Origin of the sequence: Borborobacter xinjiangensis, from assembly GCF_047739745.1 — a bacterium.
Taxonomy (GTDB): Bacteria; Pseudomonadota; Alphaproteobacteria; order Rhizobiales; family Rhizobiaceae; genus Pseudaminobacter.
The window spans coordinates 1-97284 of sequence record NZ_JBLLVA010000020.1 but is presented as its reverse complement, the minus strand read 5'-3'; the positions used below and the strand labels follow the sequence as shown (position 1 = coordinate 97284).

Below are 97284 nucleotides of genomic sequence, written 5' to 3'. Positions count from 1 at the left end.
AGCACTACATTGATACCGCATATCACCAAACGCGGACGCGGCGCCGCCATGGAAAAAGTACTAAAGGGCTAAGCAATTTGCGGGGTGTAGGGCGGTATACGCCACCATCGGTAGTTGCAGGCCGGGGGCCATTTCTTGAGATGCTCATCGGGAGCCGTCCGTAGGCTGGTATCGGACAGCGTTCGAGCGACTTCAATCTCCTCCCGTCTTCCAGGCAGACGATATAGTCGTCATTGACTGGGCTGTTTAATGGAAATGACGGGCGTCAGCGGTTCCTCTTCTTCCGCACTGCTGTAAGCAATGCTTGTAAGCTCCAAATGTAAACTTGGGGACCTGACCGTTGTTCATGGCCCAGCGCGTTCGGCACAACCCTGGCGGGCGCACGCCATCGAGCCATCTATCCGATAACGGCTTTGCCTACACGCTGAGGGAAACCCGGCTATTTGCTCCGACAAAGAAGTCTGACGCCATGCTTCACGCCTCCCGCCGAAACAGCGGGCTTTCAACCGAAGTGCAATGTTTTGAAGTAGTCACTCCTACTCCCATCGGGTGATTGAAGTGTTGCCTCGGCGCCGTCAAATACAATGACACATGAACAAGGAGCAATGCGATGCCAAACATGAAGCTATTGCTTTGCGCCAGCGCCGTCTGTTTATTCTCGCTGTCTTCGATCAGTGCGGCGAAGCCGCCGGATCGGGGGAACACACCGGGGCTTGGCTGGGGTAAGGGTGGTTCGATATCATTGTCGGTCAATGCCGGGGGAGTAGGGGCATCTACCTCCATCGGCCGCAGCAATGGCGGGTCTAAAAATCTGGCAGTGCCTGGCCCCGTCGTCGGGGCAGGGCTGCCGATCCTGGTTGTTGCAGGTGGTTATGTTTGGCTGCGCCGCAGGATACGACGCCGCAAAGAGCAGAACGGCGCCGTCTGAGATTTTTGGAGAATAGCGCGTAGTCCCTCAAGAGGCGCGGGCCTTTATGAGTAAGGCAACGAAGCTGGGAGCGTTGACGGATGGATGTCAAGGGTACGCAGCTAGCGTGCGTGCGGCAGCGCTAGGCCGGGAAGTCGAAGCTGTTGATTTTACTGGTCGGAGTGGCAGGATTTGAACCTGCGACCCCGTCGTCCCGAACGACGTGCGCTACCAGACTGCGCTACACTCCGTGACCAGACGCGCGGCTTATAGCTGCCGTAAAAAATTCCCGCAAGCACCCAATGAAAAGAGTTTGGCGGCAAATGTCGTATTTCGGTGAAGTTATGACCGAGCTCCGGTGTTTCGCAATCTGAAGAATGTCTGTAAGGCTTGGTTCGGTGGCAATCCGTTGCTGCCGCGATGGAATTTGCTAAGCATCGGTCCGAAAAGCAGGGGCGGTTTTTCGGCTCGACGATGGCATATGACAGGATCGGTTGCCGGGCGCGCGGTTTCGCGAACCGTTGGCTGTTCCAAATTGATCAGGCATCGGCCAGGACTGGCCACATAGACTGGAATGCGCGGGGGCGAGGCGGAGATGACGGACCGGATAATCAGTTTCGTGATGAGCGGCGGCGTGGGATCACGCCTTTGGCCTCTGTCGCGCGAGGATAATCCCAAGCAGTTCCATGATCTCTCCGGGGACGGGTCCATGCTGGTGAAGACCCTGCGGCGGCTGCGGGCGCGCCCAAATGGCGAAACGCCAGTATTCGTGATCGCCTCGGAGCGGCATGCCGCACGTGTCAACGCCGACATCGGTGCAATCGACCTTGCCGGTGGCGGGGCAATCTTCGAACCTACGGGGCGAAACACCGCGGCGGCCGTTGCGACCGCCACGCTGCAGACACTGGCAACCTATGGAGACGGCATCGTGCTGGTCGTGCCGTCCGACCACGAAATCTCCACCGATCTGCAATTCTGGGAAACGATCGAAAAGGGTGTTCCTGCCGCGGGCGACGGGCGACTTGTCGTCTTTGGCATCAAGCCGACCCAGCCGGAGACCGGTTACGGCTATATCGAGGTCTCAACCGAGCCGGCGTCCGTTCTGGATGTGGTGCGATTCGTGGAAAAGCCGGATCTCGAAACGGCCAAGGCCTATCTTGAGGCGGGGAATTTCTTTTGGAACTGCGGCATTTTCCTGTTCCGCGCCAGCACCATGCGCGAAGCGTTCAAGCAGTTCCAGCCGCAGATATGGGAGGCGGCGGAGCGCGCGTTCAAGGCGGCGACGAGCGACCTGTCGGGTCTCTACATGCCGTTCGAACTTTACGAGACGATTCCCTCCATTTCGATCGACTACGCAATTGCCGAGCGAATCGAAAATATCGCCATGGTCCCGGCGACTTTCCGCTGGAACGATCTGGGATCATGGCAGTCGCTGCTCGACGTCAGCCCATCCGACGGTCATGGAAATGTCGTCATCGGCGATGTCGTCGCGATCGATTGCGAGAACTCTTATATCCGCAGCGAAGGGCGCCTGCTCTCGGCGATCGGTCTGAAGGATGTGGCGATCGTCGCCACGCCCGATGCCACTTTTGTCGCTCCAGTCAGCCACAGCCAGAACGTCAAGAAAATCGTCGAGCAGCTTGAAAAGAGCGGGCGATTGGAAACGAAGTTCACGCCCTCGCATGACAAGGTGCTGGTCAGCGGCGCCTGGCGGCAGCGCGTTCACCACTGGCTTTTCGAGGAAACCCTGCCGCTTTGGTCGACGGCGGGCGTGGACCAGCGCTATGGCGGCTTTTTCGAAGCGCTGGGCTTCGACGGGGCAGCGCGCATGAAGCCGAAGCGCATGCGCACCATGGCAAGGCAAGTCTATGCCTTTGCGGTTGCCAAGCAACGCGGTTGGGATGGTCCGGCCGACGCACTGATCGCCCACGGCCTCGCCTTCATGGATGGCAAGGGCCGAACCGACCGCGGCGGTTGGGTGCGCACGCTGAACGTCGACGGCAGCGTCGCCGATCCGATCGAGGACGCGTACGACCATTCCTGCGTGCTGCTGGCCTTGGCCAATGCGCATATGTGCGGCAACGCCGATGCCCTGCGTCTTGGTGCGGAAACCTTCGCCTTTCTCGACGCGCATCTCGAAGACACTCGTTTGACTGGATTTTTGGAGACGCCGGCAGGCGAGGGCACGCGCCATTCCAATCCGCATATGCATCTGCTGGAAGCGTTTCTCGCCTGGCACAAGGCAACTGGCGACCGCAGCCATCTGAAGCGCGCGGCCCGCATCATCGATCTGTTCCGCAGCCATTTCTTCGATGCCGAAAGCTGGACGATCGGCGAACATTTCGATGACGACTGGCGGCCGGCCGAGGGCCAGAAAGGCGACTGGAGCGAACCCGGCCACCACTTCGAATGGGCCTCGCTGCTCGTCGATTTCGCTGCCCGGAGCGGGCAGAAGGACCTGACGGCTTACGCAAGGAAACTCTATGCCTCGGCCATCGCCAACGGGCTCAACCGGGCGACGGGCCTTGCCTATGGCGCGGTGTCGCGGCAGGGACTGCCGCTCGATCGCGTGTCGCGTAGCTGGCCGCAGACCGAAGCGATCAAGGCGGCGATCGGGCTCGACGGCTGCGCAGGCCCGGACCTCAAGCCGGAGATCGAGGCGCGCGTGGGCCGGCTTTTCCGCTGGCATATCGACCCCGCGCCGCTTGGCTTGTGGATCGACCAGATTGACGAGCGGGGCCGCTCGGTTGCAAGCGAGGTGCCGGCCAGCATCTTCTATCATCTGGTCAGCGCGTTGACGCAGTATCTGGACAGCACCGCCAGTCCCGAACCGGTTTCCGCAAAATAGCAGCGGGATCAGCGCATTACGGCTCGCGGCTGATTCAAGCTGCGAGCCCTGTCAATACGGACTGTCGACGTCGCCGGTCTCGACATAGACGGATTTGATCTGGGAATAGTGGTCGAGTGCCACCAACGCGTTCTCCCGCCCGATGCCGGACTGCTTGAACCCGCCGAACGGGATCTCCACCGGCGCCAGATTGTAGTTGTTGATCCAGCAGCTACCGGCCTGGAGCTCGGCAATGACGCGATGCGCACGCGGCAGGTCGCGTGTGAAAACGCCGGCCGAGAGGCCGAATTCGGTGGCGTTGGCGCGCTCGACCACCTCGTCCTCCTCGGCGAAGGAAAGCACGCTCATCACCGGCCCGAATATCTCCTCGCGGGCGATGCGCATTTCATCCTTCACGCCGGTGAAGATTGTCGGCTCGACGAAGAAACCGCCTTCGAAGCCCTGCAGCGCCGGAATGCCACCGCCATAGTGAAGCGTTGCGCCTTCCTCCCTGCCGATGCCGACATAGGATATGACCTTGTCTTGTTGGGCCTTGTTGACGAGCGGTCCCATCTGCGTTTCGGGATCGAGCGGATCGCCGATGCGGATCGCCTTGGTACGCGCCGTAAGCCTGTCGAGGAAACGGTCCTGAATGCCTTTTTGAACGAAAACGCGCGTGCCGTTGGAGCAAACCTGGCCGGTCGAATAGAAATTGGCCAGGAGTGCGCCGCCCACGGCGTTCTCGATATCGGCATCGTCGAAAATGATGAGAGGCGACTTGCCGCCAAGCTCCATCGTCGCATGTTTCATCAGCGAGCCGGCGAGCGCCATGACTTTCTTGCCGGTCGGCACCGAGCCGGTAACGGATACTTTCGCCACCACCTCATGCGAGGTGAGTGCGGCGCCGACATCGCCATAGCCCTGGACGACGTTGAAAAGCCCGTCGGGAAGCCCGGCCTCGGTGTAGATTTCCGCGAGCGCCAGTGCCGACAAGGGCGTATTTTCTGAGGGCTTGAACACCATGGCATTGCCCATCGCCAGCGCCGGCGCCGATTTCCAGGCAGCCCCCTGGATCGGATAGTTCCAGGCGCCGATACCGACGCAAACGCCAAGCGGCTCGCGCCGCGTATAGGCGAAGGAGCCACCGAAATCGACATAGTCGCCATTGTAGCTTGCGACCGCGCCGCCGAAATATTCCAGCGCATCGGCAGCCGAGGCCGGATCTGCGACCAGCGTTTCCTGGATTGCCTTGCCGGTGTCCAGCGTCTCCAGCCGCGCGAGTTCCTCGTTACGGGCGCGCAGGATGTCGGCGGCGCGCCGCAGGATACGGCCGCGCTCCACCGGCTTCAATCGCGCCCATGCGCCTTGGGCCGCACGCGCCGCCTCGATGGCGAGTTCCACGATATTGGGTGTCGCCGAATGCAGCGTCGCGATGGTTTCGCCGGTCGCCGGATAAATGACGGGCAGCGCCGCGCCGCGCTCGTCGTCGACAAAGCGGCCATTGATGTAGTGCGAGGCTTTCGGCTGTGCGCGCATGGTCGTCTCCAATGTTTGCTTCAGCATGGCGGTTGGGTTTCGGCCGCGCAATGGCTGCTAAGGTGATTCCTGGAAAAGCGGGAGCCGATTTCCATTAGGACCCGCGTAAAAACAACGAATTGGAGCCGTTCTCCGGCTCATTGTCGAAGCCGCTTTAACGATCCGAAACTTGCCAGCGTGGATTGATCCACGGCTCCTGATTGGAGGGCGCCAGCGGCGTACGGCCAAGAATATGGTCCGATGCCTTCTCCCCGGTCATGATGGAAGGACCGTTGAGATTGCCGTTGGTGATGCGCGGGAAGATCGATGAGTCCGCGACGCGCAAGCCTTCGACGCCAATGACGCGGCATTGCGGATCGACGACGCTTCGCGGATCGTCGGCGCGACCCATCCGGCAGGTGCCGCAGGGATGATAGGCGCTCTCGGCATGCTCTCGGATGAAATCGTCAAGCTCGTGGTCTGTCTGGAGGTGGCTGCCCGGTGAGAGCTCCTTGCCGCGATAGGGATCGAAAGCGGCCTGGCCGAAGATTTCGCGGGTGAGACGAATGCAGTGGCGGAAATCGGCCCAGTCGTCCGGGTGCGACATATAGTTGAAACGGATTTCGGGCTTCGCCCAGGGGTCGCCCGAGCGCAGCGTGACCGCGCCGCGCGACTTGGAGCGCATCGGCCCGACATGCGCCTGAAAACCGTGCGATTTGGCCGCCGACTTGCCGTCATAGCGGATTGCGGCCGGCAGGAAATGATATTGGATATCGGGATAATCCACGCCGGGTTTCGAACGCACGAAAGCGGCGGCCTCGAAATGATTGGTGGCGCCGAGACCGGATTTCAACAGCAGCCAGCGCGCGCCGATGAGCGCCTTGGAGAAGGGATTGAGCACCGAGTAGAGCGTGATCGGCTGCGTCGCCTCCTGCTGGATATAGAGCTCCATGTGGTCTTGCAGATTTTGTCCGACGCCGGGCCGGTCGGCTACTACTTCGATGCCATGCTGCTTCAAATGCGCGGCCGGTCCGATGCCCGAGAGCATCAGAAGCTTCGGCGAGTTGATGGAGGAGGCGGCGACGATCACTTCGCGGCGCGCCTTGACCACCTGGATCTGTTTGCGGGTTTCGATCTCCACGCCGATGGCGCGTTGATTCTCGATGACGATACGCCGCGCCAAGCCATTGACGAGACGAACATTCTTCCGTTTCAGGGCAGGACGCAGATAGGCGTTGGCCGCCGACCACCGGCGCCCCAGATGGATCGTCTGCTCCATCGGGCCGAAACCTTCCTGCTTCGAGCCGTTATAGTCGTCTGTCAGCTCAAAGCCGGCCTGACTTCCCGCATCGGCGAAAGCCGCATAGAGCGGATTGAGACCGGCGCCGCGCTGAATGTGCAGCGGCCCGCTGGTGCCGCGCCAGCCTTCCTCGCCGCCATGGGAGTGCTCCATCCGCTTGAAGTAAGGCAGCACGTCGGCATAGCTCCAGCCGCTGGCGCCTTCCTCGGCCCAGTGGTCGAAATCGCGGGCGTGGCCGCGAACATAGACCATGCCGTTGATGGAGGATGAGCCTCCCAGCACCTTGCCGCGCGGGGTGGCGAGCACCCGTCCGCCGAGGTGAGATTCCGGCTCGCTGGAAAAGCCCCAGTCGTAGCGGCTCATATTCATCGGGATCGACAGCGCCGACGGCATCTGGATCAGAGGGCCGAAGTCGCTGCCGCCATACTCGATGACGATGACCGAGTGCTTGCCGTCTTCCGAAAGACGGTAGGCCATGGCCGAACCGGCGGAGCCGGAGCCGACAATGACGAAATCTGCTTCGAGGCTCGCCGTCATTTCGCTCTCAGGCCATCGTAGGAGATCATGACATGCTGGGCGTAAGCCGGTCGTTGCGTCAGCCGCTGGTAGTAGGCGGCAAGGTGTGGCGTCTCGGCCCGTTCGATCTCAAGCGTGAAGTAGCGGTAGAGCAATGTACCGACGATGACGTCGGCGAAGGTGAGTTCCGCACCGCCGAGATAGTCGCCCTGCGCCATGCGCGCATCGAGAATGAGCGCAAGCCGCTTCAGCGCCTCGGCGCCGCGGTCTATGGCGGCCTGGTCCCGCTCTTCGGGCCGCTTGCCGATGATCGGCCAGAAAACGCCGCCTATGAGAGCGGGCACGAAGGTGGTCTTGGTCCAGTCGCCCCATTTGTCGAGCGTGGCGCGGCGAAGCGGATCGCCCGGCCAGAAGGCGGGCGTGCCGTAGCGCGCACCGAGATAGCGCACGATCGAGGCGCTCTCCCAAAGGTATTCGCCGTCGTCGCGCAACACCGGCACCAGCCTGTTGGGGTTCATCGCGCCGAATTCGGGCGTATCGAGCCCGCCGAAGGCGCCGCCGGCGTCGATGCGCTCATGCTCGAGCCCGAGCTCTTCTATGGCCCACATGACGGTCTGCACGTTGGACGACGTTGTCCTGCCCCATACTGTGATCATCTTATTCTCCTCTCGGAAAGCGCTTCTGTTCCTCAAGCACGTTCAGATCCATGTGGTTGCGCATGTAGCGCTCGGACGCTTTTTGCAGTGGCTGGAACTCCCATGGGTAATAGGAGCCGTTCCTGAGCGCCGGATAGATCACCCAGCGTCGCGCCTGGCTCTGGCGCACGGCGGCGTCGAACGTTTCCATGTCCCAATGTGCCCGGACCTTGGCCATGAAATCACTGACCAGATCGGCGTTTGCCGGATCGGCGGCCAGGTTGGTCAGTTCTCTCGGATCCGATTCAAGATCAAAGAGTTGCGGCGGGTCGATCTCGCAATGAACGAATTTGTACCGACCCTCGCGGATGCCGACGAGCGGGGCATAGGAGCCCTCGGCGGCATATTCCATGAACACCGGCGCGGTGCGCGGCTTGCCCGCCATGAGCGGCAGCAGCGATTGGCCATCGGTCCATGGCAGGATCGCGCCGATGTCGATGCCGGCGAGATCGCAGAGCGTCGGGCAGACATCGAGATTGGAGACCGGCGCGTCGATGCGGCGGGGTGTGAAACCTTTGCCGGCGATCATCAGCGGCACGCGCGCCGAGCCCTCGAAGAAGCTCATTTTGAACCACAGGCCGCGCTCACCCAGCATGTCGCCATGGTCGGAGCAGAACAGGATGATCGTGTCGTCGAGCATGCGCGTGCGCTCGAGCACCGAGACCAGCTCGCCGACATGATCGTCGAGATATGAAATATTGGCGAAATACGCCCGACGGGACCGCCGCACCTGCTCGGGCGTGATCTCGAAGTTGTCATAGTCGCTGGCGAGATAGAGCCGCTGCGAATGGGGGTCCTGGCTGTCTTGCGCAATGAAGCCGGTTTCCGGCTCCAGGGCAGGGCAGTTCTCGTAGAGGTCCCAATATTTGCGGCGCGCGACATAGGGATCGTGTGGATGCGTGAAGGAAACGGTCAGGCACCATGGGCGGCGGGACGGATCGTCCGAGCTGCGGGCATATTCGTAGAGTTTCTGCGTGGCATGGAAGGCGACCTCGTCGTCATATTCCATCTGATTGGTGATCTCGGCCACCCCGGCGCCCGTGACCGAACCAAGGTTGTGATACCACCAGTCGATGCGCTCGCCGGGTTTGCGATAGTCTGGCGTCCAGCCGAAATCGGCCGGATAGATGTCGGTCGTCAGCCGCTCCTCGAAGCCGTGCAACTGGTCGGGTCCGACGAAGTGCATCTTGCCGGAAAGGCAGGTCTGGTAGCCCGCGGCGCGCAGATGATGCGCATAGGTCGGGATCGACGAGGCGAACTCGGCGGCATTGTCGTAGACTGCTGTGCGCGACGGAAGCTGGCCGCTCATGAAAGAGGCGCGCCCCGGCGCGCAAAGCGGCGAGGCGGTGTAATTGTTTCTGAACCGGGCGGAGCGCGCGGCCAATGCCTTCAAGTGCGGTGCGTGCAGGAAATCAGCCGGCCCGTCCGGAAACAGGGTTCCGTTCAACTGGTCGACCATGATGATCAATATGTTCGGTTGGCCGCTCATGATTGTCACTTGTTCTGGAGGAGCTTGGCGTTGAGATAATCCTCGGCGAGCGATATGGCGCTTGCCGCATTCGGTGTGCCGTCGCGAAGCGCGCGGCGGATGTAAAGGCCGTCGATAAGCGCGGCGATCGCCTCGGCCGCACGTTCCGCCTCGTCGCGGGACATCAGGCCGGCCAGCCCGCTCATCAGGTTCGAGTGGAGCCGGCGCGCATAGATGCGCAGCAGCCGCCGCAATGACGGTGAATTCTGGGCGGCAACATAAAAGGTAAGCCAGGCTGCAATCGTTTCGGGCCGGAACTGCTTGTCGGAAAAGTTCACCGCAATGACAGCAAGAACACGCTCACGCGGACTCCGTGCCGCCCGAAGTTCTGCCCGCGCATCAGCGTCGAGTTCGGTGAGCAGATGCCGCATCGTCGCCTGCAGCAACTCCTCCTTGGCGCCGAAATAATGATGCGCAAGTGCAGACGAAACGCCGGCGCGACCGGCGATTTCCGACATGGTGACGTCGAGCGAACCACGTTCGCCGATTGCCGAGATCGCAGCATCGATGAGCGCCTTGCGACGTATGGGCTCCATTCCAACTTTAGGCAACGGCACTTCTCCTTCGCGGCGAGCTTATTTTTTATTGACGGATCAATCAATAAAAATCGTCCTTGTCGCACCAGCCTTTACCCGGCCGCACAAAAAGTTCATCATTGAACGAAATTGGCGAATTGGATTCATGCCGCAAATGGCGCACGATGCGGCTCCTGATCGCGTAAGTTCAACAATGCGCCGCGCCGTAAGGAGGCTTCCATGACTGCATGTATCGTCGGATGGGCGCATTCACGCTTCGGCAAGCTTGAAGGTGAGACGCTCGAAGGCCTGATCACCAAGGTGGCCGCCGAGGCGCTCGACCATGCCGGCATTGGGCCCGAGGATGTCGATGAAATCGTGCTCGGGCATTTCAATGCGGGATTTTCGCCGCAGGATTTTACCGCGAGCCTCGTGCTGCAGGCAGACGACCGCCTGCGCTTCAAACCCTCGACGCGCGTTGAAAACGCTTGCGCGACCGGATCGGCAGCGGTGCGCCAGGGCATTCGCGCGATCGACGCCAAAGCCGCGCGTACGGTGCTGGTGGTCGGAGCCGAGCAGATGACGACGACGCCCGCGCCGGAAATCGGTAAAAACCTGCTCAAGGCGTCGTATCTGCCCGAAGATGGAGAAACGCCGGCGGGGTTTGCAGGCGTGTTCGGCAAGATCGCCCAAGCCTATTTCCAGCGTTATGGCGACCAGTCGGATGCGTTGGCGATGATCGCGGCAAAGAACCACAAGAACGGCGTTGATAACCCGTATGCGCAGATCCGAAAGGATTTGGGCTACGAGTTTTGCCGGCACGAAAGCGAGAAGAATCCGTTCGTTGCAGGCCCGCTGAAACGCACCGATTGCTCGCTGGTTTCAGATGGCGCGGCGGCGCTGGTGCTGACCGACAGTTCCAACGCCTTGGCGATGCGTCGAGCCGTTGCGTTCCGGGCGAACGAGCATATGCAGGATTTCCTGCCGATGTCGAAGCGCGACATTCTGCTGTTCGAAGGCTGCGAGGAGGCCTGGGCACGTGCGCTGAAGGCGGCGGGCGTTACGCTTGACGATCTTTCCTTCGTCGAGACGCATGACTGCTTCACCATCGCGGAACTGATCGAATATGAAGCAATGGGATTGGCCAAGCGCGGTGAGGGCGCGAAGCTCGCGCTGAGCGGCGAGACGGCAAGGGATGGGCGCCTTCCCGTCAATCCCTCCGGCGGGTTGAAGGCCAAGGGGCATCCGATCGGCGCGACCGGCGTTTCAATGCATGTGCTGACCTCCATGCAACTGACCGGCGAGGCAGGCGGCATTCAGGTGCCCGGCGCAAAGCTCGGCGGCATCTTCAACATGGGGGGAGCCGCCGTGGCGAACTATGTCTCGATCCTCGACCGGATCAGGTGAGGGATGACCGATCCGGTTCTCGTTGAGGTCCTGCGTGGTGAACTTGTGGAGAGCGTACATCGCGGCTGCGTGGCTGTAGTGGACGCCGATGACAAGGTGCTGCTTCAGATCGGCGACATAGACCGCCCGGTGTTTCCACGCTCTGCCGTGAAGGCGATCCAGGCATTGCCGCTGGTGGAAACCGGTGCGGCCGATGCTTATGATTTTGGCGACAAGGAACTGGCATTGGCCTGCGCTTCGCACAATGGCGAGCCGGCGCATGCCGAACTTGCGAGCGCCATGCTGGCGAAGTCCGGGTTGGACGAGGCCGCGCTTGAATGTGGGGCGCACTGGCCCTCCTATCAGAAGGCGACGGTGGCGTTGGCGCGCACCGGCGGATCGCCCAGTGCACTCCACAACAACTGTTCGGGAAAGCACGCCGGTTTCCTGTGTGCCTGCTGCCATTCAGGCATCGACCGGCATGGCTATGTGAAAGCCGATCATGCCTTTCAGAAAATGGTTTGCGAGGCGCTGGAGGGTGTGACCGGCGCCCGTCACGATGCCGGCAACCGCGGCACCGACGGATGCTCTATCCCCACCTATGCCGTTCCGCTGAAAAATGTCGCGCATGGTTTTGCTCGTATGGCGACCGGAATCGGGCTGGAGCCGGTACGCGCGGCGGCGGCAAAGCGGCTGATGGACGCTTGCATGGCCGAGCCGTTCTATGTGGCGGGAACCAGTAGGGCCGATACGCGGCTGATGGGAAGTGCGCCGGGACGGATTTTCGTAAAGGTTGGCGCGGAAGGTGTCTTCTGCGGGGCCTTGCCCGAACTTGGTGTTGGCATCGCCTTGAAATGCGACGATGGGACGGCGCGGGCCGCCGAAGTGATGGTGGCTGCCGTCTTGGCGAAGTTGCTGGCCGAAGATGAGACGCTCGCCGATACGCTGCGTCAAATGGCAAATCCGGTTCTTTCCAACTGGAACGGCATCAAGGTGGGTAGCCTGCGCCCCGCAGAGGCGCTGGCCTGAGCCGCTGCGGAGCTCACGATCGAGAATTTGGTGCGAGCTCGTCATTTCGGATGCCTTGCCGGTGGTTGAGCCAGCACCTAAGTTGACCTGATGAGCAGGGCATTCACACGCGAAGACGACAACGACAACGCACTCGCCGACATTGGCGAGCGGCCGGTCAGCCAGCATCGCAATCTCGTGACGCCGGAAGGCTTCGCGACGATCGAGGCGGAACTGGCCAGCCTGCGCGAAGAACTGGCGGCAACCGAACGGGAGGGGAACCGCGAACGCATCGCGCTGCTTTCACGCGACCTGCGCTATTGGACGTCGCGCCGCGAAACAGCGGAGGTGTCCGTTCCCGAACCGGGAAGCACCGTCGTTCGTTTTGGCATGACGGTGACCATCGAAGACGAAGACGGTCAACAAAAGAGCTGGAAGATCGTCGGGGAAGACGAGGCCGATGCATCCAAAGGCATGATTTCTCATGTTTCGCCGATGGCCGTTGCGCTGTTCGGCAAATCGGTCGGCGACATCGCGGTCGTGAACGGCCGCGAATGGGAAATCATCGCGATGGATGCCGGCGGCTGATAATCGCTCAATTCTGGACCGGTTCGGTATGATCACGAAAGAAGGCTGTCGCACCCGCTTCATCGATCTCGCCGGCTGCGACCATGGTCAGGAACTGGATAAGATCCTCCTGTTCTGCTTCCAAACTTAGGCCGTTGAAATAAAGAAACAGGTCCGTTGCGGCCAATCCGGTCCGTTTGTTGCCGTCCACAAACGGACGATTCTTCACTATGCCAAACAGATAGGCGGCGGCGAGGTCGTGGAGATCGGGCTCACCATAGGCCTCTTTTTGCAAAGGCCGGGCAAGCGCCGATTCCAACAGACCTTCGTCACGAATGCCTGGCGCCCCACCGTGAAGCCGTAATTGTTCTGCGTGAAGCGCTTCAATGAAGCCCCGCGAATGAAAATCGGTCATTTCGCCAGCGCGCGATAAGCTACCTCATATTTTTTCATCCGCTCGCGCGCAATTTTCATCTTGCGCTCGAACTCTTCCGGATCATCCTCGGAGCGCCGCAGACGCAATTCCTCGCCGTCTTCAATGAGCGCCAGCGTGTCACCTGCACGGAGATTATGCCGGTGAAGCACTTCCTTCGGCAGGATCACGCCTTCCGAATTTCCGATCTTGCGAACAGTGACGTTCATGGCTTTGCTCCATCGAGTTATAACAATGGATATAACATCGATTGGGTAGATCCACAAGGCCGACTATTTCGCCAGCAGTGCGTCCATGAGCTTCTCCGCGGCCTCCGGAATAACGGTACCCGGCGGGAAGATTTCCGAGGCCCCCGCCTTGCGCACCGCTTCATAGTCCTGCGGAGGAATGACGCCGCCGGCCACGATCATCGTGTCCTGGCGCCCGAACTTGTTCAACGCGTCACGCAACTCCGGAATGAGCGTCAGGTGGCCGGCAGTCAGTGAGGATGCGCCGATGATATGAACGTCATGTTCCGCAGCGACCTTTGCGATTTCTTCCGGCGTCTGGAACATGGCGCCGACAGTCACGTCAAAGCCGAGATCGGCGAAGGCGGAGGCGATCACCTTCTGGCCGCGGTCGTGGCCGTCCTGTCCCATTTTGGCGACAAGGATGCGCGGTTTGGAGCCGGATTTCTTTTCGAAGGCTTCGATCTTTGCCTGAACGCGGTCGGCAACCGCGTTTTCGCCGATTTCGCTGCGGTAGACGCCGGAGAGCGTCTGCACCGTCGCTACATGGCGGCCGAAGGCATTTTCGAGCGCCAGTGAAATTTCGCCCACAGTTGCATTCGCGCGCGCCGCACGAATGGCGAATTCCAGCAGATTGTCGCCTGAATGGGCAGCTTGCGTCAGCGCGGCGAGTGCGCTTTCTGCGGCGGCAACGTCGCGCGTGCCCTTCAGCTGCTGCAGTTTGGCGAGCTGGCGGGCGCGTACCTCGGCATTGTCGATCTTCAGAACATCGACTTCGACATGTTCCTTTGGCTGAAAGGCGTTGACCCCGATGAGCGTCTGCTGGCCGGAATCGATACGCGCCTGCGTGCGTGCGGCCGCTTCCTCGATCCGCAGCTTGGGAATGCCCTTTTCCGTCGCGGCTGCCATGCCGCCGAGGCGCTCCACCTCTTCTATGTGCTTCAGCGCGCGGCCTGCCAGATCATGCGTCAGGCGCTCGACATAGGCCGACCCGCCCCACGGATCGATTATGCGCGTCGTGCCGGATTCCATCTGGAGAATGAGTTGCGTATTGCGGGCGATCCGCGCCGAATGATCGGTCGGCAGCGCCAGCGCCTCGTCGAAGGAATTGGTGTGCAGAGATTGGGTGTGGCCTTGCGTGGCGGCCATAGCCTCGATCATCGTGCGCATGATGTTGTTATAGGGATCCTGCGCCGTCAGCGACCAGCCGGAGGTCTGGCTGTGGGTGCGAAGCGACAGGGAACGCGGGTTCTTCGGCGCGAAATTCTTCTGCATCAGCCCTGCCCAGAGCAGGCGAGCCGCCCGCATTTTGGCGACTTCCATGAAGAAATTCATGCCGATCGCCCAGAAAAATGACAGGCGGGGAGCGAACTTGTCGATATCGAGCCCGGCAGCGACACCGGCACGGGCATATTCGATGCCATCGGCGATGGTGTAGGCCAGTTCCAGATCGGCGGTCGCCCCGGCCTCCTGCATGTGGTAGCCGGAGATGGAGATCGAATTGAACTTCGGCATATGGCGCGAAGTGTAGGTAAAAATGTCCGAAATGATCCGCATTGAGGGTTTCGGCGGATAGATATAGGTATTGCGGACCATGAACTCCTTCAGAATGTCGTTCTGAATGGTTCCGGCCAGATCCTTTAGCGCGACGCCTTGCTCCTCGGCCGCGACTATATAGAGAGCCATGATCGGCAGGACTGCGCCGTTCATGGTCATGGAAACGGTCATCTGGTCGAGGGGGATGCCGTCGAAAAGCTGGCGCATGTCGAGGATCGAATCGATCGCCACGCCGGCCATGCCGACATCTCCGGCAACGCGCGGATGGTCGCTGTCATAGCCGCGGTGGGTGGCGAGGTCGAAGGCGACCGACAGGCCCTTCTGCCCGGCGGCGAGGTTGCGCCGGTAGAAGGCGTTGGATTCCTCGGCGGTGGAAAAGCCGGCATATTGGCGGATGGTCCAGGGCTGCTGGACATACATGGTCGGATAGGGACCACGGATGAAGGGCGCGATACCGGGATAGGTGTCGAGATAGGGTAGATCGGCAAGGTCATGCTGACCGTAACGCCGTTTTACGGGAATGCCTTCCGGCGTCTGCCAGATTTCCGCACTTTCGCGTTCGCATTCGGAGAGCGGCTCGCTCCAGCCGATCTTTGAAAAATCAGGAATCATTCAGCGGCTCCGATCAGCTCGTCGATCCGCGTCGCCGGCAAAGGTTCGCAGAAAACCACACCATCGCTGGGCACCGGCCGGCGCTCAGCTTCCAGCACCTTTACCGGACGCTCCGACTTCACCGGATAGACCGTGGTACCGACCAAAGACCGCTTGCCATCGCGATATTCCGCGACGCGGGCGTTGCGGGCCTCGGCCACGCGCCGCTGGATATGGCCCTGGCTCAGGCTGCGCAATATGCCGCCTTCGGCTTCGATCGCCTGGAACTCCTTCCATGCCGCATCGCAGAGCGCCGCCGTGAGTGCCTCGACCCCGCCTGAGCCGGAAGCTGGATCGCTGACGAAATCGAGGTGGCTTTCGTCGGACATGATCAATTGCGTGTTGCGGGCGATGCGGCGAGCGAAGGCATCCGGCAATCCATGGGCGATGGTGTGCGGCAGGATTGATAAGGAGTCGGCGCCGCCCGCGACGGCGGCGAAGCCGGCGAGCGTGGAGCGCAGAATATTCGTCTCCGGGTCGCGGACCGTCATCATCCGGTACGAGGTTTCCGCGTGAATGGTGGCGCTCGAAGGTGAAACCGAGCAGGCCTGCTGGACGCGCGCCCAAAGTTTGCGCAGCGCCCTGATCTTGGCCATCGAAAGGAACTGGTCCTGATCGACGCTGAGGCAGAAGCCGATATGTGGCGCGGCATAGACCAGCGCCTGTCTTGCCTCCTCGAACAGGCGCAAATGCGCGACCGCCGAAGCCAGCATCACGCCAAGTTCCTGCGCCTCCGTCGCTCCTGCGTTGTGCAGCACGCGACCGTCGGCCTCCAGCAGCACGCCCGGAACGCCGAGCGCGAAGAAATGAGCGAGCGACTGCGGCATGGATGCCTGCAGGGCTTCGATCGACATGCGCAAGCGGCCGGTGCCGGCGAAAGTTGCGGCGGGATCGATGCCGAAGGAAAGATGGAGCTTGGACGGATCGGCGCGGCGTCTGGTGAGGATATTCACCAGCCAGTCGGCCATGGCGCGGCTGGCCGGATGCACGTCGATGCGAACATAGGTGCGACTGAGGAGGATGTCGTCCAGCACCGTTTCGAGCGCTTCAGCCGTGCCCGGCAGGCCGTAGCCGAATGCGTTAGGCGCGCCTTCAAACACGAGCGCTATGCCTGTGGCGCCTTGTTCTATGTCCACGAGCGCCTGCGTGTTGGCCCTCTTGGGATTGGGGTCGTCTATGCGTTGGACGATGGTCCAAGGCGCGCGCGGATTGCGGCGAGGCAGGAATTCATCCGTGGCGACGCGCTCGTAAAGCGGTTCGATGCGGATGCCGTCGTCGGTGCGTGATACCAGCGCTTCGTCGAAAGAGACTCCGGCAAGGGCCTTTTCAGCCAAAGCCAGCCAGCGCTTCCGATCGCCGGGCGGAAATTCCACATCACCGAACATGGCTCGAGCGTCCATAGCTTCCCCTCGTTCGCCAGGCATAGGCGTGGCGTCGAACTTAAAGGCACCGGTATCGTATCGCAATGCAACAATGGTAAGGCAGACGACAATAAGGCCGGGCTGAGGCTCCGACTTTTCGCCGATTGCCATTGTGGCGCGGTAACCTCGTCTCTATACCTTGAACACCTTGGTCAGCGCGGCGACGCGTGGCGTTCAATTTTGATCCTAGTCGGAGATCGGAACCTATGGCGCAGGAAGACTCTATTTTCATCGGAGCCAGCCGAAAGCCCGATGACAGCTATCAGAAGCCCGAGGAACTTCTCCTGAAATACGGCAATCGGCACGGGCTGGTTACGGGAGCGACAGGGACGGGCAAGACGGTGACCCTCCAGATCCTTGCGGAAGGCTTTTCGAATGCCGGCGTGCCCGTGTTCTGCGCCGACATCAAAGGCGATCTCTCCGGCATCGCGATGATGGGCGAGGCGAAGGATTTCCTGACGGCGCGCGCCGAGACGATCAAGCTCGAGCCGTACGAGTTCCAAGAATTTCCGGTGATCTTCTGGGATCTGTTCGGCGAACAGGGGCATCCGATCAGGGCGACGATCTCGGAAATGGGACCGCTGCTGCTTTCGCGGCTGATGAATCTGACGGAGGCGCAGGAGGGTGTGATGAACATCGCCTTCCGCATTGCCGACGAGGAGGGCCTGCTGCTTCTGGACATGAAGGATTTGCAGGCGCTTCTCGCCAATATCGCCAGCCGAGCCGATGAGATCGGCGCCCGCTACGGCAATGTGACCAAGCCTTCGGTGGGCGCGATCCAGCGCTCGCTGCTGGTGCTCGAGCAGCAGGGCGGCAACAATTTCTTCGGCGAGCCGGCCTTGAAGATCCCCGACATCATGCGCACGACACGCGACGGGCGCGGGGCGATCAACGTGCTTGCCGCCGACAAGCTGATGATGAACCCTCGGCTCTACGCCACCTTCCTTTTATGGCTGATGTCGGAACTTTTCGAAGTGCTGCCGGAAGTCGGGGATCCGGACCGGCCGAGACTGGTGTTCTTCTTCGACGAGGCGCATCTGCTTTTCGACGATGCGCCGAAGGCCCTGGTGGACCGCGTCGAGCAGGTGGTGCGGCTGATCCGCTCGAAGGGCGTCGGCGTCTATTTCGTGACGCAGAATCCGCTCGATGTGCCGGAAACGGTGCTTGCCCAGCTTGGCAATCGCGTCCAGCACGCGTTGCGCGCCTACACGCCGCGCGAGCAGAAGGCGGTGAAGACGGCGGCCGATACATTCCGGCCCAATCCGGATTTCAACTGCGCCGAGACAATCACGCAGCTTGGCACCGGCGAGGCGCTGGTCTCCACTCTGGAGGCCAAGGGAGTGCCCTCCATGGTGCAACGCACTCTGATTCGCCCGCCCGCATCGCGGCTCGGTCCGATCACCCCGCAGGAACGCCAGAAACTGATCGCCGAAAGCCCGGTTGCCGGTCAGTACGACGAAACGGTCGATCGCGAATCGGCGTTCGAAATGTTGCAGAAGAAGGCGTTGGAGGCGCAGCAAGCCGAAGAGCAGGCGCAGCAGCAGGATGACAGCCGCGAAACAGGCCGGTCGCGCTGGACCCTTCCTGATTTTGGCGACGACTATTCGCAGGGCTCGTCGGGGCGCGGATCGACGCGGTCGCGGCCGGCACCTCGCCCGCGCGCGTCCAACCGCCAGACGGTCGCGGAAGCGGCCATCAAGTCGGTGGTGAGATCGGTTGGATCGCAGGTCGGCCGTGCGCTGGTGCGCGGTATCTTGGGAAGCCTCAAGAAAGGCTTCTGATTCTCAATCCCCTTGTGCGCCGAAACAGGGCGCACAAGGCCCAGTTCACAGATGCGCTCCATGCTGGGCGCGTCCGTTTCAATAAAATGGAAGGGCGTCAGGCGACGCCGAGGCCGCCGGTAACGAGAATCGGCGTCTTGTTGGGCACGCGATCGTAGAGATCTATGATGTCCTGGTTCATCAGGCGCACGCACCCCGATGAAACCGACTTGCCGATCGAGAACCACTCCGGCGAGCCATGCACCCGGTAGAGCGTGTCTTCGCCGCCCTGAAAGATGTAGAGGGCACGCGCGCCGAGCGGATTGAGCAGGCCTGGCTCCATGCCGCCATTGGCAGCGCTGTATTTTTCCAGCTTCGGGTCGCGTTTGATCATCTCGGCAGGCGGCGTCCACTTCGGCCATTTGCGCTTCCACTGGATCACCGCACGGCCGGACCACTCGAAGCCGGCGCGGCCGAGACCAACGCCATAGCGGATTGCCTGACCGTTTTCCCTTACCAGATAAAGGAAGTGATTCGACGTATCGACCACAACCGTTCCGGGCCGTTCTCCCGTCGGGTCCTGCACGATCTGCCGATAGAACCGTTTGTCGACCTTCTGGAACGGCACGCCGGGGATTTCATAGCCCTCATCGAACATCGGGCCATACATCATGGCATAGCTGCCGAAGGCCGGATCGACGTCGACCACCGGCTGCGGCGCCGTTCCGATATAGTTGCCACGCGAAACCGTGCTGCACGCCGATACAGCAATCGATGCGGCGCCCACGGCTGCGGTTCCGAGGAAGCGGCGACGGGTGAGGAGGGGAGAAGAGGTGGTAGTCATGTTGCCCTTTTAGTTTCCGATGCCGAAAAGGATAGTTAACGGCATCGCAAAATTTCGTGAACGGTCGCTCACAACCCCGCAAAATCGCAAACAATTTGAGAGGGGATCATTAGCGGATTCCGTGTGCTCCAGCCGTGCTTGCGCATCCCAATTGGAAGCGCGGCCGCAGCATGGTTTCCCTCCCGGTAGTGCGGGCCGATAGGCGACTGCGAATCGGGCTTCAGGGTGAAGAAAAAATGGCAGCCCTGTGACAAGGCGCCGGCTGTGATATTTCGGCAACGCCGAAATCGATCAGAAAGCGGTGGGAAGACCCTCCAGTGACGGCAGAATCAAATCTGGTGGATGGTCGCCATATTCGTCCGGCTGGTTTCCGCGATTGATCCAGACCGTGTGGAAGCCGAATCGGGCCGCGCCGGCGACATCCCAGCGATTCGACGATTGAAACGATACCGCTTCAGGGTAGAGCCGCCAGGCGGTCGTTACCATTTCGTAGACCGACGGATGCGATTTGAAACGGCCGACCGCGTCCACGGAGAAGACTTCGTCGAGGACCTGATCGAGGGCGGCCGACTTGACGGCGGCTTCCAGCATGGCGGTCGATCCGTTGGACAGGATCGCCAATCGGGCGCCATCGGCCTTCAGTGTCTTCAACACGGTCGGCACTTCCGGATAGCAGTCGAGCTGCCAATAGGCATCGAGCAGCGCCTGCCTTAGCCTCGGGTCGGCGGACGGCACCTTGCGGAAGGCGAAATCCAGCGCCTGCTCGGTCAACTGCCAGAAATCGGCGAAAGAGCCCATGAGCGTGCGCACCCATGAATATTCAAGCTGTTTGGCCCGCCAGATCTCAGAAAGCAGCTGCCCGTCCGGGCCGATCTCGCCGGCATGGCGCCGAACGGCGGCATGCACGTCGAAGAGCGTGCCGTAAGCGTCGAATACGTAGGCTGAGTGGCGCATCATTCCCCTCTTCCACAGTGACGCATCACCTTATTGCGCGCGGGGGCTGGCATCAACGATTCGCCGACCGGAATGGTTGACGAGCGCAGGCAAAGCGTCTTCGATGGCATGTCTCATTCAATCCGGATCACCACCCATGTCACTTTCAACGGCAGCTCAGAGCAAAACCTGGACCTATGTCGAAGGTGACTGGTACGAAGGCAATGTCGCAGTGATCGGCCCGCGCAGCCACGCCATGTGGCTCGGCACCAGCGTATTCGACGGCGCGCGCTGGTTCGAAGGTGTCGCACCCGATCTCGATTTGCACTCGCAGCGCGTCAACGCGTCGGCGATTTCGCTCGGCCTGAAGCCGACCATGGCGCCGGAGGAAATCGTCGGCCTGACCTGGGAGGGGCTGAAGAAATTCGACGGCAACACCGCAGTATATATCCGGCCGATGTATTGGGCCGAGCATGGCGGCTACATGGGCGTGCCAGCCGATCCCTCATCGACACGCTTCTGTCTCTGCCTCTATGAGGCTCCGATGATCGCGCCGAGCGGCTTTTCGGTCGCGGTTTCGCCGTTTCGTCGTCCGACCATCGAGACGATGCCGACCAACGCCAAGGCGGGATGCCTTTATCCAAACAATGGCCGAGCGATACTGGAGGCCAAGATGCGGGGTTTCGATAACGCGCTGGTCCTGGACATGCTGGGCAATGTCGCCGAGACCGCTTCGTCGAACGTTTTCCTGGTCAAGGACGGCCAGGTCATGACGCCGACCGCAAACGGAACCTTTCTTGCCGGGATCACGCGCTCGCGCGTGATCTCGCTGCTGGCCGATTACGGCTTCCGCACAGTTGAAAGGACGCTCACGGTGCGCGATTTCCGGGAGGCAGATGAAATCTTCTCCACCGGCAACCACTCCAAGGTGGTGCCGGTGATCAAGATGGAAGATCGCGACATCCAGCCCGGTCCGATTGCCCGGAAAGCGCGTGAGCTCTATTGGGAGTGGGCGCATTCGACGCCAAAGGATTGAAAATTTATTTCCCTGAACGTCGGACTTTGGTGGCAAACCGGCTGACCAGTCCTATCATGTTGATTTAGAAGGAACAGAATAACGATTCCGGGGGTTGTTCGTGAACAATTCCTTCATATGTCAGTCCGGTATGAATGTGCCGGATTTTTCCCAAGCCCAAGGAGTATGACCATGGCCTTTGAACTGCCTTCTTTGCCCTACGATTACGAGGCGTTGCAGCCTTATATGTCCAAGGAGACGCTGGAATATCACCACGACAAGCATCACAAGGCCTATGTCGACAACGGCAACAAGCTCGCCGCCGAAGCCGGTATGGACAAGCTGTCGCTCGAGGAAGTGGTGAAGCAGTCCTTCGGCAAGAACGCCGGTCTCTTCAACAACGCGGCCCAGCACTACAATCACGTCCATTTCTGGAAGTGGATGAAGAAGGGCGGCGGCGGCAACAAGCTGCCCGGCGCGCTTCAAAAGGCGGTCGACAGCGATCTTGGCGGCTATGACAAGTTCAAAGCCGATTTCATTGCCGCCGGTACGACGCAGTTCGGCTCGGGCTGGGCCTGGCTTTCGGTGAAGGACGGCAAGCTGGCAATCTCGAAGACGCCGAACGGTGAAAACCCGCTCGTGCATGGCGCCGCGCCGATTTTGGGCGTCGATGTGTGGGAACATTCGTACTACATCGACTACCGCAACGCTCGCCCGAAATATCTCGAGGCGTTCGTCGACAATCTCATCAACTGGGACTACGTGCTCGAACTCTACGAGAAGGCGAAAGCCTGACACACGGCGAGCCCAGCTCGATCAACGAAACCCCGGCTTGTCCGGGGTTTTTTGCATGTTATTACAAGGCTGGAATCACGACTTCCTCACGCAATGGTGAGGAGAACATGAACGGTTTTTCGGCCATCTTCCGTTCGCTTGCCTGGTTCGCCATGCGTTATGAGATCGGAGGTTCGGGGCCCCTTGTCCAACGCGAAATGCGCCAGGCAAAATCATTGCAATCCGGAGGTCATTTCATGAAAAAACTCATACTAGCTGTCTCCGCCCTGGCGTTAGCAGGCTCTGCCGCATTTGCCGACCCGATTGCCGACCGCAAGGCGATCATGAAGGCAAACGGCAAGGCCGTCGGCGTGATCGCGCCCATGGTCAAGGGCGAAAAGCCTTTTGACGCCGCAGCCGCGCTTGATGCGCTGGAGACGCTGAGCGAAGATGCGCAGAAGATCGATGTCGCGGCATTGTTCCCGAAGGGAAGCGAGACCGGCGGCAAGACGGAAGCTTCGCCGAAGATCTGGGAAGACATGGCCGGCTTCCAGGCAAAGGTCGACAAGTTCAGAGCCGACGCCGCTGCGGCGGTCGTGGCAGCGCCCGCTGACCTTGAGGCGCTCAAGGTTGAATTCGGCAAGGTTGCGGCCAATTGCGGCGGCTGCCACGAGACCTTCCGCATCAAGAAGAGCTAAATTCTCGACCCCAGCCAATGAGCATGTTCCGGAAACTCAGCCTCGCAGCCATTGCGCTGTGCGGCGTAAGCGCAGCCGCCCTGTGGGGGCTGACCTCGCCGACATGGCTCGACGGCGAGGCGGTGGCAGCGCTTGGCCCCGGCGATCCGGTCAAGGGCGAGCGAATGTTCTGGGCTGGCGGCTGCGCATCCTGTCACGCGCGGCCGAAATCGCAAGGTGCTGCGCAACTCGAACTCGTCGGCGGCGTCGAATTGAAGACGTCGTTCGGCGTCTTCGTTGCGCCTAACATCTCGCAGGACGTTGAGGACGGCATTGGCGGCTGGTCCGAGGCGGATTTCGCCAATGCGGTGCTAAAGGGGGTTTCTCCTGCAGGGAGGCACTATTATCCGGCGTTTCCTTACCCCTCCTATGCGCGGATGCAGCCTGCCGATGTTGCCGATCTCTTCGCTTTCATGAAGACGCTGCCGGCGGTGTCCGGGAAGGCGCCCGATCACGAGCTGTCCTTTCCGTTCAATATTCGTCGCGGCATCGGGCTGTGGAAGTTGCTCTATGTCGACAGCGCGCCTGTGATCGCGCTCGGTGAGGCGGCATCCGAGCCCGAGCGCCTCGGCCGGTATCTGGTCGAGGGGCCGGGCCATTGCGGCGAATGCCACAGTCCGCGCGGATTTATCGGCGGAACCGACGAAAGCCGGTGGCTGGCGGGAGCGGTCGCTGCCGAAGGGGAGGGCGTCGTCCCCAACATTACCTCGGGCGAGGGTGGCATCGGCTCATGGTCAGAGGCCGACATCGCCGGCTATCTCGAAACCGGTTTCACGCCGGACTTCGATTCGGTCGGAGGCTCGATGGTCGAGGTGCAAAAGAACATGGCGAAGCTTAGCGCCGAAGACCGCCAGGCAATCGCCGCTTACCTGAAGGCAGTTCCCCCGCATCCGAACGGATATCCGCCGCGCAATCAGCCGGAAAGCTGATCGCACAGGGATGCGATGGTCAAGCCGGATCGGCCGATGCCTTGCCGGTGACTTTCAGCGCGAAAGCATAAGTGAAGGCGATCTCCTCAAGCCGGGAAAATCGGCCTGATGCACCGGCATGGCCGGCATCCATGTTGATTTTGAACAGGACCGGATGGTTGTCCAGCTTGAGCTTGCGCAGCCGCGCCACCCATTTCGCCGGCTCCCAATAAGTGACGCGCGGGTCGGTGAGGCCGGCAACCGCAAGGATAGGCGGATAGGAGCGTGGCGCCACATTGTCATAGGGCGAATAGGCGGCAATGGTCTTGTAGTCCGCTTCGGAGGTGATCGGGTTGCCCCATTCGGGCCATTCCGGCGGCGTCAGTGGCAGTGTGTCGTCGAGCATCGTCGTCAGTACGTCGACGAAAGGAACTTCCGCCACGATCCCCCCGAATGCTTCCGGCGCCATATTGGCGACCGCCCCCATGAGCATGCCGCCGGCCGAGCCTCCCTGGGCGACGATACGATCGTGAGCGGTGTAATGCTCGCCGGCGAGGTGGCGCGCCGCGGCGATGAAATCTAGGAATGTGTTGGTCTTCTTTTCCCGCTTGCCGTCCTCATACCAAGCATAGCCCTTGTCCTTGCCGCCACGGATGTGGGCAATTGCATAGACGAAACCGCGATCGACCAGGGACAGGCAATTGGTGTTGAAGCCCGCCGGGATGGTGATTCCGTAAGAACCGTAGCCGTAAAGCAGGCAAGGCGCCGAACCATCGAGCGGGGTGTCGCGGTGATGGATGAGCGAAATCGGCACCAGTTCGCCATCATGCGACGGAGCCATCAGACGACGCGTCACATAGCGGGCGGGATCGTGGCCGGAAGGCACTTCCTGAGTCTTGAGCAGCACACGCTCGCGCGTGCGCATATTGTAGTCGAAAAGCTGGCTCGGCGTCGTCATCGACGAATATGAGAAGCGAATCGTATCGGTGTCATATTCGTAGGAGCCGGCAAGGCCGAGCGAAAACGCCTCCTCCTCGAACGAGATCAGGTGTTCTTCAGCCGTGGCGCGGTCGTGGATGACGATGCGCGGCAGGCCGTCCTTGCGTTCGAGGCGCACCATGAAGTCCTGAAAACCCATGACGGAAAGGATGAGGCGGCCGGGTTCATGGGCGACCAGCTCTTTCCAATTGGCCCGGCCGGGTGCGCCGACCGGCGCGGTCATGATCTTGAAATCCTTGGCGCCATCGGCATTGGTCAGGATGAAGAAGATGTCGCCGCCTTCCTCGAGATCATATTGCAGCCCGGTTTCACGAGCGGCGACCAGATGCGGCTCGGCCAAGGGGTCAGCAGTGCGCAGCAGCCGGTATTCGGAGGTCTCGTGATCATTGATACCGATGAAAATCCAGTCGTTGCGCCGCGAGCCGCTGACATTCATGAAGAAACCGGGATCGGTTTCTTCATAGACCAGTCGGTCATTGGCGTGATCGGCGCCGAGCTTGTGGAACAGGATCTTCGACGGCCGGTGGTTCTGGTCGAGCCTTGTGTAGAGAAAGCCATCATTGGCGGCATTCCAGACGCCGGAACCTCCGGTATCGGGCACCACGTCGGCCAAGTCCTTGCCATCCGCGAGGTCGCGAACGTGCAGCGTGTAGAATTCCGAACCCTTGTCGTCGAAGGCCCAGACCAGGCGCTTGTGATCGGATGAATGATCGACGCCGCCGATGCGAAAATACGCTTTGCCTTCGGCTTCGGCATCGCCGTCGAGTATGATTTGCTGCGTGCCGCCGTCGCGTGGAGTGCGGAAAAAGCGAGGCTGCTCGCCACCCTTCTTGAAGGAGGAGCCATATGCGAATGGGCCATCCTTCATCGGCACCGAAGAGTCATCCTCCTTGATTCGGCCTTTCATTTCCTGGAACAGCCGTTTCTGAAGGTCGACGGTGTCGGCCATGAGGGCCGTCTGGTAGGCATTTTCAGCTTCGAGGTGGCTGCGGATGGCGGCATCCAGAAGCGAGGGATCGCGGAATACGTCCTGCCAGTTTTCAGCCCGCAACCAGGAGAACTCGTCCGTTCGAGTGACGCCGTGACGCGTGTCGGTTGTCGGGCGCTCCTCGCTCCTGGGGCTCTCGATATCAGGAAATGTTCCGGCTCGGGTCATCGTCGCCTCGCTTGAATAGGGTTGTCGAGTGCCGAATGAACACGAGCATCTTTCGGGTTCAAGAGGTTTTGGCACCGTTCCGGCTCGATCGTGCGTGCCTCGGCATCGACGGCAGCCATGGGGCTTGATAAAGCGTGTACTGATGCGATACAGCCCTGCGCTTTAAAAGGACTACTCAGGGTTGATTTAGAGAAGATAAAAGGATGTAATCCTACGGAGCTACACGCGACATGTTGTTGCAGTCAACGTAGAACGGAGGTGGATGAGACGATAGTCCGAAAATAGGTGCTTGTAATAACTGGAATGACTGATAACTGTTTCATTTTATAAAAAACTATTGAATTGACTTACTTTAACGGTATAGGAATGTAGCGAGCTACGATAACGTGGCTAACTCCTGCAAATCATGATGCGCCGCAGGGGGCGCTACTCGAATTTACGTTGGGCCTGAACGACTATGGACGCTGTCGAAACACCAAGCAGAACTCACGATATGCTGATTGAACTGACGGCCGACGTCGTCGCCGCCTATGTCAGCAACAATCCGGTGCCCGTCGGAGAACTGCCGAATCTGATCGCGGATGTGCATGCAGCGCTTGGACGCATCGGTGGCGCCCCTGAGCAGCCGCCGGCGGACAAACAGAAGCCGGCGATAAACCCGAAGCGGTCCGTTCACGACGATTACATCGTCTGTCTCGAGGACGGGAAGAAGTTCAAGTCGCTGAAGCGTCACCTGATGACGCACTACGGCTTGTCGCCCGATCAGTATCGCGAGAAGTGGGGCCTTGACGCGAACTATCCGATGGTGGCGCCGAACTATGCTCAGGCGCGTTCGCAACTCGCCAAGAAGATGGGGCTTGGCCGTAAACGCGCCGGCAGGTGATCGACCGGGCCAAGGAGCATATTGCGGCGCCTTCGGGCGCCGTTCTGCTTTTGTGAACGCCATTTTTCGGGCGGCGGCTCGCTTTTGGCGCACAAAGCGAGGGGTGCGCGCACCTGTTTTTAGGCGCAACCGCCTTCAGCCTGTGGCCGCCCACGGGAGACCAGGCGATCCAGCAACTGCTTCAGGGCTATGTGTCGGTTAAGGTCATAACTCCAATGACGTCGCAGGCCTTTCAGCCGCTCCCGCTCGATTGCGCGCTGGAGCCGCGTGACGAGTTTCGATCTTTCCTCCTCGCCGGCGGCAAGTGCCGCTGAAAGATCGATACCGCAGGCGAGCTGCAGCGCAGCCATCTGTCGTGCATTCGCGGCTTCTGCGGATAGGCGGGTTTTGAACGCTGCGGATTCGGCGCGTATGTCATTCATCGTAGGTGGGAACCCCATTGTGGTGATGCCGGCACTATCGAATGCGGTCTCGGGGCGGGGACGAAGTGAGCGCGAAAACGCATCCGCCCTGCGGAGATGTCGTTTGTTATCAATAAATTAACGATCACGATCTGGGGAAATCGTTCGTCCTTTGTTCACATGTTAGCCATTGTGCAATATAAGAACTTATTCCTATTTCTGTGGAGGGCAGAGTTCAGTACACGCGATGGCTACAGCATCCAGAAAATATTCGCAGGACGCCGACATTTCAGCGAAACCAGTGGCGTCGTCTTCCGCGACAAGGGAGGGCGGCGGTGTACGCGGTGAACGTGCCGTCGAAGTCTGCGAATGCATGATGGATATCGTTTCGGCACTGTTCAACGTTTCAGGCAAGGAGTTGCGCAGGCCCGGCAGAACCGGGCTCGACGTCTCGCGTGTGCGACAGATCGCGATGTATGTGACCCATGTCGTGCTGGGCGTGAGCATGGCGGACGTGGGACGAGGGTTCGGGCGAGATCGCACCACGGTCGTGCATGCCTGCCATCTGATCGAGGACATGCGCGACGATGAGGACTTCGATCGTGTCGTAGTGATGACCGAGCGTGTCGCGATGGCCGCATTCCGCGACCGGTTGGGCTTGTGACCATGAGCGGACTTGCGGAGGCAGGAAAGGCCAGGCTGCGCATCATGCGCTTTCTGGCTGGCGGTCCAGGCAGGGTCCGGCAAGGGGCCATTGCCGGTACGCTACTGCTGGAGGACAAGAACGGGCGCACGACATCGTTGGATCAGGCTCAGCTTGTCGAATTGCTGCGCGACGGCATTGTCATGCGTGAAGGCGAAAATATCGTGCTGTCGGCTGCGGCCAAGGCGTCGATGTCGCGTGGGAACGCTGCGAAAGATCATCGCGACCTGGATGCGATCGCCCTCGAGGTGAATGGAGAAATGTCTCAGGCGATCGTCAACCTGTCAGAATCGCCGCTGGGGCATCTGATGCGGCGGAAGTCCAAGGGTGGCACGCCGTTCCTCTCCAGAGCGGAATTCGAGGCGGGAGAGCGGCTGCGAGCGGATTACACGCGCGGCCAGCTCATGCCGCGGCTCGGGGCGAATTGGGTGGCAAGCGTGGCGTCCGGCCGGCGCGGCGGTGTCGGCGGCGCGGTCGAACTGACGGATGCGGCACTTGCAGCGCGACTGCGCGTGGAGCGTGCGATCGTGGCCGTCGGACCGGAACTGTCCGGCGTTCTGATCGATGTCTGCTGCTTCCTGAAGGGGCTGGAACTTGTGGAGTCGGAGCGCGGGTGGCCGGTTCGGTCGGCCAAGATCGTGTTGAAAAGCGCGCTCGGTGTTCTCAGTCGCCACTATCGGCCGCAATCCGCCCCGCGTCACCACGAGCCGCCGCCGGTGCTGCATTGGGGCAGCGACGACTATCGGCCGGAAATAATTTAGCTGACTCTGCGCTCAAGCGTCCTGCTTGAGCGCTACCTCGGCATCCCGCTTGATGCGCTTGACCATGGACCGCAGCCCGTTGGCGCGTTGCGGGGTGAGATGTTCATCAAGACCGAGCGAACGCAAGACGGCTTCCGCGTCGGTAGCAAGGATATCGCTGGCACGCCGGCCGGAGAACAAGGCAAGCATGATCGCCACCAGGCCGCGCACGATGTGGGCGTCCGAATCGCCTTGGAAGCGGATAACCGGATCGGCGCCTTCATCCTGATCGGTGAGCAGCCAGACCTGGCTGACACAGCCGGGAACCTTGTGGGCATTGTCGCGCGCAAAATCCGGGAAGGGAGGCAGCGAATCGCCCAAGTCAATGACATAGCGATAGCGGTCTTCCCACTCATCGAGGAAGGCGAAATCGTCCTGGATCGACTGAATGCTTGCTGTCATGGGCCTGATATAAGCACGTCGGCCCGCAACGTCACGGAAAAAGAAGTCAGAGCGTTTTACCGAGCCGGCCGAATCAATTCACTTTGACATCGTCCGCTGGTGCGACGCTGCCCGTGGTGATCGCAGCGTCGGGCGTGCCGAACTGGTCGTCGAGCGCCTCGAACGCAAGACGTGCTGCCTCGCGCGCCCGCACCCCCACGGTATGAAGGGCCGATTTGCCAACTTCGCAGACGTCGGGCTTGCGCTCACAAATTCCGCTCATGTCGCCGACTGCCTCACGCGCGGCAAGGAACGTCTGAATCGCGCCGACGCTCGGTTGGCCATCGGCGGTGCCGCCCATGTCGAACGGCAGCGCCAGCAAAACCAGCGAGAACCAGAACGCAATACGAATGAGAAAGCCCATAACCTGCCTCGCGTATCATGCGGGTCGCGCATTTTTGCGGCACGACCTCGTTCGTTGGGAGAAGATTGACACGACCGCGCAAAGGAGCGCTTGCGGAACTCGACGGCATTTTCGGCAAATCCGCCGGAAAACTTTAACGATTCGCTCGTGGGCATGTCGCGAGACATGCACGATCACGAGGGAGCCGGTCAGATAGCTTTCGCCCACTCCTTTGTTTTTACATCGAAAATCCGGCAGATCGAAGCCGAAGAAGATTGGTCGGACGCACAGGTGCGGCGAAAACAGGACTAACGGTCCATTTACCATGCGCGAAATTCACCGGCGTTTTCGGCCCCCGTGATGACGGCATTTGCCGCCTGGGCGCCGGTGACTGGCCGCGCTTTATCCATTCCTTAAAGGCTGGATGCGAGTTTCGGACAATCAAAAGCGATCCGCCAGGTGGATCAAGTACGGGTACTTTGAGTGAGATTGTCCACCACCAGATTTGGCGAGATCGTCGAGGCTGCGACTGCCGGATGTGACCGGCTGGTTTCGCTGTCGATCACGAAGGAAGACGATCGGGCGCGCCAGCGCCGTTTGGTCGGGATATTCCTGGCAGCCCCCTTTTTCCTGGCTGCGGCTTTCGCTTTCTTTCTGTCGGCATCACTCGGACCGTCAATGACGCTGGCGCTCATCTGCGCCACGTTCAGCCTGGCGTGGATTGGGGTTCTGCTGGTCTCCTCAAGCGCGAGGGACAGAATCGCCGGTATTGTCGGGCTGGTATCGGGGACGATCGTGCTTTCCGTCCTCGTTGCGGCGGCAGGAGGCATTGCTTCGCCGCTTGCCGTGCTGATCCTGGCGCTCCCCTTCGAGGCGTATTGGCAACGGCGCGCGGCCGGAGCGCTGTTATGGGGCGGGGTAGCAGCCTTGTCCGTGCTGCCGATACAAACCCTCCTGGGATCCATGTTCTTTCCAATAAGCCAGGTACCGGCGGCCTGGCACTGGCTGGTACCGGTCGCCTATGCGGCGACGGTGATCATACGGATCGTCGGAGCCCTCGAGACAGCAAGGGCCGAGGAACAAGAGGACGGGCCGGTTCGGCTGGAGACGATTGTCGATGGGGTCGTCGTTCGCATGTCGATGAATGGCGATGTGACCGATGTCTCGCCGCAGGCGCGCACGATGCTGCGGCTGGCGCCGGAACTGATGCTCGGTGCCGGACTGTTCGAGCGGATTCATATTTCGGACCGCGTCGGATATCTTTGCGCGCTGGCCGATTTGCGCGCGGGCGCCCCGCGCCGGACGGTCGAAGCCCGTATGCGGTTGCCAAGGACGGATGACGCACGCGCCGGCCAAGCCGACAACTATCAGCCATTCGCAATCGATCTCATGAGCGCGGACGGCAAGGGCATCGTCGCGCTGTTGCGGGAAAATGAAGAGGTCGTGCGGCTTCGCGCCGCCGTCGCGGCATGCACCGAAACCACGGAGGCACTGGAGCTTGCCAAGGCGCGGTTTCTCGCCGCCGTCAGTCACGAACTGCGCACCCCGCTGAACGCCATCATCGGCTTTTCCGATATGCTGCTTCACGAGATGTTCGGCGGCTTTCGCGATCCCCGGCAGAAGGAATATGTGGGGCTGGTGCGCGATTCCGGACATCACCTGCTCGCGGTGGTGAATTCCATTCTCGACGTGTCCAAGATCGAGGCCGGTGCCTATGCGACAAATCCGGAGCCGTTCCGCTTTGCCGAGGCCGTGGAAATGTGCCACTCGATGATGAGCCTGCAGGCTCAGGCCAAGTCGATATCGCTGACCAGCGAGGTTTCTCCCGAAGTCGGTGAAATTCACGCCGACAAGCGCGCGGTTCAGCAGGTGCTGATCAATCTCGTTTCCAACGCGATCAAGTTCACGCCCGATGGCGGCGCTGTCTCGGTCAGTGCGAAACGGATCGGATCGCGCCTGCATTTCTGGGTGGAAGACAGCGGCATCGGCATCGCCGAAGACGATCTCGGCCGACTGGGCAAGCCGTTCACGCAGGTGCATAACGAATATACGCGCCAGTTCGAAGGAACCGGGCTCGGTCTGGCGCTTGTAAAAGGCCTCGTCACGCTGCATGAGGGGACGATGTCGATTGAAAGTGCTCCGGGCGAGGGCACTACCGTCACGATCAGCCTGCCGGTGGCCGGCCCATCGGGAGACGCGGGGCGCCAAAAGGGAGCGCTGCTGTCGATGACGGCGAACAAGGTAAAAGAAAACAGCAATGGCGCGCTCCGCAAGGCAGGTTAAGCGATCCGCCCATCCGGACTTGTCGCTGTCCGGCGGTGTTGCGGCTCTCGGTGCGATAATTTCGCGAAATCCGGTGCTGGTCGGCGGCTCGACGGCGTTCCTTGTGGCGCTGTTTTATGTTTCGGCGAATGCGCTCTGGTATCAGCCGCATGCGCATACGGGCGCGTTTTTCGCGACGCGCGGTTTCAGCATGCCTGTCGGGATCGACGATCCGCGCGATGACGAACCCGAAACCACCATACGCATCGAGCGGCCCGAACAGCCCGAGCAAGCGCCGGTCCGGCCGGTGGGGGATCCGGTGATCGAGCAGGTCCAGCGCATATTGAAGGGCCTTGATTTTTACGCCGGCGCGGTTGACGGGCTTGCCGGGCCGAATACGACCAAGGCGATCACCGACTACCAGCGCAAGGTGGGCCTGACGCCGAACGGCAAGATCGATGACCAATTGCTGAGCCAGCTCGGCGCGACCGCCAGCATTGAACCGGTGCCTGCGCCGCCCGCGCGGCAGACGGAAGACGCGGCCGTGCAAGCTGCGGTGACGTCGAACAACCGAATCTCCAGCATACAGGCCGGCCTGAGGGCGTTCGGCAATGAGGGAATGGAGATCGACGGCGTCGTCGGCGCGCGCACAAAGGCGGCACTTCTTGAATTTCAATCGCTGTTCGGGTTGCCGGAAACCGGCGAGCCCGACGAAGCGACCTATGTAAAGATGAAAGAGATCGGCCTGACGAATTGACGGCGGCCTATCCCTTCACGTCAAATATGAGGCAGCCGAAACAATGCGCGTAACCACCGATCTTTGGGTGTCCGCGCTGCTGCGCAAGGTCTTTTCGGCCGGAGGCTTTGCCGCTGTCGTCAAGCGCGGAGCGACGGAAGCCGGTGTGGTTTTCGTGCTGTCGCGCAGCCGGATGGGCGACACGGCGCTGTTCGGACCGGCGCCGCAAACCAGCTACGATTCCGCCAGGCCTGATGACCGGCAATTTCAGCGATTGAGCGATGGCGATGACGCTTCGGTGCTGGAGGCGCGGCTGGAGAAGGAGCAGCGGTTCGATCCCGATATCTGGATCGTGGAAATCGAAGCGGATCAGACCCCGGTCGAGGAGCTCATATCGGTCATGAAGCCTTGAGATTGGAGCGCTTCGGCTCGGTCGCTTGAGCTTTCCAAGTTTGCACCTGCTCGCGTGCCGCAACAGGTTCAAGCGCCCGGTAGCGGTTGAGCGTGAGGCGGATTGCTTCCGGCTGGGAGAGCTTCCCGGGCAACGCTGCCGCGGCGATGACGAAAGCCTGCTCCTCGCTCAAGTCGAGCGACCGCAATGCTGCAAGCAGCGCCGAATGATCGTCCGCTCCGGCAATCGCCCGCGCCATGGAAGGAGCGATGTCCAGCGCTTCGGCAAGCACTGCCTGAAAGAAAAGTGCGCTACCGCTGAGCGCCGCATCGCGAAGCCTTGCGTAGGCCGCAACCCCGCGGGAGGCGTGAGGCCGCCGCATCATGGCGCGCAACTGTTGACGTGCATTGTCGGCGGAAGCCCCGGGAACAGGAGCCGGGCGGTTCCCGGCCGATGCGTCGTCTTGTGGTTCAGTCGTCTGCTCTCCCGGTTGCCGGGGATGCACCAGCCTCGGCCCCTCCATCATCCTGATGAGATCGGCGATGGTCGGGTTGAGGCTTTGCCGGCGCGCGATGGCGCGCGCGTGCGGCAGGCCGTGGCGCCCGATCAAAGCAATAAGATCGATGTCTCTCAGGCTATTGGAGCGGATCAGCAGGGGAGCGGCAATGTCGATTGGCTCATCACAGAGGCGCCGCACCAGTTCCACCGGCGGGTGTTCGCATTCGGAAAGCGCTGCGGCCGCATAGCGTCGCGCTTCAACGGACACCGCGTCGAAAAGCGGAAAGGCGAGGTCTTCCAGCTGGGCGATTTCACGACGCGACGGACGGGTCAGGGAGCAATAGGCCGATACGGCGGCGCGAAACAGCCGGTCGGCCCTGCTGGTTTTGCCTTTCAAGACAAGCTGCCTGAAATCGGATGAGGACACGAATTACGCCTGACGCCACACTTGCATTGGCCGGGGATACCCATCCGCTCACGGTCGGTCGCTGATGCCCGGATATCGATAAACTTAGCGGCTATCCGTTAGCGGACTGTTAACTGTCAGGTAAATATTCATGAATTCTAACAAAGAGTTAAGGCGGCGGCTCGCATCAGGCTTCGCCTTCCGTGCGGCGGTCGGCAACGCATATCACACACGAAAAAAACCCCGGCTCGATGGCCGGGGTTCTTCGACTGAATGCGGCATCTTCTATCGAGCCGCGACTATGCCGCTAATGATGCCGGATGCCAGGCTGATCAGCAGATAGTCATTGTCGACCTTCACCCATTGCTGACCACGACCGGGACGTTTCAGGCCATGACGATGATAGTCGCGAATGGCCTGTCGGCGCTGCCAATCCGGAACTCTTTTGCCCTTGGCCCAGTGGTGCCGCTTCTTCAGGTGCCGGTGAGTGTCGTATCTCTCATTGGCGCGATGGTCATATCGCTTCGACTGGCTGTAATGACGGGAGCTATCATGGCGTTGCTGCGCTTGCGCCATAGGGACCGCCAACATTGAAAACGCGACGGCTATGAGAATCGAGCGGGTGAACAGTTTCATCGAACTTTCCTCGTTACTGACGCTCGGAACCTAGCGATCGGGTGATGAACCGAAACTGAACACTGACATTACCTTTTCGTAATGGAACCAGGCATTTACGAGAGTTAATTCGATTAAGAAGAAGAGGACGGCAGGCGGCATCCGTGCGGAGCACACGATTCGGGACATTCATCTCCATCTTGCCGAGGTTGCCGAGCGACAATGCGCCTCGCTCATATCGACGATTTGGCTTTAACCGACTGTTAACCCTCTGCTGTGCCTTATCTGACATGGAGGCGTTGCGTCATTGCTCCGGTCAGACCGAGAGGGAAGCGCGTGTCATGGGCAGCATACTGTCTTTCGTGCCGAGAAAAGCGGCAACCAATCATCACAAACGTCCGCAGGGGACGCCGGCGTCCATCATCATCTTTCCAGGTGTTCGCTATGAGCGGCGGGCGGTGATGGAGGCGGCTGGCGGCCATTTGCCATCGGGATCGGCCGCATCGGTCCGCGTCAGGCCGGCTCCCCGCAACTAGCGCGACGAGCAGGAGAGGCCGTCGAGAAAGGCGGAGACCTTTGGCCGCCAACTGTCGTCCGGGACGAAAGCACGAACGACCACGATGCCTTCGTCGATTGGCAGCTCGGCGAAGATGGACTTCTGATATTCCGGGGGCAGGATTTTGCGCACTTCGATCATCTGCTCCGGCGTGAGAACGACAAGATCCAGATTTCCACTGGTGGCGGTTCGATCGTTGAAGCTGTAGATGTTTTCGCCGGCGCGGTTGTAGACTGACACCGACCAGAACGGGATGTCACCAGATGCCTGCGCCTGCACGGTGCCGTCTGAAAGATCGAAACGACAGGTTGCGGCAAGAAAGAGCGGGTCGACGGACTTGACCGTCGGTGTCACGCCCGGCTCGGCATGTAAGGGGGTTGCCGTGTAAAGGCCGGACGCGGAGGCAAGACGCGACCAGGCGTCCCGTTCGGCAAACTCCGGAATGAGCAGCAGCACCGCGATATGCACGATTGCCGCGCCCAGCAGGCCGAGGAGAAGGGCGTGAAGGAGCTTAAGCATCGCAGCCCGACTTCGTTATCGCCGGCAGCTCGACGTCGGCAATGCCGGTGCTGCTGGCAATCGTCGTATCGTAAAGGGTGAGCACAAGGAACATGTCGCCCGACCCTTGTAGCGGCAGCCAATTGCCGGGCTCGGGATGGCGGCCTGCAAGAATGATGAGCTTGTTGCGGGGCCTATGAAGCACTTCATATGAATGCAGCGCCGATGGACGGCCGTTCTTCGCTTTGAGAGCTGACAGGTTTGCATCGGCGGCGTAGAGCGTCCAGAACCTCGCCGGAGGCACGCTGCCTTCGATCCGGTAGACACAGTTGCGACGAAGGATATCGCCGCGCGAATCCCGCTGCGCGATGAAGGCGAGCCCTTCCGCCCGGCCGAGAGTCAACACGCCTTCTCTCGCGATCCGCGCCCGCGAATAAGGATCGGCATCCGGCGTGCCGATCTCGGGGAAGGCGGTCCAGCTACCGATCGTGACGGCGCCGACACCTTCCTGAGCGTCCAAAGCGTACCAGACGCTTGCACCGCCTCCGACAACGGCGACAGCAAGAAACAGCGCTACGAGAAATGTGGTTTTAAGCATGACATGCCGAAGAGAGAGATGGGCCGCACTATCCCTCCTGGAGCGATGAAGGCAAGAGAATAGCACGCGCAAACGGGCGGCAATGAGCGGCAAGAACGCAGGGCGTTCTCACAGGGCGGAGAGCTTCTTGGGCTCGGCGGGAGCCTCCAGGACCGGAGCCGTGCGGAAGATCTCGTTTATTTCCAGCAGCGTTCGCGTCGTGGTGCTCGAAAGGACCGGCGGCCGTTCGGCGGTTGTGGCGGATGCTTCCTGCGCCGCCTTTTTTTCTGCCTCGGCCGCTTTTGCGGCGACGGTCGCATCGACGAACGGGTCCCTGATGCCAGGTATCGGCTTTATGTCGATGTTTTGATGCGCGTAGGTCATCAGCCGGTGCCAAACCATGGCGGGCAGGGAGCCGCCGGTCATCTCCCTGGTGGGTGAAAAATCGTCATTTCCGAGCCATACGGCAGCGGTGTAATTGCCGGTGAAGCCGACGTACCAGGCGTCGCGGTAGTTTTGCGTGGTGCCGGTCTTGCCCGCGGAGCGGATTGCCGGAAGCGCCGCACGACGAGCGGTGCCGATCTCGGGAATCTGGACCAGAATGGAATTCATATCGGAAAGCGCTTTTTCCGACAAAACGCGCTTCGGTTTCGGCGCGTCCCGGTCAAATTCATAGAGAACGTTGCCGGCATGCGACAAAAGCTGCGTGATACCATGGCGGGTGCCGGCAAAACCGCCATTGGCGAAAACATTGTAGCCGGTGGCCTGGTCCATGACGGTCATGCCGGACGTGCCGAGCACCATCGTCTTGAAGTTTTCAATCGGCGACTCGACGCCCATGGCCTCGGCCATCGCCTTGATCGGCGGAATGGTGAGGTGATCCTTCGCCAATCTGACGGGGACAGTATTGATGGACCTTATGAGGGCCATGGCGAGCGTCGTGCGGCCGGAATAACTGCGGCCGTAATTCTTTGGCGACCAGGCGCCCCAGCTTATCGGTCCATCTGAAACGATCGAATCCGGTGTGAAGCCGTGCTCCATGGCGGTCGCGTAGACATAAGGCTTGAAGGACGAGCCTGCCTGGCGCAACGCCTTTGTGGCACGATTGAATTGGCTGGTGCCATAGTCGCGCCCGCCGACCATGGCGCGAACCGCGCCGTTGTTTTCAAGGACGACGACAGCGCCTTCGGTGACGCGATATTCCTTGCCGTTCTGGCGCAGGTAGAATTCGACCGATTCCTCCGCGGCGCGCTGGATGTTCATGTCGATGGTGGTGCGAGCCACTATCGAATGCGTGCCCGATTGGGGAGCGACACGCTTGACCTCCTCAAAGGCCCAGTCGAGGAAATAGTCGGGGCTCTTGCGGTCGCCGCGGTCGACGATATCGGCAGGGTGGAGTCGTGCGGAAAGGACCTGGCCTTCGGTCATGAAGCCGCCTTGCACCAGATTGGTCAAAACGACGTTGGCCCGGGCGCGCGCAGCCGGAAGATTGATGTGGGGAGCATATTTGGCCGGAGCCTTGAACAGGCCGGCGAGCATGGCCGCTTCGGCGAGGTTAAGGTCCTTGACCTGCTTGCCGAAATAGAAATCCGCGGCCGCGGCGATGCCGAACGTGCCGCCGCCCATATAGGCGCGGTCGAGGTAGAGCTGCAGGATTTCCTTCTTCGATAGGTTCATTTCCAGCCAAACGGCGAGAAAGGCTTCCTTGACCTTGCGCTCTACGGTGCGCTCATTGGTGAGGAAGAGATTTTTCGCAAGCTGCTGGGTAATGCTCGATCCGCCCTGCACGACGGAATTGGCGCGCACGTTTTCGGACATTGCGCGGACCAGGCCGAGGAAGTCGATGCCGTAATGTTCGAAAAATCGGCGGTCCTCTGTCGCCAGCACCGCCTTGATGACGTGATCGGGCATTTCATCGACGGGAACCGAATCGCGCTGGATGATGCCACGCTGGCCGATTTCGTCGCCATATCGGTCTACGAAGGTGACGGCAAAATCGTCTTGCTGACGCCAGTTTCCGGCGGTTTCCTCGAAAGCAGGCAAGGCAAGCGCCAGCATGACCACCGAGGCGGCGGCGCCCATGGTAAAACCTTCGCTCAGCAACTCTATGATGCCGCGCCGCCAGCCGCTGACACGGAAGCGCCGAAAGAAGATGGTCAGCGTTTCCCAGAACTCGCGCGCCTTGAAGCCGGCTTCGTAGAGGGACGAATCGATCCAAGCATCGATCGCCAGCAATCTGCCGGCTTTCGGGGCCTTCGGCTTTCGCGCTTCGAGGGGGTCGTCCATTTTTCAGTGTCCGGCTTAGCTCTCAAGAGTCTCAAATAGGTGCGGGCGGCTAAATGGCGACCTTCCTGCCGACACTGAAACAGCGTCTTTTGCTCAATATTATCGGATGCGGCAAGCGAAATCCAAGCGCTACGGCGGGCTCGAAAAATTTTGAAGAGAATAGGAATATATTCTTGACACCGTGACGGTGCTTTGGTAGAGTTTCCTTATCGTCGGAAAAGTGTGGCCAGCGCGCCTCCCATGTTTTGGGGGATGCCGCCGGCACCCTTGGGTGCCACGGCCGGTTCCTTCGACCGCTTCAAACAGCCCGGAGAGATTTGATGGTAACACACACTGATGAGCGGTGGACGGCGATGCGTGCCCTTTATGAGGGCGCGCGGCCGGATATCGAGCGATTGGCGCTGGCGACCGGAAGGTCGGCAGCTTCGATCGAAAGACGGGCGGCGCGCGAAAAATGGGTCCGTCAAGATCCGGCCGCGATACGGTCTGGTCCGAAGGCCAGGCTGGCGAAAGTGGTCGATCGGCTGATCGGCGAAGTGGAAGCAATCGGGATGGGAAAGGAGGGCGGCGCGGGTACGCTCGACAAGGCGCGCATCGATGCGATTTCCGCATTGACGCGCACACTCGAAAAAATCGGCGAAATCACGCGTCTCGACGATGGCGCGAAAGAGAACCAGATGAGACGAGATGCAGACATGGCCGGAGCACTTAAACGGATCGACCAGCGAATTGTCGAGTTGGCGACAGGATACGCAAAGCAACTGGGCAAGGCAAAATCTGAAGGCTGAAGCGATCCCGTTGATAGGACGGGAATGGTTCACCGAAGCGCGCATAGAGCAGTACATGCTCGACGGGCCTCCACAGACCTGGTTGGTCGTCGGCGGTCGCGGCGCCGGAAAGACGCGGTTGGGTGCGGAATGGGTGAACAGCCTGGTACGCGGGTTTTCACCATTCGCCGACCGGAGGCATGGGCGCATTGCCCTGATCGGTGAGACGCTCGGCGATGTTCGCGAGGTGATGATCGAAGGCCCTTCCGGCATCATGACAATTTCCCGGCATGACCGCCCGCGCTTCGAGGCAAGCCGGCGCCGTCTGGTTTGGGACAATGGCGCGGTGGCGCAGATATTTTCCTCCGAGAATCCCGAAAGCCTGCGGGGGCCGCAATTCGAGGCGGCGTGGTGCGACGAGCTGGCGAAATGGAAACATGCCGAGGCGTGCTTCGACATGCTGCAGTTCGGCCTTCGGCTGGGAGAGCGACCACGGCAACTGATTACGACCACGCCCAAGCCGATGAAATTGCTGAAGCGGCTGCTTGCCGATCCAACGGTCGCGGTGACGCGCATCCGCACGGCCGAGAACGCCGGCAATCTGGCGCCGGGATTTCTCGACATGGTGCGCAAGCGCTACGCGGGAACGCATCTGGGCCGCCAGGAGCTGGAGGGCGAACTGATCGAGGACCGCGAGGATGCACTGTGGTCCCGCGATTGCATCGAAAACGCATTTCTCGGCGAAGTGCCGGAACTGCGCCGCATCGTGGTGGCGGTGGACCCGCCCGCGAGTTCGCGCGTCACATCCGATGCATGCGGCATCGTCGCCGCGGGAATGGATGACGCTGGAAGGGCGATCGTGCTGGCGGATGCGACGCTGCGCGCCGCAAAGCCACAGGACTGGGCAGGCGCGGCGGTGGCGCTGTTCCACCGGCTCCAGGCAGACTGCATCGTAGCCGAAGTCAATCAGGGCGGCGACATGGTGACGGCGGTGATCCGGACCGTGGATTCTAGCGTGCCGGTGCGGGCGGTGCGGGCAAAGCGCGGCAAGTGGCTGCGCGCCGAACCGGTGGCGGCACTCTACCAGCAAGGCAAGGTGCTTCATGCTGGTCGCTTTGCCGAACTGGAAGACGAGATGTGCGACTTCGGACCGAACGGTCTCTCGAACAACAGGTCGCCGGATCGGGTCGACGCTCTTGTCTGGGCAATCACGGAACTGATGCCGGACACTGTCGCGATGCCGCGCATCCGCGATTTCGTCTAGGGTGTGTTGGTATTCAGTCCATGGCGGCCTGCAAACGGCGCTCTTCTGTGCTCATGTTCTCGAAAACCACCATTGTCGGCACGTCCTGAACCTGGATCTCAATACACCCTGAAGCACCATGCGCTCAGTGGGACGCATCCGGCGTCGGCATTTTCAATCACACAGGATGGATAGATGGCTTGGAATTGGCCTTGGCCTCGCATGGCGGGGAACGGCGGCGCTCGGCCCGAACGCAAGAGCGGAGGCGGGGCGGGCGGGTTTGTCGCGATACATGCGCAGGGCGAGGCGCGCTGGACACGACGGGATTATGCGGCGTTGGCACGCGAAGGATATATGCGCAATCCGATCGTGCACCGCGCCGTGCGGCTGATCTGCGAGACAGCATCGGCAATGCCGTGGCTGCTCTATGAGGGAGCCGCGGAACTTGAAGAGCACCCGCTGCTCAAGCTGCTGGAGCGTCCCAACCAGCGGCAGGCCGGCGCCTCGTTCCTGGAAGCGCTCTATGGCCATCTGCTGCTTTCTGGAAATGCGTATCTGGAATTGATCGATGCGGGAGAGGGCGCGCGGGAACTGCATCTGCTGCGTCCGGATCGGGTGACAGTAGCCACGGATTCAACTGGTTGGCCGGTAGCGCTCGACTATCGCGAAGGCAGCGGCAGGCGCCGTACTCCGCTGGCTGCCGAGGGAGGCGGGGCGCTGCATCTGACGCTGTTTCATCCTCTTGACGATCATTACGGCTTTGCGCCGCTTGAGGCGGCGCTGACGGCGCTCGACACCCACAATGCAGCCGGGCGCTGGAACAAGGCGCTGCTCGACAATTCGGCGAGGCCCTCCGGCGCGCTGGTCTATGCGCCGAAGGAGGGCGGCAACCTGACCGACGAGCAGTTCGACCGGCTGAAAGCCGAGTTGGAGGAAGGATATTCGGGCATGACCCGGGCTGGCCGGCCGCTGCTGCTGGAGGGCGGGCTGGACTGGAAAGCCATGGGTATGACGCCGAAGGACATGGACTTCATCGAGGCGAAGCACTCGGCCAGCCGCGACATCGCGCTGGCCTTCGGGGTGCCGCCGATGCTGCTCGGCATTCCCGGCGACAACACCTACGCCAACTACCAGGAGGCGAACCGGGCTTTCTACAGGTTGACGATCCTGCCGCTGGTGGCCCGCATTGCCAAGGAACTATCGGCGTGGCTCGGACCGGGTTTCGGGGGTGATCTCCGGCTCTGGTACGACGCCGACCGGGTGGATGGGCTCTCCGGGGAACGGGATGCGCTGTGGGCGCGAGTGGGGGCCGCTTCATTCCTGAGCGACGACGAGAAACGCGAGGCCGTTGGCTATCAACCTCGGGACTTCGCCTGATCGTCACACTCTGCACGAGGGTATCCAACATGACTGATCTGACGGACGCCGCCTGGATATGGCTGGCGAAAGGGGCAGGGGCGGTCGCCGGCTCGGCGATTTCGCTCGCCTATATCCTGCCGCATGGAAGGCGCGACGCGGCGGCGCGTTTCGCCGTCGGCGTCGTTTGCGGACTGGTGTTCGGTGGAACCGCCGGGCTGAAGATTGCCGCCGAACTTGGTGTTCAGGACGCCATCGGACCGGGCGAGCTGGTGCTGATGGGCGCGGCGGTGGCGAGCCTGTGCGCGTGGTGGGCGCTGGGTTTTGCCGCGCGAACGCTGCAGCACAGCAGCCTCGGACGCTTCCTCCAGAAAAACCGGAACCAGGAGAGTGTGGATGAGCGCTAACGCGATGGTGCGTCGATGCGAACGCAAATATGTCGACCTCGCCTTGGGCGAAGTCGAAACCGACGGAATGTTTTCCGGCTACGCCAGCCTGTTCGGGCGCATGGACCTGGGCAAGGACATCGTCGAGCCCGGCGCCTTCGTCAAGTCGCTGCGGACAAGAGGGACGTCCCGCATTCGCATGCTGTTCCAGCATGACCCGAACCAACCGATCGGTGCCTGGACGGAGCTGAAGGAAGACTCGCGCGGCCTTTTCGTTCGCGGCCGGCTTGCCACTGGAGTCGAGAAGGCACGCGAGGTTTTGAGCCTGATGCGCAGCGGCGCGCTCGATGGACTGTCGATCGGTTTTCGCACCGTGCGCGCCAAGAAAGACACGGCCTCGGGTGCGAGACGCATAGTCGAGGCCGATCTGTGGGAAATTTCGGTGGTCACCTTTCCGATGCTGCCCGAGGCACGCGTCCAGACGGTGAAGGGGAAACGGCAGCTTCCGACAATACGCGAATTCGAATGCTGGCTCACGCGGGATGCGGGGCTGACGCGAAGCGAGGCCCGGGCGGTGATCGCCAAGGGCTTCGCCAGCCTGGCAAGCGCGCGGGACGCCGCGCCAGGAACACCAGAGAGCCTTGCTGCAACCATCCGGCAGGCCACACGCATGATCCAACCAACAAGGAAAACTCTCATATGACGAAAGCACACAGCGTGCTTGAAACCAAGTCGACGGGCGGCGAGCATCTCGATCTGGCGGATGCCTTCAGCGATTTCATGACGACGTTCGAGGCATTCAAGGACAGTAATGACGAACGGCTGACCCAGCTCGAGCGTCGCAGCGCCGACGTGGTGACGACGGAAAAGGTCGAGCGCATCTCGCGGACGCTGGACGAGCAGAAGCGGGTGATCGACAATCTCTCGCTGAAGAAAATCCGGCCTCCGCTTGGCCGCGAGGGCGCAAGAGGCCAGCTCAACGAGCATAAGAGCGCCTTCGAGGCCTATATCCGCAGCGGCGACGACCGCCATTTGCGGGCTCTCGACACCAAGGCGATGTCCTACGGTTCAGGTCAGGATGGCGGTTATCTGGTGCCGGACGAGACCGAGGCGGAAATCGGCAAGCGTCTCGCCGCGCTGTCGCCGATCCGCTCGATTTCTTCGGTCAGGCAGGTTTCGGCCGCCGTGCTGAAGAAGCCGTTCGCCATATCAGGGCCGGCGGTCGGCTGGGTGGGAGAGACGGCGCCACGCCCGCAAACGGCAACGCCGGCCCTGGCCGAACTGCAGTTTCCAACGATGGAGCTCTACGCCATGCCGGCGGCGACGACGACGCTGCTGGAAGACGCAGTTGTCGATCTCGACCAGTGGATTTCGGGAGAGGTCGAGACGGCATTTGCCGAGCAGGAGGGGGCGGCATTTGTCAGCGGCGACGGGGTGAACAAGCCGAAGGGCTTTCTCGACTATGCCAAGGTGGCGGAGGCAGGCTGGACCTGGGAGAAGATCGGCTACGTTCTGACTGGCAAGGCCGATGCGCTGCCCGACGCCAATCCTTCGGACGTGCTGATTGACACGATCTATGCGCTCAAAGCCGGATATCGGCAGAATGCCAACTGGGTGATGAACCGCAAGACGCAGACCTCGATCCGCAAGCTCAAGGATGCCGACGGAAACTATTTGTGGCAGCCGCCGGCGGCCCCCGGCCAGCGCGCCATGCTGATGGGCTTTCCGCTGGTGGAGGCCGAGGACATGCCCGATGGTGGTGCGGATGCGACGCCGATCGCCTTCGGTGATTTTGGGCGGGGCTACCTGGTGGTTGATCGCACTGGCGTTCGGGTGCTGCGCGATCCGTACTCGGCCAAACCATATGTCCTTTTCTATACGACGAAGCGCGTCGGCGGTGGCGTCCAGGACTTCGATGCGATCAAGCTGCTGAAATACGGCACGGCATAAGCCGGCTGGGCCTCACGCGACGAGCCTGAGGCCTGCGTTGCCGGCGACGGCCCCGGTAACCCCTTGCCGGGGTCGTTTTCTTTGAGATTTCTTCAATCGAGGTATTCGAATGACGCTGTTGCGAACGGTGGAACCGGCCGTGGAGCCGGTAACGCTGGCCGAGGTGAAAAACCATTTGCGTCTGTCACATCAAAGCGAGGACGAACTGCTTGCTGGTCTGATCCGGGCGGCGCGCGAGGATGTCGAGCGGGCCACAGGCGTAGCGATGATCGACCAGACGTGGCGTCTTGTGCTGGACTGCTGGCCGCGGGGCGGCTGCGTGACGCTGATGCGCCATCCGGTTCGCGAAATCCTGTCGGTGACGCTGTTCGGCAGCGAGGGCGAGGCGAGCGTGATGGATCCGTCGGACTATCAGCTCGACAGCCTGTCGCGGCCGGCACGCCTGCAGTTTCATCGGCGGCCGGAGCCGCTGCGGGCAATGAACGGCATCGAGATCGATTTCAAGGCGGGCTTTGGCGAGGCGGGGACCGATGTTCCCGATCTGCTTCGGCGGGCTGTGCTGATGCTGGTGGCGCATTGGTATGAGTTTCGGGCAAGCATCGGACCCGCCCAGCAGCCAGCGTCATATCCGGCGGGATATGATCGGCTGATTTCCGGCTATCGGGATCGGAGGTTGTGATGGGCTTGCAGTTCATCGACCCTGGACGGTTGCGCCACGAACTGACGGTGGAGGAATGCACCTATCTGCCCGATTCCTTTGGTGGGCATACCGAAACCTGGGTCGAGATCGCCACCTTGTTTGCGATGATCGAGCCGATTTCGGCACGAAGTGTCTTCGGTGCGGGCCAGTCGCTGGAAACTGTCACGCATCGCGTCACGATCAGGTGGCGCGATGGCGTCAGGAGCGGGATGCGGTTTCGAAAGCAGGGGCGCGTCTTTTCCATCGTGACCACGCACGATCCTGATGAATCGGGCCGCTATCTTGTCTGCCAGGTGAAGGAGCAAGGCCTATGAATGTGGCGATGGCGATGACCATCGATGGCTTGCTGTGCGCCCTACGTTGGAAAGCGCATGATATGGCGGAAAACGCCGAACGGGACTACGGTGCAGACAAACGGATTGCAGCGCGATCCGACCCGGCTGTTGTTACGCGCGTCAGGGACAGGAGGGATCAGAACGATGACCGCCCCCGCCGCTGAGTTGCAAAAGGCGATCTTCGCGGCCCTTGGGGAAGACGCCGCACTTTCCGCGCTGCTGGGAAGCAACAAGATTTTCGACCATGCACCGGCAAATGTGGTCTTTCCTTACATAACCTTCGGCCGCACCAGCATCTATGACTGGAGCACCGGAACGGAGAGCGGCACCGAGCAGCTTTTCACGCTGCACATCTGGTCGAAGGCGCGAGGCAAGCAGGAAGCGCTCGCCATAATGGATGCCGCCAAGGCGCGCCTCGACGATGGTGCGCTTTCGCTCGACGAACATCATCTCGTGAACCTGCGGCTCGAATTCGCCGAAGCGCGATATGACGACGACCTGTCCGTCTATCACGGGCTGCTGCGCTTTCGGGCCGTGACGGAACCCGCCGCCTGACGCATCGGCTGCGCCTGCATTCACATAACTTCATGAATGGGAGACCGATATGGTCGCACAGAAGGGCAAGGACCTTCTTCTCAAGATCGATTCCAACGGGATCGGCAACTTCGTAACCGTCGCGGGCCTGCGTTCGAGGCGGATCGCATTCAATAGCGAGACCGTGGACATAACGGATTCCGACTCGGCGGGACGCTGGCGGGAACTGCTCGGCGGAAGCGGCGTGCAGCGCGCGTCGATCGGCGGGTCGGGAATTTTCAAGGACGCGCAATCGGATGAGCTGATGCGCTCTTGCTTTTTCGCTGGAGAGATTTCGGCCTGGCAGCTCTCGATCCCCAGTTTTGGAGTGATCGAGGGCGCCTTCCAGATCACCGCGCTCGAATATACCGGCAGCCATGACGGCGAGGTGACCTTCGAGCTTTCGCTCGAATCGGCTGGGCCGGTAAACTTTACGGTGGCGGCATGAGCGCGAACCGGCGACGCGGCGAGATCGCCGCCGAACTCGACGGAAAAACGCATCGCCTTTGTTTGACGCTCGGTGCGCTTGCCGAACTGGAATCTGCTTATGCGGCCGACGACCTCGCCGCGCTGGTGGAGCGGTTTTCGCGCGGGCGCCTGTCTGCCCTGGACATGATCCGCATCGTTGGGGCGGGATTGCGAGGTGCGGGCCAGGACGTGAGCGATGGCGATGTTGGCAGGATGCAGGCGTTGAATGGCGCAACCGGCTTTGCCGCGATCGTGTCCGATCTGCTGACGGCGACATTCGGAGAGCCGGAAAAGCAGCTCCCGTTAAACCCTTAGAAGCCGCAGCAGCCAGCACAAACGAATTCCCTTGGGACGAGGTCATGGCCGCGGGGTTCGGCCTGCTGCGGCTTCCACCGACGACCTTCTGGGGAATGACCCCACGCGAGTTCGAACGCGCGATGAGCGTTCTTTCAGGCCGGGCGAATGCCGCGCCACGCCGCGCCGATCTCGCTGAGCTGATGCGCGTTTTTCCCGACAAGAATGAAGAGGAGACGACATGGTCGAAGAGGTGACCGTGGAGATCATCGCCGACACCGGGCCATTCCAGAGTGCGCTCGAGGATCTGCAGAAGATGTCGGATCGCTTCGGCCGGCAGCTTACCGGCGCCTTGAAGAACGCCACCGTCAACGGCCGCGAATTGGATGAGGTTTTGCGCAGGGTCGGACTGAATCTCGCAGGGCTGGCGCTGGAACAAGGGTTAAAGCCGCTGCAATCGCTTGTAGGATCGATGTTTTCGGGCCTGCTTGGCGGCTTTGCCGGCGTATTGCCATTCGCCAAGGGCGGCGTGCCGGGAAGGGTGGTGCCTTTCGCCACTGGCGGTGTCGTCTCCGCGCCAACCTATTTTCCGATGGGCCGGAATATCGGCTTGATGGGCGAGGCGGGTTCTGAGGCGATACTGCCGCTGGCGCGCTCGGCCGACGGGCGGCTCGGGGTTGCCGCGAGCGGCGGCCGGGGCCCAGTCAATGTGGTCTTCAACGTGACCGCGCAGGACGCCGCCTCCTTCCGCAAATCCGAGGCCCAGATCACCGGAATGCTGGCGCGTGCGGTCTCTCGCGGCACAAGGACTTTTTGAGGAGAAAAGCGGTGTCTGAATTTGCCAGTTTTCACGATGTGCGGTTTCCCGTCGCGGTCTCGTTCGGCGCGACGGGAGGGCCGGAACGACGAAACGAGATTGTCGGCCTGACCTCCGGTCGCGAAAAGCGCAATGCACGGTTTTCGGAATCGCGCCACCACTATGATGCGGGAACGGGCGTGAGGTCGCTTGGCGACCTCCATGACGTTCTCGCCTTCTTCGAAGCACGGCGCGGCTCGCTTCATGCGTTTCGCTTTCGCGATCCATTCGACATGAAGTCCTGCCGGCCCGACGCGGCTCCATCCGCCCATGATCAGATTCTGGGGGCTGGCGACGGTGCCAAGGATCGCTTCAAGCTCATTAAACGTTACGGCACGTGGAGCGACGCCTATCTTCGGCCTATCCTGCTGCCAGTGCCTGGGACGCTGAAGGTCACGGTGGATGGGGCCGTCCTGGCATCGGCGGATTTCTCATTCGACGGCAAGACAGGCGAGGTGGTGTTTTCGCCGGCCGCCATTCCGCCTGCCGGCGTCGAGGTGACGGCCGGCTACGAGTTCGATGTGCCGGTGCGCTTCGACACAGAACGCATGTCGCTTAGCCTGACAGCCTTCAAGGCCGGTCAGATCCCGTCCATTCCGCTGGTCGAGGTGCAGCTTTGAGCGCCTATCCACAAGCCCTCACTAATCATCTCGAAGGCGAAGTGACGACGGTCTGCCATTGCTGGCGACTGACGAGGCAGGATGGCGTGGTGAGCGGCTTTACCGATCACGACAGGGCGCTGACCGTGGACGGAACGTTGTTCGAACCGGAGTCCGGCTTTAGCGCGACGGAGGCCCGGAATACGCTGGGGCTTGCCGTCGACACAGTCGATGTCGAAGGAGCGCTTTCGTCCAATCGCATCCGTGACGAGGACATTTCAGCCGGGCTGTACGACAGCGCAAAGGTCGAGACCTTCCTGGTAAACTGGCGAAAACCCGAAGACTTCGCGCTGTTGCGTGTGGCCACGATCGGCAGGATCACGCGCAGCGACCAGCGTTTCGTGGCGGAACTGGAAGGCCTGACCTATTCGCTCGACCAGCCGAGCGGGCGGTATGTCGTTCGCGCATGTGATGCGGAACTCGGCGACGGGCGCTGCGGCTTTCTGCTCGAACAATCCGGATATGTCGGTGCCGGCGTCGTCCTGTCGTGCGAGGGATCGGATGCGATCATCGTTTCAGGTCTCGACGCGTTCGATCCGGGTTGGTTCCTGCACGGCACGCTGAACTGGACGGCGGGCGTGCGGGCCGGGCGGGCGGAGCGCATCATAGGCCACCGCAAGGAGGCGCGAGGGGTCGTGCTTACGCTTCGACATTCTCCGCCCGCGCCGGTTGACGAGGGGGACGCTTTCTCGATCAAGGCCGGGTGCGACAAGACCTTTGGCACTTGCAAGTCGAAATTTTCCAACGCCGTGAATTTTCGAGGCTTTCCACATCTGCCGGGCAATGATGCCGCCTATGGCTATGTCGTTGAAGGCGGTCAGTTCGACGGAGGGCCGATTGTGCCATGACGGCGAGCGAGGACGCTCAACTCCGGCCGCTGGCGTCGCTGATCGTGGCGGAAGCGCTGTCCTGGCTTGGAACACCCTATCGTCACCAGGGATCGCGCAAGGGAATTGGGTGCGACTGCCTTGGCCTGGTGCTCGGCGTGTGGCACGCGGTCTATGGCGCCGTGCCGGAGCGACCGGGCCCCTATGCACCGGACTGGGCGGAGGCCAGCCAACGCGATCTGCTGCTTGAGACGGCCCGGCGCTATTGCGCGGAGAAGCCCAAGACGGCGCTGTTAGCCGGCGACCTGATTCTGTTCCGATGGCGGCCGCATCTGCCGGCAAAGCATGCGGCAATAGCGGTCGAGCCCGAGCGGTTTATTCATGCCTATCAGGGCAACGCCGTCATCGTATCCGCACTCGTGCCGCAGTGGCGCGGCCGCATTGCGGGCGTATTCGCGTTCCCGCAAATCTCGAGTGGCTCCGATACGCCGCTCTGACTTTTAGCAGGCAATTCCGGACGTCCATTTCCCTGGGATTGCTCAGACAGGCTGACTTCTGGAGGGCCTTGATGGCAACCATTGTTCTGCAGGCGGCTGGAGCCTTTCTCGGAGGCATGCTGGGGCCGGTTGGCACGGCGATCGGAACCGCCGCGGGAGCGCTTGCGGGCTACTCCATCGATCGCGCACTGATCGACAGCACGCGCCATATCGAAGGGCCACGATTGAGTGGCGCCCGGCCGTTTACCGCGGAAGAGGGCGCACCGATTCCGCGAGTCTACGGGGCCACGCGCATCGGCGGGACATTGATCTGGGCAACGCGCTTCGAGGAGGCCCGTACCACCAAACGCCAAGGCTCCAAGGGTGGGCCGCGCGTGACCGAATATGCCTACTTCGCGAACGTGGCCTTCGCGCTTTGCGAAGGCGAAATTGCCGGAATTCGCAGGATCTGGGCCGATGGGCACGAAATTGATCGAAATAGCGTGGAACTGAGGGTCTATCGCGGGAGCGAGGACCAGCCGGTGGACCCGCTGATCGAAGCGCGCCAAGGGGCAGGAAACGCGCCTGCCTATCGTGGCGTCGCCTATGTGGTGCTCGATCATTTTCCGTTGGGCGAATATGGCAACCGCATCCCGCAACTACAGTTCGAGGTGCTTCGGCCGGTCGGAGAACTGAGAAAGCAGGTGCGGGCGGTCGCGCTCATTCCGGGCGCAACCGAGTATGGACTGTCTTCCGAACTGGTGACGCGGCGGAACCGGCCGGGCGAAACACAGGCCGAAAACCGGCACATGCTGTTTGCCGGCACGGATATCGCCGCTTCGCTCGACGAATTGCAGATGCTCTGCCCCAATCTCGAGCACGTCGCGCTGGTGGCGACGTGGTTCGGTGACGATCTGCGTGCCGGCAATTGCAGGATCCGCCCCGCCGTGACCAGCCGCACAGCCACGGGCTTTTCGCAGGAATGGTCGGTATCCGGCGTGGAGCGCGATACCGCGATGGTCGTATCCTACCACAACGGAGGGGCCGCCTATGGCGGCTCGCCATCGGACAGCAGCGTCGTGGCCGCGATCAAGGAGATCAGGGCTCGGGGATTGAAAGTCACGCTCTACCCGTTCGTGATGATGGATATAGCGGCCGCCAACACACTGCCGAATCCCTATGGCGGTTCTTCGCAGCCGCCTTATCCCTGGCGTGGCCGCATCACCTCGCATCCCGCCCCGATGCAACCAGCAAGCGCGGAACGGACCGCGACTGCGCGCATACAGGTGGAAAGTTTTTGCGGCGCAGCCAGGCAAGGTGAGTTCCAGCCGTCCGGAGGTACGATCCTGTTCGGTGGCGCGGCTGACGACTGGGGTTACCGGCGGTTCATACTGCATTTCGCGCATTTGGCTGTATTGGCAGGCGGGGTGGATGCCTTTTTGGTAGGAACCGAGTTTCTGGGTCTGACGACGCTGCGGGACCAGAATGATAGTTTTCCGTTCGTCGAGGCGCTTTGCGCATTGGCCGCTGACGTGCGTGCAATTGTGGGGTCCGGCACGGCGATTACCTATGGTGCGGACTGGAGTGAGTATTTCGGCCATCAGCCGGCGGACGGCAGCGGCGATGTGTATTTTCACCTCGACACGCTATGGGCTCATCCGGCGGTGGATGCTGTCGGCATCGACAACTACATGCCATTGTCCGACTGGCGTGACACCGATTATTCCGCGCCGAATCCCGACGGGCTGAGCGGGCCATACGATCTGGCGGGGTTGCGCGCGGCGATTGCCGGCGGCGAGGGCTATGACTGGTATTATCCTTCCGCGGAAGCTCGCGAGAGGCGCGAGCGTTCGCCGATTACCGATGGCGCCTATGGCAAGCCGTGGGTCTATCGCTACAAGGATCTGGTCAATTGGTGGGGCAATGTCCATCATCAGCGCATCAACGGTGTCGAGGCGGCGCAACCGACCGCGTGGGTACCCGGTTCCAAGCCGATATGGTTCACGGAACTGGGATGTCCGGCTGTCGACAAGGGACCGAACCAGCCGAATGTATTTCCCGATCCGAAATCAGTGGAAGGCGCCGTTCCTTATTTTTCCGATGGTGGCCGCTCGGATGCGGCGCAGCGGCGGTTTCTGGAAGCCCACGCCGGAAGGTGGAATCCAGACGATCCGAGTTTTGTCGACACGGAGAATCCGATCTCGTCGCTCTATGGTGGGCGAATGGTGGATGCATCGCGGATCTACCTGTGGGCATGGGACGCTCGACCCTTTCCGGCTTTCCCGCTGCGCGAGGACATGTGGTCGGACGGTAGCAATTGGCATCGCGGGCATTGGCTGAATGGACGACTCTCGAGCCCGAGCGTCGGCGGTCTGATCAATGAAATTCTGAAGGATCACGGCTTATCGCCGGCCGATGTCTCCGATGCGGTCGGAACCGTCGACGGGTATGTGATCTCAAATCCTGCCTCTGCGCGTTCTTCGCTTGAGCCGATCGTCAATCTGTTCGATCTCGGCGTCAGCGAAAGCGCTGGTCGTCTGGTGTTTCGCAGAAACGATCTATACCGGCCGCCAATTACCATCACGGAACTGGCCGATGATGCCGAGAATGCAGTTCTCCAGGTAGTGCGGGCGCCCGACCATCAACTTCCGGCTGAGGCTATCCTCGCATTTCGTGATCCGCTCGCCGAATACCAGACAGCCTCGGTGAGAAACAGCCGCTTCGGTGCATCGGGGAGCCGCCAGCAAATCACCGAGTTTCCCGGCGTTCTGGAGGCGGAGCAGGGGCGGGCGTTACTAGGCGATCGGATGCGGCGTATCTGGTCGGAACGTGAGGCCATTACATTCGCAATTCCTGCTCCGGGTGGCGATGTCCTTCCAGGAGCGGTCGTGCGCCTGCCGCAGTCAGGGCTGAGCTCTGATTTTCTGGTGACCGAGATCGAAGATGGATTGGTTCGCCGGGTCACGGCGAAGCAGATGGCCAGATCCGTTCCGACGGCATGGAACTCATCGGGCGGCCGGCCGATACCGGACGTACCGGTGATCGTCGGCCAGCCCTATGCCCAATTCCTCGACCTGCCGGCGAGTTCGAGTGGCGTTGCGCTGCAGGATCACTTTCGCGTGGCGATCTGGCAAAAGCCGTGGCGAAGGCAGCTTCTGTTCGCTTCGCCTGAGGAGACGGGGTTCGCGCAGCGCAACACGATCAGCCACGCTGCAAGTGTCGGGCGACTGGTGGACGCATTGCCGGGCGGGGTTCAGGGAAGATTCGACCAGTCGAACTCCATTCTTGTTGAACTGTTCGATAGCGAGGTCGCCAGCGTTAGCCGACTGCAATTGCTGAACGGCGCCAATGCGGCGGCGATCCAATCGAACATCGGTGTTTGGGAGATCGTGCAGTTCCAGATGGCGGAGGAGATTTCCGCCAATATGTGGCGGCTGACCAGCCTTCTTCGCGGCCAGCTAGGGACCAACGACGCGATGGACGCTGGTGCTGCTTCAGGCGCGAGCTTCGTGCTTCTCGACGAGGCAGTACAGCCTGCAGGACTGCTTGCCGGTGAGATCGGGCTGCCGCTCAATTGGCGGGCGGGACCGGTGGTGGCGGATTTTTCCAGCGTCAACTATGTCACGCAACTGGAAACCGGCGGGCTTCGAGCCGGCATGCCGCTGTCGCCCGTTCATCTCAAGGCGATAAAACAGGCGAATGGCGATCAGGCGCTGTCCTGGATAAGGCGCGGAAGGATCGATGCGGATAGCTGGGCGGCAAGCGAAATACCGCTTGGCGAAGAAAGCGAGCAGTATCAAATCGTCATTGCCGCGGCAGGCGGCGGAACCGTTCGCACCGAACATACCTCGGAGCCGACTTGGCTCTATCCAGCGGCAAGCATCGCAACTGACCTCGGGCCGCTGCCGATCGCGATCGACCTGACAGTCATGCAGCTAAGCCGCTCTTCCGGATGGGGTATTCCGGCGACGCGCCGGCTGCTGCTGCTTTGACTGCTCAAATCTCAAACATGAACAATCAGTCGATGAAGGAGACGGCAATGGTCGCCGACAAACCCTGGTATATGTCGCGTACGATATGGGCCGCACTGATCGCGGTGCTTTCGGCATCGGGCGGACTGATCGGCGTGCCGATCGACGACGTGGATCAAGCGGCACTCCTGGACACCGCATTGCAGCTTGTCTCTGCGCTGGCAGGCGCCGGCGCCGTTGTCGGTCGGCTTCTGGCAAGGAACAGGATCGCGTAGGGCGCCCGCTATCGGCCGGAAATCCACCACAGTAGCTTTGACTTGTGCGCGAAAGCATGTGTTTGTTTATCCATTCATTTCGCGTTCAGCAGCGATCGGTTAAGACAAACGCTATGAAAACGCCAAACACACTTCTCCGGACTGCAACAACTGTGCTTTGCGCTGTTCTGCTGCTTGTGCCGCAGGCGTTTGCGGCGCCGGTAAGCGCACCTGGATTTTCGCCGCCGAGCCCTGTGGTGAGGGTGTCGGCGGACTGCTATGCCATCGGCCAACAGGTCGCTGCCCAAAACGGCGGAACGTTGGCCAAGGCCAGCCCCTCCACGCAAGGTGGCCAGCCGGTTTGCGTAATCGTCGTTCTGGTTCCCGGCAAGGATGGCGAGCGTCCACGGCGCGCGGAATTCGTCGTTCCTCAAGGCTGAGCGGTGGCTGGACCATTTCGCCATCTGCCGGAATCGGCCTATATCAGGCTTTGATTCCGACAACAGGTTCTGCCGCATGCGCATACTGGTGGTTGAAGACGACAAGGAACTGAATCGCCAGGTTTCGGACGCCCTGGTGGACGCCGGCTATGTCGTGGACCGAGCGTTCGACGGCGAGGAAGGACACTTTCTCGGCGATACCGAACCTTATGATGCGGTGGTTCTGGATATCGGCCTGCCTCAGATCGACGGCATCAGCGTCGTGGAGCGCTGGCGTCGTGACGGCCGAAAAATGCCGGTGCTGATCCTGACCGCGCGTGACAGGTGGAGCGACAAGGTGTCGGGAATAGATGCCGGCGCCGATGATTACGTGACCAAGCCGTTCCATATCGAGGAGGTGTTGGCACGGGTGCGGGCGCTGATAAGGCGGGCTGCGGGTCACGCGTCGTCAGAACTTTCATGCGGCCCGCTGCGGCTCGACACCAAGGCTTCGAAGGCTGATGTCGATGGAGTGCCCCTCAAGCTGACTTCGCATGAATTCAGGCTGCTTGCCTATCTGATGCATCACATGGGCGAGGTCGTGTCGCGGACCGAACTTGTCGAGCACCTTTACGACCAGGATTTCGACCGCGATTCCAACACGATCGAAGTCTTTGTCGGGCGGCTGCGCAAGAAGATGGGAATCGACATGATCGAGACCGTGCGGGGTATGGGATACCGAATGCGTGAGCCGGACGCGTGACGCAAACCGCTGTGGCGGTCACGACAGCAAGTGGTCGTAAGCGATGAGGCTCGCCCCACGTTCGCTGGCATTTCGCGTCGTCGCATTTTCCACCGTGTGGGCGATCGTAGCGCTCATTGTCATTTACACGGTGATTGCTGCACTTTATCGCCAGACCAGCGAACGAGGCTTTGAAAGCCTCCTGTCGGCGCATCTGTTCAACCTGATCGGATCGGTGGGCGTTTCGGAAACCGGTATCCTGACCGGCGCCCCAAATCTCGGAGATCTCAGATTCTCGGAGCCGAATTCAGGATGGTACTGGGCAGTCGAGCCTGTCTCGCCCGGTTTGAGCGGAATCGTGCGGTCCTTGTCGATGACGCGTGCGGTCGTTTCGCCGCCGGTCAGCGAGATCGCGTTCAATAGCGCGTTCCAGCGCAGTTACTCTGTACAAGGCCCGGCGGGAGAACAATTGGAAGTTCTCGAAAGCGAATTCGTGCTGGATACCAAGAACCGCATCGCGCGCTTTCGCGTCATGGGCAACCGCAGCGAACTCGAAGAGGAGATCGGCGTTTTCGAGCGACGATTGCTGACCTATCTCACTCTTTTCGGCTTCGGGATGATTGCGATCAATGCGCTTGCCATCCTTCTAGGCCTGAGGCCTCTCGGTCGGGTTCGCGAGGCGCTGGCGATGGTGCGCGAGGGCAGGGCTCATCGGCTGGATGGCACCTTTCCCGCCGAGATCGAACCACTCGCCGCTGAGACCAATGCCTTGATTGAAAACAACCGACGCATCGTCGAACGGTCGCGCACCCAGGTTGGAAATCTGGCGCACTCACTCAAAACGCCACTCGCCGTTCTTCTGAACGAGGCGCGCGCCCTGGGCGGTGCAAAAGGCGAGCTGATCACCGTTCAGGCGTCGGCCATGCAAGGGCAGGTGGAACACTATCTTCAGCGTGCGCGAGTGGCGGCCCAGCGTGACAGCGTGGTCTTTCGCACCCCAGTCCTGCCGCTCCTTCGGCGAATGGCGCGTGTCATCGAAAAACTGAACCCCGGCACGCGCATGATAGTGACGTTGCCGACAACGGAAATCCTGTTTGCGGGCGAGCGTGAGGATCTGGAAGAAATTCTCGGGAATCTTCTGGAGAACGCTATGAAGTGGGCAAGAAGCACGGTTCGCATATCGGCGGAAACCGGCGCTCAGCAGGAGAAAGCGGATTTGCGGTTTTCGATCGCCATAGAGGATGACGGGCCCGGGATTCCGGAGGACAAGGCCAAGGAAGCGATGAAACGCGGGAGGCGTCTTGACGAAACCAAACCCGGAACAGGACTAGGTTTGGCGATCGTTGCGGATCTCGTGAACGAATATGGCGGAAAGTTCCTGCTGGAAAGGTCGGCGATGGGTGGGTTAAGGGCGGTTGTGCAACTGCGAAGTGCGCAATAGACTCTGTTGTAGGTAGCAACTGAGCGGCCAAATTTCGGCCAAATATCCACACTAACGCGACGTCCAAGTCTTTGATTGTCGGGCAAAATGGTGGGAAGCATGATTATTCGCGTGGCGATGGTTGCCGCACTGCTGGCCGTCACGGGATGCACGACGACTGGGCTGGGAAACACGAAAGCTGGTTCTATCGTAAGCGGCCTCGCCGGCACCCAGGAAAGTTCCGCCAACGGCAAGGTTGCCTCGACGATCATCAGCGCGATGGGCGGCGGTCTGATTGGCGGGCCGATCGGTGGCGCCCTGGATGATCGCGAACGCCGCAAAGCGCTGGAAGCGGAATACCGTGCCCTCGAATACACGCAAAGTGGCCAGCCCGTTTCGTGGAAAAGCGAGCAATCGGCGCGTGGCGGCCAGGTGGTGGCGGGGCAGCCCTATCGCGTCGGGTCGCAGGACTGCCGGCAATACACGCACACCATATTCTCCGGCGGTCAGTCACGGAGTGCGAGGGGCACGGCTTGCCGGAATACGGATGGTAGCTGGACCCCACTCACCTGAACTGCCTCCGTCAATCAGCCGCAGGTCAGTCATGTTGGCATAGAGCCTCGCTGGCGCTATTTAGACGAGCATGGTTTTCTGGTTCGTTGCCGCCCTGCTTACACTCGGTGCCAGCTTGGCGGTTTTGCTGCCATTGGCCAGCCGCCCAAAGAGCGAATTCGCCGACAACTCGCATGATATAGAGGTCTATCGCGACCAGTTGGCGGAACTTGATCGTGACGCGGCCCGCGGCCTGATCAGGCCGGAGGATGCGGAGCAGGCGCGAGCGGAGATTGCACGGCGCATCATCAGGGCAGGTGGCGATGCGCCCTCGGCAAAGACTCAAAGCTTGCCGCTTATAGGGCGCAGCCTTGGCGCCGTCGCGGTTCTGGCCGTTCCCCTGGTTAGCTGGGGGCTTTACGCGGCGATCGGATCGCCGGACCTGCCTTCCCAACCTTTGCAGGAGCGGCTCGCTCAAAATCCCAGCGAGAGCTCAGTCGACGAACTGATCGCGCGGGCCGAAGGCCATCTCGCCGCCAATCCGCAAGACGGCCGGGGATGGGACGTGCTGGCGCCGATCTATTCGAGACTTGGCCGATTTGATGAGGCAGTCACGGCGTATCGCAATGCGATCCGGCTGCAGGGCTCCACCGCCATCCGTGAAGCGGGGCTTGGCGAAGCTCTAACAAACGCCGGGGGTGGTGTTGTGTCCGCCGAGGCGCAACGCGCTTTCGAGCAAGCTCTGATACTGGACAAGGATCAGCCCAAGGCAAAATTCTATCTGGCGACCGCCCTTGTTCAGGATGGCAAGCCGGCTGAAGCGATCAAGGCCTGGGAGGCCATGCTGGCGGCCTTGCCCAATGATTCACCTTGGAAAGAACCCGTCGGGCAGGCATTGGCCGAGATGAAGAACCGTATTGCCGCATCAAGCGGGGATACAGGAGCACCCGGCCCGACTGCGGATGATATCGATGCCGCTGCCTCGATGGCGCCGGCAGACAGAAACGCCATGATCGAGACGATGGTGGCCGGGCTCGACGAAAAGCTGCGCCAAAACCCGAACGATCCGGAGGGCTGGATGCGTCTCGTGCGCTCTTATGTAGTGCTTGGCAGGACTGACGAAGCGCGCGCGGCGCTCGACCGGGGCCTTGCGGCGTTGGGCGCGACGAGCGACGACGGGCGGAAATTCGCCGAATTCGCAACGACCCTTGGTCTTTCGGCGACGGAGTGACTTGCATGACGCGCAAGCAGAAGAGATTGTCGATCATCGCAGCCGGCGCGGGGTTCCTTGCCGCCGCGACGGCTCTGACCTTTTACGCACTCGGCCAGAAAGCATCCTATTTTTACATGCCCGGCGATCTGCAGGCCGCAACGCTTCAGCCTGGGCAGCGCATCCGGTTGGGCGGGTTGGTCGAAAAGGGAACCGTTATACGCGGGCAGGGGACCGAAGTGAGCTTTGCCGTGACCGACCACGAAAAATCGGTCAAGGTGACCTATAGCGGGATTCTGCCTGACCTGTTTCGCGAGGATCAGGGTGTGATCACCGAAGGCAGCTTCGACCCGAGTGGGGAATTCGTTGCCGATAGCGTGCTGGCCAAGCACGACGAAACCTATATGCCGAAGGAGGTCGCCGACGGCCTGAAGGCCAAGGGTGTCTGGCAGGAAAACTGAAATGGGCAAGTTGCATCGCCATGGTTGAAACAGGTCATTTCGCGCTCGTTCTTGCCTTCGCCCTGGCGCTCGTTCAGTCTGTCGTGCCCTTGGTAGGAGCCCGGATCGGCAATGAACGCCTGATGGCCGTGGGCGGGCCTGTGGCGATAACCGGCTTCGTCCTCACCGCGCTTTCGTTTGCCGTGCTGACGATGGCCTATGTGCAGTCAGATTTCTCGGTCGCGAATGTGTGGGAGAATTCGCATTCGCTGAAGCCCATGCTTTTCAAGATCACCGGCACCTGGGGAAATCATGAAGGCTCTATGCTGCTATGGATCCTGATCCTGACGTTTTTCGGATCGCTCGTAGCCGTATTTGGCAGCAATCTTCCGGCCACGCTGCGGGCCAACGTGCTTGCGGTGCAAGGTTGGATAGGAGCTGCCTTTTTCCTGTTCGTGCTGGCAACGTCGAATCCGTTTGCACGCCTAGTTCCAGCACCCATCGAGGGGCGCGATCTGAACCCGATCCTCCAGGACGTAGGGCTCGCCATCCATCCGCCACTTCTCTATCTCGGCTATGTTGGCTTTTCCGTGTGCTTTTCGTTTGCGGTGGCGGCGCTCATCGAAGGGAAGATCGACGCGGCCTGGGCGCGCTGGGTGCGGCCGTGGACGTTGGCGGCCTGGGTGTTCCTGACCGGCGGCATAGCGATGGGATCCTATTGGGCTTACTATGAGCTCGGCTGGGGCGGATTCTGGTTCTGGGATCCGGTGGAGAATGCCTCCTTCATGCCGTGGCTGGCTGGTACGGCTTTGCTTCACTCGGCCATTGTCATGGAAAAGCGGTCTGCGCTGAAAATCTGGACGCTGCTTCTGGCGATCCTGACATTCTCGCTTTCGCTGCTGGGCACATTCCTTGTTCGCTCCGGAGTGCTGACGTCGGTGCATGCTTTCGCAACCGATCCGAGCCGGGGCATTTTCATACTGTGCATCCTGATCCTGTTCATCGGCGGTTCTCTCGCGCTGTTCGCACTGCGCGCCGGAACTCTGGCGAGCGGCGGCATGTTCCAGCCGATTTCGCGCGAAGGCGCGCTGGTACTGAACAATCTCTTTCTGACGACGGCCGCGGCCACCGTCTTGATCGGCACGCTCTACCCGCTGGTTGTGGAAGCTATTTCCGGTGACAAGATTTCGGTGGGGGCGCCGTTCTTCAATCTGACCTTCGGGGCGCTGATGGTTCCGCTGCTGGCTGTCGTTCCGTTCGGTCCGCTTTTGGCGTGGAAGCGCGGCGATATCTACGCCGCGGCGCAAAGGCTAATGGCGGCGTTCGCTGCCGCGCTGCTTGCTGTGCTGGCGACGTTGATATTCATCGATGGTACGAGCGTCTTTGCTGCGCTCGGGATCGGGCTCGGTTTCTGGCTCGTCGTGGGTGCCTTGGTAGACCTGGCGCTGAAGTCCGGTGTCGGCAGCGCTCCAAGTGGCGTTGTCTTGCGTCGCTTTCTAGGCTTGCCCCGCTCGATGTTCGGGACCGCCCTTGCACACCTTGGGGTCGGCCTCTCCGTGCTCGGCATTGTCGGCGTCGTGTCGTTCGAGACAGAAAAAATACTGGCGATGCGGCCCGGCGAAACCGTCGATATTTCCGGCTATACGCTTCGTTTCGATAGACTCCATCCTTTCCAGGGACCGAATTTCACCGAAGATCGCGGCCGCTTCGAACTCCTCGGCACAGATGGAAGCGCTTCCTCGCAAATCATATCTTCGAAGCGGTTTTATCCCGCAAGACGCATGCCCACGACCGAGGCCGGCATTAAGACGATGGGTTTCAGCCAGCTCTATATATCGCTGGGAGATGAAACGTCCGACGGTGGCGTTGTCGTGCGCTTGTGGTGGAAGCCGATGGTAACGCTGATCTGGCTTGGTGCGCTGGTCATGATGGTGGGCGGAGCCGTGTCGCTGACGGATAGACGCCTGCGTGTCGGCGCGCCGTCCCGCCGCTCCCGACAGGGGGAGGGCAAGACAAGCCCGGCCGCGATATGAGCAGGCGGTTCGTCACGGCGCTAGCCGCGCTTCTATGCGCGCTGATGCTCGGTCATGGTGCCTATGCCGTGCAGCCGGATGAAGTGCTGAGCGACCCGGCGCTTGAGCATCGCGCGCGATTGCTGTCGGAAGAACTGCGTTGCATGGTCTGCCAGAACCAGTCGATCGACGAATCGGACGCTGAATTGGCGCGCGATTTGCGGGTGCTCGTGCGTGAGCGGCTGGTGGCGGGAGATAACGACAAAGAGGTCCTGGATTATATCGTCTCCCGATATGGCGAGTTCGTTTTGCTGAAGCCTCGCCTGAATTTGCGCAATGCCTTGTTGTGGGGAGCGCCGATAATACTGCTGCTCTGTGGCGGCGCATTCATGATCCGGGCGGCGCGTAGAAAACGCGGGGGCGAGGTGGCGAAGCTGACGGCCGAAGAAAAAGACGAACTGGAAGCTATCTTGCGCAAGGATACTTAAAGCGTCTGACGTGCCGCCGTCTTGTCTGCTTGGCCGTCCCGAAGGCTTGAAGCGTTGGAGTGCCGGACCATTCATGGCCCGCTTCGCGCCAAGCAGAGCCCGGAACATTACGAAAATTTCATTCCATGGAAAGAGCGTCGTAATGTCGGGTTTCCTATCTCTTGGATGAGCATGCGTTCAAGCGCGCCCATACAAGAGGATATGCAAAATGACCGTCTCTCCTAATCCCGTTTCCAAGACCCGCAGCCGGCTTTTGGCCGCTGCTGCTTCCGTTGCCGTTGCCGGCGCGATCGGCTTTGGTGCTGTCACATCGGGAACCTTGCCGGTTTTCGCAGAGGCCGTGCGCATAGAGGCTCCCGAGGCCCCCGGCTTCGCCGATGTCGTTGAACGCGTTTCTCCGGCTGTCGTGAGCGTGCGCGTCAAGTCGAAGATCGAATCTGCTTCCAGTGACAGCCTGGACTTCTTTTCAGGCCCGCGCGGCTTCGACAATCTACCTGATGACCACCCGATGAAGCGGTTTTTCCGCCAGTTCCGTGGTGATGGCGAAAGGCACAGCCGTCGCGAGCGGGGTCCCCGTGCGGTCTCTCAGGGTTCAGGCTTCTTCATTTCCGAAGATGGCTATCTTGTCACCAACAACCATGTGGTAGAAGGCGGTTCGGCCTTCACGGTTGTCACCGACGATGGCCGGGAGCTCGATGCCAAGCTTATAGGTACCGATGCTCGCACGGACCTTGCAGTTCTGAAGGTCGAAGACGGCGGCAAGTTCACTTATGTCGATTTTGCCGATGACGCGAAGGTTCGCGTCGGCGACTGGGTCGTTGCGGTCGGCAACCCGTTCGGCCTCGGCGGTACGGTTACGGCCGGCATCGTCTCGGCGCGCGGTCGTGACATCGGCGCGGGTCCCTACGACGATTTCATTCAGATCGACGCGGCGGTGAACCGCGGAAACTCAGGCGGTCCGGCGTTCAATCTCAGCGGCCAGGTCGTGGGAATCAACACGGCGATTTTCTCCCCGTCGGGGGGCAATGTGGGTATTGCTTTCGCAATTCCGGCCTCCACGGCAAAGTCGGTCGTCGAAGACCTGATGAAGGACGGCACCGTGCAGCGCGGTTGGCTGGGTGTGCAAATTCAGCCCGTCAGCAAGGAAATTGCCGAATCGCTCGGCCTGGACGACGCCAAGGGCGCTCTCGTTGCCGATTCACAAGCCGATGGTCCGGCCAAGGAGGCTGGTATCGTTGCCGGAGACATAATCACGAAGGTTAACAGCAAGGACGTCGCCTCGCCGCGTGAGCTTGCCCGCATGATCGCCGGTTTCGCGCCGGGTAGTTCCGTCGATGTTACCGTGTGGCGCAAGGGTGCTTCCGAAACGATGAAGCTCACCCTGGGCGAGCTTCCCGGAGCCGACAAGCTGGCGTCAAACGACGGGCAATCGTCGCCCGATGACCAGGCCAGTTCGCTTGCGGACCTTGGTCTGACCGTTGCCCCTGCCGAGGAAGGCAAGGGTCTGGTCGTGACCGATGTCGACCCTGACAGCGATGCCGCAGACCGCGGCATACAGGCAGGCGACGTCATCACTTCGGTGAACTCCATGGAAGTGAATGGCGCTGGCGACGTCACCAAGGCAATGGCAGAGGCTGCCAAGGCTGGCCGCAAGGCTGTTTTGGTGCAGGTCACGCGTGACGACACCAACCGCTTTGTCGCTCTTCCGGTCGAAAAGGGCTGATCAGCGCGACATTTTCCGAAGCGGCGAATTCGTTGCCTTCAGCCGGTCGATTCGGAAAGAAGCGGGGCGTTCCGTTAGAGCGCACCCGGTTGCAGCGGCAGCGGGCCTTGCAAGTCCGCTGCCATGCCTTGTCGGAGACAGCTTTATGGAAACCAGCACGGTTGAACCTGCCCAAATCGCGTATAGTGAACGCATGAAGATTCTTGTCATCGAAGATGATCGCGAGGCGGCGGACTATCTGGAAAAGGCGTTGGCCGAGGCCGGCCATACCGCTCATATTGCCGGCGACGGCGAAACAGGCTTTGTGCTGGCTGACTCGGGTGAGTACGACGTGATGATCATCGATCGTATGCTGCCCAGGCGCGATGGACTTTCTGTCATTGCCGGGCTTCGTTCGCGCGGCAATACGACGCCGGTTCTTATTTTATCTGCGCTGGGGGAAGTCGACGATCGCGTTACCGGCCTGCGTGCCGGCGGTGACGACTATCTGACGAAACCTTACGCGTTTTCCGAGCTTCTGGCCCGCATCGAGGTGCTGAACAGACGGGCCAGTTCGCGGGAAGTCGAAACGGTCTACCGAATCGGCGACTTGGAACTTGATCGCTTGTCCCATACGGTGCGGCGCGCCGGCCAGGAAATCATCCTTCAGCCCCGCGAATTTCGCCTGCTCGAATATCTCATGCGTCATACAGGGCAGGTGGTTACACGCACAATGCTTCTGGAAAACGTGTGGGACTATCACTTCGATCCGCAGACGAACGTCATCGACGTTCACGTTTCAAGGTTGCGGAGCAAGATCGAGAAGGGTTTTGACAGTCCCATTCTGCATACGGTGCGCGGGGCAGGCTACATGATCAAGGCCGTGTGACGGATGGCGGCAAGGCTTCCTGCCGTATTGAAGACGACCGCCGCACGGCTTTCGGCACTCTATCTCGTTCTTTTCACTCTCTGTGCGGTTCTTCTGGCGTTCTACATGACATCGCTGTCAGCACGTATGCTGACCTCGCAGACCATGGAGACCATCAACGAGGAAGCGCAAGGCCTTGTCAGCGCGTATCAACGAGGCGGGCTGCCATTTCTGGTGCGCACGATCGAGCGACGCTCCCGTCAGCCAAGCGCTAACCTTTATCTGATTGCCGATGCCAACGGGCGTATCCTCTCGGGCAATGTCGAGAACCTCGAGCCGGGCGTTATCGCTACCGAAGGCTGGACGGAACGGCCTTTCGCCTATCAGCGCTTTGGCGACACCAGCCAGGAGAGAACTCGCGATTCCGTCAGGCCGGGCCCTGAACCGCGACACAAGGCTATTGCACTTGTCTTGAAACTGCCGAACCGAATGATTGTGCTGGTAGGACGCGATCTCAGCGAGCCTGAGCGTTTCCGCGACGTTGTGAGACGCGCCCTGATGTTCGCCCTTGCGATGATGGGGATCGGCGCGTTGCTGATCTGGTATTTCGTTGGGCGCAGGGCGCTGAAGCATATCGACAAAGTGTCCGTAGCAAGCCGCCGGATAATGGGCGGCGACCTCACCGGACGGTTGCCTGTTACGGGGGCAGGGGATGAATTCGATCGGCTTTCGGAAAATCTCAATACCATGCTGGCGCGCATCGCCGAGCTTAACGAAGGCCTAAAACAGGTTTCTGACAATATTGCGCACGATCTGAAGACGCCGCTGACGCGTCTCAGAAATCGCGCCGAAAACGCCCTGTCCGGCCAGCGCGAGCCTCAGGAGTATCGGGCGGCTCTGGAGGCGATGATCGCCGAATCGGACCATCTCATTCGCACCTTCAACGCGATTCTGATGATTTCGCGACTTGAAGCCGGCTATTCGGCCGAGACTATGTCAAAAGTCGATCTTGGGGCGGCCGTTCGCGATGTTGCCGAGCTTTACGAGCCGGCTGCGGAAGAGGCGGGTGTCGATCTGACGGTGTCGATCGGCGATTCCTTTACGGTCGACGGCAATCGGGAACTGATCGGGCAGGCGCTTTCCAATATCGTCGACAATGCAATCAAATATTCGGCCGGCTCGACTGAGGCGCCGTCGGTGCAGGTGCTGCTGGAGCAAAAAGGAAGCGAGGTCCAACTGAGTGTCACCGACAACGGGCCGGGCATCCCGGACGAAGCTGATCGCCAGCGGGCGACCGAGCGCTTCGTGCGTCTCGAAAAGAGCAGGACGCAACCTGGTTCAGGGCTCGGTCTCAGCCTCGCCAAGGCAATCATGAAATTTCATGGCGGACGGCTTGATCTGAAGCCAGCCGATCCCGGATTATGCGTCATGATGACCTTTCCGCAAAACGAGACGGCGAAGTGACGGCAAGCGTTGGGAAGAAGCGCAAAAACGGCGGATGGTTCGAAAAGCCCATTCCGACTCTCGTACCTCTGGACGATGGCTGCGCCGAGCGCGAGCTTGCGGAAATCGCCTCGAATGCTGGAGACGAAGGTTTTCCACGACTGGCCAGGATGCTTACGGGAAAGAGCGAACTGGCATCGTTTGTCGGCGCGGTTCTCGATCTTTCGCCGTTCATGCGCGATTGCGCGCGGCGACGCCCCGAAATTCTGGATGCATTGTTCGACGAGCCGATAGAGGCGCGTCTGCTCGGAATCCAGGCTGAGATCGGCGGATTGGCATTCGCCGATGAAGTGTCGGAGCGCTCTTTGATGACTGCGCTGCGCCGGCTTAAGCTCGAAGCACATTTTTTGATCGCGCTTTCCGATCTGGCCGGCGAAGTCGCTACCGCGGTAACGGTAAGCAGGCTGAGCGAACTGGCTCAGACGTGCACACAGGCGGCGGTGAATTTCCTGCTGCGCGAGGCTCATTCGCAAGGCAAGCTGAAATTGCCTGATCCGGACAATCCGGCGCAGAATTCCGGCTGGATCGTGCTCGGCATGGGCAAGCTCGGCGCGCATGAGCTCAACTTTTCGTCCGATATCGACCTTGTGGTGTTTTTCGAGCCGCAGGCGCCAGCCGTTGTCGAGCCGCTCGAGGCGGCGGATTTGTTCGCGCGCCTGACCCGGCGTCTGGTGCGCATCCTCCAGGACCGTACCGAAGACGGCTATGTGTTTCGAACCGATCTGCGTCTGCGTCCCGACCCTGGTTCGACGCCGTTGGCGATCCCAGTGCAGGCAGCCTTGCTCTATTACGAAAGCCGCGGCCAGAATTGGGAGCGGGCCGCCATGATCAAGGCGCGGGCGGTTGCAGGCGACGTGAAGGCAGGCGAGCTCTTTCTCAAGGAGCTTCAGCCCTATATCTGGCGCAAATACATGGACTTTGCGGCGATCGCCGACGTTCATTCGATCAAACGTCAAATACATGCCCATAAGGGTCATGGCGAGATTGCGGTGAAGGGCCACAATGTCAAGCTCGGCCGTGGCGGCATACGCGAGATCGAGTTTTTCGTTCAGACGCAACAACTGATTGCCGGCGGCCGCTTTCCAGAACTGCGTGGGCGCGAGACCGTGCCGATGCTGGCACAACTTGCCGAACGCGGCTGGATTACGGCGGAGGCGCGAGACGCTCTTATTCGACAGTACTGGTTTTTGCGCCGGGTCGAACATGCGATCCAAATGGTGGCGGATGAACAAACGCATGTCTTGCCGGAAGACGATGAGGGCCTGGAACGCGTCGCGAGGCTGCTTGGCTTCGCCGACGGCAATCGGTTTGCCGAAAGCTTCCGCTCCGCGCTGCAGGAAGTCGAGCAACATTATGCAGCTCTATTCGAGACCGCCCCGGAGCTGTCGTCAGGTGTCGGCAATCTCGTGTTCACCGGTGATGTGGACGACCCCGACACGCTGAAGACGCTGCACGGACTGGGGTTTGGGCGCCCGAGCGACATTTGCCGGGTGATCCGCAGTTGGCATTTCGGGCGTTATCGCGCGACACAGTCGGCTGAGGCACGCGAGAGACTGACGGAACTGACACCGGCGCTCCTCGAGGCTTTCGGCGAGACGCGACGTGCCGACGAAGCGCTGATGCGGTTCGACGAATTCCTGGCCGGTCTGCCGGCGGGAATTCAGCTTTTTTCGCTGCTTCGCTCGAATCCCGCGCTTTTGAGGCTGCTTGCAACGATCATGGGGGCTGCTCCTCGGCTTGCCGCCATCATTACAAGGCGCCCGCACGTCTTCGATGGATTGCTCGACCCGGCTCTGCTGACTGAATTGCCGGACAAAGCCTATCTGGCTGATCGTCTCTCGGCGTTATTGGATGCAGGACGAACCTACGAGGAGACACTCGATCGATTACGCATATTTGCTGCCGAACAGAAGTTTCTGATCGGGGTGCGTCTGCTGGCCGGTTCGATCGATGCGAGCCGGGCTGGCAAGGCATTTTCCGATCTGGCCGATCTGACGATCGGTGCCGCACTTGACGCGGTCATCGAGCAGTTCGCGGTGCGGCATGGCACGGTCGCCGGCGGCAGGGTGGCGATACTAGGCATGGGCAAGCTCGGAAGCCGCGAACTGACTGCTGGCTCGGACGTCGATTTGATCCTTCTTTACGACCATGATGCGGACGCCGAGGAATCGGACGGCGAGAAACCATTGGCTCCGTCGCATTATTATACGAGGCTTACCCAACGGCTGATCGCTGCGGTTTCGGCGCCTACCGCCGAAGGCGTTCTCTATGAACTCGATCTTCGGTTGCGGCCGTCGGGCAACAAGGGACCGGTCGCAACCCATATCGACGCTTTCCGGAAATATCAGCGGGAAGAAGCCTGGACATGGGAGCATATGGCACTGACGCGCGCGCGCGCAGTTGCCGGCGATGGGGCACTCTGCGCTGCGGTTGAAACGGAGGTTGAAGCCATTCTCGCATTGCCGAGAAGCGGCAGCGAGGTTTCCAGAAAGGCCGCGGACATGCGCGACATGATCGCCGCGGAAAAGCCTCCGCGCGATCTTTGGGAGATCAAACTGATTGCGGGCGGGCTGATCGATCTTGAATTTATTGCTCAGGTCGCCGTGCTGACGCGACAGGCTGATGACCACCACACCACCAGCACGGCGGAAATCCTCGCTCGGCTTGCGCCAGATTTCGCCGATGCGCAACTCAGGCAGGAACTCGTCGATGCCTATGCCCTCTATCAGGCACTGACTCAAATGATACGGCTTTGCCTGACTGGTGCTTTCGAACGGACGGATGCCCCTCCAGGTCTGCTGGATTTGTTACTGCGGGCGACGGATCTCCCCGATTTCAGCGTGCTGGAGGCACATGTCAAGGAAACCGCCCTGAGGGTGCGTGCCCACTTCGACCGTCTGCTTCGAGGAGCTCGGGCCTGACGCCTCAAACGGGATATCCTTCAGCCTGTCAATTTACTGGTCAGGCGGCCTTTTTGAGCGTCCTGGGTGGCTTGCGCACTGGAATCCGCACCGCCACGATCGTCCCGACCCCCTCGGTCGAGCGAATTTTCATGGCGCCGCCGTGCAGTTGTGCCAACGAACGCGAGATTGCCAGCCCAAGGCCCGAACCCGTGTGGTTCTTTGAGAATTGGTTTTGGACCTGCTCGAAGGGACGCCCAAGCTTGCTCAGCGCCGCCTTGGGGATGCCGCAGCCATTGTCTTCGATGGTGATCATCAATGCACCCGAGACGTGACGCGCCCGCAGCGAGATATGGCCGCCTTCGCCGGTGAACTTGACGGCATTGGACAAGAGATTGATGACGATCTGCTTGACCGCGCGCCTGTCGGCGAAGAGCGTCATGGAGTCGGCGATCTGTGTCTCTACCGTGATCGACTTCTGGGCCGCCTGCAGTGAAATTACCCGTACCGTCTCGCGGATCAGCGGACACAGATTTATCTCTTCTCTTTCAATCGAGAACTGTCCGGCCTCGATTTTCGACATATCGAGAATGTCGTTGATGACACCGAGCAGGTATTTGCCGCTGCTGAGTATGTCGCTGGCGTATTCCTCATAACGTTCCGAGCCGAGGGGGCCGAACAAGCCCGATTCCATCAGTTCTGAGAAGCCGATGATGGCGTTGAGCGGCGTGCGAAGCTCATGGGACATGTTTGCCAGGAATTCGGACTTGGCCCGATTGGCGGCTTCCGCGCGTTCGGTCTCCTTCATGTACTTCTTGTTGAGTTCGACGAGTTCGCGGGCTCGCTCCTGCTCGGCACGCCGCGCCACGCTCAGGTCGTGGATGGTCGCCATCAGGCGTCGCTCGCTGTCGACCAGCTTGTCCTGATGTTGTTTGATCTGGGTGATGTCGGAACCAACCGAAACCATGCCGCCATCACGCGTCGTCAGGTCATTGACCTGCAGCCAGCGCCCATCCGCAAGCTGGCGCTCGTAGGTCGCGCCGCCGCGCCGGCCACTTGCGTTGGCAAGCCGGCGTTCCGAGGCATAGGCATTCATGCGGGCTTCGATCTCATGCCGCGGCCTACCGGGCATCACATCGCGATCAGAGAGGCCGTTATCCTGCTGATATTTGGAGTTGCACATCACCAGGCACTGCTTGGCATCCCACAACACGAAGGATTCGTTGATATTTTCGATCGCGGTGCGAAGCCGCATGTCGGCGGCCTCCGAACGCAGTGCCAGATGACGCTGCTCGGTCACGTCCACCGCGATGCCGATGAGCTGAATTTCCGGCGCGTCGGGATCGATGACCTGTGCACGGGCGCGCACCCATACCCACCGCCCATCCGCGTGGCGCATGCGAAAGACCTGATCGATTTGATCGATCTCGCGAGCGACGATCTTATTGGCCAGTTGGAACAGGTCCCCGTCATCCGGATGAATGATGTCATCGACCTCGCCGAAGGAAAGCATGTCCTCGCAGGGTGCGTAGCCGAGCATATCGTACATGGAGCGCGACCAGAACATTTTGCCGCGCACCATGTCCCAGTCCCACAAGCCGCAGCGGCCGCGCACCAGCGCCAGGTCGATCCGCTCATGGGCTTCGAGATAGATGCGGTCGGCCGCTTGAGCTCGCGCCGCCTGGCTGAAATAGGCATAAAGGATGATGATCAGCACGCCGGATGTGAGCACGAAAAGCGTGATGTTCAAAGAGGCGGTCTTGCGCCATTCGGCGAACACTGCATTCTGCGCGATCATGGCGGCGGCAGCCCGCCCGTCTTTCGTCATGCTGACGGCGGCTAACCATTTTTGTCCGTCGATGCGTACATCCATGACACCGGCCCGCTCGCCGAACATGAACAGGGGCTGTCCGCCGGAGACGATGCCGTCAAGAGCCTTGCCGGTCCATTCGACGGAGCCTGGCGAGGTGGCTACCACCTTGAAAGCGTCGTCGGTAATAGCGAGGACATGCCGGCTGCTCATTGCGCCTCGCTGAAGCGTGCGCTCCAGGAGATTGCGGCTTTCGATGTCGGTCGGCGTTCCAGAGAGGGGATCAGCCATCATTGAATGGGCAAGCTGACCGGCTCCAAGGTTCAGAATGGCTTTGGCATTGCGCTCGACATCGTCATGCCAGGCCATCAGCGAAAGAAAGCGAGCCGCCGCGACCACCGCCAAAAAAATGACGATCAGAACCGGGATCGAACGCCGCAGGAGGGGCTCCGCGGCAAGAAGCCGCCTATAGGCGGGCTCGGCGATGATCCGTGCCGTTCCCGCAAGGCCATTGGCCCTGCGTTGCACAAATGCCGTCCCCTCGGGCGCGCCCCACGCGTCCGTCTTCGCCATAGACAGGCTCCCCAACCTTTTCATTAGCGATCCGGCAACACCGCACATCCGAATCATCCATAAGGAATCAGAGGTGATTCGCGTTGTCCAGAGGCGGCGCCAAAAAGATGGCGATTTAGGCTGAATCAGGCGTGTGGAAGGTCAGGCAAGCGTGCGCTCCACGATGTCACGCACATCCGTCGACAGTCCGCTCGCCGCGCTGATCGTCAGCAACGCCTCGCGTGCCTTCTCTTGCCTGCCTGGCTCGAGCGCGCGCCATGAGCGAAACGCGGTCGCCAGCCGAGCGGCGACCTGCGGGTTCTGCTTTTCGAGGGCAAGCACGGTTTCCGCGACCAACCGATATCCAGCGCCATCCGGACGGTGAAAACCGGTCTGGTTTCCGGTGGCGAAGGTACCGATCAGAGCGCGTACCCTATTGGGATTGGCCATCGAGAAGGCTGGATGGTCGAGCAATGAACGAACCAGATCCACAGCGCCGGGGCCAGGCGTCGATGCTTGGATCATCAACCACTTGTCCATGACAAGCGCATCCGAACGATATCGGGCGTCGAACGTTGCCAAGGCATCGACCGCTTCTGGTGAGCCGGGGTGACGATGGGAAAGGACCCTAAGTGCCGCCGCTCGATCGGTCATGTTTGTCGCCGTCTTGAAATGACTGGCGGCAAGCGGGGCTCCATCCCGGAGCGCGGCGAGAAAGTCGAGAAGCGTATTGCGCAGCGCGCGGCGCCCGGCGCTTGCAGCGTCGGGGCTGAAGGGGACTTCGGTGCGCAACCCGGCGTAAAGCGCTGAAAAACTTTCTCGATTGCTTGTCGCGATGGCAATTGTCAGCGCCTCTCTGGCGGCAAATATCGCGTCTGGATCGATGTTGGTGCCGATGTCGCGCGCGATGTCGGCTTCACCAGGCAGCGTCAACGCCAGCGCGCGATAGGCGGGCTCCAGCGTTTCGTCTCCGGCAATCGCCCCGGCGAGTTCCACGAGCTCTCCCTTGAACTCAGCCGCCTTGCCGCCAAAAGCGTTGCGAGAGGCCGCAATCAGCGCTTCTGTCTGGAGCGCGTTGAACGCTTCCCAACGGCAGAACGGATCGCTGTCGTGGCGGGCGAGGAAGAACTGGTTCTCGGGCCGCTGCGCCACCGAAAATGTGATAGGCGCGGAAAAGCCACGGTTCAGCGAAGCCGCCGGGCGCTGCGCGATACCGGAGAAGCGCACGACATGGCGGCGCTTGCGCAGATGGATGACGCCGTTCTCCACGTTCGCGCCGTCCACATCGCTATAAGGCATGTCCTTGCCGTCCGGTCCGACCAGCCCGAAGGCAAGCGGAATATGCATGAGGCGCTTGCGGCTTTCAGACGGCGTCGGCGGCACGGATTGTTCGATTTCGAGGATAAATTCCTGCGTCGCCGCATTGTGCGCGGTCTTTACCGCAACGTTGGGTGTTCCTGCCTGATGATACCAGAGCGAGAATTGCGAAAGGTCGCGCCCTGATACGTCTTCGAAGACTTTCAGAAAGTCTTCGATTGTCGCCGCCTGTCCGTCATGGCGCTCAAAGTAGAGGTCCATGCCTTGGCGGAACTGCTCCGCGCCAAGCAGCGTGCGGATCATGCGCACGACCTCGGAGCCCTTTTCGTAGACGGTCGCCGTGTAGAAATTATTGATTTCGCGGTAGCGCCGTGGCCGCACGGGATGGGCCAGCGGTCCCTGGTCTTCCGGAAACTGGTGGGCGCGCAGCGTTCTCACCTCTGCGATGCGCTTCACGGCGCGCGAGCGCTGGTCGGCGGAGAATTCATGGTCCCGGTAGACGGTCAGGCCTTCCTTCAGGCAAAGCTGAAACCAGTCGCGGCAAGTGATTCTGTTTCCAGTCCAATTGTGGAAATATTCATGGGCGATGATCGCCTCGATATTGGCGAAGTCGGCATCCGTTGCCGTTTCCTCGTTGGCCAGGACATACTTGTCGTTAAAGACATTCAGTCCCTTGTTCTCCATCGCGCCCATGTTGAAATCCGAAACCGCGACAATGTTGAAGACCTCGAGATCGTATTCCCGCCCGAACATCTCTTCGTCCCAGCGCATCGAGCGCTTCAGCGCATCCATCGCATAGGTCGCCAGCTTTTCCTTGCCGCGCTCCACATAGACCGTAAGCGCCACCTGCCGGCCCGAGGCGGTGACGAAGCGATCCTCGATATGGCCGAGATCGCCGGCGACCAGCGCGAAAAGGTAGGATGGCTTCGGAAACGGATCATGCCACACGGCAAAATGCCGGCCCGACCCAAGGTCGCCACTCTCCATCGGGTTGCCGTTGGCCAGCAGCAGCGGCGCCTCCGCGCGTTCGGCTTCGATACGCACCGTGTAGACGGAAAGGATGTCCGGACGGTCGAGGAAATAGGTGATGCGCCGAAAGCCTTCCGCCTCGCATTGCGTGCAATAGACGTCGTTCGAGCGATAAAGTCCCATCAGCTCCGTATTTTGCGATGGCGCGATCTCCGTTTCGACGAGAAGCTGGAATCTTTCCGCGTTCGGAGGCTCGGCAATGACCAGGCGGTCGGAGCTGGCTTCGTAAGCCGATGGATCGACGGATTTCCCGTCGATTTTCAGCCGGGTTAGCTTCAGCCCGTCGCCGTCCAGAATGAGTGGGGGATTTCCCCGAGCGGCATCGCTACGCTCTATCGTCAACTCGGCAATGACGACGGTCCGGCCGGGGGAGAGCCGGAAGGTGAGACCGGTCAGGGGGATAAGGTAGTCGCTCGCACGGTAGTCTTCGAGCCGGAACACCTGCCCGGTATCTGTACGCATATTCTGACTTCCCCGTCGTTTTTTTATGCCATCTCGCCCAGGCTGTTATGTCTGGCCCAGCAATGAGCAAAGAGGTGCTCTTTACACGAAACACGCTGTCGGCAAAACTGCCGCAGAGGCGTATTCGGCCTTGCATCTCTCCCTCTTGCCTTGCGGACCAACTATGATCATCGTCATCCCGGAAGCGGCCATGCGCGCTACGGTTGCCGCAAAGTGAAGGCACAGTCGGGCATCTCTGCCAACCGCCCATTGACCGGCATAGCCTTCAAGGTCTCGTCGGTGGCTATATTTGTTGCGATGTCATCGCTGATAAAGGCGGCGGGGCCGTTGCCGGCAGGGCAGATCGTCTTCTACCGCTCATTTTTCGCCATGTTGCCGATCCTGATCTTTCTGGGTTTCCGCAATGAGTTAAGGACGGCATTTCAGACGGAACGTCCACTCAACCACATCGCACGCGGCGTGGTCGGCGTCCTCTCGATGGGGCTCGGTTTCTTTGCCCTGACGCGGCTGCCCCTGCCGGAGGCAATCACGCTCAACTATGCGCAACCGCTGCTGGTCGTCGTCTTCAGCGCCGTCTTCCTCGGCGAAGCCGTTCGCTTTTTTCGCTGGAGCGCCGTCATCGTTGGATTGATCGGCGTCTTCATTATCTCCTGGCCAAAATTGACCCTGCTCAGCGGGGGCACTCCGCTGGGAAATGAGGAGGCGATCGGCGTCCTTGCCGCACTTGCTGCGGCTGCGGTATCGGCGCTGGCAGCAATCCTCGTGCGCAGCCTCGTCCGCACCGAAAGGACCGGCACGATAGTCTTGTGGTTTTCGCTGACCGCAACGATCCTCTCGCTTTTGACCTATCCGTTCGGCTGGGCCTCGCTGACGGTCACCCAGATGGTATGCCTTTCCGGCGCCGGCCTCTGTGGCGGAATAGCTCAGCTCTTGATGACGGAAGCCTATCGACACGCGCTGCTGTCGACGGTGGCACCCTTCGAATATACGTCGATGATCCTCGCCATTGCAGTCGGCTATTTCGCGTTCGGCGACATGCCGACTGCCCATATGCTGGTCGGCGGAGTGATTGTCGTTGCCGCCGGCATCTTCATCATCTGGCGTGAACAGCGCCTGGGGCTCGAGCGGGGTGCGGCCAGGAAGCTCACACCGCCTCAGGGTTGAGTGTTCGGAGCCTGGCCTTCACTTCAAGGAAGTCCCGCCACACAAGTTTTTTATGCGCGGGGCTCCTCAGGAGATAAGCCGGATGAAGCGTCGGCATGGCAGGAATGGTGATGCCCGACCGCATCGTATAGGTCCGCCAGCCGCCGCGAAGCCTCAGTATCCCATCCGTGGTATGAAAGAGCGCCTTTGCCGAAGAGCCCCCGAGCGTGACCAGGAGCTTGGGATCGACCAACTCGATCTGTCGCTCGATGAAGGGCCGGCAGATTTCGGTTTCGTGCGGTGTCGGCGCGCGGTTGCCGGGCGGCCGCCACGGAATGATGTTGGCGATGTAGACGGTCGTTCGGTCAAGCCCGATGGCGGCAAGGATGCGGTCGAGAAGCTGGCCGGACTTACCGACGAAGGGCAGGCCCTCGAGGTCCTCGTCACGGCCTGGCGCTTCCCCTACCAGCATTACAGAGGCTTGCGGGTTGCCATCGGCGAAAACGAGGTTCTTGGCCGTCAGTTTCAGGTTGCAGCCCTCGAACGCCGCCATGCGTTGACGAAGCTCGTCCAGGGTGGCGGCACCATCGGCCAGTTCACGCGCAAGTGCCGCCTGGCCTTCATCGGGCACTGCAGCTACGGCTGGCGGGCGCGGTTGCGGAACTGCATTTCGTTCCGGCGCCGTGGATGGTCGTAACTCGGGCGGCTGCGCGACCGGCGAGACGCTCGGAGTTCTTGCCTGCAACGGCGCTGGCGGGACCGGCTTCGCATTTTCTGCGAAGCGATCCACGGCTTCCTCGACCAAGGCTTCGTCCGCTCCGGCTTCGGCATAGAAGGCGAGCAGGTCGGCGAGATTCAGCGGATCTGGTTTGGCGGCGAATGTCATATCCTACAATCCGACGACCACGTGTTGAAAGCAAGTCGGGGTTCGCGAACTGCGTGCGGAGATGCAAATGCTGCAATGCGACGGCAATCTGGTTTCGCGTCGCATTTGGATGGGCTATGGAGCACCAGATAGACAATATGCCCGAAAGCAAAAGCCAGTCTGGAGGAACAGATGAGCGAAATTGAACGCGAAAGCATGGAGTTCGATGTGGTCATCGTCGGCGCGGGGCCGGCGGGGCTTTCGGCCGCTATCAGGCTGAAGCAGATCAACCCGGAGCTTTCCGTCGTCGTTCTCGAAAAGGGAGCCGAAGTAGGCGCTCACATCCTTTCGGGCGCCGTCGTCGACCCCATCGGCATTGACCGCCTGCTGCCGGGCTGGCGCGAGGAAGAGGAGCATCCGTTCAAGACACCGGTGACCGACGACCATTTCCTGGTGCTGGGGAAGACCGGATCAGTTCGCTTGCCGAATTTCCTGATGCCGCCGCTCATGAACAATCATGGCAACTACATCGTTTCGCTCGGCAATGTCTGCCGTTGGCTGGCTGGCCATGCAGAAGCGCTGGGCGTGGAGATTTATCCCGGCTTTGCGGCGGCGAGCCTGATCTACAACGAGGCGGGCGCCGTTACCGGCGTCGTCACCGGCGACATGGGCGTCGAGCGCGACGGTTCGCAGGGACCGGCATTCGCGCCCGGGATGGCATTGCTTGGCAAATATGTGCTGCTTGGCGAGGGCGCGCGTGGATCGCTCTCCAAGCAGGTGATCGCGCAGTTCGGGCTCGACAAGGGGCGTGAACCCGGCAAGTACGGCATCGGCCTCAAGGAACTGTGGCAGGTCAAACCCGAGAATCACCGACCTGGCCTCGTCCAGCACTCCTTCGGCTGGCCCCTCGACATGAAGACGGGCGGCGGCTCGTTCCTCTATCATCTGGAGGACAATCAGGTCGCGGTCGGCTTCGTCGTTCATTTGAACTACAAGAACCCGTACCTTGCGCCGTTCGAGGAATTCCAGCGCTTCAAGACCCACCCTGCGATCCGCGGCACGTTTGAAGGCGCCAAGCGCATATCCTATGGCGCCCGGGCTATCACCGAGGGCGGCTGGCAGTCGGTACCGAAGCTGTCGTTTCCGGGCGGGGCACTGATCGGCTGCGCTGCCGGTTTCGTCAATGTGCCGCGCATCAAGGGCTCGCATAACGCCGTGCTTTCGGGCATGCAGGCGGCGGAGCACACGGCCGCCGCGATCGCGGCCGGGCGCGCCAACGACGAACTCACAGCCTACGAGGCCGGCTGGCGTGGCAGCGAAATCGGCAAGGACCTGAAGCGGGTCCGCAACGTCAAGCCGCTCTGGTCGCGTTTCGGAACCTTGGTCGGCGTCGGCCTCGGCGGGCTGGACATGTGGCTGAACACGCTGTTCGGCTTTTCTCCCTTCGGCACGATGAAGCATGGCAAGGCAGACTATGCTGCGCTGGAACCGGCCGAAAAGCATAAGCCGATCGCCTATACGAAGCCGGATGGCGTGCTGACTTTCGATCGCCTGTCCTCCGTGTTCCTGTCCAACACCAATCACGAGGAGAACCAGCCGGTTCATCTACAGGTCAGGGACATGGACCTGCAGAAACGGTCCGAATACGCGGTGTTCGCGGGTCCTTCGAGCCGCTATTGCCCGGCTGCCGTCTATGAATGGGTGGATGCTGACGGCAATTCGCTCGCAGGCGAGCCTAAGCCAAATCAGGATGCCCGCTTCGTCATCAACGCGCAAAACTGCGTCCACTGCAAGACATGCGACATCAAGGATCCGAACCAGAACATCAACTGGGTGCCGCCACAAGGCGGCGAGGGACCGGTCTATCCGAACTTGTGAGGATGGCCGGGCCGTCTGACCGCCGCCCGAAAAAAAGCCGGCGAAGACTAGCTTCCGGTTCGTAACGGCGAAGTGAGCGAGACCGTGGCAGTCGCGGTTTCCTCGTCCGGGCTCGGCGCTTTAGTCTTCAGCGAAAACTCGACGAGCACCGGAAGATGATCTGAACCGGCATCCTCGAGCGTATCGGCGGCATGGATCATCACGTCGCCCTTGTAGAGCACGTGGTCGATGGGCAGCCCCGCGAAGCGAAGAAATTGCGGCAGGCGATGAGATTGCCAGGTGGGCCCCACCAGCGGTGCAAGGGTCAGGCCACCCAGTTCGCCCACGCGCGAGACCGCGGCGCTCCATGGTGTGGCATTGAAGTCTCCGGCCAGCAATGCGGTGTCGGCAAGCGCTGCCAGCGACGGGGCGAGGCCCTCGATTTGCCATGACTGCTCAAATGGCCACGGCCAGCTCAGGTGGAGCGCGGCAATGTCCACGGCGCGGCCGCCAAAATCGATCGGTGCCACGGCGAAGGCGCCGCGCTCGTCGCATCGTGCCTCACTGCCCGCGACCAAGGGGCGCTTCGAAAGAATAGCGACGCCGAACACCGTATTCGGGTAGGGGCAGCGAATGGTGTGGGGATAGGTTGCCGAAAGAAGCTCCAGCCTGCTTGTCCACATCTCCGAAACTTCATCGAAGGTGATCACGTCCGGTCGCACGCGGCCGATCAGCGACAGGACCTTGTTCGGCTCGGGATTGTTGTACCGCAGATTGAGCTGAAGCAGCCGGTAGCGCGGCAGATGCTCGTCGACCGGTTGGAGACCCGCATGGACCGGACTGAGCCCCGGAACAGGAACGAGGCCGGTGGTGGCGAAGGCTGCGATGGCCAAGGCAAGGGCCACAATACCTTCCCTGATGAATTTGCCGAACAGCAACGGCAGCGCCGAAAGCATCATGAGCACGGCCAGATGCGCCCGGAAATGCGCCATCGAATCGAAAGCCTCGTGCAGTGTGCCGAAGAAGCCGGCAATCAGCGGCAGCGACAAGGCGACGGTTGCCGCAAAAGCGGCGAGCATAAGGATTTTTCGCGAAGCGATCCTGATCATGCCGGATCCTTAATCGGGAAAATTGCGCCCTATTCATGATCGGTCACGCAAGATAACCGCGCGTCGCGCTATTGGAATGCAGTTTCCGAGAAGCTGCGCAATTTGCGTGAATGCAGGCGCTCCATAGGCATTTCCGCCAGCTTCTCCATCGCCCTTATACCGATGCTCAAGTGCTGGGCCACCTGACGCTTGTAGAATTCGGTCGCCATTCCCGGCAGCTTCAATTCGCCATGCAATGGCTTGTCCGATACGCACAAAAGCGTGCCATAGGGAACGCGGAAGCGGAAACCGTTCGCAGCGATCGTTGCCGACTCCATGTCGAGCGCGATCGCCCGCGACTGCGAAAGCCGTTGTACCGGGCCGCGCTGGTCGCGCAGTTCCCAATTGCGATTGTCGATAGTCGCGACCGTTCCGGTGCGCATGATACGCTTCAGGTCGTAACCGGAAAGACCGGTCACTTCGGCGACCGCTTCTTGCAGCGCCACCTGGATTTCGGCCAGCGGCGGAATCGGAATCCAGACAGGAAGATCGTCATCGAGCACGTGGTCCTCGCGCACATAGGCATGCGCCAGGACATAATCGCCGAGCGCCTGCGTATTGCGCAGGCCGGCGCAGTGGCCAAGCATCACCCAGGCGTGCGGCCGAAGCACCGCGATGTGGTCGGTGATGGTCTTGGCGTTGGAGGGGCCGATGCCGATATTGACCATGGTGATGCCGCCATGGTCGCTTTTCTTGAGGTGGTAGGCCGGCATTTGCGGCATGCGCGAGAGGATTGCGCCGTTGCCGGGCCGGGTCTCGCCCGCCTTGGTGACCACATGGCCGGGTTCCACGAACTCGTCATAGCCGCCGCCACCCTTGGCCATAAGGTCGCGCGCATAGGTGCAGAACTCGTCGATATAGAACTGATAGTTGGTGAAGAGCACGAAGTTCTGGAAATGCACCGGCGCGGTCGCCGTATAGTGCGACAGCCGATGCAGCGAATAGTCGACGCGCTGCGCCGTGAACGGTGCCAGCGGCCGGGGATAGCCCGGCAGGTTCTCGAATGTTCCGTTGGCGATATGGTCGTCGGTTCCGTCGAGGTCCGGCACGTCGAAGAGGTCGCGGATCGGGCGCCTGATGCGGTCGGCGATGGAGCCGTCGACATGCGTCCCTTCGACAAAGGCAAAATGCAGCGGGATCGGCGTTTCGGATTCCGAGACCGTGACAGGGACGCCGTGATTGCGCATGATCAGCGTAAGCTGTTCGACGAGGTAGCTTTCGAAGAGGTCGGGCCGCGTGATCGTGGTCGCGTAGTGGCCGGGCAGGGGCATATGGCCATAGGCCTGCCTGGAATCGACCTGCGTATGGGATGCGGTCGTCACTCCGATTTCGGGATAGAAGGCGCGATATCTGCGATGGCTGTCGCCGTCCTTGGCAAGCGCGGTAAATGAATCGCGCAGGAAGGTGGTGTTGCGGGCGTAGAGTTCTTTGAGTGCGTGGACGGCCTCCATTGCATCGGTGAAGCTCTGCTGCACGAATGGCTTGGGGCTGGAAATTGCGTCTATGGGCGCAGGGTAGATTCTCTTTTCCATGGCCCAATATAATGTCTCGCGCTCACCCTTGGGAGGGGCGGCGGCCGGCTTTTTTGACGGTCAGCCGCGCTGCAGCATGACCATCAGCACAAAACCCGCTCCGGATTTCTTCAGTGCCGGGGCCTCGATGGTGGTGACGCTTGCGCCGCGCGCCGCGGGCATCGCAAGAAGCGGTGCTGCAAGCAGCATGGCGACAAATGCGGCCCGAGGCAGGAGCCGGAGGACTTTCAGTACGTTTGAGGTGGTCGCGGTCATTGGCGTGGCTTTCGCAGTGATCTACCGACTCCGCAGCGAGATGCAGCCAGGCGTGGCGTCATAGTGACAGGTGCTGACCACACCCTGGCGCCATTGACGCTCGGGACGGCCGGCCTGCGCGACGAGGATCGAGAAGAGCATGCCGAACAGGGTCATCAACAGGCAGACTATGGTGAAGCGGCGGGCAAGCATTGGTATCTCCTTGATAGGCTGGAGAATGCCCGCTTCAGACTGAACGGCCTCTGAGACCTCTGTTCATCCTAGGTTCAATTTTATTAATTCTGGAGGCGATAGCGTTTGCTTGCGTTTGAACCCGAACGGCTTATCTCCAAGGATATGTTCACGACATGGAGAACGCCGACATGACCATTCAGACCAAGCCCATCGAGCTCTATTACTGGCCGACACCGAACGGCTGGAAAATAACGATCATGCTGGAAGAACTCGGTGTGCCCTATACGGTCAAGTTCGTGAACATCGGCAAGGGCGAGCAGTTCGAGCCCTCTTTCCTGAAGATTTCACCCAACAACCGCATGCCGGCAATCATCGACCCGGAAGGTCCAGGCGGCCAGCCGATCTCGGTTTTCGAATCCGGCGCGATTCTGCAGTATCTCGGCCGCAAGTTCGGCAAGTTCTATCCTGCCGACGAGCGTCAGCGCGTCGAAGTCGAGCAGTGGCTGTTCTGGCAGGTCGGTGGGCTTGGGCCGATGGCCGGTCAGGCGCATCATTTCCGCCAATATGCCCCTGAAAAAATCCAGTACGGCATCGACCGCTACACCAAGGAGGTGAATCGGCTCTACGGCGTCATGAACAAGCGGCTCGCCGACCGTGATTACCTGGCCGGTGATTATTCGATTGCCGACATGGCCAGCATTGGCTGGGTCAAGCCATATAAGAACCAGGGCCAGGACCTGGCGGACTTTCCAAATCTGAAGCGTTGGTTCGAGGCAATTCTGGCAAGGCCCGCGGTTGAGCGGGCATTAGCCGTCGGCGAAGAAAACCGCAGCAATCTGGCCGACGACAAGGAGGCCCAGAAAGTCCTGTTCGGCCAGATGGCCCGCGCCTGACGCAAACGAGAGCCCCACGGGAATCCGCCTCGCGGGGCGTTCTGATAGATATGAAGTTTAAAGCTTCGACCAGACCTGCGTCTTGCAGAATATCTTCAGCGCGCATCCTGTCATGTCGAGGCGGGCGCCGGACAGCCTCGCTGAACCGGAGTAGGTTCTGTCGTCCTTGGGGTCAGTGATCGTGCCGGAATATTTGCCGTCGCCAGATGACCTGAACGTGCCGATCTGCTTGCCGACATAGTTGCCGGTTTTCATCACGATGCAGAAACTGCCGCCGCATGCCTTGATGGCGGCGGTGGGACCGGCTTGTGTCTTCCAATCCCCCTCTATCGGATCCGCATGGGCGGCGCTTGCCATCAACAGGACAGCGCCGATTGTCATGCTCAACCTGCGAAACATACAAATCCTCCCTTGGCATGTTCCGGCCGAACTCGCTCTCTCCATCGAGTTCCGACATTTACGCAAACGTAAGCTAGCTCAATCGTCGATAATACGAAAGCCGCTGTCGCGACGGCGAAACGCGTCTTCGAGGCTTTTTCCCGGAGGTTGTAATCATCTTTAACGACAGTCGGCGAAGTCCGTCCCCGTTTCGTGGTTATTGAACCCTTTCTGGCGACCGGCGAAATTTTGACGAGTTTTCTGCAAAAGCCCGCAATAGCGCGATCTCTATACTTAATGAATTCAGTCGTTTACCTCTTGTTTGAACTTTGTTTGCCCCAAATTAAGCACGTGATTTAACGACGGATTCAAGGCTCAGGTCCATTCTTCGAAGCATCGGAAGGGCAGCCCGGCAACGAAAAGAGGCAGCCCTCCAGCAACGGGACAGGGACCTTCGAAATGGCACGTTTTGAGATACTTGAAGCCGGCCTCGGCACCATGGGCACCACCGCGCAGGCCGACATTCTGCTGGAACTTGGCATGATGTATGCCGTCGGCCGCGATTGCGAGATCGATGTCGTCAGCGCCCACAAATGGTTCAACATCGCCGCGATCAAGGGTTCGGCCAGAGCCGCCGAATTGCGCGCGGAACTCTCGGCGACGATGTCCAAGGCCGAAATTGCCCATGCGCTGCGCGACGCACGCGAATGGATGACCGAGCACTGAGATATCCAGAACGATAGGGCGAAGGCCGCGCAGACGGTCCCGCCTCAACAACAGAACGCGGCCGCTTGGAGGCGGGCCAGCCGCGCGTCACGACAGGGTGAGCAATGCACTTTCCGGGCGGGGGCGCCCACACGGTCACAGAAAGCCGCGACCCCATATGGGTGCGTGGCTTTCTGTGAATCGAGAGGCTCATGTCGCCGTTTCTTCGAACCGCACCAGCACCGTTCCATCATCGACCTGCGCGCCCTCGGCGGCGATCTCGGCGATCGTGCCGTCATGCTGGGCCGCAATCGTGTGCTCCATCTTCATCGCTTCGAGAACGAGCAGCGGCTGGCCCTTGGTGACGTGGTCGCCCTTGGCGGCCCTCACCAGCTTGACCATGCCGGGCATCGGCGCCCGCATGCTGGCCTGAGCACCCTCGGCTTCCGCCGCCTTGGCGAACGGATCGACAGTGGTAAAGCCGAATGCCGATCCATTGGCGAAAATCGTGACATGACCTGGCCACGCGGCTTTCCGGTATAAGTGGTCGGCCGAGATCACGACCGAGCTGTCGGACCCGGCCGGACGCACCTCAAACCGCCCGTCGTGGCGTTGCCGTACCGTGCCGACCGTTTCCTCGCCACCGAAGCGAACAGTCGCACGCCGCCAGATTGGATGGAAATGGCTATAGCCGATTGCGAGGTCCCACGGATCACTGGATTGTGCGACATGGCTCGCTCCCGATGCGGCAAGCAACGCCTGCGCGATAATCTCAACGCCGGGGACTTCGCCCTTCACGAGCGTATCCTGCTTGCGGGCAATCAGGTCCGTGTCTACGTCGCCGGCGATGAAATCCGGGTCGTGCGCCAACGCGGCTAAAAAGCCGATATTCGTCGTCGAGCCTGCGATCTCGCTGTTTTCCAGAGCATCCGAAAGAGCCGAAAGCGCAGACTGCCGGTCGGCCCCATGCACCACCAGCTTCGCGATCATCGGATCATAGTACGGCGAAATGGCATCGCCCTGGCGCACGCCGGTTTCCACCCGCATGGACGACCCATCCAGACTGGCATCCGAAAACCGCAGGTGACGCAGCGTGCCTGTTGCCGGCAGAAAATCCTTTGCCGGATCTTCGGCATAGATGCGAGCTTCGAAGGCGTGTCCGGTGATTTCCAGATCGCCTTGGCTTGCCGGCAGCTTCTCGCCGGCAGCGATCCGCAATTGCCATTCGACCAGATCGACGCCGGCAACCATTTCGGTAACCGGGTGCTCGACCTGCAGCCGCGTGTTCATTTCCATGAACCAGAACCGGTCGGGCCTAAGGCCATCGGAGGCATCGACGATGAATTCGATCGTGCCGGCGCCGGAATAGGAGATCGCCTTGGCGGCCTTCACCGCCGCGTCGGTCATGGCGTCGCGCATCTCGGCGGTCATGCCGGGGGCAGGGGCCTCCTCGATCACCTTCTGATGGCGGCGTTGTGCGGAGCAGTCGCGTTCGAACAGATGCACGACATTGCCGAAATTGTCGCCGAAGACCTGGCATTCAATGTGACGCGGCTTGTCGACATATTTCTCGACCAGCACGCGGTCGTCGCCGAAAGCGGCTTTGGCTTCGCGCCGTGCGCCGGACAGCGCCTCGGGAAAATCGTCGGGATTATCGACGCGGCGCATCCCCTTGCCGCCGCCGCCCGCCCGCGCCTTGATCAGCACCGGATAGCCGATCTCGCGCGCCTTGGAGGCCAGCACCACGATCTCCTGCGCCTCGCCGTGATAGCCCGGCACGACGGGCACGCCGGCCTTTTCCATCAGCCGCTTGGCGGCATCCTTCAGGCCCATGGCGCGGATGGAAGCAGCCGACGGGCCGATGAAGACAAGACCGGCGCTGGTCACAGCGTCGACAAAATCCGGATTTTCTGAGAGAAAGCCATAGCCCGGATGGATGGCCTGGGCTCCGGTCTGCTTCGCCGCTTCGATGATCTTGTCGCCGCGCAGATAGCTTTCGGACGCGGGTGAGGGGCCGATATGCACGGCCTCGTCGGCCATCTCGACATGCAGCGATCTCGCATCCGCATCGGAATAGACCGCGACTGTCTTCACGCCCATCTTACGCGCGGTGCGGATGATGCGGCAGGCGATCTCCCCACGATTGGCGATCAGGATTTTCGAGAACATGGTCATCGCATCACATCCTGAACAAGCCGAATTTCGTCTCGGCGACCGGCGCGTTGAGCGCGGCGCTCAGGGACAGTGCCAGAACCTGGCGCGACTTGGCCGGATCGATGATGCCATCGTCCCACAGGCGGGCCGACGAATAGAGCGGCTGGCCTTCATGCTCATATTTCATCAGGATCGGCTTCCTGAATTTCTTCTCCTCCTCGGCCGACCATTCGCCGCCCTTGCGCTCGATGCCCTCGCGCTTGACCATGGCAAGCACGGTCGCGGCCTGCTCGCCGCCCATGACCGAAATGCGGGCATTGGGCCACATCCATAGGAAACGGGGGGAGAAGGCGCGGCCGCACATGCCGTAATTTCCCGCGCCGAACGAACCGCCCACGATCATCGTCACCTTGGGCACCTGCGCGGTCGCAACTGCCGTCACCAGCTTGGCTCCGTCCTTGGCAATGCCGCCCGCCTCATATTTGCGCCCCACCATGAAGCCGGTGATGTTTTGCAGGAAGATCAGTGGAATGCCGCGCTGGCAGCACAGTTCAATGAAATGCGCGCCCTTCAGCGCGCTTTCGGAGAACAGCACGCCATTGTTGCCAAGTATCCCGACCGGCATGCCGTAAAGATGCGCAAAGCCGGTCACCAGCGTCGTGCCGTAGTTCTGCTTGAATTCGTCGAACTCCGAACCGTCGACGATACGGGCGATCACTTCGCGCACGTCATAAGGCCGGCGCGTGTCGGCCGGGACGATGCCGTAAATTTCATCCGGCGCATAAAGCGGCGGAATCACTTTCTTCAGTTCGAGCCCTATGTGCTTCTGGCGATTCAGGTTTCTGACGATTTGCCGGGTGATCGCCAGCGCGTGCTCATCGTCCATGGCGTAGTGGTCGGCTACGCCGGATTGACGTGTGTGAACCTCCGCGCCGCCGAGTTCCTCCGCCGTTACGTCCTCCCCGGTAGCCGCCTTCACCAGCGGCGGCCCACCGAGGAAGATCGTCGCCTGGTTGCGCACCATGATCGTTTCATCCGACATCGCCGGCACATAGGCACCACCAGCCGTGCACGAACCCATCACGCAGGCGATCTGTGCGATGCCGACCGCCGACATATTGGCCTGGTTGAAGAATATACGGCCGAAATGGTCGCGATCCGGAAACACCTCGTCCTGGTTCGGCAGGTTCGCGCCGCCGCTGTCTACCAGATAGACGCAGGGCAGATTGTTCTGCATGGCGATTTCCTGCGCCCGCAGATGCTTCTTGACCGTTATCGGATAGTAGGTGCCGCCCTTCACGGTCGCGTCGTTGATGACGATCATGACTTCGCGTCCTTCGACGCGACCGATCCCGGCAATCAGGCCGGCTGATGAAATATCGCCACCATACATTTCCCATGCGGCGAACTGACCGATCTCGAGAAAGGGAGAACCCGGATCGAGAAGCTGCGCCAGCCGCTCGCGGGGAAGCAGCTTGCCGCGCGACCGGTGGCGCTCGCGCGCGGCTTCCGAGCCGCCTTGCTCGACAGTCGCCGCTGCTTCGGCAATGTCGGCCACCAGCGTCCGCATCTGTTCGGCATTGGCCCTGAAAGCTTCGGAGGAGGGGGAAATCTGCGATTGGAGAACGGGCATTCAGATGTCTTCCGCCATGATTTCGCGTCCGATCAGCCAGCGCCTTATTTCGCTGGTGCCCGCGCCGATCTCGTAGAGCTTCGCATCGCGCAGCAGGCGGCCTGTCGGATATTCGTTGATATAACCGTTGCCGCCAAGAAGCTGGATCGCATCGAGGGCCATTTGCGTCGCCTTTTCAGCCGCAAACAGAATGCAGCCCGCCGAATCCTTGCGTGTGGTGCGGCCGGCGTCGCAGGCGGCGGCGACGCCATAGACATAGGCGCGGGCGGCATTCATCGTCGTGTACATGTCGGCAAGCTTGCCCTGCACAAGCTGGAACTCGCCAATCTGCTGTCCGAACTGCTTGCGCTCATGCGCGTAAGGCACGGCAACATCCATGCAGGCGGCCATGATGCCAAGCGGCCCGCCCGCCAGCACGGTGCGTTCGTAGTCAAGGCCGGACATCAGCACTTCGATGCCGCTGCCTTCCTCATGCAGTACGTTCTCGAACGGCACTTCGACCTTGTCGAATACCAGTTCGCCCGTGTTGGAACCGCGCATGCCGAGCTTGTCGAGCTTCTGCGCCACGGAAAAGCCCGGCATCGCTTTTTCGACGATGAATGCAGTGATGCCGCGCGATTTCCGTTCCGGCGCGGTCTTGGCGTAAACCACCAACGTATCTGCGTCCGGACCGTTGGTGATCCACATCTTGGTGCCGTTCAGGACGTAGCGATCGTTGTGCTTTTCGGCGCGCAGTTTCAGCGAGACAACGTCGGAGCCGGAGCCCGCTTCCGACATGGCGAGCGCGCCAACTTTCTCGCCAGAACAAAGAGAAGGCAGGTATCTCTCCTTTTGTGCTGGCGTGGCCCACCGGTTGATCTGGTTCACGCATAGATTGGAATGTGCGCCATAGGAGAGGCCGACCGAGGCCGAGGCCCGTGAAATCTCTTCCATCGCCACGACGTGGGCGAGATAGCCCATGCCGGTGCCGCCGAAATCCGGGTCGGCGGTAATGCCGAGGAGCCCGAGAGCGCCCATTTCGGACCACAAATCCGCAGGAAACTCATTGCTCCGGTCGATCTCGGCGGCGATCGGCGCAATTCTGTCCTGTGCAAAGCGGCGCACCAGATCGCGTAGGCCGTCAATGTCCTCGCCTTGCCCGAAATCAAGCGTATGCGTGTACATGGCGAACGTCCCTGAGGGTTCCAGCACCGGTAAGGCGCATTGTCATTTCAAGATAGGTCTCGGCCACTTCTTCCACCGACAGCCGCTCGTCCGGCCGGAACCAGACAATGACGCCGGTGATCATCTGGATGATGGCAATAGCCGTCAGCTCGATATCGTCGACGAGAAAGGCGCCGGTTTCCGTGCCGTCGCGCAATATCTGGCGCAATTCCTTCTCATAGGTAGTCCGCAGACGAAGAATATGGGTAAGATTTTCCCGCGAGAGACTGCGCAGTTCCATGTTCGATACATGGGTCGCGTGGCGGCGCGCGACATGGAAGCCGATATGGTTGCGCACGAATGCGGCCAGCCGCGCGCGCGGATCGGCGGCTGGGGGCCGAACTGCGTTCCAGGCAACGATCAGCCCCTCCATATGTTCGCGCATCAGCGTGAACAGCAGATCTTCCTTGGTCGGGAAATAGCGGTAGAGCGCGGCGGCCTGTACGCCGACTTCGCCGGCTAGCTGGCGCATGGATACGGCTTCAAAGCCGAAGCGCGCGATGAGATTGATCGCGGCTTCACGAATTGCGGCTTCGGTTTTGCCGCCCTCGGATCCGGTGGTGCGCGCCATTTGCTGCTCCGATGCGAAATAATAAAACGAACGTTCAATTAATTCAAGAGGCGCGAAACACTGCGCGTCGCCCGGGGTTTGTGTTGAACTTCCTTTCAGTCAGCGCGCGCGGCGGCAAGCGCGCGAGGCAATTCCTCGGCGAGTATCGCCAGTTCGTGCTCCAGCCCGACGCTGATGCGGATACAACGGTCCAGAACCGGCACCATCGGCTTGCGAATGAATATGTCGCGCGCCAGCAGGTTCTGCATCACCTTCAACGCAAAGCCGCCATCGGCCGCGCAGTCCAGGGTGACGAAATTCGTCGCCGAAGCGATCGGCTTCAGTCCGTTATCCCTTGCGATTGCCGCGATGCGCTCGCGGCCGGCGGCGACTTGAGCGACAACCTTTTCGAGATGAGCCTGGTCGGCGAGCGCGGCTGCTCCTGCGATCTGCGCCATGCGGCTGACGCCATAGTGGTCGCGGACTTTCTCGAAATCGCGGATTGTCTGCGCTTCGCCGACGGCATAACCGCAGCGGATGCCTGCCAGTCCGTAGGCTTTGGAGAAGGTCCGCATCCGAATGACATTAGGACGGCTGACGTCGATCGGTGGAAGGGCGCTGGCCGGTCCGGTCTCGCCATAGGCTTCGTCGAGCACCAGCATGGTGGTTTCCGGCAGCGCTTCGATGAACCGGACAATCTCGTCCGCATCCCACCATGTACCCATGGGGTTGTCGGGATTGGACAGATAAACCAGGGGCGCTTTTTCCCGCTTCATGGCGGCAAGCAAGCCATCAAGGCTCTCGCGGTCGTTTTCGTAAGGCACGGCCACCAGACGGCCACCGCTGGCGGCAACATGGAAGTTGAAGGTCGGATAGGCGCCGAGCGATGTCACCACCGGCGAGCCGGGCGAGATGTAAAGCCGCACGAGAATATTGAGCAGGCCGTCTATGCCTTGTCCGACGACGATGTTCTGACGTTCGACGCCAAGATGTTCGGCAAGCGCGACCTTGAGGTCGTGATTGTCGGGGTCGCAATACATCCACATGTCGGGTGCCGCGTCCGTCATCGCCGCAACGACGCCGGGCGCAGGGCCAAAGCTGCTTTCGTTCGCGCCGAGACGGGCGCGAAAGGCGCGGCCGCTGGCCCGCTGCTGCGCTTCGGGGCCGACGAAGGGAACCGTGGAAGGAAGCGCCTGCATGAGGGGTGTCGGCGATGGGCGTCTGGTCATTGCGGGCCTCTGGGTGGGGCTGCGTCGAAAGCGGCAGCCCAACGATTAATCCGACCAGCAGATAGCAAAAATCCGCAGGCTTCGCTGCGGATTTTTGCTTGGCCTTAGGTCAGTGGTGAGGGCTTATGCGGACGTTGCCGGTTCGCTCACACCCTCTGTTTCCACGACGCCGCGATGGACGACATCTTTTTCGGAGATGATCGTGTAGAACATCGGCACCACGAAAAGCGTGAAGGTGGTTCCGATCAGGATGCCTGAGAAGATCACCAGGCCCATCGAGTAACGCGCGGCAGCACCGGCACCCATAGCCGTTATCAACGGCACAACGCCGAGTGCCATCGCCGCGGTCGTCATCAGGATCGGGCGCAGGCGCACCTTGGCGGAAGCCACGATGGCCTCACGCCGCGACAGTCCGTGCTGTTCGCGCTGCTGGTTGGCGAATTCCACCAACAGGATGCCGTGTTTGGTGATCAGGCCGATAAGCGTGATCAGCCCCACCTGCGTGTAGATGTTCAGCGTGCCGAGCCCGAGATTGAGCGGGACGATGGCGCCGAAGATCGACAGCGGCACCGACATCATGATGATGAGCGGATCGCGGAAGCTTTCGAACTGTGCGGCAAGCACCAGATAGATCACGATCACAGCAAGGCCGAAGGCGATGACGATCGTGTTTCCCTGCTCCTTTTCAAGCCGCGATTGGCCGGAATAGTCGGTGAAGAAACCAGCCGGCATCAGCGGTCGGGCAATCTCTTCGATCGTCGCCAATCCCGTGCCGGTCGTTACGCCGGGCACCGGCAGGGCCGAGATCGTAGCCGAGTTCAACTGATTGAACTGCTCGATGGAAGAAGGCGATGAATTGGTGCTGATATTCACCACCGCCGACAGCGGCACCATCTCGCCTGAAATGCTGCGGACGTAGAATTTGCCGAGCTCTTCCGGGTTCTCGCGATATTTTTGCGGTACCTGAGTGATGATGTCGTAGCTGTTGGAATCGCGATCGAACTGGGCGATCGACCCACCGCCGACCAGCAGGCCAAGCGTCGTGCCAATGTCCCGGATGGGCAGGTTGAGGGCTGCCGCACGATCGCGATCGATGGTGACGGTCACTTGCGGCGCATCGAAGGATAGCGAGTTCTGGACGACGATGAACCGGCCGGAAGCTTCAGCCTCCTTCTTGATCCGATCGGCGACTTCGAAGACTTCGCTCGGATCGCCCGTCGACTGAATGACCATCGAAATGGGCAGGCCACCACCGGCGCCGGGCAGGGAGGGTGGCGCAAACACCAGCGCTTCCGCACCCGACACCTTGGAAAGCCGCCCTTGAATATCCTGCTGGATCTCCTTCTGCGAGCGGTCACGCTCAGCCCAGTCCTTGAAGGCCCAGACCGCGAAGCCGCTGTTGGTCTCCCCGCCAAGCCCAACGATGGAGAAGTTGGCGCGAAGTTCAGGAATGTCCTCCGTCAGGTCGCGAATCTGGTCGGCATAGAGGCTGGTATATTCCGAGGTCGCATAGCGCGGCGTCTGGATGAGCGAAAACAGCGCCCCAACATCTTCCTCGGGCGCCAGTTCGCTTGACGTCTTGAAGAACATGTAGCCGGTGACGCCCATCAGCGCGACCACCACCATCAAAGTCACCGGCCGGTATTTGAGCGAACCGGAAACCAGCCGTTCGTAACCGTTGGCAACGCGGTCGAAGGAGCGGTCGATGAAGCCTTGGAACCGGCTGTGGCCGGGTCTGAGGATTCGTGCCGACATCATCGGCGTGATGGTGACTGCGACGAAGCCCGAAATGATGACGGCGCCGGCGAGCGTGACGGCGAACTCTCGAAAAAGCGAACCGGTCAGGCCGCCGGTGAAGGCGAGCGGTGCGAACACGGCTGCGAGCGTGATCGTCATGGCCACCACCGGACCGAAAATCTCACGCATGCCGACGAACGCCGCCTGCATCGGCGTCATCCCATCTTCCATGTGCCGGTGGATATTCTCCACCACGACGATGGCGTCGTCGACCACCAGACCGATGGCGAGCACCATGGCCAGAAGCGACAGCAGGTTGATGGAGTAGCCCATCATCAGCAGGATGAAACAGACGCCGATCAGCGACAACGGAATGGTGACGACCGGCATAAGCACCGAGCGGAATGAGCCGAGGAAAAGCAGGATGACCAGGACGACGATGGCGACTGCCTCGGCGATCGTCTTGAACACCTCTTCGATCGAGGCGCTGATCGTCTCGGTCGCATCATAGACCATGGTGATGGTCATGCCTTCCGGCAGGCTCGCCTGAATGGCCGGCAATTCGTCGATGACGGCGGCGGCCGTGTCGAGCGGGTTTGCGGAGGGTGTCGGGAAAATACCGATGAACGTTCCCGGCTCGCCATTGAAATTGACGACGGTATCGGTGCTCTCCGCGCCGAGTTCGACTTCGGCGACATCGCGCAGCCTGACAACGTTGCCGTTTTCGGCGCGCAGCGGCAGCGCTCCGAACGCCTCTGGCGTCTGCAAGGTCGAGCGCATCGTAATCGAATGGGCGACATATTCGTTCTTCGTCTTGCCGGGCGCGGCGAGAAAGTTGGACGAATTGATCGCGTTGAGCAGTTCCGAGGCAGTCAGGCCGCGCGCCGCGAGGCGGACGGGGTCTACCCATATGCGCATAGAGTAGTTGGCCGCGCCCAGGATTTGCACTTCGGCAACGCCCTGGATGGTCGAGACGCGCGGACGAATAACGCGCTCGATATACTCGGTCAGCTGCTCCGATGTCATGTTGGGGTTCTGCATCGCGAGATACATGATCGCGAACTGCATGCCGGTGCCTTTGACGATGGTCGGGTCCTCGGCATCCTCCGGAAGCTGGCTCTTGACCTGCTGAACCTTCGACATGACTTCGGTGAGCGCCACGTCCGGGTTCGAGCCGAGCTTCATCTGTACGGTCACCACGCTTGTCGAGGGACGGCTTTGCGATGTGACATAGTCGATGTTCTCCGTCGTCGAAACGGCGGCGGCGATCGGCGAGGTAATGAAGCCCTGGATCAGGTCGGCACTGGCACCGGGATAGGGGGTCGTGATCGTGATCACGGTTTCTTCGACTTCCGGATACTCGCGCACCGAAAGATTGAAAATGCCCTGGAACCCCAGCAGCAGGATCATGAAGGCAACCACCGTCGACAGGACGGGGCGGCGGATAAAGATGTCTGAGAAGCTCATTTGGCGGCCGGCTGCGGTTGTGCCGGATTGGCAGGGTTGACGGTATTGTCGACGTTTACGGGCGTGCCGTTGGACAGGCGGTTCTGGCCGGCGGTCACCACCTGGTCACCGGCAGAAATTCCTTCAAGGATTTCAACCAGCCCATGGGAACGGCGTCCGGGCTTGACGAAGACCTGGGTGGCAACCATGGCCGGCTGCGCGTCGGCGGCCGGCTGTGCGTCGGCAGCCGGGGCGGGTTGGGCCGATGCCTCGCCGGCTTCCGCGGGCTTGGTTTCTTCCTCGTCCTTCTTCGCCGGCTTCACCACATAGACGTAATCGCCATAGAGGCTGGTGACGAGAGAGGTCTGGGCAACGGCGAGCACGTCCTTTTCTTCCGGAAGCACGACTTCGACCTGAACGAACTGGCCGGGGCTCAGCTTTCCTTCCGGATTGGTTACCTCGGCGCGGACGGTCACCATGCGCGAGGTCGGATCCACCTTGGGTTCGATGCCCTTGATCGTGCCCACAAAGGGCATGTCCTCGGCAGTGACGCCGAAGCGAACCGGTCCGCCGATCTTCAGCAGGTTAAGCTGCTGCTCGGGAATCGCGAAATCGGCACGCATCGTCTCCAGGTCCTGAATGGTCGCCACGATCGTGCCCGGCGCAAGATATTGTCCGATATCCACCCTCGGAATGCCGATCGTTCCGGAGAACGGGGCGCGCAACTGCTTCTGGTCCAGCACTGCCTGCAGCTTGGCAACTTCCGACTCCGAGGCGGAGGCCGCGGCACGCGCCTGGTCAAGGGTGACGTCCGATCCGACGCCGCGCTTTTGCAACTCGGCGGCCCGATTGAGCGTCGTCTTGTCCAACGCCGCTTGCGTCTTGCCCGCCTCGAGATCTGCCCTTTGTACCGCATCGTCCAACTGGATGAGTATCTCTCCAGCCTCGACCTTTTGATTTGACGTGAAAAGCACTTCCTTGACGACGCCGGCTGTTTCGACGGTCAGGTCCACGCCCTGTGCGGCCCGCACCGTACCGAGAGCCTCGATGCCCGGCGTCCAGTCACGCGGTTCAACGGTTTCCGCAGCCACGGTGACCGTTGCGACCGGCATATTGGCGAAGAACTGCTCGATCGCATTGTCGCGGAACATGTTGAAGCCCACGATGCCCCCGCAGATCAGGACGAGGAGAACGAATGCTATGATGAAACGCTTGATCATGGGCGGCACCGGCCTGAAAAAAGTTTGATGAGTCCAACCTGCTGGCTTCCGAGCTTCGCTAAATCAAAACGCGAAATTTGAAAACAGCGGCGTGCTTACTGTACCGTCTGGACGGTAATGTCAATTGCGGTGTATAGACGCTGGAAGCGGCTTTGACCGCTTTTTGCAAAGTGATGCATGAAAACAAGGGTTTTGAATGGCGCAATCTGCCGTCTTTGGGCAATGCAGTTGACCGAGAATCGGATCCTGAGCCGGCTTTTTGCTTCCGAACGAGAAGAAGGAACAGTGCTGTTTTGGCAAATGCGGTCGAAGAGCATGAATCTGTAGAGCCTAAGCGGTCCGGTGCGGGCCCGGTGCTCCAAAGGGTTGGTGGGAGGCGGCCATAGCGGACGTCAAAAGAAGCTCGCGGCAAAAGATTCTGGCGGCCGCGGCCGATCTGGCTTGCGAAATCGGACCGGGGCACCTGTCGCTTGACGCCGTCGCTCAGCGGGCAGGGGTGTCGAAAGGCGGCCTGCTCTACAATTTTTCGAGCAAGGCGAAATTGCTGGAGGCCCTGGTCGAGAAGCATCTCGACGATTTCGACGCGGCGCTGACTGAAACGGAAACGCGCCACAGCGGCGAGCAAAACAGCCTGCTGGTCGCTTGCCTGGAACTTTTCGCCGCCGAACGTCAGCAATGTCAGCCGCCGCCTTCGGGCGTGTTGGCTGCCATGGTTGAGAATCCCGAGCTCCTGGCGCCGATCAAACGGTTCAAGCGTGCCCTGCTAGACCGTATGAAGGCCAATGCCGAACACGAAAACGATGCACTCCTGGTCTATCTTGTTCTGGAAGGTATGCGCAGCCTGCGCCTGTTCGACGTGGATATCTTGTCGCTTGCCGAACAGGACGCCGCGATCACGTCGCTAGCCGAAATTCTTGCTGAGCGACGCTGACCTGCGATTCGAAATCGCAGCCCCCGGAACAACCACTCTGGCGTCGTCTTCATCGTCGCCATGTTTTTTCGGCGAGTGAGGACGATAGCATTCACGATCCAGCACATTGACGCACGCGTCCAGATCGGACGTGGCCAGATGGGCGTAGCGCATTGTCATCTGCAAGGTCTGGTGGCCCAGCCACATCTGCACCCGGCGAATGTCTATTCCGCCCTGCACGAGGCGAGACGCGCAGGTATGTCGCAATATATGGGGTACGACCTGCTCATCCGCACCCAATCCGACCTCGGCCTTGGCTTCATTCCAGATGGCGCGAAAACGCGCCGCCGTAAGCATGCTGAAAGGTCCCTTGCGGTGGGCGCGCTCGACATGCACTACCTGTTCGGCACGCACGGTCAGCGGGATCGTGCGGCTGCGTCCGGATTTGGTGATCCAGAAACTGACGCGATGCCCATGAATATCGTTCCAGATCAGACCGAGCGCCTCGCCAAGTCGGCATCCCGAATCGACGAGGAAAATGCAGAGCCGATAGCAATCTTCGCAGCGCTTCCTAATGGCGCCGAACAGCCGATCCTCCTCCGCGTGTTCGAGGAAGCGGATTCTGCCCGCCCGTTCCTTTTGTCGGCGGAACTCCGGAAGGCTGTGGATATCTCCCATCTTGTGGGCCTTTCGCAGCAATTTGCTCAGCGCCGCCATCTTTCTATTGATGGTCGCGTTGCTGTTGCCGCGCTCGCGAAGCGCACCGATGAGGTCGTCGAGGGTGCTCTGGTCAAAGGCGCTGAAACGTTGTCCGAGCAGGATTTCGTTCAGCTCACCAATAAAGAATGTGACATTATATTTATGGTTTCCATCTTCCCACAATATATTCTTGTATTTTTCAAAGAGCTCACTGATCGAGAAGCTCTCTACAACAGTGAATATGCCGCTGTTGTAGCTCGCACCGGCACCGAAGCTTGCCGTGTACGAGATGGCATGGCTCGAGAACTCGCGTAACGCGTCAGTTTTCATCTTCAGATATTTTCCCCAAGCAGTACCAGCTAAGGTCTGTTGATACCCGCCTGGGTCCAAATACATGGTTGTAGGAATATTGGAAGCTCTTCAACCTGGGATCCCTGCAAAGTTAGGCGTTTGATTCCCGTCCTCACGTCGCTTCGATCCCTGCGCTTTCCCCGATCTCCTTCTTGTAGCCCCCGCCAACGCCGGCGTCTGAAAAGCAACAGCCCGGAACCGAGGTCCCGGGCTGCCAAGTTCATGTTAGAGCGCCGAGCGCATTAGAACGAGCGCTGGAAGCGGAGGTAACCGCCCCAATCGTCTTCACGTTCGCCGGTGACCGGATCCTGCACAGAAGCGTAGGAGATTTCCGGACGGATCACGAACAGCGGAACGATGTTGTAGTCGAGGCCGACAACAGCGCCGAAGGTCTCGTCTTCGTCATAAGACAACTGCACGTTCAGAGCAGTCTTCTCGTTGAAGCGAGCCGTACCGCCGGCCCAGACAGCCCAGTCGCCGCCCCAGACGCCGTAGAAGTTCGGAGCGTCAAGGCCGCCGAAATCGTCGTCGTCCGCACCGGACTTGTAGCCGGCCATCGCGAACAGGGTGATGTTTTCGGTTGCGTTCACGTCGACGCGGACCTTGCCGGCCCACTCTTCCCAAACCGAGTCGTAACCGACGACAGCGGCAACCTTGCCCCAGCCCTGGGTGAACGAAGCACCGGCCACAACGTGCGGCACATAGCTGTCAAGGGTGTAGATTCCACCGCGACCGTTGTTACCCTCTTCGAAGCCGATCGTGGCTGCGAAGCCGTTGCCGGCGGTGAAGGTGTAGGAGATCTGGTGGCTCTTGCCCGGCGAGTAGGCGACGATGCTGTCCTGGATCACGGCGCCAGCCGAATCCGTCAGCCACTCGAACATCGAGTCGGAGTAGCCGACGCGGAAGCCGCCGAGTTCGATCCAGGCATGGTCGAAGGCAAAAAAGCTGTCGGTAAAGACCTGGTTGAGCACGCCGCCGGTCACGTCGGTTTCGTTGTTGAAGTTGAGGGCCATGTAGCCACGCAGCGTGCCGAATTCGGTCTCACCACGGGCGTCGAGCTGCACCTGGGCGCGCATCAACTTGTAGTAGGTGTCGTTGTAGTCAAGAACGCCGTCTTCGGCGAAGTCCTTACGATCAACGACGTCCTGATGTCCCCACATGCCGACGCCGATGTCGTAACGCAGATAGCCGCCGACGCGCAGGCAGGTCTCGGTGCCGGGGATGTAGTAGAAGCCGGCGCCGTAGACGTCGCAGACGCGGACATATTCCATGGGCTCAGGCTCAGCGACGACGACGGCGTCGGCGGCCCGTGCACCGGAGACTGCGACGATCGCCGCAGCGGAGCCGATGAGAAGGCTCTTGATGTTCATTTTCTGACCTCCAGTCAGAATCTGAACAAGGTGCGTCGCATACACCGCGCGCCACGCAGGATTCGCCCGAGGGCAGGCGCTAACTCGTTGAAAATGTTGATGATTGGCGACACGTCGCTTGAATGGCGGAGAGGATGGGATTCGAACCCACGAGAAGCTTTTGACCTCTACTCCCTTAGCAGGGGAGCGCCTTCGACCACTCGGCCACCTCTCCGGTGTCCCGCTGGATAAAGAAAACAGCGTCGACAAGCAAGCAGCCGCGATGCGAGTCTATTAAAAAAGACCGCTTGGCACCGCGCCAGGTCATCCCTCCTGGATCGGCCATGCGAATCGCACGGCGACGAATACACAGCGATTCTTCCGCCTGGAGCTCGGATTCGTCGCCTTTCGAGGCTGTCAGGGTTAACAACTCGTATAGGCCCGCCCTGAAATCGTGTCATTTGTGCCACAGGATTGCCCGATAGCGCCCGCTGCGTTCGTCTCTGCCTTGGAACTTGGTTGAACGGCAGTCCACCATGAGTAATGTCGGTTTCGAGGAAGGGGCGAGCATTCGTGTCTTTTTCGGTATTGGGGATGGGGCAGGGAAAGCTGTCCTTCAGCAAAAAATACCCAGACCCGTTTTTTAACTTTTGACTGGAGGTCAGAAAATGAACATCAAGAGCCTTCTCATCGGCTCCGCTGCGGCGATCGTCGCAGTCTCCGGTGCACGGGCCGCC

88 protein-coding genes and 2 tRNA genes are annotated in these 97284 nt (G+C 60.8%); 51 read left to right on the top strand and 39 right to left on the bottom strand.

The genetic code is table 11. From position 1 onward, the window contains the following. Positions 1–610 precede the first annotated feature (610 nt). Entirely contained in the window at positions 611–928 is a 318-nt protein-coding gene (locus ACLKMW_RS19175) for a hypothetical protein (protein WP_415726103.1), read from the top strand. 153 nt (positions 929–1081) lie between these two features. On the opposite strand, the gene ACLKMW_RS19170 is transcribed toward ACLKMW_RS19175, so the two are convergent. Then, positions 1082–1158: transfer RNA gene (locus ACLKMW_RS19170), tRNA-Pro, on the bottom strand. Positions 1159–1502: 344 nt separating this feature from the next. Between ACLKMW_RS19170 and ACLKMW_RS19165 the strand changes: the two genes are divergently transcribed. Further along, complete coding sequence (locus ACLKMW_RS19165) at positions 1503–3755, top strand: AGE family epimerase/isomerase (RefSeq protein ID WP_415726102.1); 2253 nt, start codon at positions 1503–1505, stop codon at positions 3753–3755. 51 nt (positions 3756–3806) lie between these two features. Here ACLKMW_RS19165 and betB read toward each other — a convergent pair whose 3' ends face one another. From betB to betI, 5 genes are all read right to left on the bottom strand, one after another. Continuing rightward, on the bottom strand, positions 3807–5270 hold the full coding sequence (gene betB, locus ACLKMW_RS19160; protein WP_415726101.1) for a betaine-aldehyde dehydrogenase: 1464 nt from the start codon (positions 5268–5270) through the stop codon (positions 3807–3809). 154 nt (positions 5271–5424) lie between these two features. After that, entirely contained in the window at positions 5425–7086 is a 1662-nt protein-coding gene (gene betA, locus ACLKMW_RS19155; RefSeq protein WP_415726100.1) for a choline dehydrogenase, read from the bottom strand. Further along, complete coding sequence (locus ACLKMW_RS19150; protein WP_415726099.1) at positions 7083–7721, bottom strand: glutathione S-transferase family protein; 639 nt, start codon at positions 7719–7721, stop codon at positions 7083–7085. Before ACLKMW_RS19150 ends, betA begins: the two co-directional genes overlap by 4 nt. A 1-nt stretch (position 7722) precedes the next feature. Further along, on the bottom strand, positions 7723–9249 hold the full coding sequence (gene betC / locus ACLKMW_RS19145; RefSeq protein ID WP_415726098.1) for a choline-sulfatase: 1527 nt from the start codon (positions 9247–9249) through the stop codon (positions 7723–7725). A gap of 5 nt (positions 9250–9254) precedes the next feature. Next, complete coding sequence (betI, locus tag ACLKMW_RS19140; protein ID WP_415726097.1) at positions 9255–9839, bottom strand: choline-binding transcriptional repressor BetI; 585 nt, start codon at positions 9837–9839, stop codon at positions 9255–9257. Between the two features lie 204 nt (positions 9840–10043). Here betI and ACLKMW_RS19135 point away from each other — a divergent pair, with 204 nt between their 5' ends. From ACLKMW_RS19135 to ACLKMW_RS19125, 3 genes are all read left to right on the top strand, one after another. Continuing rightward, positions 10044–11210: an acetyl-CoA acetyltransferase gene (locus tag ACLKMW_RS19135; RefSeq protein ID WP_415726096.1), complete on the top strand. Its 1167-nt coding sequence runs from the start codon at positions 10044–10046 to the stop codon at positions 11208–11210. A gap of 3 nt (positions 11211–11213) precedes the next feature. After that, positions 11214–12218 (top strand): asparaginase, encoded by a 1005-nt coding sequence (locus tag ACLKMW_RS19130; protein ID WP_415726095.1) that lies wholly within the window; start codon positions 11214–11216, stop codon positions 12216–12218. 90 nt (positions 12219–12308) lie between these two features. Further along, positions 12309–12785 (top strand): GreA/GreB family elongation factor, encoded by a 477-nt coding sequence (locus ACLKMW_RS19125; RefSeq protein WP_415726094.1) that lies wholly within the window; start codon positions 12309–12311, stop codon positions 12783–12785. A 7-nt stretch (positions 12786–12792) separates the two neighbouring features. Here ACLKMW_RS19125 and ACLKMW_RS19120 read toward each other — a convergent pair whose 3' ends face one another. From ACLKMW_RS19120 to ACLKMW_RS19105, 4 genes are all read right to left on the bottom strand, one after another. Then, positions 12793–13179, bottom strand: coding sequence for a type II toxin-antitoxin system death-on-curing family toxin (locus ACLKMW_RS19120; protein ID WP_415726093.1), 387 nt, complete (start codon positions 13177–13179; stop codon positions 12793–12795). Further along, the gene (locus ACLKMW_RS19115) at positions 13176–13406 is read right to left on the bottom strand and encodes an AbrB/MazE/SpoVT family DNA-binding domain-containing protein (protein WP_415726092.1); all 231 of its coding nucleotides are present in this window, start codon (positions 13404–13406) and stop codon (positions 13176–13178) included. The genes ACLKMW_RS19120 and ACLKMW_RS19115 overlap by 4 nt, the downstream gene beginning before the upstream one ends. A gap of 63 nt (positions 13407–13469) precedes the next feature. Beyond that, entirely contained in the window at positions 13470–15593 is a 2124-nt protein-coding gene (scpA, locus tag ACLKMW_RS19110; protein WP_415726091.1) for a methylmalonyl-CoA mutase, read from the bottom strand. Beyond that, a complete protein-coding gene (locus ACLKMW_RS19105) occupies positions 15590–17032 on the bottom strand; it encodes a methylmalonyl-CoA mutase subunit beta (RefSeq protein ID WP_415726090.1) in 1443 nt (480 codons plus the stop codon). The genes scpA and ACLKMW_RS19105 overlap by 4 nt, the downstream gene beginning before the upstream one ends. A gap of 227 nt (positions 17033–17259) precedes the next feature. On the opposite strand from ACLKMW_RS19105, the gene ACLKMW_RS19100 reads away from it, so the two are divergent. After that, on the top strand, positions 17260–18834 hold the full coding sequence (locus ACLKMW_RS19100; protein ID WP_415726089.1) for a helicase HerA-like C-terminal domain-containing protein: 1575 nt from the start codon (positions 17260–17262) through the stop codon (positions 18832–18834). A gap of 97 nt (positions 18835–18931) precedes the next feature. On the opposite strand, the gene ACLKMW_RS19095 is transcribed toward ACLKMW_RS19100, so the two are convergent. Both ACLKMW_RS19095 and ACLKMW_RS19090 read right to left on the bottom strand, forming a co-directional pair. Continuing rightward, positions 18932–19657: a L,D-transpeptidase gene (locus ACLKMW_RS19095; RefSeq protein ID WP_415726088.1), complete on the bottom strand. Its 726-nt coding sequence runs from the start codon at positions 19655–19657 to the stop codon at positions 18932–18934. Between the two features lie 291 nt (positions 19658–19948). Continuing rightward, positions 19949–20611: a haloacid dehalogenase type II gene (locus ACLKMW_RS19090; protein WP_415726108.1), complete on the bottom strand. Its 663-nt coding sequence runs from the start codon at positions 20609–20611 to the stop codon at positions 19949–19951. Between the two features lie 136 nt (positions 20612–20747). On the opposite strand from ACLKMW_RS19090, the gene ACLKMW_RS19085 reads away from it, so the two are divergent. From ACLKMW_RS19085 to ACLKMW_RS19070, 4 genes are all read left to right on the top strand, one after another. Beyond that, the gene (locus ACLKMW_RS19085; RefSeq protein WP_415726087.1) at positions 20748–21626 is read left to right on the top strand and encodes a branched-chain amino acid aminotransferase; all 879 of its coding nucleotides are present in this window, start codon (positions 20748–20750) and stop codon (positions 21624–21626) included. Between the two features lie 171 nt (positions 21627–21797). Continuing rightward, complete coding sequence (locus ACLKMW_RS19080; protein WP_415726086.1) at positions 21798–22400, top strand: superoxide dismutase; 603 nt, start codon at positions 21798–21800, stop codon at positions 22398–22400. Between the two features lie 236 nt (positions 22401–22636). Then, on the top strand, positions 22637–23077 hold the full coding sequence (locus tag ACLKMW_RS19075; RefSeq protein WP_415726085.1) for a c-type cytochrome: 441 nt from the start codon (positions 22637–22639) through the stop codon (positions 23075–23077). A 17-nt stretch (positions 23078–23094) separates the two neighbouring features. Further along, positions 23095–24045 carry a cytochrome c gene (locus ACLKMW_RS19070; protein ID WP_415726084.1) on the top strand — a complete coding sequence of 317 codons (951 nt, stop codon included), beginning with the start codon at positions 23095–23097 and terminating at the stop codon, positions 24043–24045. A gap of 19 nt (positions 24046–24064) precedes the next feature. Here ACLKMW_RS19070 and ACLKMW_RS19065 read toward each other — a convergent pair whose 3' ends face one another. Beyond that, positions 24065–26179, bottom strand: a complete 2115-nt coding sequence (locus ACLKMW_RS19065) for a S9 family peptidase (RefSeq protein ID WP_415726083.1) — start codon at positions 26177–26179, stop codon at positions 24065–24067. A 457-nt stretch (positions 26180–26636) separates the two neighbouring features. Between ACLKMW_RS19065 and ACLKMW_RS19060 the strand changes: the two genes are divergently transcribed. Then, positions 26637–27062 (top strand): Ros/MucR family transcriptional regulator, encoded by a 426-nt coding sequence (locus ACLKMW_RS19060; RefSeq protein WP_415726082.1) that lies wholly within the window; start codon positions 26637–26639, stop codon positions 27060–27062. A 119-nt stretch (positions 27063–27181) separates the two neighbouring features. Here ACLKMW_RS19060 and ACLKMW_RS19055 read toward each other — a convergent pair whose 3' ends face one another. Beyond that, positions 27182–27484: a cytoplasmic protein gene (locus ACLKMW_RS19055; RefSeq protein ID WP_415726081.1), complete on the bottom strand. Its 303-nt coding sequence runs from the start codon at positions 27482–27484 to the stop codon at positions 27182–27184. Positions 27485–27710: 226 nt separating this feature from the next. Between ACLKMW_RS19055 and ACLKMW_RS19050 the strand changes: the two genes are divergently transcribed. After that, a complete protein-coding gene (locus ACLKMW_RS19050; RefSeq protein ID WP_415726080.1) occupies positions 27711–28127 on the top strand; it encodes a helix-turn-helix domain-containing protein in 417 nt (138 codons plus the stop codon). A gap of 2 nt (positions 28128–28129) precedes the next feature. Further along, entirely contained in the window at positions 28130–28927 is a 798-nt protein-coding gene (locus ACLKMW_RS19045; protein ID WP_415726079.1) for a DUF6456 domain-containing protein, read from the top strand. 12 nt (positions 28928–28939) lie between these two features. Here the strand turns inward: ACLKMW_RS19045 and ACLKMW_RS19040 are convergent, their stop codons facing one another. Both ACLKMW_RS19040 and ACLKMW_RS19035 read right to left on the bottom strand, forming a co-directional pair. After that, positions 28940–29368: a SufE family protein gene (locus tag ACLKMW_RS19040; protein WP_415726078.1), complete on the bottom strand. Its 429-nt coding sequence runs from the start codon at positions 29366–29368 to the stop codon at positions 28940–28942. 73 nt (positions 29369–29441) lie between these two features. Next, positions 29442–29771: a DUF5330 domain-containing protein gene (locus ACLKMW_RS19035; RefSeq protein ID WP_415726077.1), complete on the bottom strand. Its 330-nt coding sequence runs from the start codon at positions 29769–29771 to the stop codon at positions 29442–29444. 468 nt (positions 29772–30239) lie between these two features. Between ACLKMW_RS19035 and ACLKMW_RS19030 the strand changes: the two genes are divergently transcribed. The 3 genes from ACLKMW_RS19030 to ACLKMW_RS19020 are packed head-to-tail and all read left to right on the top strand — an operon-like array spanning position 30240 to position 33160. After that, the gene (locus tag ACLKMW_RS19030) at positions 30240–32033 is read left to right on the top strand and encodes an ATP-binding protein (RefSeq protein WP_415726076.1); all 1794 of its coding nucleotides are present in this window, start codon (positions 30240–30242) and stop codon (positions 32031–32033) included. After that, positions 32008–32769 (top strand): peptidoglycan-binding domain-containing protein, encoded by a 762-nt coding sequence (locus ACLKMW_RS19025; RefSeq protein ID WP_415726075.1) that lies wholly within the window; start codon positions 32008–32010, stop codon positions 32767–32769. Before ACLKMW_RS19030 ends, ACLKMW_RS19025 begins: the two co-directional genes overlap by 26 nt. Positions 32770–32812: 43 nt before the next feature. Continuing rightward, on the top strand, positions 32813–33160 hold the full coding sequence (locus ACLKMW_RS19020) for a DUF1491 family protein (RefSeq protein ID WP_415726074.1): 348 nt from the start codon (positions 32813–32815) through the stop codon (positions 33158–33160). On the opposite strand, the gene ACLKMW_RS19015 is transcribed toward ACLKMW_RS19020, so the two are convergent. The 5 genes from ACLKMW_RS19015 to ACLKMW_RS18995 all read right to left on the bottom strand — a co-directional run bounded on the left by ACLKMW_RS19015 (position 33147) and on the right by ACLKMW_RS18995 (position 38575). After that, positions 33147–34034 carry a hypothetical protein gene (locus tag ACLKMW_RS19015; protein ID WP_415726073.1) on the bottom strand — a complete coding sequence of 296 codons (888 nt, stop codon included), beginning with the start codon at positions 34032–34034 and terminating at the stop codon, positions 33147–33149. The two genes, ACLKMW_RS19020 and ACLKMW_RS19015, sit on opposite strands and share 14 nt — an antisense overlap. A gap of 294 nt (positions 34035–34328) precedes the next feature. Then, positions 34329–34679, bottom strand: a complete 351-nt coding sequence (locus tag ACLKMW_RS19010) for an RcnB family protein (protein WP_415726072.1) — start codon at positions 34677–34679, stop codon at positions 34329–34331. A gap of 511 nt (positions 34680–35190) precedes the next feature. Then, a complete protein-coding gene (locus tag ACLKMW_RS19005; protein ID WP_415726071.1) occupies positions 35191–35733 on the bottom strand; it encodes a DUF1254 domain-containing protein in 543 nt (180 codons plus the stop codon). Then, entirely contained in the window at positions 35726–36310 is a 585-nt protein-coding gene (locus tag ACLKMW_RS19000; protein ID WP_415726070.1) for a DUF1214 domain-containing protein, read from the bottom strand. Before ACLKMW_RS19000 ends, ACLKMW_RS19005 begins: the two co-directional genes overlap by 8 nt. Positions 36311–36418: 108 nt before the next feature. Next, positions 36419–38575, bottom strand: a complete 2157-nt coding sequence (locus ACLKMW_RS18995) for a transglycosylase domain-containing protein (protein ID WP_415726069.1) — start codon at positions 38573–38575, stop codon at positions 36419–36421. A gap of 320 nt (positions 38576–38895) precedes the next feature. Here ACLKMW_RS18995 and ACLKMW_RS18990 point away from each other — a divergent pair, with 320 nt between their 5' ends. The 30 genes from ACLKMW_RS18990 to ACLKMW_RS18845 all read left to right on the top strand — a co-directional run bounded on the left by ACLKMW_RS18990 (position 38896) and on the right by ACLKMW_RS18845 (position 67967). Continuing rightward, positions 38896–39363 carry a hypothetical protein gene (locus ACLKMW_RS18990; protein ID WP_415726068.1) on the top strand — a complete coding sequence of 156 codons (468 nt, stop codon included), beginning with the start codon at positions 38896–38898 and terminating at the stop codon, positions 39361–39363. Between the two features lie 55 nt (positions 39364–39418). Continuing rightward, positions 39419–40606, top strand: a complete 1188-nt coding sequence (locus ACLKMW_RS18985) for a DNA-packaging protein (RefSeq protein ID WP_415726107.1) — start codon at positions 39419–39421, stop codon at positions 40604–40606. A 174-nt stretch (positions 40607–40780) separates the two neighbouring features. Continuing rightward, complete coding sequence (locus tag ACLKMW_RS18980; protein ID WP_415726067.1) at positions 40781–41962, top strand: phage portal protein; 1182 nt, start codon at positions 40781–40783, stop codon at positions 41960–41962. 29 nt (positions 41963–41991) lie between these two features. Continuing rightward, complete coding sequence (locus tag ACLKMW_RS18975; RefSeq protein WP_415726066.1) at positions 41992–42348, top strand: DUF6107 family protein; 357 nt, start codon at positions 41992–41994, stop codon at positions 42346–42348. Beyond that, the gene (locus ACLKMW_RS18970) at positions 42338–43030 is read left to right on the top strand and encodes an HK97 family phage prohead protease (RefSeq protein WP_415726065.1); all 693 of its coding nucleotides are present in this window, start codon (positions 42338–42340) and stop codon (positions 43028–43030) included. Before ACLKMW_RS18975 ends, ACLKMW_RS18970 begins: the two co-directional genes overlap by 11 nt. After that, positions 43027–44277, top strand: a complete 1251-nt coding sequence (locus tag ACLKMW_RS18965) for a phage major capsid protein (RefSeq protein WP_415726064.1) — start codon at positions 43027–43029, stop codon at positions 44275–44277. Before ACLKMW_RS18970 ends, ACLKMW_RS18965 begins: the two co-directional genes overlap by 4 nt. 109 nt (positions 44278–44386) lie before the next feature. After that, positions 44387–44956 (top strand): head-tail connector protein, encoded by a 570-nt coding sequence (locus ACLKMW_RS18960; RefSeq protein ID WP_415726063.1) that lies wholly within the window; start codon positions 44387–44389, stop codon positions 44954–44956. Further along, positions 44956–45291: a phage head closure protein gene (locus tag ACLKMW_RS18955; RefSeq protein WP_415726062.1), complete on the top strand. Its 336-nt coding sequence runs from the start codon at positions 44956–44958 to the stop codon at positions 45289–45291. The genes ACLKMW_RS18960 and ACLKMW_RS18955 overlap by 1 nt, the downstream gene beginning before the upstream one ends. 165 nt (positions 45292–45456) lie before the next feature. Beyond that, positions 45457–45867, top strand: a complete 411-nt coding sequence (locus ACLKMW_RS18950) for a DUF3168 domain-containing protein (protein WP_415726061.1) — start codon at positions 45457–45459, stop codon at positions 45865–45867. A gap of 49 nt (positions 45868–45916) precedes the next feature. Then, positions 45917–46333, top strand: coding sequence for a phage major tail protein, TP901-1 family (locus ACLKMW_RS18945; protein WP_415726060.1), 417 nt, complete (start codon positions 45917–45919; stop codon positions 46331–46333). After that, positions 46330–46668 (top strand): gene transfer agent family protein, encoded by a 339-nt coding sequence (locus ACLKMW_RS18940; protein WP_415726059.1) that lies wholly within the window; start codon positions 46330–46332, stop codon positions 46666–46668. Before ACLKMW_RS18945 ends, ACLKMW_RS18940 begins: the two co-directional genes overlap by 4 nt. Continuing rightward, on the top strand, positions 46629–46904 hold the full coding sequence (locus tag ACLKMW_RS18935; protein ID WP_415726106.1) for a rcc01693 family protein: 276 nt from the start codon (positions 46629–46631) through the stop codon (positions 46902–46904). Before ACLKMW_RS18940 ends, ACLKMW_RS18935 begins: the two co-directional genes overlap by 40 nt. Beyond that, a complete protein-coding gene (locus ACLKMW_RS18930; RefSeq protein WP_415726058.1) occupies positions 46889–47464 on the top strand; it encodes a phage tail tape measure protein in 576 nt (191 codons plus the stop codon). The genes ACLKMW_RS18935 and ACLKMW_RS18930 overlap by 16 nt, the downstream gene beginning before the upstream one ends. Before the next feature lie 11 nt (positions 47465–47475). Continuing rightward, positions 47476–48123 carry a phage distal tail protein, Rcc01695 family gene (locus tag ACLKMW_RS18925; RefSeq protein WP_415726057.1) on the top strand — a complete coding sequence of 216 codons (648 nt, stop codon included), beginning with the start codon at positions 47476–47478 and terminating at the stop codon, positions 48121–48123. Continuing rightward, positions 48120–49010 (top strand): DUF2163 domain-containing protein, encoded by an 891-nt coding sequence (locus ACLKMW_RS18920; RefSeq protein ID WP_415726056.1) that lies wholly within the window; start codon positions 48120–48122, stop codon positions 49008–49010. Before ACLKMW_RS18925 ends, ACLKMW_RS18920 begins: the two co-directional genes overlap by 4 nt. Continuing rightward, complete coding sequence (locus ACLKMW_RS18915; RefSeq protein ID WP_415726055.1) at positions 49007–49486, top strand: NlpC/P60 family protein; 480 nt, start codon at positions 49007–49009, stop codon at positions 49484–49486. The genes ACLKMW_RS18920 and ACLKMW_RS18915 overlap by 4 nt, the downstream gene beginning before the upstream one ends. Before the next feature lie 71 nt (positions 49487–49557). Then, positions 49558–53457, top strand: coding sequence for a baseplate multidomain protein megatron (locus ACLKMW_RS18910; RefSeq protein ID WP_415726054.1), 3900 nt, complete (start codon positions 49558–49560; stop codon positions 53455–53457). Between the two features lie 47 nt (positions 53458–53504). Continuing rightward, entirely contained in the window at positions 53505–53711 is a 207-nt protein-coding gene (locus ACLKMW_RS18905) for a hypothetical protein (RefSeq protein ID WP_415726053.1), read from the top strand. 113 nt (positions 53712–53824) lie between these two features. Then, positions 53825–54130, top strand: coding sequence for a hypothetical protein (locus ACLKMW_RS18900; protein ID WP_415726052.1), 306 nt, complete (start codon positions 53825–53827; stop codon positions 54128–54130). A gap of 76 nt (positions 54131–54206) precedes the next feature. Continuing rightward, positions 54207–54872: a response regulator transcription factor gene (locus tag ACLKMW_RS18895; protein WP_415726051.1), complete on the top strand. Its 666-nt coding sequence runs from the start codon at positions 54207–54209 to the stop codon at positions 54870–54872. 43 nt (positions 54873–54915) lie between these two features. Continuing rightward, positions 54916–56292 (top strand): ATP-binding protein, encoded by a 1377-nt coding sequence (locus ACLKMW_RS18890; protein ID WP_415726050.1) that lies wholly within the window; start codon positions 54916–54918, stop codon positions 56290–56292. 99 nt (positions 56293–56391) lie between these two features. Beyond that, positions 56392–56844, top strand: coding sequence for a hypothetical protein (locus ACLKMW_RS18885; protein WP_415726049.1), 453 nt, complete (start codon positions 56392–56394; stop codon positions 56842–56844). Between the two features lie 70 nt (positions 56845–56914). Further along, complete coding sequence (gene ccmI, locus ACLKMW_RS18880) at positions 56915–58054, top strand: c-type cytochrome biogenesis protein CcmI (protein ID WP_415726048.1); 1140 nt, start codon at positions 56915–56917, stop codon at positions 58052–58054. A gap of 5 nt (positions 58055–58059) precedes the next feature. Beyond that, on the top strand, positions 58060–58494 hold the full coding sequence (gene ccmE / locus ACLKMW_RS18875; protein ID WP_415726047.1) for a cytochrome c maturation protein CcmE: 435 nt from the start codon (positions 58060–58062) through the stop codon (positions 58492–58494). 20 nt (positions 58495–58514) lie between these two features. Continuing rightward, entirely contained in the window at positions 58515–60506 is a 1992-nt protein-coding gene (locus ACLKMW_RS18870; protein WP_415726046.1) for a heme lyase CcmF/NrfE family subunit, read from the top strand. Further along, positions 60503–60973 (top strand): cytochrome c-type biogenesis protein, encoded by a 471-nt coding sequence (locus ACLKMW_RS18865; RefSeq protein WP_415726045.1) that lies wholly within the window; start codon positions 60503–60505, stop codon positions 60971–60973. The genes ACLKMW_RS18870 and ACLKMW_RS18865 overlap by 4 nt, the downstream gene beginning before the upstream one ends. 208 nt (positions 60974–61181) lie before the next feature. Next, on the top strand, positions 61182–62696 hold the full coding sequence (locus ACLKMW_RS18860; RefSeq protein ID WP_415726044.1) for a Do family serine endopeptidase: 1515 nt from the start codon (positions 61182–61184) through the stop codon (positions 62694–62696). A 193-nt stretch (positions 62697–62889) separates the two neighbouring features. After that, positions 62890–63564, top strand: a complete 675-nt coding sequence (locus ACLKMW_RS18855; RefSeq protein ID WP_415726043.1) for a response regulator transcription factor — start codon at positions 62890–62892, stop codon at positions 63562–63564. 3 nt (positions 63565–63567) lie between these two features. Further along, positions 63568–65007 (top strand): sensor histidine kinase, encoded by a 1440-nt coding sequence (locus ACLKMW_RS18850; protein ID WP_415726042.1) that lies wholly within the window; start codon positions 63568–63570, stop codon positions 65005–65007. After that, positions 65004–67967 carry a bifunctional [glutamine synthetase] adenylyltransferase/[glutamine synthetase]-adenylyl-L-tyrosine phosphorylase gene (locus ACLKMW_RS18845; protein WP_415726041.1) on the top strand — a complete coding sequence of 988 codons (2964 nt, stop codon included), beginning with the start codon at positions 65004–65006 and terminating at the stop codon, positions 67965–67967. The genes ACLKMW_RS18850 and ACLKMW_RS18845 overlap by 4 nt, the downstream gene beginning before the upstream one ends. A gap of 40 nt (positions 67968–68007) precedes the next feature. Here the strand turns inward: ACLKMW_RS18845 and ACLKMW_RS18840 are convergent, their stop codons facing one another. Further along, complete coding sequence (locus ACLKMW_RS18840; protein WP_415726040.1) at positions 68008–70329, bottom strand: PAS domain-containing sensor histidine kinase; 2322 nt, start codon at positions 70327–70329, stop codon at positions 68008–68010. Between the two features lie 141 nt (positions 70330–70470). After that, complete coding sequence (pepN, locus tag ACLKMW_RS18835; protein ID WP_415726039.1) at positions 70471–73116, bottom strand: aminopeptidase N; 2646 nt, start codon at positions 73114–73116, stop codon at positions 70471–70473. A 213-nt stretch (positions 73117–73329) separates the two neighbouring features. Here pepN and ACLKMW_RS18830 point away from each other — a divergent pair, with 213 nt between their 5' ends. Next, on the top strand, positions 73330–74280 hold the full coding sequence (locus ACLKMW_RS18830; protein ID WP_415726038.1) for a DMT family transporter: 951 nt from the start codon (positions 73330–73332) through the stop codon (positions 74278–74280). Here the strand turns inward: ACLKMW_RS18830 and ACLKMW_RS18825 are convergent. Next, positions 74261–75145: a uracil-DNA glycosylase gene (locus ACLKMW_RS18825; RefSeq protein ID WP_415726037.1), complete on the bottom strand. Its 885-nt coding sequence runs from the start codon at positions 75143–75145 to the stop codon at positions 74261–74263. The two genes, ACLKMW_RS18830 and ACLKMW_RS18825, sit on opposite strands and share 20 nt — an antisense overlap. A gap of 171 nt (positions 75146–75316) precedes the next feature. Between ACLKMW_RS18825 and ACLKMW_RS18820 the strand changes: the two genes are divergently transcribed. After that, entirely contained in the window at positions 75317–77002 is a 1686-nt protein-coding gene (locus ACLKMW_RS18820) for an electron transfer flavoprotein-ubiquinone oxidoreductase (protein WP_415726036.1), read from the top strand. Positions 77003–77049: 47 nt separating this feature from the next. On the opposite strand, the gene ACLKMW_RS18815 is transcribed toward ACLKMW_RS18820, so the two are convergent. The 4 genes from ACLKMW_RS18815 to ACLKMW_RS18800 all read right to left on the bottom strand — a co-directional run bounded on the left by ACLKMW_RS18815 (position 77050) and on the right by ACLKMW_RS18800 (position 80108). After that, the gene (locus ACLKMW_RS18815; RefSeq protein ID WP_415726035.1) at positions 77050–78090 is read right to left on the bottom strand and encodes an endonuclease/exonuclease/phosphatase family protein; all 1041 of its coding nucleotides are present in this window, start codon (positions 78088–78090) and stop codon (positions 77050–77052) included. A 68-nt stretch (positions 78091–78158) separates the two neighbouring features. Further along, positions 78159–79661 (bottom strand): AMP nucleosidase, encoded by a 1503-nt coding sequence (locus tag ACLKMW_RS18810; protein WP_415726034.1) that lies wholly within the window; start codon positions 79659–79661, stop codon positions 78159–78161. A gap of 60 nt (positions 79662–79721) precedes the next feature. After that, a complete protein-coding gene (locus tag ACLKMW_RS18805) occupies positions 79722–79916 on the bottom strand; it encodes a hypothetical protein (RefSeq protein ID WP_415726033.1) in 195 nt (64 codons plus the stop codon). 21 nt (positions 79917–79937) lie between these two features. After that, positions 79938–80108 carry a hypothetical protein gene (locus ACLKMW_RS18800; RefSeq protein WP_415726031.1) on the bottom strand — a complete coding sequence of 57 codons (171 nt, stop codon included), beginning with the start codon at positions 80106–80108 and terminating at the stop codon, positions 79938–79940. Between the two features lie 170 nt (positions 80109–80278). Between ACLKMW_RS18800 and ACLKMW_RS18795 the strand changes: the two genes are divergently transcribed. Continuing rightward, positions 80279–80983, top strand: a complete 705-nt coding sequence (locus ACLKMW_RS18795; protein ID WP_415726030.1) for a glutathione S-transferase family protein — start codon at positions 80279–80281, stop codon at positions 80981–80983. Between the two features lie 57 nt (positions 80984–81040). Here ACLKMW_RS18795 and ACLKMW_RS18790 read toward each other — a convergent pair whose 3' ends face one another. Then, complete coding sequence (locus ACLKMW_RS18790) at positions 81041–81382, bottom strand: DUF2147 domain-containing protein (protein WP_415726029.1); 342 nt, start codon at positions 81380–81382, stop codon at positions 81041–81043. Between the two features lie 438 nt (positions 81383–81820). On the opposite strand from ACLKMW_RS18790, the gene ACLKMW_RS18785 reads away from it, so the two are divergent. Further along, a complete protein-coding gene (locus ACLKMW_RS18785; RefSeq protein WP_415726028.1) occupies positions 81821–82087 on the top strand; it encodes a sel1 repeat family protein in 267 nt (88 codons plus the stop codon). Positions 82088–82276: 189 nt separating this feature from the next. On the opposite strand, the gene ACLKMW_RS18780 is transcribed toward ACLKMW_RS18785, so the two are convergent. From ACLKMW_RS18780 to ACLKMW_RS18750, 7 genes are all read right to left on the bottom strand, one after another. Continuing rightward, positions 82277–84235, bottom strand: coding sequence for an acetyl/propionyl/methylcrotonyl-CoA carboxylase subunit alpha (locus ACLKMW_RS18780; RefSeq protein ID WP_415726105.1), 1959 nt, complete (start codon positions 84233–84235; stop codon positions 82277–82279). 10 nt (positions 84236–84245) lie between these two features. Continuing rightward, on the bottom strand, positions 84246–85853 hold the full coding sequence (locus ACLKMW_RS18775) for a carboxyl transferase domain-containing protein (RefSeq protein ID WP_415726027.1): 1608 nt from the start codon (positions 85851–85853) through the stop codon (positions 84246–84248). Continuing rightward, positions 85854–87017 (bottom strand): isovaleryl-CoA dehydrogenase, encoded by a 1164-nt coding sequence (locus ACLKMW_RS18770; RefSeq protein ID WP_415726026.1) that lies wholly within the window; start codon positions 87015–87017, stop codon positions 85854–85856. It lies immediately after the preceding gene. Further along, the gene (locus ACLKMW_RS18765) at positions 86998–87627 is read right to left on the bottom strand and encodes a TetR/AcrR family transcriptional regulator (protein ID WP_415726025.1); all 630 of its coding nucleotides are present in this window, start codon (positions 87625–87627) and stop codon (positions 86998–87000) included. The genes ACLKMW_RS18770 and ACLKMW_RS18765 overlap by 20 nt, the downstream gene beginning before the upstream one ends. A 95-nt stretch (positions 87628–87722) precedes the next feature. Continuing rightward, entirely contained in the window at positions 87723–88835 is a 1113-nt protein-coding gene (locus ACLKMW_RS18760) for a pyridoxal phosphate-dependent aminotransferase (protein ID WP_415726024.1), read from the bottom strand. A 123-nt stretch (positions 88836–88958) separates the two neighbouring features. Then, a complete protein-coding gene (locus tag ACLKMW_RS18755) occupies positions 88959–92039 on the bottom strand; it encodes an efflux RND transporter permease subunit (RefSeq protein WP_415726023.1) in 3081 nt (1026 codons plus the stop codon). Continuing rightward, complete coding sequence (locus ACLKMW_RS18750; protein ID WP_415726022.1) at positions 92036–93238, bottom strand: efflux RND transporter periplasmic adaptor subunit; 1203 nt, start codon at positions 93236–93238, stop codon at positions 92036–92038. The genes ACLKMW_RS18755 and ACLKMW_RS18750 overlap by 4 nt, the downstream gene beginning before the upstream one ends. Before the next feature lie 382 nt (positions 93239–93620). Between ACLKMW_RS18750 and ACLKMW_RS18745 the strand changes: the two genes are divergently transcribed. After that, positions 93621–94169, top strand: a complete 549-nt coding sequence (locus ACLKMW_RS18745) for a TetR/AcrR family transcriptional regulator (protein WP_415726104.1) — start codon at positions 93621–93623, stop codon at positions 94167–94169. Here the strand turns inward: ACLKMW_RS18745 and ACLKMW_RS18740 are convergent. From ACLKMW_RS18740 to ACLKMW_RS18730, 3 genes are all read right to left on the bottom strand, one after another. Then, complete coding sequence (locus ACLKMW_RS18740; RefSeq protein ID WP_415726021.1) at positions 94140–95177, bottom strand: tyrosine-type recombinase/integrase; 1038 nt, start codon at positions 95175–95177, stop codon at positions 94140–94142. The genes ACLKMW_RS18745 and ACLKMW_RS18740 overlap by 30 nt on opposite strands. A 263-nt stretch (positions 95178–95440) precedes the next feature. Further along, complete coding sequence (locus ACLKMW_RS18735) at positions 95441–96568, bottom strand: porin (protein ID WP_415726020.1); 1128 nt, start codon at positions 96566–96568, stop codon at positions 95441–95443. Positions 96569–96691: 123 nt separating this feature from the next. Beyond that, a tRNA-Ser gene (locus tag ACLKMW_RS18730) sits at positions 96692–96782 on the bottom strand. Between the last annotated feature and the right edge of the window lie 502 nt (positions 96783–97284).

What these genes read in the sequence shown, in the direction of transcription:
- ACLKMW_RS19175 (WP_415726103.1), top strand. Translation starts at nt 611, where the DNA reads ATGCCAAACATGAAGCTATTGCTTTGCGCCAGCGCCGTCTGTTTATTC.
- ACLKMW_RS19165 (WP_415726102.1), top strand. Translation starts at nt 1,503, where the DNA reads ATGACGGACCGGATAATCAGTTTCGTGATGAGCGGCGGCGTGGGATCA.
- betB (WP_415726101.1), bottom strand. Translation starts at nt 5,270, where the DNA reads ATGCGCGCACAGCCGAAAGCCTCGCACTACATCAATGGCCGCTTTGTC.
- betA (WP_415726100.1), bottom strand. Translation starts at nt 7,086, where the DNA reads ATGACGGCGAGCCTCGAAGCAGATTTCGTCATTGTCGGCTCCGGCTCC.
- ACLKMW_RS19150 (WP_415726099.1), bottom strand. Translation starts at nt 7,721, where the DNA reads ATGATCACAGTATGGGGCAGGACAACGTCGTCCAACGTGCAGACCGTC.
- betC (WP_415726098.1), bottom strand. Translation starts at nt 9,249, where the DNA reads ATGAGCGGCCAACCGAACATATTGATCATCATGGTCGACCAGTTGAAC.
- ACLKMW_RS19135 (WP_415726096.1), top strand. Translation starts at nt 10,044, where the DNA reads ATGACTGCATGTATCGTCGGATGGGCGCATTCACGCTTCGGCAAGCTT.
- ACLKMW_RS19130 (WP_415726095.1), top strand. Translation starts at nt 11,214, where the DNA reads ATGACCGATCCGGTTCTCGTTGAGGTCCTGCGTGGTGAACTTGTGGAG.
- ACLKMW_RS19125 (WP_415726094.1), top strand. Translation starts at nt 12,309, where the DNA reads ATGAGCAGGGCATTCACACGCGAAGACGACAACGACAACGCACTCGCC.
- ACLKMW_RS19120 (WP_415726093.1), bottom strand. Translation starts at nt 13,179, where the DNA reads ATGACCGATTTTCATTCGCGGGGCTTCATTGAAGCGCTTCACGCAGAA.
- ACLKMW_RS19115 (WP_415726092.1), bottom strand. Translation starts at nt 13,406, where the DNA reads ATGAACGTCACTGTTCGCAAGATCGGAAATTCGGAAGGCGTGATCCTG.
- scpA (WP_415726091.1), bottom strand. Translation starts at nt 15,593, where the DNA reads ATGATTCCTGATTTTTCAAAGATCGGCTGGAGCGAGCCGCTCTCCGAA.
- ACLKMW_RS19105 (WP_415726090.1), bottom strand. Translation starts at nt 17,032, where the DNA reads ATGGACGCTCGAGCCATGTTCGGTGATGTGGAATTTCCGCCCGGCGAT.
- ACLKMW_RS19100 (WP_415726089.1), top strand. Translation starts at nt 17,260, where the DNA reads ATGGCGCAGGAAGACTCTATTTTCATCGGAGCCAGCCGAAAGCCCGAT.
- ACLKMW_RS19095 (WP_415726088.1), bottom strand. Translation starts at nt 19,657, where the DNA reads ATGACTACCACCTCTTCTCCCCTCCTCACCCGTCGCCGCTTCCTCGGA.
- ACLKMW_RS19090 (WP_415726108.1), bottom strand. Translation starts at nt 20,611, where the DNA reads ATGCGCCACTCAGCCTACGTATTCGACGCTTACGGCACGCTCTTCGAC.
- ACLKMW_RS19085 (WP_415726087.1), top strand. Translation starts at nt 20,748, where the DNA reads ATGTCACTTTCAACGGCAGCTCAGAGCAAAACCTGGACCTATGTCGAA.
- ACLKMW_RS19080 (WP_415726086.1), top strand. Translation starts at nt 21,798, where the DNA reads ATGGCCTTTGAACTGCCTTCTTTGCCCTACGATTACGAGGCGTTGCAG.
- ACLKMW_RS19075 (WP_415726085.1), top strand. Translation starts at nt 22,637, where the DNA reads ATGAAAAAACTCATACTAGCTGTCTCCGCCCTGGCGTTAGCAGGCTCT.
- ACLKMW_RS19070 (WP_415726084.1), top strand. Translation starts at nt 23,095, where the DNA reads ATGAGCATGTTCCGGAAACTCAGCCTCGCAGCCATTGCGCTGTGCGGC.
- ACLKMW_RS19065 (WP_415726083.1), bottom strand. Translation starts at nt 26,179, where the DNA reads ATGACCCGAGCCGGAACATTTCCTGATATCGAGAGCCCCAGGAGCGAG.
- ACLKMW_RS19060 (WP_415726082.1), top strand. Translation starts at nt 26,637, where the DNA reads ATGGACGCTGTCGAAACACCAAGCAGAACTCACGATATGCTGATTGAA.
- ACLKMW_RS19055 (WP_415726081.1), bottom strand. Translation starts at nt 27,484, where the DNA reads ATGAATGACATACGCGCCGAATCCGCAGCGTTCAAAACCCGCCTATCC.
- ACLKMW_RS19050 (WP_415726080.1), top strand. Translation starts at nt 27,711, where the DNA reads ATGGCTACAGCATCCAGAAAATATTCGCAGGACGCCGACATTTCAGCG.
- ACLKMW_RS19045 (WP_415726079.1), top strand. Translation starts at nt 28,130, where the DNA reads ATGAGCGGACTTGCGGAGGCAGGAAAGGCCAGGCTGCGCATCATGCGC.
- ACLKMW_RS19040 (WP_415726078.1), bottom strand. Translation starts at nt 29,368, where the DNA reads ATGACAGCAAGCATTCAGTCGATCCAGGACGATTTCGCCTTCCTCGAT.
- ACLKMW_RS19035 (WP_415726077.1), bottom strand. Translation starts at nt 29,771, where the DNA reads ATGGGCTTTCTCATTCGTATTGCGTTCTGGTTCTCGCTGGTTTTGCTG.
- ACLKMW_RS19025 (WP_415726075.1), top strand. Translation starts at nt 32,008, where the DNA reads ATGGCGCGCTCCGCAAGGCAGGTTAAGCGATCCGCCCATCCGGACTTG.
- ACLKMW_RS19020 (WP_415726074.1), top strand. Translation starts at nt 32,813, where the DNA reads ATGCGCGTAACCACCGATCTTTGGGTGTCCGCGCTGCTGCGCAAGGTC.
- ACLKMW_RS19010 (WP_415726072.1), bottom strand. Translation starts at nt 34,679, where the DNA reads ATGAAACTGTTCACCCGCTCGATTCTCATAGCCGTCGCGTTTTCAATG.
- ACLKMW_RS19005 (WP_415726071.1), bottom strand. Translation starts at nt 35,733, where the DNA reads ATGCTTAAGCTCCTTCACGCCCTTCTCCTCGGCCTGCTGGGCGCGGCA.
- ACLKMW_RS19000 (WP_415726070.1), bottom strand. Translation starts at nt 36,310, where the DNA reads ATGCTTAAAACCACATTTCTCGTAGCGCTGTTTCTTGCTGTCGCCGTT.
- ACLKMW_RS18995 (WP_415726069.1), bottom strand. Translation starts at nt 38,575, where the DNA reads ATGGACGACCCCCTCGAAGCGCGAAAGCCGAAGGCCCCGAAAGCCGGC.
- ACLKMW_RS18990 (WP_415726068.1), top strand. Translation starts at nt 38,896, where the DNA reads ATGGTAACACACACTGATGAGCGGTGGACGGCGATGCGTGCCCTTTAT.
- ACLKMW_RS18985 (WP_415726107.1), top strand. Translation starts at nt 39,419, where the DNA reads ATGCTCGACGGGCCTCCACAGACCTGGTTGGTCGTCGGCGGTCGCGGC.
- ACLKMW_RS18980 (WP_415726067.1), top strand. Translation starts at nt 40,781, where the DNA reads ATGGCTTGGAATTGGCCTTGGCCTCGCATGGCGGGGAACGGCGGCGCT.
- ACLKMW_RS18975 (WP_415726066.1), top strand. Translation starts at nt 41,992, where the DNA reads ATGACTGATCTGACGGACGCCGCCTGGATATGGCTGGCGAAAGGGGCA.
- ACLKMW_RS18970 (WP_415726065.1), top strand. Translation starts at nt 42,338, where the DNA reads ATGAGCGCTAACGCGATGGTGCGTCGATGCGAACGCAAATATGTCGAC.
- ACLKMW_RS18965 (WP_415726064.1), top strand. Translation starts at nt 43,027, where the DNA reads ATGACGAAAGCACACAGCGTGCTTGAAACCAAGTCGACGGGCGGCGAG.
- ACLKMW_RS18960 (WP_415726063.1), top strand. Translation starts at nt 44,387, where the DNA reads ATGACGCTGTTGCGAACGGTGGAACCGGCCGTGGAGCCGGTAACGCTG.
- ACLKMW_RS18955 (WP_415726062.1), top strand. Translation starts at nt 44,956, where the DNA reads ATGGGCTTGCAGTTCATCGACCCTGGACGGTTGCGCCACGAACTGACG.
- ACLKMW_RS18950 (WP_415726061.1), top strand. Translation starts at nt 45,457, where the DNA reads ATGACCGCCCCCGCCGCTGAGTTGCAAAAGGCGATCTTCGCGGCCCTT.
- ACLKMW_RS18945 (WP_415726060.1), top strand. Translation starts at nt 45,917, where the DNA reads ATGGTCGCACAGAAGGGCAAGGACCTTCTTCTCAAGATCGATTCCAAC.
- ACLKMW_RS18940 (WP_415726059.1), top strand. Translation starts at nt 46,330, where the DNA reads ATGAGCGCGAACCGGCGACGCGGCGAGATCGCCGCCGAACTCGACGGA.
- ACLKMW_RS18930 (WP_415726058.1), top strand. Translation starts at nt 46,889, where the DNA reads ATGGTCGAAGAGGTGACCGTGGAGATCATCGCCGACACCGGGCCATTC.
- ACLKMW_RS18915 (WP_415726055.1), top strand. Translation starts at nt 49,007, where the DNA reads ATGACGGCGAGCGAGGACGCTCAACTCCGGCCGCTGGCGTCGCTGATC.
- ACLKMW_RS18910 (WP_415726054.1), top strand. Translation starts at nt 49,558, where the DNA reads ATGGCAACCATTGTTCTGCAGGCGGCTGGAGCCTTTCTCGGAGGCATG.
- ACLKMW_RS18905 (WP_415726053.1), top strand. Translation starts at nt 53,505, where the DNA reads ATGGTCGCCGACAAACCCTGGTATATGTCGCGTACGATATGGGCCGCA.
- ACLKMW_RS18900 (WP_415726052.1), top strand. Translation starts at nt 53,825, where the DNA reads ATGAAAACGCCAAACACACTTCTCCGGACTGCAACAACTGTGCTTTGC.
- ACLKMW_RS18895 (WP_415726051.1), top strand. Translation starts at nt 54,207, where the DNA reads ATGCGCATACTGGTGGTTGAAGACGACAAGGAACTGAATCGCCAGGTT.
- ACLKMW_RS18890 (WP_415726050.1), top strand. Translation starts at nt 54,916, where the DNA reads ATGAGGCTCGCCCCACGTTCGCTGGCATTTCGCGTCGTCGCATTTTCC.
- ACLKMW_RS18885 (WP_415726049.1), top strand. Translation starts at nt 56,392, where the DNA reads ATGATTATTCGCGTGGCGATGGTTGCCGCACTGCTGGCCGTCACGGGA.
- ccmI (WP_415726048.1), top strand. Translation starts at nt 56,915, where the DNA reads ATGGTTTTCTGGTTCGTTGCCGCCCTGCTTACACTCGGTGCCAGCTTG.
- ccmE (WP_415726047.1), top strand. Translation starts at nt 58,060, where the DNA reads ATGACGCGCAAGCAGAAGAGATTGTCGATCATCGCAGCCGGCGCGGGG.
- ACLKMW_RS18870 (WP_415726046.1), top strand. Translation starts at nt 58,515, where the DNA reads ATGGTTGAAACAGGTCATTTCGCGCTCGTTCTTGCCTTCGCCCTGGCG.
- ACLKMW_RS18865 (WP_415726045.1), top strand. Translation starts at nt 60,503, where the DNA reads ATGAGCAGGCGGTTCGTCACGGCGCTAGCCGCGCTTCTATGCGCGCTG.
- ACLKMW_RS18860 (WP_415726044.1), top strand. Translation starts at nt 61,182, where the DNA reads ATGACCGTCTCTCCTAATCCCGTTTCCAAGACCCGCAGCCGGCTTTTG.
- ACLKMW_RS18855 (WP_415726043.1), top strand. Translation starts at nt 62,890, where the DNA reads ATGAAGATTCTTGTCATCGAAGATGATCGCGAGGCGGCGGACTATCTG.
- ACLKMW_RS18850 (WP_415726042.1), top strand. Translation starts at nt 63,568, where the DNA reads ATGGCGGCAAGGCTTCCTGCCGTATTGAAGACGACCGCCGCACGGCTT.
- ACLKMW_RS18840 (WP_415726040.1), bottom strand. Translation starts at nt 70,329, where the DNA reads ATGGCGAAGACGGACGCGTGGGGCGCGCCCGAGGGGACGGCATTTGTG.
- pepN (WP_415726039.1), bottom strand. Translation starts at nt 73,116, where the DNA reads ATGCGTACAGATACCGGGCAGGTGTTCCGGCTCGAAGACTACCGTGCG.
- ACLKMW_RS18825 (WP_415726037.1), bottom strand. Translation starts at nt 75,145, where the DNA reads ATGACATTCGCCGCCAAACCAGATCCGCTGAATCTCGCCGACCTGCTC.
- ACLKMW_RS18820 (WP_415726036.1), top strand. Translation starts at nt 75,317, where the DNA reads ATGAGCGAAATTGAACGCGAAAGCATGGAGTTCGATGTGGTCATCGTC.
- ACLKMW_RS18815 (WP_415726035.1), bottom strand. Translation starts at nt 78,090, where the DNA reads ATGATCAGGATCGCTTCGCGAAAAATCCTTATGCTCGCCGCTTTTGCG.
- ACLKMW_RS18810 (WP_415726034.1), bottom strand. Translation starts at nt 79,661, where the DNA reads ATGGAAAAGAGAATCTACCCTGCGCCCATAGACGCAATTTCCAGCCCC.
- ACLKMW_RS18805 (WP_415726033.1), bottom strand. Translation starts at nt 79,916, where the DNA reads ATGACCGCGACCACCTCAAACGTACTGAAAGTCCTCCGGCTCCTGCCT.
- ACLKMW_RS18800 (WP_415726031.1), bottom strand. Translation starts at nt 80,108, where the DNA reads ATGCTTGCCCGCCGCTTCACCATAGTCTGCCTGTTGATGACCCTGTTC.
- ACLKMW_RS18795 (WP_415726030.1), top strand. Translation starts at nt 80,279, where the DNA reads ATGACCATTCAGACCAAGCCCATCGAGCTCTATTACTGGCCGACACCG.
- ACLKMW_RS18790 (WP_415726029.1), bottom strand. Translation starts at nt 81,382, where the DNA reads ATGTTTCGCAGGTTGAGCATGACAATCGGCGCTGTCCTGTTGATGGCA.
- ACLKMW_RS18785 (WP_415726028.1), top strand. Translation starts at nt 81,821, where the DNA reads ATGGCACGTTTTGAGATACTTGAAGCCGGCCTCGGCACCATGGGCACC.
- ACLKMW_RS18780 (WP_415726105.1), bottom strand. Translation starts at nt 84,235, where the DNA reads ATGTTCTCGAAAATCCTGATCGCCAATCGTGGGGAGATCGCCTGCCGC.
- ACLKMW_RS18775 (WP_415726027.1), bottom strand. Translation starts at nt 85,853, where the DNA reads ATGCCCGTTCTCCAATCGCAGATTTCCCCCTCCTCCGAAGCTTTCAGG.
- ACLKMW_RS18770 (WP_415726026.1), bottom strand. Translation starts at nt 87,017, where the DNA reads ATGTACACGCATACGCTTGATTTCGGGCAAGGCGAGGACATTGACGGC.
- ACLKMW_RS18765 (WP_415726025.1), bottom strand. Translation starts at nt 87,627, where the DNA reads ATGGCGCGCACCACCGGATCCGAGGGCGGCAAAACCGAAGCCGCAATT.
- ACLKMW_RS18760 (WP_415726024.1), bottom strand. Translation starts at nt 88,835, where the DNA reads ATGACCAGACGCCCATCGCCGACACCCCTCATGCAGGCGCTTCCTTCC.
- ACLKMW_RS18755 (WP_415726023.1), bottom strand. Translation starts at nt 92,039, where the DNA reads ATGAGCTTCTCAGACATCTTTATCCGCCGCCCCGTCCTGTCGACGGTG.
- ACLKMW_RS18750 (WP_415726022.1), bottom strand. Translation starts at nt 93,238, where the DNA reads ATGATCAAGCGTTTCATCATAGCATTCGTTCTCCTCGTCCTGATCTGC.
- ACLKMW_RS18740 (WP_415726021.1), bottom strand. Translation starts at nt 95,177, where the DNA reads ATGAAAACTGACGCGTTACGCGAGTTCTCGAGCCATGCCATCTCGTAC.
- ACLKMW_RS18735 (WP_415726020.1), bottom strand. Translation starts at nt 96,568, where the DNA reads ATGAACATCAAGAGCCTTCTCATCGGCTCCGCTGCGGCGATCGTCGCA.